Source organism: Sphingobacterium sp. BIGb0116 (assembly GCF_024808035.1).
In the GTDB taxonomy this organism is placed as follows: Bacteria; Bacteroidota; Bacteroidia; order Sphingobacteriales; family Sphingobacteriaceae; genus Sphingobacterium; species Sphingobacterium paramultivorum.
Map to the genome: position 1 here is coordinate 115,344 of NZ_JANUDT010000011.1, position 115,343 is coordinate 230,686.

Sequence of the window (115,343 nt, forward strand, 5' to 3'; positions counted from 1 at the left end):
TACAAATTGACCTATAAGGTAACAAATAATAAAACAGGACTCGCTGTATTTCGTTTCTATCAGCTTGCCGTTCAGGACTTATTTACGCAGGGCTGGATCTTTTTGGAAGACCGCAATGGAAAAGCTGATCTTTCCATGATCTTGCGTAATGGAACATTATACCACGATATCTACAGTGGAAGGAATGCAAATTATCCTATTGTTAATCCCAAAAGCTTTAGCATATCGCCCCAATCCATCTCAGACGGAGTGGCACAGGATGGTAAGAAATTCTATATCGTTGGGGCCAGTGATGCTATTGAATTGGATGGCAATACAATGAAGAAACGTTTTGACTATGCGTATCTATTTTTTCAGGCTCCAGCAACGAGCAAACCCGAGTATATCGCTTGGGGTGGAGCTGGGGGCAACAATCTTGGTCTTTTGATTAACGACGGTAAACTGTATCCCAATATGGTCGGTGGGTTTCCCGGAGCAAAAAAATTTGGAGCTGAAATGAAGTCTTCAACGCATGAATACACGTATAATCTAGCGGCTCAACATATATCGGGCGCTAATTATTCGGATACCTACAATGTTTTTGTATTTGATCGGCTGAATAGGTGTTTTTATGCAGTTACTTCCAGCAACCTCAATGCTTTTGATGCAGCTTCACAGAATACGGCACTCTTCGACATGAATAATGTGGGTATGGATCTGATCAAACTGGATTCCTCCAATGTAAGTACTGTCCGAAATGCGATTATGCGCACTACAGATGGTTCTGAAGCCTATTTGCTGCAATTTCGAACCACTAGAACCGCTGCTGAGCCAACTATAAATGTGGCCAAACAGCACTTGGACGCGCCAGGATTGACCAAAGCAGCCGACCTAAGCTGTTCTACTTTATCTCCCCATATCTTTTATGTAGCCGATGCGAAGCTTTATCGGTATGAGGTGACCTCTAATAGTTATACTGTGGAATATCAGCTGCCGACAAATGAAACTGTCAGTAAAATAAAATTTGAACGACATGGCTATGGTCAGGGCTTGCCGCGGTTGATTGTGGCTACTTGGAATGGAACAGAAGGAAAAGTCTATTATTTTAAAGTGAGCCCCACAGGCACCATTCAGTCACTGGATAAAACCTTCACAGGTTTTGGGAGGATTATTGACTTAGCATACAAATACTAATTATAAAACAGACATAACATGAAATTTAAATTGATGATAGGCCTTTTGTTGGCCTCGGGAACTGTGCTCGCCCAACAAGTGGACCGTGCTAAAATGGAACGTTATTATCAGATTGCCAATGGTGGAAATGCCGAAAGGAAAGACTCCTTGGCAAATGCCTTATTCGCTGAATCAAAAAAATATAATTCAGAAGATGAATACCGTACGGCAATCAATATCCTCCGAACACTGGAAAAGGAAGATAAACAGCTTGCTTTGGAGAAAATTGCGACTAAAAAATACCCAAAAGGGAAAATTACACGGGAAGCATTTGTGACAAACGTGTTCTACAAAGCAGAGGAAACCACGGCTAAAGAAAAAGCTTATCTGGAGTTGATAAAAAAATGGCCAGTAGCTAATTTTCCTGGTGATGAACTAACCTATGATTATGTATTGGGATCTTTGGCAACTTCTTTCGCAAAAGATGGTAATGCTAAAAAAGCAACCTATTATTTAGGTGAGATGAAAGAGCGTTTCTGGCGAGGAAATGGCTATTTGCCAACGGGACAAGCATTATTAGCTGCTGGAGATACGGCCGCTGCCGCGCCAATTTTTAAGACGGCAATGGATGATGCTTATTACTATATCAGTTTACCGGAAGAACAGAAAGACAATAAAGCCAGATTTGCCTCCATGGGCTATGCTAGCTCGATGTCAGCTTATGTCAATATTTTAGTTGGACAAGGAAAATATCGGGAGGCACTCGAGTATATTGATAAGGCTTTGGTAGCAGCACCCGAACAAGCCGATGGGTTGGCGAAAGTGCATGCAAAGACGCTATTAGGCGTCAACCGCAAGCTTGAAGCCTACAATATCTTATCTAGGCTCTATGCCAAAGGTCAATTTGAGACCGAGCCAGAGTTGAAGAAATTATATGGCGATCTTAATGGTACTTTAGCAGGTTATGAGCAATATAATGCCACTCTTAAGGAAGAGCTTGTTAAAAATATTCGTGAACACATCAAAGGAAATGAGGTTTTCAAGAAGGCACCTGATTTTGAATTGTTAAACTTAAAAGGTGATAAAGTCAGCTTGGCTAGCCTGAAAGGGAAAGTTGTTGTACTCGACTTTTGGGCAACCTGGTGTCAGCCCTGTGTACGTTCCTTTCCAGGAATGAAAGCAGCGCAGGAGCTCTATGCACATGATAAAGATGTACAGTTTGTATTTGTTAATACCTGGGAACGCGACAAAAACTATAAGGAGAATGTCGCGAAGTTTATCGACAAAAATCAATATCCTTTTGAGGTGATTTTTGATGATCAGAAAGATCCGGAAACAGGAAAAGTGTTGGCCGGCAAATTGGGTATAAACGGTATTCCTTCCAAATTTATTTTAGATAAGGACGGTAATATTCGCTATATGTTAACAGGATCGACCCCTAATGTTGATTACATTAAGTTAGAAATGCGTGAATTGATTGAATCTGCAAAAAAAGAGAAAAAAGGATAGTTGTCAGGATAGCAACAGATTTTGCTAAATCGTATCCTCGGAGGAGAGGATAAACCAGCGAAGCCCCGATATGTACTGTCGGGGCTTCGTTGTTTAAATCATCCAAGCAGCCCCTTAATCCATCAGCTTAATTTGATCAGGATAGGGGATCTGCTGTCCCGTAGCTTTGTAGGTCGGCAACTGAGCCTTCCAGGTCCGGAGCTGATCCGAAAGTAATTTGCTGAGCTCATTGGTTTTTCCTTTCATTTTTGGGGCAAGGTTGTTGAGTTCACCGATATCTTGCTGCAGGTTGTAAAGTTCAAGCTTCCCATTTTTCATGTCGTAAAGCAACTTATAATCACCTTGTCTTATTGCCGAGAAAAAGTTGATTCCAGGGCCGTCTGGCACTGTCCACTTGTTGGGGATATTCCATACCAATGGCCGGCTGTTCCAATTGTCGGACCTATTACCTTCCATTAAGGGCAAAAGATTTTTTCCATCTGGTTTTTCCTGTACGAGCTGATAGTGATCTATTTTGGCTAAGCTGAGAATCGTTGGAAAGAGATCTTCGACCATAACAGGGGTAGCATCTGTGCTTGCAGGGTGCTGCTTGGCCTGTTTGATCAACAGAGGAATCCGGATTCCACCTTCGTAAACCGACCCTTTCCCAGCTTTTAATGGTAGGTTCTGTGTATGACTTGGTCCGGAGCGCATTGGGCTGAGGCTAAGTCCGCCATTGTCGCTAAGGAAAATAATGACGGTGTTATCGTATAGTTTTTTGTCTTTGAGAAATTGAACGATATCACCCATACTTTTGTCATAACCTTCGACCAGTGACGCATAAGCTGCTTCAGTGGAATCTAAGCCGCGGTCGAGGTATTTTTGTACAAAACGTGGATCGGGTTGGATCGGGACATGCACCGCATAGTTGGAAAAATTAAGGAAAAAAGGCTCCTTACGGCGTATAGGCTCCTCCAGTGCCTTCAGCGCCTCCCGGGTTAAGGCTTCCGTTAGAAATGTGGATGTGCCATGGTATTCCATAAGATCGGGAACCGCCTGGTAACCTGCTTTGCCAGGAAGGTTTCCGTAATTCTGCTCGCCATAGTAGTTTTGTGGGTGCCCAGCGGAGTGTCCTGCAATATTGACCATAAAACCCAAATTTAAAGGGCTGGCAGCAGGTGTTCCGGCAGATCCCCAATGTGCTTTACCCACATGAATGGTATAGTAACCATTGGCCTTAAGGATGCTTGGAAATGGAGTAGCATATATCGTATGTGGTATATTGGGCACAGGGCTTAGTCCGTTGATATTCCAATCCGGTGGATTCAACAATTCATCTTTGCTATCGGTCGGGGTGTCAGCCTTGGGATGGGTCCAATTGGTGACACGATGATGAGCAGCATTTAAACCGGTCAGAAAGCTCACCCTGGAAGGTGTGCACACCGGTGTTGCATAGGCATTGGTAAATTTAATGGCTTCTTTGGCCAATGTTTCCAGATAGGGGGTATGAAACTTTTCGTTGATCGGCGTTTTGACCTTGTAAAATGGTTCGGACATGTCCTGCCAACCGAGGTCGTCCACAAAAAACACGACAATATTGGGGCGTTCTGTTGTGGATACCGATTGGTGCTTCTGCTTAGCTTTAGTTCGGTTGACAGTTTGCGCATGGCCTCCTATACATATACCCATGAATAACACCGCAAGGGTGAATGATGAATTGTTTTTGCGAAATAACATAGGGACAGTTTATAGTTTAAATATCGGGACTTGTTATTGATCCAAGGTTTGTAAATCACTTTGTTTGCCATTTACCGTATTGTTTGAAATACTGCTATTTGCGACACGTTCAAAAAATAAGGGTTTTTTATTCCAATGAAAAGCAGGGTATTCCTTATTGGTCTTGATTTGGTTGTTGCGAAAGACCAATCCATTGACTGATTTGGCATAAAGAATAGGCTTATCGAAGGTTTCAAAGCGGTTGTCTTCGATGACGATATGGCTATGGAAGTATTTCTGCTGATTTTTTAAATCCGGAATTTCTGGATAGATCGATATAATCGCATTGGTAAATTGGAACATATTGGTCAAGGCATTGATGAAAGTATTGTTCCGGATGCGAATATCGTGGCAGCTGCCAGTTTCATACCAACCATTGGCATCGCCACACAGGAGAATAGCTGTACCTGAAGTATGATCAAAGAGGTTGTTTTCTACCAGGGTCTCTTTGGGTGTACTGAATAAAGCACCTCGTGCTCTATTGTGGCGTATGGTATTGCCACTAAATAGTACACGTGGCGTCCAAGTAAGGTTTTCGATGCCAATATCCATTTTTGTTGGGTCAATAGCTGGGTCCAAAGTATTACTTAAAGTAATCTTGAATTCGCGGATTGGGTCTGAGGCTTTCTCGCGTAAAACGCTAATGGATTGGATCTTATTTTTTTGGTCCCAGAGTTCCATTGTACTGGATCGGATAAATTGGACCGTATCCCCCTGGTAGCCCCAGTCAAATCCGTAGGATTGATCGTGCATATAACGACCGATCAATGTTTTGTCATCTAGTCGTTTGGTGATCTTCAGGTAGGTGCCATGGATATTGATGGCATCATCCATCATATTTTCATAAAGTCCATTCTTCGATACAATGATACCCTTGCAACCCGAAAAATGTGTTGCGTCAGCCTGAGCCGTAAAATAACGCGGATCTTGATCGCTGCGAAGTGCAATTCGGAAACCTTCCAATGTGATGTTGTCCGTTAATTGAGCTAACAAACCCATGCCTTCGGCGTAATGGACGGCGATATTTTCAAGCCGTATATTTTTTCCTTTATGGACAAATACGCCCGGGTTGGGACGAAATCCAGCGCGCATGGCAACGACGGTACCCGGTATAAGCTTGCTGTTCTTCCATTGCTGCGCTTGAATAATACCCGGAGAGAGCTCTTTCACTTTGGTTGTGCCCACACGAATATCGCTTGTATTATAGACAATGCGTTTGGTCTTTTCTTCAAAGGCAATCCCCGATGTCGGTTTCAGTTGCCAGCCTTCACCGGTATTGTAAAATATACTGTCTTTGATCGTATAGGTTACCCAAGGTGCAGTTTGATAAGTAATTGTACCGTTGATTGTATCGTTTTGTAAAATCTTGATCTGGCAGATCTGGGGACGCTCAAAATCGATGTGGATATTTTTCAACGTGAGGTTTTTATTCTCGATCAATGCAATTGGTAACATGCGGCCATGATAGATAAAGTCTGATCCTTGTCCATCAATTGTGATGTTGTCGCAATTTTCAAATGCCATACCTACGGTCTTGGGGTTGTCCTGATCGTGATTGGAGATGTAGTATTCGCGGGTTAGCGACCCTTCTGGATGAAAGTCATAACGTCCCTTTTTGAATTTTAAAATAATAGGTTCTTTCTTGCCAATCTTGCTGAAGATGGATTGAATAGCTTTATTGACCAATGCAGTACTATTGTTGCCCGTGTTGGGAACAACACCATAGGTGGAAAGATCGATAATCTTTGTTGCGGACTGCGCAAGGCAGTCAAAATACATGAATGGTAGGAGAAGGATAAGCAAATAAGGTTTTAGGATGTTCATGATGTCCTGCTATTGATAAATTGGTTTATATCGCACAATTTCCTTATGGGATTTGGCTTGTCGAATATAGGGATAATCGTTCAACATCCAAATTAAGTCGTGAAGCGTAGCGTTTTTTTTACGCATGTGAAAACATGGTTTTACTCATAAATGGAAGCAAAATACACGATGAAGAAGAAATTTGCTGCTAAGCAAAAGATCGCTACACCCACTGAGGTAATAGTTGCAGAAATTTTAGATTTCTATTTAAAATTTTATATTTTTGAGATCAGGCTTAATCTAAATTGTGAAGAAAAAATCAAGATATCTTTTTCTGGTTTTATGGTTCGTACTGATCTGTCAGATTGGATCGGCGCAATATGGGTTAGAATTTGCCAGTCACAACATGGAAGCCGATAAGCGGACTAGTCTGCAGATCGGTGCCAAGGAATCGATTTCTTTTCAACATAAACTGTCTGTTTCGTTCGATCTTTCCTTTCTGCCACTCCAACAGGATTATTTTGGTTATATCTTTCGACTGATTACGGATGATGGTGTCAATATCGATTTGATATACGATCGGCGGCTTGATCAGGACAAACATTTTAAATTGGTAGTGGGGGAGGACTTTACCCCGGTATCTTTCAATATCACAGCCTTACAGTTGTATTATAACTGGACGCCAATGCGCCTCGAGCTCGATATGGATAAAAAGGAACTTTACTTTGAGGTCGGAACAGCCCGGTATTCCTATCGGCTCAATAAACAGTTTGCGCCTCAGTTTAAGCTTGTTTTTGGTGCAAATATGATGAAAAACTTCCAAACGATGGATGTTCCACCCATGCGCTTAAAGGATATTCGAATTGCGGATAATGGCAAACTTAAATACTATTGGCCATTGAATGAGTCTTCAGGGACCAAGAGTTTAGATGAACAAAAAAAGAGTGCAGCGGAAATCGGTAATCCGATCTGGATCAAACGGCAACGTAGTGAATGGAAAACACAGTCTTCTTTTACACTGGAAGGACAAGCTAGTGTGGCCTTTGACAAAAATGAAGAAACACTGTTTTTTGTTGGAAATAAGCGTTTAATGATCAGTAAAATTGGTGGTAGTGACTTACGTTCGCAGGAATATGCGGATGGCAAGCTTTTGCTTGTCAATGGTAGCCAATCGCTTTTTGATCCGATAAAAAAGAACGTCCTGAATATCTCCATCGACCAAAAAATAGTTGCTGCTTATGATTCCACCAGTCGAACATGGAATAAACAATTTGATTTTCCTGCTGTAGGCACAAACTATTGGCTGTTCAACAAATATTTTAATTCGTCCGACACGAGTATCTATATGATCGGGGGCTATGGACATTTTAAATACAAAGCGGGCGTATTGCGTTATCATCTGCCCACACAATCTTGGGATAGCATTCCTTTTACAGGTGATGAAATTTTTCCGCATTATCTTGCGGGAATGGGGCAGGGAAAAGATGGTGTATACCTGGCCGGTGGTTATGGCAGTTCCACAGGAGATCAAATGTTGAATCCCCGCATTTCAAATGATTTTCTTAAGCTTGATTTTAAAAACCGCAAGTCTCTAAAAGTTTACGAATTTTCATCTGCATTTGCCGATATGGTATGGGCCAATAGTCTGGTCGTTGAAGATAGTAGTGGACTGTTTTATGGATTGATTTTTCCGAACAATAAATTCAAAACACATTTACAACTGGTGGCAGGCAGCCTTAAAGGGACACAATACCAGTTTCTTGGGAGCAGCATCCCCTTCGATTTTCATGACATCCGTTCTTTTGCCGATCTCTATTATGCGCCGAAATCTAAGTCCTTCGTTGCAGTCACCTTGTTTTATGATGACAAGACCGATCTGACTAAGGCAACGATTTATACCTTGTTGGCTCCCCCTTTACCGTCTGAACAGGGTATAATGCCTTTGGCTAAGCCTGCGCTGCTTAAATACAGCCTTTATGCCCTCGCTGTAATGGGATTATCGCTCTTGATCTGGTGGTATCGAAAAAGAAGCAAGCAAAAAAAACAAACTATTTCCGTCATGGAAACCGATAAAATAGGAGAGCCGCACCTACAAGCAGCTCCCTTGAAGGAGACTGAACAAGATAAGAGCGGGCAATTGGTAGATCTTCCGCAAACCAAGAAAGTGGCCGAGGGATTTGAAACCCGACATGGCGCCGGAATCTACCTTTTCGGTGGCGACTTACAGATTGTGGATCTTGCTGGAAAAGAAATCACAAAGAAGTTTTCGCCATTGCTTAAAGAAATGCTGCTGATTTTTATTCTCTATACCGTACGATGGGAGCGGGGAATTAGCTCAGAGAAGTTGACTGAGCTATTTTGGTCCGATAAGAGCCAGTCCAGTGCGCGTAATAATCGATCAGTGAACATCGCTAAGCTCAATAGTTTACTCGAGCAATTGGGTGATTTTAGGGTGACCAAAAAAAGCGGTTATTGGTGCATTGAGCCAATGGATACAGTATATATCGATTACCTCCGCTTCAGCAGGATGGTATCCAATAAAAAACATTTTACAGAAACTGAAATTAGAGAATTACTCGATATAATTGACAAAGGAGGCTTCCTTTTCGAAGTGGACTATGAGTGGCTCGATAATTTTAAAAGTGAAATGTCTATTCTGGTGCTCACCACGTTGGGCAATTTTATTGAAAATCTGAATGTGCAGGATAATGCTGAACTGATTATTGAGATCTGCAATAAGATATTCTATTTTGATGAAATCAATGAGGAGGCGATGGTTCATAAATGTCGTTCCTTGCTACAGCTGGGCTATCACAGCCTGGCCTTACAGTGCTATGAGAATTTCTGTCAGATCTACGCTCGTTTATATGGTGAAGCTTACCCCAAAAGTTTTAAAGACTGTCTAGATTAAGAAAAAATATTTAAAATTTTAATGTATTGATATACAGTTGTTAATGGTGTTTTTGGATACCTGTTAATCTTCTGTTAATCTTCTATTATACCCCTCGCCAATATATTCGTTTTCATACTTAATAACCAATCAAATGAAAGCGAAAAATTATCTTCAACTCTTCCCTAGGGAATAGTGGTAATGGACTGTTTGTAGCAAACAGGTCCTCCCTAAATACATAAACCTAATATATAATTCAATAACCAATTTAAAACAATACATGAAAACAAACTTCATTTTTAATGAAAGGCCACTGCCGTGGAACAAGCTCCGTAGTTACCCTTGGCAGTGGGCATTGTCCTCGCTGCTGCTATTGTCTCCAATGGCAACCATCGCGCAGCAACAGCAGATCGAAGGTAAAGTGCAGACTTCAAAGGATAAGCCTATCGCTGGGGCTTCCATTACAGACCTCCGTACCGGGCAGACAACATCGTCTGATGGTCAGGGACGCTTCAAGATTAGCGCATCGCCGGGAGACAAACTCGTGATCACTTTTGTCGGTTACCGCAAGACTGAAATGATCGTTGGGCAACAACGGCTCATGGATGTATTGCTCAACGAAGATAATACAAGCTTGGAAGAGGTCGTGGTTGTGGGGTATGGCACGCAGAAAAAGGCTTCGTTAACAGGGGCGATATCATCGGTGAACAATAAAGAAATCACAGTAACAAAAAATGAAAATGTGGTCAATATGTTAGCCGGTAAGATGCCCGGTGTGCGTATCAGCCAACAGTCGAGCCAACCGGGATCATTTGAATCAAATATCGACATCCGCGGAATGGGTGAGCCCCTGATTGTGGTTGACGGAATTCCCCGTGATAAAGATTATCTGTCACGCATGGATGCCAATGAAATCGAAAGTGTATCCGTATTAAAGGATGCTTCAGCAGCTGTTTACGGTGTGCGCTCGGCGAATGGTGTTCTTTTGGTGACCACACGCCGGGGAAGTAACGAAGATGGAAACTTTGAAATAAACTATTCCTATAATCGTGCCTGGCAAAAGTTTCTTTATGTTCCCAATACGGTGGATGCCCTTGCCTATATGCAGCTTAAAAATGAACAGATAGGTCGCGATTTTAATAGCAATTATCCGGCGAAGATGCCTAATATTTTTGGGCCGGCAGATTTTGAAGCGTATCAGAACGGCACAAAAAAGACATCCAATTATGTCGATGCGGCATTTGACAATGTATCACCACAATACCAGCACAATCTTTCCATCAACGGTGGCGGCAAGAAAGTTAATTATTTCTTCAACCTGGGCCATATGGATCAGATGGGCGCTTACAAAAGCAAGAGTCTCAACTATAATCGCTGGAATTTCCGCTCCAACATCGATGCGCAGATCACAGATCGTCTGAAAGCGTCTTTGGATGTGGGCGGGTATGCCGATGAGACTAACCAACCACGTACGGATATCTGGGCCGTCTACAAACAGGCCTGGAGACAAAGACCTATTGTGCCGATCTATGTCAACGACAATCCCCTTTATCCGAATTTTGAGATGATCGATAACGAAAATCCTGTCGTGGTAACGGACTCCAAACAGACTGGCTATCGTAAATTTTTGCGTAAGCAATTCAACGGTATTATCGCTTTAGACTATAAAGTACCCTTTGTGGAAGGCTTAAATGCGAAGGCAACCTATAATTATGACTTCAAGTACAGTGACAATACGGATTTCAAGAAGTCCTATTTTTTATATAGCTATACACCACCGGTGTATGATGGTAACGGCCAGATTATAACCCCTGAAAAGTATAATGCACATGAGAAAAATGCTCCTACGACCGTGAGGCGGAGTTCCTATCCGGATACACATTCCCTGATGCAATTCTCGTTGAATTATAACCGTCGTTTTGCCGAAAAACATCAGGTCTCCGGTTTGTTGCTTTTCGTCGAAGAATATAACAAATGGGACAGCTTCTATGCACAGCGGGAGATCATGGTCAATTCGGAATATCTATTTGCTGGTGAGGACAAGAACCAATTGGCAAATATGGAAGGTATTGGCGAACGTACAGCACGAGGTTTGGTCGGTAAGTTCAATTACGATTACTTAGGTAAATACATTGCCGAATTTAGTTTTCGCTATGATGGCTCCTCTAAATTTCCAAAAGAATCGCGCTGGGGATTTTTCCCGGCAGCCTCGGTGGGTTGGCGTATCAGCGAAGAAGGGTTTATTAAAAACAACTACAATTTTATCAATAACTTAAAAATAAGGGCATCCTATGGTAAGCTCGGGGATGACCGTTCGGCAGGTAATTACCCTTCAACCATCGTTGGTTATGCACTGGAACCCAATGAAACGGGGTGGATCTTTGGTGGAAACCTCGTGAATGGGGCCTTGCCTACTGCAATTCCCAACCCTAATCTCACCTGGTATACTTCCAAAACTGCCGACGTGGGTTTGGACATGGATCTATGGAACGGCAAGCTGGGCTTGACTTTTGATTATTTTAACCGTAATCGCTCAGGCCTTCTAGCGACAAGCCTTGACTTGATCCCTGGTACTGTTGGTGCCAACCTACCACAGGAAAATCTGGAAAGCGATCGCACGTTCGGCTATGAGCTCTCTTTGACACATCGCAATAAGATCAATGATTTCAATTATTTTATTAATGCGCAGGTCTCTTCTACCAAGAGTCAATTTGTAAACCGCGTAGAATCAAAAGCCGGTAATTCGTACGACAACTGGCGTAACCGCTATTCTAATCGTAATAAGGATATCTGGTGGGGCAAGGAGTACGCCGGACAGTTTGGATCGTATGAACAGATTTATAACCACCCAACATTGGTAAGCAGCGGCACATTGCCTGGTGATTATTACTATCAGGACTGGAACGGCGATGGAGTGATCAACGATGCCGACAATCATCCTATTGCAACGTATAATATGCCTTTGATCAACTATGGTTTTACGTTAGGAGGATCGTGGCGTGGTCTGGATCTAACGATGAATTTTCAGGGTGCAGCAAAAGTGTATGTACAGTATAGTGAGGTACTGGCAGGACCACTGCAGTTTGACGGCGGTGCTTTGACGCAGTTTTTGGATCGTTGGAGACCAGCTGATGCCGGTGCCGATCTATTTAACCCAAGCACACAATGGCTTGCTGGATATTATCCTTCTACTGGCTCTGCCATGGCCGAAGGAACCCGAGCAGTTCAAAATGCCTCCTATCTGCGTCTGAAAACCTTAGAACTGGGTTATTCTCTCCCGCAACAATGGTTGAAGACACTAAAAATAAAGAATCTAAGGATCTATGCGAGTGCTTATAACCTGTTGACATGGACGGGTCTCAAATATACCGATCCCGAGCACCCAGGATCTGCCGGAGGTTCTTCATCGGGTGATATTGATGTGTACAAATATCCCATCAATAAAACCTACAACATTGGAGCATCCATTAAATTTTAATCTCAAAACGAACAAAACATGAAAAAATCAATCGCTATAGCAATCATTGGCCTTTTTCTGTGCTCGGGCATACAATCCTGTAAAAAAATGGATCTGGATCCACTAGGGGTATTGGGTGAAGATGCGCTTTTTGGAAATGAGGCTGGAGCACGTAAATATGTCGCTGGAATGTACAGCTATCTACCCATAGAAGACTTTGTATATCATCCTGAAAGAGGATTTAGATGGGACAATTATTGGCAAAATTCGGAAACGCTTGCGGCCATGAGCGGCGAGATGACCGGACAATTTTGGGGCGTAGCTGGGGCACAGGGCTTTGGTTACTGGCCATATGATCGCATCCGGAATGTCAATACCCTGATTGCAGGCCTGCCTAAATACAAAGCTAATTATACAGAGCAGGGGTACAACCAGATCTTTGGGGAAGCCCATTTCTTACGGGCTTTCTATTATTTTGCTTTGGTTAAGCGCTACGGTGGGGTACCTATTATAAAAGACGTGCAGGATCCAACAGCTGATAAAGAACAGCTCTTGGTTAGCAGAAATAAAGAATCTGAGGTTTATCATTTTATCAATGAAGACTTGCAGGTGGCTATTTCAATGATGTCTGGAAGCAGCGAACGTGGCCGCGCCAACCAATATGTGGCAGCAGCTCTACTTTCCCGCGCCATGTTGTATGCCGGTAGTATTGCTAAATATAGTTCGTATAGTAATCTCTCTGGCGATGCCACAGACAAGCAGTTGGTAGGTATTAAAAAGGAAGAAGCGGAATGGTTCTTCAAACAGGCTTATGATGCTGCAACAACCGTGCTGGCGGGACCGTACAGTCTGTACAATAAAAATGCACAGGATAAGGAACTCAACTACGTAAATTTGTTTTTGGACTTAGACAGCCCTGAAGATATTCTGATCAAGGAGTATAGTCTGACCGCACCGCACAACAACCGTCTCAAACATAGCTATGACGCCACACACTTACCCAATCCGACCTTTTCGAGTGACAATGAGTCTGCGGCATACCCCGTATTGAATGTCGTGGAGTTATTCGGTGAACTTCCAATCACTGATGCAGGTGGAAAACCAGTACGCTATACGGACCGTAAACAGCTGTATGCCGATTTGGAACCTCGTCAGCGGGCTACATTTTATTTCTCGGGAATGGAATTACGCGAAGGCGCCGAAAGACGGAGTTTTGATATTCAGCGTGGACTCTATAAGACCTTTCCCGGTAAGGCTGCTGATGCACAGATGGGCGCGGGTACTGCGGCGATAAATAGCGAGTCAAATCGAATCTTGGCTGGCCCCAAAAATAGCCTGTTTGATTACAATGGTACGAAGATCAACATAACAGGCGAGCATGGCATGTGGAAAGATGGACATGCCAACAATACCCGAACTGGATTTTACATCCGTAAATACATTAACTATAAAATGTCTACCAAGGATGTGAAGTTATACAACAGTACACAACCCTGGAAGGTCTTTAGGCTCGCAGAGATACTTTTGAATAAGGCAGAAGCTGCTTATGAACTTGGCCTGATCAAAAATGATGAAGCACTTAAACAGGAAGCATTTCAATACATCGCGCAGATCCGTAATCGTGCTGGTGCCAAGCCTTATCTCTACACAGCTGCTTCGGCAAACCTCTCCGGTAAATATGGTTATCCCCTGGATGGAAATCTGCAATTTATACGCGAGGAGCGCGAACGTGAACTTTGCTTTGAAAATCACCATTGGTGGGATATGCGGAGATGGCGCATTGCAGATGTGGAGCTCAACAACTTTGTACCCAATTCGCTGATGCCTTACCTTGTATTGGATGAACTGAAATATGCTCCGGGCGGTGAACGGATCAACTCCTTTATTTTTATTCGCGAAAAGGAACCTTGGAACAAGACGTTCAACTTTGAAAAGAAATGGTATTATGAACCTATTCCGGGTGGAGAACTGAACAAAAACCCTAATCTATATCCACAGAACCCTATTTACTAACTGAGCGGAAATGAGAACGATATATTTATTTACAGCATTGACAGGCTTGTTATTTTTAAATGCCTGTTCGAAAACAGATAATTACGATGGCCCGAATGCGAGTATGAAAGGGCAGGTCATTGATAAGGTAACGAATAAACCCTTCCTGACCGGACAGGGCGAATTTAGCATCCGTTTGCTAGAAACCAGTTGGAGCGACAATCCCGCACCGCAGGATATTGCCGTCAAGCAGGACGGATCGTATAACCATACAAAACTCTTTCAGGCAACGTATACCCTCCAGCCCTATGGCGGTGCATTTTGGCCAGCACAGAAGATCGAAGGTTACCAACTGGGTGCTAATGCAGAGCAAAACTTTGAGGTGACGCCCTACCTACAGATCAAAAATGTGAAGTGGACCTTAAAAGCGGAAAATAAATTAGAAATCTCCTGTACGCTTGCCGCACCTATTACGGGTGGATTGCCGCAAGTGATTGAGGTTCGCCCATTCCTGAGTCTGACACCATACTGTGGGGCTGGCAACCGTATTGATGCGTATTATAAGGATGAATATCGCGCATTGATCAATCAAAACTGGGAAAATATCGGCAATATGCAGACCGGAGAAGGAAAGGAAACTTACACGATCAAGGATATTCCATTGAAATCAGGGTACACCTATTATGTACGGATGGGTGCAAAGGTGCGCGACACCTACGAAAAATTCAATTATTCGGAAGTGGAGGTTATTAAAGTACCTTAAGTAAAGAATCTAAACAACAAGCGGGACTTGGTGCCCGCTACTACTACTCAATACTAAATAATTATTCGGATGAAACAATTTATCAAAGCAGGTTCCAGATGCCTATTGGGCATGACATTATTTTTTGCCACACACTTGCAGGCGCAAGATAATCCATTTATCAAACATATGTATACCGCAGATCCTTCGGCACGGGTATGGGCCGATGGCCGCCTGTATGTGTACGCTTCACATGATATTGCTCCGCCTCAAGGTTGCGATCTGATGGATCAGTATCATGTGTTTTCGACTGCGGATATGAAAACATGGACCGATCATGGCGAAATATTACGCGCCTCACAAGTCCCTTGGGGTAGAAAAGAAGGTGGATTTATGTGGGCTCCGGATTGTGTCTATAGAAATGGTACTTATTATTTTTATTTTCCACACCCAAGTGGTACCGAGTGGAATAAGACCTGGAAAATTGGTGTAGCTACGAGTAAATCACCAGCAAAAGATTTTGTGGTACAGGGCTATGTAAAGGGGGCCGAAGCACTTATTGATCCGCACATCTTTATCGATGATAATGGACAGGCCTATTTTTATCAGGGGGGCGGTGGTGTCTGTAAAGCGGGTAAGCTCAAAGACAATATGATGGAGATTGATGGTGAATTGCAAAAGATGGAAGGTTTGGAAGATTTTCACGAAGCTTCATGGGTACACAAGTATAATGGAAAATATTATCTGTCCTATTCTGACAATCACGATGAGAACTGGAAAGATGGAGTAAAAGGGGATAACCGCATGCGCTATGCGGTAAGTGATAGTCCAATGGGACCATGGAAATCAATGGGCATCTATATGGATCCGACGAATAGCTATACAAACCATGGCTCCATTGTCAAGTTTAAAGGTAAATGGTACGCTTTTTACCATAACAGTGAATTGTCACAAAAAAATGGCGAATTCAACGATTGGCTTCGTTCCATCTGCGTAGACCGCTTGGAGTACAATAAGGACGGCAGTATCAAGAAGGTAAAGCAGACCGGCTTATTGACAGGTCCCAAATAATCGATGGACACGAAGACGAGATGTTGCCAAAAAAAATTAACTTTAGGGGCGGAACAACTGTTTCGCCCTTAAACCATCGAACACTTAATTGTTTAAAATGCTAACGAAGAATATCAAACGTAAAACCAATACATTGTTACGCACAATATGTTGCTGTTCTCTTCTTTCGGTCAGTATGCTAAAAGGTTTTTCCCAAGCTAAAATGACGAAAGATTATGTTGACTATGTCAATCCTTATATGGGAAACATCAGCCATTTATTGGTGCCAACCTACCCAACGGTTCACTTGCCAAACAGCCTTTTGCGCGTTTATCCTGAGCGGGGAGACTATACGTCGGACCGTCTGTTTGGTCTGCCGCTTATCGTTACCAGCCATCGTGGAAAATCGGCTTTCAATCTTAGTCCCATGGTGAAATTGCCGGGCAGTTTGAAACCGGTACAACTGTATAGTTACGATCAGGAGGAAATACATCCGTATGCCTATTCGGTGCTATTGGATCAAGAGAATATTCAAGTAGACTATGCGCTGTCGCATCAGTCGGGGATGTATACCTTTACGTTTCCGACAACTTCGACAAAATACCTTCAGTTCAACTCACAGGAAGGGAAACTTCAATGGGACGGGCAGGGACTTTCGGGTACACAGGATATTGGTAATGGCACGCACGTGTATATTTATGCTATTCCCGAATCCAAGCCTGTTGCGGTAAAGCGACTGCAGGGTCAACAACTGGAAAATGCAACAGAAACTGCAGGTAAGAATTCGTGTATGGTATTGGAGTTTAATCAGGCAGGGACTAGCTTGCGCATGAAATATGGTGTTTCATTTATCGATGTCGCACAAGCAAAAGCCAATTTGAAACGTGAAATCAGCGATTTTGACCAAAAGAAGCTGGCTGAAAAAGGGCGTAAAATATGGAACGATGCTTTAGGTAAAATTGCGGTGGAAGGCGACAGTGAGTCCAATAAGCATGTGTTTTATACCTCCTTATACCGCACCTACGAAAGGCCAGTCAATATTTCTGAGGATGGACGTTATTATAGTGCGTTCGACGGTAAGGTACATCAGGACGAGGGCAAACCTTTTTTTACCGATGACTGGATCTGGGACTCCTACCGTGCACATCATCCATTGCGGGTACTGTTAGAGCCAGGCACAGAATCTTTGATCCTCAATTCTTTTGTCCGGATGTCTGAACAAATGGAGCAGCCTTGGTTACCTACTTTTCCTGAGATTACCGGCGATAGTAGACGGATGAATTCCAATCATGGTGTAGCAACTTTGTTGGATGCTTACCGCAAAGGCGTGCGTAATTTTGATATCAAGAAAGCCTATCTGGCAGCAAAAGGTGCGATTACAGAAAAGACGCTGGCTCCTTGGTCGGGTAAAGCCGCGGGGAAATTAGACGAATTTTTTAAGGAGAAAGGCTATATTCCAGCATTGTACCCAGGTGAAAAAGAAACGATACCAGAAATAAACGGTTTTGAACGGAGACAACCTGTCGCTGTAACCTTGGGTACCTCTTACGACTTATGGTGCTTGGCACAGCTTGCTCAAGAATTGGGTATTCAGGCTGATTATGATCTCTTTATGAAGCAATCTTTCAATTATCGAAATCTTTTCAACGAACAGACCAAATTTTTCCATCCCAAAGATGACAAGGGAAATTTTATCATGCCTTTTGATTATGTGTTTTCTGGCGGACAGGGAGCACGGGAGTATTATGGTGAAAACAATGCCTGGATCTATCGCTGGGATGTACAGCACAATATTCCGGATCTGATCAAATTGATGGGGGGAAATGAATTGTTTGTCAAGTACCTCGATGAGATGTTTCAGCAGCCTTTGGGTCGGTCGAAATTTGATTTTTATGCACAGCTTCCCGATCATACAGGTAATGTTGGACAATTTTCTATGGCGAACGAGCCGGCTTTGCATATTCCTTATCTCTATAATTATGCCGGACAACCTTGGATGACGCAGAAACGAATACATAAACTGATCGGTGAGTGGTTTAGAAACGATCTAATGGGGATACCGGGTGATGAAGATGGTGGCGGGATGTCAGCTTTTGTGGTCTTTTCCCAAATGGGCTTCTATCCTGTAACACCAGGTCTGACTTCCTACAGCATCGGATCTCCATTTTTTCAGAAAGTGAGCATACAGCTTCCTAATGGCAAGTCTTTTGTAATTATCGGCAAGAATGCATCTGCAAAAAACAAATACATTCAATCGGCGAAATTAAATGGGCAGCCGCTGAACGTTCCACAGCTGACCCATGCCGATGTGCTGAAAGGTGGTACATTGGAATTTGTGATGGGGGATAGCGCAAATCGAAATTGGGGGAACTAACAAAGCTTGCTTACCAGCATGTGTATGTCAGAAAGTAAAAAAAGTAAAAAGCGCTGTTGATCATCGATCAACAGCGCTTTTGTTTATGGATAGCTGTGTACTATTGTCTATACGCGGTAGGATATTCGCCTTGCTTTAAATCGAATAACCAAAACTTTGATAAGCAGCTCAAATATGGATGAACACTCCCTTATTGAAACATATCGGGGGTAATCAAGACTGCTGTACCTTTTGTTCCATTCCGTTCGATCTGTTTACCTGCATAGCTGATACAGACCGGACCACTACTGCTGGGTAGGATTTCGGCTTTCTTAAGCTTACCGTTTTCCCATTGTATATTCACCGTACGATTTCCTCTTGCTTTAAGTCCGGTTACGCTTCCCTGATCCATGTTGTGACTTAGAGCGGGTAGCAGCTCGATGAGGTAATTGTTGTTTTTGTCCCTGACCTGACTTTGCAGCAGCATTTCGGCAATCGCTGCGGTCGCGCCAAAGTTCCCGTCAATCTGGAAGGGTGGGTGATTATCGAACAGATTGGGCAGTGTCTTATCACTGATCAGGTTATACAATAAGCGGTAGGCATGTTCTCCGTCATGCAATCTATTCCACATATTGATTTTCCAGGCCAGACTCCAACCTGTACCATGATCGCCCCGACTTAATAGTGTCTTTTTTGCAGCTTCGGCTAGTTCGGGCGTATTAACGATTGAAATCTGGTTGCTCGGATGCAAACCAAATAAATGTGACGTATGCCTGTGATTTACCTCAGTCTCTTTATAATCTTCGATCCATTCCATAATGCGGCCTGTTTCTTTGCTGATTTGTGTTGGAATAAGTTTGGTTAAGGCAGCTTGACAGCGTTGTCTGAAATCAGGATCGCAATCTAAGAGCTTTGTGGCTTCAACACAATTTTGCAGGAGGTCGCGGATAATCTGTGTATCCATGGTGGCACCGTAGGTAAAACTGGAAACTTCACCCGATGGTAGGATAAAACTATTCTCAGGGGAATGTGAAGGGTTGGTGGTCCAATAACCGGCAAATGATTTACCTTGGGGGATTTTGACCATAAAATCCAAAATAAATTCAGCCGCTCCTTTCATAATAGGATAAGCCTGGACTTTTAAAAATTCTCGGTCGCCAGTATAGTTATAATGTTCCCAGGGGTGCTGCGCCATCCAGGCCGATCCCATGGGCCAAATGCCCTGTACGCCATCGGCTGGAGCTGTGTAGCCCCAGGCATCGGTGAGATGATGTACCACCCAGCCTTTGGCTCCATAGAGCTTGCTTGCGGTACGCTCACCAAAAGGGATTAATGCCTTGGTCAGGTCAAATAGGGGCTTATGCAATTCAGAAAGATTGGTTACCTCGGCAGGCCAATAGTTCATTTGCAAATTAATATTGGTATGAAAATCAGCATTCCAAGGTGGATCCATCTGCCAAGCCCATAAGCCCTGCAAATTTGCCGGCATATGTCCTGGACGGGAGCTGCTGATTAAAAGGTAACGACCAAACTGAAAGAATTTGTTGACTAAGGTATTAGGTACCTTTTGCAATTCTTTTGTCAACCGAATGAGTGAATCGGTGGGTAGTTTTGCGAGTTTATCTTGTTCTGGATCTGGAAGATTCAACTTGACGCGATTAAAATACTGTTGGTAATCTTCTATATGAGCCTGTTTTAACTGTTGATAATGCTGTTTGTTCAGGCTACTGATTACCTTGCGGCAGCTTGCAAGTGGATCAATATCCACCGGGGTTTGTGGATAGGCGATATGCTTCAATCCGGGATAATCCGTAGCAGCGGTGACGATGATGGTAATCTCATCTGCTCCGGTAATCGCTATGCGGCCGTCGGCATTGATAAGTTTACCGCCTTTAAGGATTACTTTTGCAATTGCGGCAAACTTTGTTCCGCGCTCATTGGCGTGAGCAGATTGGCCAATCTGCCCCTGAAGTAGCAATTGTGTGGGATCTGTCGGATCAGCCGTGCAACTGAAATCCTGGGCTCTTTTCCAGGTGAAGTTTAGATCGAGTGCCTGTTTCTTGTTTGCTGTATAATGGATGACCATCGCGTTGGCAGGAGCTGAAATGAATGACTCGCGAAAGAACTTGACACCATTATACACGTAGCTTGTTTGTTGCAATGCACGCTCAAGATCAAGCGAGCGCGCATACTGTTCAGCTTTAAGATGGGGCATATCAAACCATAGTTCGCCAAGCGACTGATAGGGTTTGATGTTTTTGGGTAAGCCCATCAAAGTTGTGTCTGCAAGGTCGATTGCTTCTTTATTTTTACCTTCAAAAAGAAGTTGTTGTATGCGAGGTAGATACATTTTCCCCTTGGGATTATTGGGATCCTGCGGATGACCGGCCCAAAGCGTACTTTCGTTCAGTTGGACGCGTTCATCGGCGACACCACCAAAAACCATAGCACCGAGCTGACCGTTACCTAGCGGTAGAGCTTCCTCCCAAACTCCTGCGGGGCGTGCATAGGATAACGTTAAAGGTCCTGCGGAGAGACTTGCAGCCGATTGAATCTGTGTGCGGTCTGTCCAGAATTGCGTGATCTTATGTTGCCGCTGACTAGCTGGGGCATCTATTATTTTAGTAGACTGCTGTGCCTTAATTGTTGTGTTGCCCATCAGTAGCAGTGCGCAGTATAGGAGCGTTTTTATTTTCATCTTTTAGTTTCTTTTTGGTTGTTTTACGGGGACTGAGGTTTTGGTTTTTAGGTATTTGCTTGCCTGTCCGGTTAACCAAAGATAATGATCATTTGGAAGATTATCTTCAATACCGACAAATGAACCTGTTCCATTAAGTGGGACATCTTTTTGATGCAGTGTCTTGAATATGGCGGTACCTTCATCGACTTCATCAAACATGGCGATGTAGAGCATTTGGGCACCAATTGAAAGGTTATACTGTAATTGTTTCCATAAGAAATTTCCGGAATCACGTGGGACGAACGCACGTGAACTCCCAGTCATGTTAGTCCAGGAGAATCCCGGGAAGCAAAGTGGAGCATAATCGATTTGATGTTGTTTGCACCAGTCCATATCATCTTTGATCAGGGATTTGAACTGATCGAATCCGGCCTGATTATATCGACCAACAAACCAAGGCATAATGATATCTGATTTTTTGATGAGTTCATGCAAAAATGGATCGGATTCAGTATCCTGGCGTAATTCACGCCAATAAGTCGGTACGCCAAGAAGGACGCTATAGCCGTTTTGTTTGAGGTAATTGACAATACGTTCGGCTGTTTTGAGATTATATTTGCGACCGTCGTTAAATCCGATACCCCAAACGGCAATCAGTGGTTTGCCATGATGAAAAAGATAGGTTTTGGCGCGATCCCGCTTTTTGAGGTTCCATTCTTTTTCAAGGGCGGCTACATCGTCCATTAAGATTTTGTCGTCGTCCTCTTTAATGCCACTAAGGTCGTACATCACGCAGATTGCGCGGTCAAATTCATTGGCTGAACGAATAGCCGAAGTCAGGACCGTATTGAAGTGGTTGCGACCACTGGGGTTAGCGATCTCACCCACGAATCGTTGCATAAATACGCCATCGATTCCGTATTGTTGCATCCATTTAAAATGAAGGTTGACGGAAGAATAGTCATGTGCGCTATAGAGTTTAGCGGGCTTTCCATCTTTTGTCATAAAAGGACTGTCATAGGTTATTTGATAGGCGCTGACGTCTGGCCAAAAATCGATATTTGTAGAACCGGGTTGGAATCCGTTTTTTCCACGGTAATGGTACCATCCGCGGTCTGCACCATCCGTAGGACTATTGAACCAGCCTTGGTAGCCGGCCATAACAAGGCCGCTATACGAGTCGTATTGTTTTTGTGCGAATAGTAAGCCTACCGAAAAAAGTAGACAGATGCCAAGAAGATGGAATTTGAGCGTTTTAGCTATCATATCGATTTATAATTAAGTTATCATGCTAAATATCGATTAACCCAATTAATAGTCCATTAATAAAGTATTAATGGAACATATAAGTATTTGTTTTTAATATAACAACAGCGTTCCAGCTTGGATGCAGCCGGTTGCATTGTTTTTTATACTAAAAAAGTGACAAAGTGAATTTCAATAAATAAAAGTCAATCGATTGCGTTATTTGCGCAATCGATTTCGTGACACCGTTGTTTTGTTCCCATAAAATATCCCTCTAATTTAATGGGCTGAACCAGTCAATCTAATACTAAACTGACAGACTCAATTTTACTAACTATTTAATTATGATTTCAAAATTTACAAGTAACCAAAAGGTAAGCCTGCTTGCTATTGCTCTTCTTGTTGCGTCTTCGCAAAGTTTGTGGGCCGCAGAAATGCCGATTGCATTTAAACATACAGCAAATGAGGCCACGCAGAACCAAGTTACCGGGAAAGTAACTGCAGAAGATGGTCCTCTTGCGGCTGCGACTGTTTCGGTCAAAGGGACATCGGTATCAACATCTACAGATGCAAAGGGAACATTTGCTATTCGAGCTAAAGCTGGAGATATTTTGCTTGTTAGTAGCGTTGGCTACAAAACCAAAGAAGTGACAGTTACAGGAACGACCCTATCCATTCAGCTGGAAAGTAATAATGAGGCTTTGGAGGAAGTGGTCGTTGTGGGATTTGCTAAACAAAAGAAGGTAAATTTAACCGGTGCAGTACAGGCGATCACGTCAAAAGATCTACAGGATCGTCCGGTTACCAATGTATCTTCTGCGATCCAGGGTAAATTTTCGGGTGTAACGATTACCCAAAATTCAGGACAGCCCGGTAAAGACAACGGTACGATCCGTATTCGTGGGCTGGGTACCATCAATAATGCGAATCCGCTTGTTATTGTCGATGGAATAGAAAGCTCGATGAATAATATCAACCCCAACGATATTGAAAGTGTTTCGGTATTGAAAGACGGACCTAGTGCAGCAATTTATGGCTCTAAGGCTGCAAACGGGGTTATCTTGATTACGACCAAAAAGGGCGGTAGTGGCAAGCCGCAATTGAATTATACAGGCTATGCCGGTATTCAGGATCCAACACGTCTACCGGAGTATATGAACTCTTATGACCATGCTGTTATCTTAAATGAAGCCCTTAAAAATGAAGGGAAGACACAGCGTTTTTCCCAGCAGGATCTTGAACTTTTCAAAAATGGATCTGATCCGGACGGTCATCCCAATACGGATTGGTTAGGACTGCTCTACAAAGGATCGGGCTTTCAACAATCACATAATTTGCAGGTCACAGGTGGAACAGAAGATGTGCAATATATGGCTTCGGGAGGCTACTTAGGACAAAAAGGCGTTATCAAGGTAGCGAGCTCTGACCGTTATAATTTACGCACAAATGTTGGTGCAAAAGTATCTTCAAGACTTCGATTTGATTTAGGACTGGCGTATAATTATCAACGCATCACCGAACCCGTAAACCCCTATACCGGTGATATGGCGCAGATCTTTAGACAGGTAAACCGTATTCCTAGTTTTATTCCTTATAAATACAGCAATGGCGTATATGGTCGTGGTAGCGATGGTAACCCAATTGCTTGGATGGATCTCGAAGCCAAGGATAATATGACCTATAAACATACACAGGTCAATTTCTCCGGCGAATTTCAGATTATGGATGGACTGAAGATCAAACAGGTTGTAGGCTTTCAACCGATTGACAATATGTCTTCCAAATTTGTCAAAGACATCCAATACTATGCGCCAAATGGTGATTTGGGACCTAAGCAAGGGGTGAATAATTTGACTGTTTATAACTTCCAATCCGAACGATTGACTTTTCAAACCTTGATGACCTATGACAAAAAGATTGGTAACCATCAGATCAATGTTTTAGGCGGTTTTATGGATGAAACATTCCGTGCGGATTACTCCAGTGCTTATGCACAAGGTTTCTTAAATAATGATTTTTCGGAACTGAATTTGGGTAGCAAGGACGGAATGAAAGTCGATGGAGGAGCCAAAAAGCTAATATTACGCTCTTTCTTCGGTCGTATCAATTATGCATTTGCGGACAAGTACCTATTGGAAGCCAATGTGAGACGTGATGGAACATCGCGATTCTTGGGAAGCAATCGTTGGAGTACATTCCCGTCGTTTTCAGCCGGCTGGCGTATTTCTCAGGAAGATTTCTTTAAAGAATCTTCTTTGTCCGATGTAATCTCAGAATTGAAATTAAGAGGCGGTTGGGGTAAACTAGGAAACCAACAATTAGCGGCAACATCAGACAATTCATATCCTTCTTCCGACGCTTATTATCCAGGCTTATTTACCATTACTCCTGGTTATAACTATTCTTTTGGTGGTGAGATTAGTTCCGGTGGGGCCATCGTAGAATCGGCAAACCCAATATTAAAATGGGAGTCAACGACAAGTACCAATATTGGTCTAGACCTGAACTTCAAAAATAATCTGGGCTTTGTATTTGAATACTTTGACCGTAAAACTGATGGCGTGTTATTAAAACTGCCTGTATCAAACTTATATGGTCTTCCAGCACCTTACCAAAATGCAGGGAAAGTGCAAAATAATGGGGTAGAGCTACAAGTAAATTATCAAAATAGTATCGGAGATTTCAAATATAGCATTGCCGCAAACGGTTCTTATATCAACAACCAGATCAAAAAATGGGCTAGTGACGAACCTCAGGTCAATGGAACTTTCTATATCTATGAGCAGGGACGACCAATCCGTTCGTTTTATGGCTACGAAACTGCTGGAATCTATCGTTCGGACGAAGAATATAAAAACAGTGGCATTCAAGGTGTGAACGGAACTGTAGGTGCTGGTGATATTATCTATAAAGATCAGAATGGCGATAAAAAAATCGATGGAAATGACCGTGTATATCTAGGTTCGCCTGATCCAAAATTTATCTTTGGTCTGACCTCCAATATGAGTTATAAAAACTTTGATCTGAGCCTATTCTTCCAAGGTGCGGCTAAAGTACAGGGCTATCTTTGGGGTGAAGCCATTGGCGGTATCTCGGGATCGGATAAACCGACAACCATTTTTGCCGATCGTTTCAATGCAGAGACCAATCCAAACGGATCTATGCCGAGGGCGTTGACCAGTTGGTCACAAAATAGCCCTTCAGGCACTCCTTCCGATTTCTGGATCCAGAATGCAAGTTATGTCCGCTTGAAGAATATCACCTTCGGTTATACCTTACCAAAAACGTTTACGGATAGAATCGGTATTAAGGGGGCTAAAGTATACTATAGTGGACAAAATCTCTTGACTTTTACCGGATTTGCTAAAGGATTTGATCCGGAGGCTCCAGCGGATTCTAGAGGTAATTACTACCCACAGGTGAAAACAAATGTGTTTGGTCTTAACGTAAACTTTTAATTGAAAATCATGAAACTTAGAAATATAACGATTGCATTGAGCGTAGCCACCTTACTGTTCTCTTGTCAAAAACTTGATCAGGAACCGTTGGATGCATATAATGCCGATAATTTTTGGAAAACGGAAGCTGAAACCGATTTTGCTGTAACAGGTTTGTACAGTGGTACAAGGGGAAGTGACGGTAAGCTGGCCGAAGGATCTGCTTGGGAAGACGGTACCCAGATCTTTTACATGGACTGTACGTCGGATAACTCCAATAGTGATTTCCCTTGGGAAGGATTCCAGGCTTTAGGAAATGGCACCGCAACACCGACAAACTCTGGAAATGCAGAGGCACGCTATACGTACGAGCATATCCGTCGTGCCAATTACATCCTTGAAAATATTGAAAAATCGCCGGTTAATGCTGAAAAGAAGAAGCGGCTGACCGCCGAAGTACGCGTTATACGAGCATACAAGTATTTTGATATGGCCACCTTATTTGGGGGAGTACCTATCATTACGAAAACTTTGACTACAGAAAATTCGTTTGTGCCTGCAAATACGCAAAAGGAAGTATTGGAATTTGTGGAAAAAGAATTGAAAGAAGCTGCTGCAGATTTGTCGTTTGCTAAGGGAGGCGGCCGTATGTCCAAAGGTGCTGCCCTTGGTTTATTGGCGCGCTGTTATGCTTTTGAGAAGAAATACCAGGATGTCATCAATACAACACAGGAGATCATTTCTTCGGCTAATTATAAATTATTCGATGATTATGCGACCTTATTTGAAGAGGCAAATGAAAATAACAGTGAGGTCATGATGACTATCGAATATTTGGTAAATATTCAAGGATATACTTCACTTGGTATTATGCTGCCCAATTCAATGGGAGGATGGGGTTCTATTGTACCAACACAGAGTCTGGTAGATGCTTACGAAACTGCCGATGGGCAGACTATTGGCGAGTCAAAATCTTATGACCCTGCCAGTCCATATGAAAAAAGAGATTCACGCCTGGGCGCAACAATTGTTTACCCAGGAGCACTGTACAATGGTAAATATTTCGATCCATTAAATCCGAAATCGGAAGATTATCCATCTGGTCCAGATAATGCATCTAGCACAGCTTACAACTATAAAAAATATATCCAAAATCCGGGCAGTTATGCGAACATTTGGAACGTAGGTGCCAACATTATTGTGATGCGTTATGCCGAAATGCTTTTGTTAAATGCGGAAGCAAAGATTGAATTGGGGATTATCGATAATACCGTATATGATAATATCGATCTGGTTCGCCAGCGCGCTAAGATGCCAAAAGTAGACAAATCCGTATACAGTGGCCAGAGCAAACTGCGTGAATTGGTACGTCGTGAGCTGCGTGTAGAATTCGCCGGAGAAGGACGTCGTCGCTTTGATATTATTCGTTGGGGAATAGCCAAAGACGTAATGAACGGTCCTGTAAATGGCGCGCTGTCCAAAGGTACGGTGGATCCTAAAACAGGCAAGGTTACTTATACTTCGTTAACTGATCGTTTTTTCTCTGAAAATAGATCGTTCAAAGCTGGAAAAAATGAATTGTGGCCAATTCCACAAGCTGTCATCGACAATAGTAAAGGAACGTTGAAGCAAAATGTAGGGTATTAATTTTCTCCTGCTATATTTTTTACGAAGCAAGCAAGCAAGCAAGCAAGCAAGCAAGCAAGCAAGCAAGCAAGCAAGCAAGCAAGCAAGCAAGCAAGCAAGCAAGCAAGCAAGCAAGGCGGTTAAGTGATATACTCACTTAACCGCCTTTTTATTGTCATGTTATATTTCTAATTTTTTTGTGTAATTTTTTGTGGAAAAAGAAAAAATGATCATCTTATATTAAAATATATCCTACTTTAGCGTGATACGCAGTAGATAGATCAATTATGAATTATATAAACTAAGATAAATGAGAAGTGTTCTATGCGCACTTGCGGTAACGATTGTCCTAATCCTATCGTTTAATAAACTTGTTTATGATGATATGCCCGTAGCTAACGCTACGATAGTATTAACCGAAGTAAATCGTCATAAACAAGACGTCAAAAGTATCTTAATGACCGATAGTAATTTTTCGGATTTAAGTTTTTTTGATACTATGCTGAAAAACAATAGAATCCTGATGTTGGGCGAAATGATGCACAATGATGGCGAAACTTTTAAAGCGAAAGCCAGGATCATCCGTTACCTCCACGAACATCTGGATTATGATGTTGTTTTATATGAAGCAGGGCAGTATGATATGTGGATGATGAATGCACAGATGGATACCCTGATGGATAAGTCGCAGGAAAAAACGATCGGCGGTACCGGACTATTTGACTTCTGGTGGCAAAATCAGGAAAATCAACCCCTCTTAACGTATTATAAAAAAACAAAATCAACAGAGCATCCAATGATCCTCGGCGGATTTGATATCCAATTTTCAGGCAGGGGCTTATCAAATATACGCGTAAAATTATTGGAAGATTTTCTGCTTAAAAATGGGATAGATTCGACCAAATATCCGTTATTGAAAAAAAATAGCAACAGGCTGGAGTATCTAACTTATGAACCTTTTGCCAGTAAACGGCTCAATGCGAACGAAAAAAAACAGCTCCTGGCAGAACTGGATGAGTTGAACCGTAGGATCCGCAGCGGCGTAAAAGACTCGGAGCATCTGATCTATAGCCGATATCTGTCTGATATGAAGCACAACTTTGACAAATCTTGGCGCTATAAAACTGGGTCGATGCAGAGCATGCATTTTAGAGATTCACTGATGGCGGAAAATCTAACCTATCAGATCGATTCGCTTTACGCCGGCAAAAAGATTATCGTCTGGTGTGCCAATATCCATAGCTTTTCTGCGCCGTACAATAAAGATTATCGGCCCCTCGGGACTTATCTAAAACGTAAATACGGCGCTCAAGCGTATAGCCTGGACTTTACTTCCTATGGACGATACGATAAAACTGGCCGTGTTGTCGATAGAGTGGGTAAGTTGGCCGTGGAAAATGTATTTCATGCCACTAAATCACCCTATTTCTTTTTGGATCTTCGTCAGTTGCCCAACAATAGCATGTTAAAACAGCGTTTTAGTTCAGTCATTAATCAGGGGATTGATGAAGAAAGAAAATGGCACGAGTTTATCGATGGCATTTTCTATATCGATATCAATAAAGATCCAATTTACCGCTAACAGCATGGAAAGTATCTTAACACAACAACTTAGCTTTAAAATAGGCGCAAAAACAATCTTGGATAATATTAGCCTACAAGTCCCAGACAGGAGTATTTATGGATATCTCGGCCGAAATGGGGCGGGAAAATCCACAACAATCAAATTGCTTTTAGGTCTTTTGGAGGATCAGGCAGATACGATTTTTATTCAGGGAAATAGTCTAAAAGCGCATCCCACAGGTGTTTATGCCAATGTTGGAAACTTGATTGAGGCCCCATGCTATTATACGAAATTGACCGTTTTTGAAAATTTAAAGTACTTGGATATCATCCACAAAAAAGGCAACAAACGCATTGATGAAGTATTGGAAATGGTAGATCTTCATCGGGAAAAGAAGAAAAAAGCCAGTGCCCTGTCCATGGGGATGAAACAGCGGCTGGGAATAGCGATGGCGATTTTTCATGATCCGCAATTGCTTATCCTGGACGAACCATTAAATGGTCTCGATCCACAGGGAATTGTCGAAATGCGCAATTTGTTTTGTCATCTCAACGAACAGGGAAAAACGATCTTTCTTTCGAGTCATATTTTGAGTGAGCTTGAAAAAATAGCGACACACATTGGTATCATTGAAGGTGGGAAAATGATTTTCCAGGGAACCAAACAGGAGTTGCTGGGACAGGTTGACCGAGAGGTGTACCTACGTACAGCCAGCCCCGAAGCAACGGCTTCGGTTTTGCGAAATAGCGGGTTTTCTGGTGTTAAAATCGATGGAGAAAGCGTTGCCGTCACTATCGGCGATGATCTGCAATTTGGTCTTATGATCAAATCTTTGGTCGAAAAGCAGATTGATATTTATGGATTGGAATCCCGTAGTGCTGATCTTGAACAAATTTTTATAAACCTAATCGCTCGTGTAAATGGCTAATACATGCTATACCGCTTTCTTGTCGGAAAAGTACAAACTCCTACGCAATAGGGAGATTTTTGGGGTACTAATCGTCCCTATGGTGCTCGTTTTTGCGATTGCCGGTTATATTATTTATGATGTTATAGATTCAGGAGGGGCAGTGGCGGTTCCTAACCCTTGGAAACTTCTGCTTGGCCGATATGTTTTTCAGTTTTTTTACCTGCTCTATCCCATCCTTGTCGCTTTATTCGTCTATGCCTGTTGTGATGTCGAGTATAAGAATAACAATTATAAAATACTCTTTACCCTACCCATCAGTAAATCGAATATTTTCTTTTCCAAAGCCGTCTTTATCCTGCTGACCTTACTGTTTTCAATACTTTTTGCTTACGCTGCATTTCTGATCAGTGGTTATCTGCTCAGCCTGATTTACCCCGTACTGGGGTTTCAGAATTATGATTTTAGGGTCGTAATCTTTTATACGTTTTTGAAACTTTTTATTACGCTCTCGGCTATCGCTATGATTCAGCTTGCCCTAAGCCTATTGTTCAGAAGCTTTATCTACCCAATTGGAGTAGGCATGTTTATGTTGGTCTTTTCCGTGCTTGTCGCACAGAAAAGTTTTTCGGATTTTATCCCTTATACAGGTGCCTATAATGCGGTAATGAATATCTTATCCGAGAATGATTCCTTTGCACGGCTAGACTACAGCAACTTACTGATGCTCGTCATATTTCTATTGATCAGTTTTTACTTATTCAAGCGGAAAGGACAGTTTTAATTTGTATGCACACCTGATCGGCTATTTTTTGTCAAGTTCTTTTTTATAAGTACTTGGGGACTGGCCATATTTCTTTTTAAAGGCCGAAGCGAAATAGGATGCTGAGGAAAAACCGACACTGCTAAATATTTCGTTGATGTTTAGTCCTTCAGCCATAAGGCTTTTGGCTTTCTTTAATCTTCGCTCGATAATGTAATCATTGACGCTGCAGTCAAGCAACTGTTTGACTTTACGGTAGAGCTGCACGCGGGAGAGATGAAGCTCGTTGGCAATGCCATCGACACTCAATCGCGGGTCTGATAATTTGGATTCGACAATCGCTGAGAAATTGTTCAGAAAACGTCTATCGTTATCATTGACCTGCTCAGCTTGAGCGCTATCAAACTGTTCCACATTGCTGCTGTATTTTTCTTTAAGCTGATGGCGTGACTGTAGGATGTTTGAAATCCGTGTCCGCAGTAATTCGGCATTGAAAGGTTTAGTAATGTAGTCATCGGCCATTAATTTACTTCCTTCGAGCATCGTATCTTCATTGGCGAGCGCACTCAGTAAGATGACAGGAATATGTGCGGTCTGATAAAATGCTTTGATGTCCTTTAGAATATCCAGACCGCTACCATCGGGAAGCATAATATCCGTAATGACTAGATCTGGAAAATGTGTTTTCAACATCCCATTGGCTTGTTGCACATCTTTTGCCAGGAAAAGATTGTAATCCCTTTCTAAGAGGGAGCGGAGATAATCTCTGATTTCATCATTATCTTCGACGACCATAATACTTTTTGATTTGTTGGATCGAAAAGAAAGATTGTTGTCTACCATCTTTCGTGTGGCGTCCAATAGGTCGTCTTGTTGAAACAGCGGTTTTTCTCCTTTGTCGAAATCGGCCAGTTCAGCAGGCTCGTAGTGACTATTTCCAATTGGCATACGTAGGGTGAATATCGACCCATGGCCGGGTTTGCTACTCACAGTGATTTGGCCATGATGCAGTTCGATGATCTGTTTGGTGTAGGAGAGGCCGATTCCGGAGCCATTACGACTACTGGCGCCCTGATAAAAAGGATCAAAAATATGCTCAATATCACTTGGGGCAATCCCCAGGCCATTATCCAATACACGTAGATAGAAATAGTCTTTGAAATTGTTTTCTTCCAATATAATTTCAATTCTGCCACTTGTCGCCGTATGTTTGATCGCGTTGGACAATAAATTGGATAATACCTGTTCCATGAGGTATTCGTCCATCCAAACCTCTTTCAAGCTTGTTTTGTTGACATAACTGACGGAGATCCTGTTTTTCTTAAATAAGGGTTTGAAACTACCTATTACCTGCTGAATAAATGGGTCAATGTAAACGATGGCCGCATGTAGCTTAATCTTCGATTTACTGATGCGATGGATATCAATGAGGTCGCTGACCAAACGTTGTAGTTTTTTTGCATTCCGTTTGATCCGTGACAACTGTTCTCTGACCTCTTCGGTAAGATCTTTTCGTAATTCAAGGTCCTCGATAGGCGCGATGATAAGGGTCAGCGGGGTTTTAAATTCATGCGAGATATTGGTGAAGAAATTATTTTTGATTTCTGCCGCTTGCTGAATTTGACTGTTCATTTCGACGATCTGTTTTTGTTGCGCAAGAATCTCGCTATTCTGGATTTCCAGGTGTTTGTTCTTTTCCCAGTTGCTCCTGATCACGATAATAGAAATTCCCCCAAAGACAACAGCTAGCACCAAGCTAACGACCAATACATTAAGAACGGACTTTTGGCTTTGGTAAATCTTATTCTGTTCCGTAATGAACTCTTGCCTTTTGTCAATATCGAGCTGCTGTTGTTTTATTTTATCCGACTGCAGGGCAAGCAACTCCGCGTTGGTTTTATCGATGACAGAGGTTGCGAGTATATTCTCGCGGCGATAGTTTTGGTGGTTGATGATAGCCAAGGCCGTTCGAATGGCTTCTGCCCCGCCAGTGGGGTAGAGTATGGAAGCAAACATTTTGCCCTGTATGATCTGTTCAAGGCCATTTCCGGGACCAGGAAGAGCATCAACCCCAATTATCTTAATGTCCTTTTTGATCTGGGCTTCGTCCAATGCTTTTTTTACCCCCATGGCCATCTGATCATTGAATGTAAAGATGATATCACTCTGGCTCATGACGTTTATATGCTTACGCATTTCCAGATAGGCTTTATTTTTCTCCCAGCCGCCGTGAATGACGCCGCTCACCTGAAGCGCTGTGGCATCTCCAATTTGCTGCATAAAGCCTTTTTCACGCTCTATTGAAGCCGAGGTGCCCGATAGCCCTGTGACTAATCCGACCGAACCCTTTCCTTGTAAAATTGTACGGCTATATTGACCGGCCAGTTTCCCGATGGCGAGATTGTCGGCGCCCACATAAGCATTATATTGGCCGGAGGACGTCTTACGGTCTGTTACGATGACAGGTATATTGCGTTGGAATACAGAATCCACAATTGGCGTGAGTGGCTCGGCCTCATTTGGGGATACAATCAGAAGATCGATATCCTGTTTGACTAATTCGCGAATTTGATTGATCTGTACATTATTGTCGCCATGTGCGTCGCGATAAAGAAAGTCAATATCGGGATTGAAGGAAAGTTCCCTTTTCATTTCCTCGAGCATCGTTTGTCGCCAGGCATCGTTTCCGATACACTGCGAAAAAGCGATGACCTGCTTTTTCTTCCGGACCATTGGTTGACATCCACAAAAAAGAAGCAAGGTCAATATGCCACTAAAAATGAAATATTTTCCCATGATTTTTTTCCCTTAAATATCCGAATATACATTATTTAGATTTTTTGGGGTAACAGTGGTCGTGTTAGTGTATATTTTACACTTAAATAGGAGCCTTCAAAAATGTATCATTTTCTAAATTTTCTGTTTAAAAAGTGAAAGTTTTGAAAAGTGAAGTGAGTGTAAGTGTTAGATTTTTAGTGTTTTAGTGTTTTTTGAAAAATGTTACATAAATAAATGTTTTTGCAAAGTCCAAATTTAAGTTAAGATGAAGCACGTGTTAAATTTGGATTAATCAATTATAGATCATCACATGAACAAAAACACGGTATTAGCTTGGTCCTTTGTAGTGGCTTTAGGCGGATTTTTATTTGGATTTGATACAGCGGTTATTTCGGGAGCAGAAAAGGCCGTTCAGGAGCACTGGCATTTAAGTGAGTTTCAGCATGGACTGACAATGGCCATCGCCTTGATAGGGACAGTTGTCGGGGCAGCATTAGGTGCACTGCCTTCCGATAAATTAGGCCGTAAAAATACCTTATTTGCTGTTGCAGCCCTTTACTTTATTTCAGCGATTGGTAGTGCACTGGCGAATGACTGGACGATATTTATTTTATTCCGCTTTTTGGGTGGCATAGGAGTTGGCGTCTCTTCGGTAACGGCACCAATCTATATATCAGAAATCTCCCCGGCAGCATCTCGGGGTAAGTTGGTAGGGCTTTTTCAATTCAACGTTGTATTAGGTATTTTGATAGCCTATTTGTCCAATTATTTTATCGGTCAGGTTGGCGAAGAGTCCTGGCGCTGGATGCTGGGGGTACAGTGCTTTCCGTCGTTGTTATTCTTCTGTTTGATCTTCCTCATTCCGGAAAGTCCGAGATGGTTGCTGCTGCACAGGGGGAATTTGGCCGAGGCAACACGAATTATGAAAAAAATTAATTCGGATGGTTACGAGCTGGAGATTTCAAAAATTCAGGAGTCCAAAAACAATTCCACAGGAGAAGGCAAACTCTTCGTTCGCGAAAATGCCAAACCTATTTTATTGGCCTTTTGTTTTGCGCTGTTCAATCAAGTTTCAGGTATCAACGCGATTATATATTATGCGCCCCGTGTATTTGAAATGGCTGGCCTGGGCTCGCAGAGTTCATTGCTTTCGACAGTTGGTATAGGGGTTGTCAATTTTATTTTTACGTTGCTGGCGATCAATTTCATCGATAAGGTGGGCAGAAGAAAATTAATGTTGGTGGGCTCGATCGGGCTGATTGTTTCATTGGCACTCGTTTCACATGCTTTTTATACCAACCAGACGACGGGTTTTGCGATCACAATCTATCTGATGAGTTTCATTGCTTTTTTCGCATTCTCGCAAGGTGCGGTGATTTGGGTGTTTATTTCGGAAATTTTTCCGAATGATGTACGCGCCAAAGGGCAGACATTTGGTAGCTTGACACATTGGGTGATGGCGGCGATTATCACTTTTTGTTTTCCAGCCTTGACAGAAATGCTCGGCGGCGGTGGTACCTTCTTGATCTTTGCCCTATTTATGGTGCTGCAGCTTGTTTATGTGCTTAAGTTTATGCCGGAGACAAAAGGGAAATCATTGGAAGATCTTGGGCATACCATCAATCTACATTAGTCTTTAGCTGGACTACACTAATAGGTGTCGGAGTAGCCATGACGCGACTGGCGCCTATCTAAAGTTATTTAATCAAAGACAATGTGATAGCATGTTGTGTGTTTCTATTGTCAACATTGAATTTAAAGGGAAATATAATAATCAATTTGTTACTTGGTTTTTGGCGCTCGGCCGAAGCTTTGTAAAAAAAGGAGAAAATATGAAAAACGGAGATAAATCAATACAGGGTATTTGTTTTGGCGAGGTTCTTTGGGACAATCTTCCTACAGGTAAAAAATTAGGCGGTGCGCCTTTGAATGTGGCTTATCACCTCAATAAATTGGGGGTTACGACGCGTATGCTAACGCGCATAGGGCGTGACGATAATGGTTACGAGCTGCGTAACGTATGTGAAGATCTGGGTATCCCGACCGATTTCTTCCAGTACGATGACTTGTTACCAACTTCAACAGTAGAGGTTTCGATCGATGCAAAACGCGACGTGCATTACGATATCGTTTATCCTGTAGCTTGGGATAGAATAGCGGTGGACAATGTTGTTCTTGAGGCAGTTGCGGCGGTGAATTTTTTGGTGTATGGTAGTCTGGCCTGTCGGGATGAAGTAAGTTTTCAAAGCTTGCTATTATTGCTGGAAAAAGCCCGCTTCCGGGTGATGGATGTCAACCTGCGTACACCTTATTTTGGTCCGGAAAAAATACATAAACTGTTGGGATACGCTGATTTTGTGAAAATGAATGCCGAGGAACTGCATGTTATTTCCGACTGGAATGGCGCGACGGATACCTATACCGATCAGCAGCGTGTAGACTTGATCATGGAGCGTTTTGCAGTTCAGGAGGCAATTGTAACCTATGGTGCAGATGGAGCGGTATATCATTATAAAAAAGACAATATCAGTTATCATTTTCCAGCCTTGAAAGTTCAGGTAGAAGATACCATCGGAAGTGGTGATTCTTTTTTGGCGGCTTTCCTGACCAAAAGGTTTCAGATGCAGGAAGGTGTTCAGCTGGAGGAAGTACTGGAATTTGCGGCCACCTTAAGTGGATTTGTGACACAGAGCCGGGGGGCTTGTCCTGAATATAACGATGAGGTCATCAATCGATTCCAATGGTTGCATCCGATCTTCAATGGAGCTCAGAAGCAACAGTAGGTAAACTGCTTCTTTACGAAGCAGTTTACCCGCTATCATAATCAAATAATCAATCTAAATCATTAACCATTTACTTATAACCAATTATGTTTACAAGACAGAAAGCAATGCTGCTCCCGTCTTTGGCACTTTTTTCTGTTGTCGCATTTGCGCAACAGACTGAAATCCGGGGAAGAATTACGGATAGTGGGACAGCAGCACCTATAGTAGGGGCATCTTTAGTGGTGAAGGGAACCACAATAGCCACCAAGACAAATGAAAAGGGAGAATTTGTCCTTCAGACTTCGGGCAATCAGGGTACATTGGAAATAAGCTATGTCGGCTATGCCTCCCAGGCGATTGCTGTAGCAGGAAGAAAGTTCCTCGATATTCAGCTTGCGCCTACCGAAAAGGGGCTCGATGAAGTGGTCGTTACAGGATATCAAACAGAACGGAAGAAGGATTTGACGGGTGCAGTGAGTGTTGTTAATGTTGCTGAGATGATGAAGGCTCCGGAAAATAACCCGATGAAAGCGCTGCAAGGAAGAGTAGCTGGTATGACAGTAACTTCGGATGGTAGTCCGAGTGGAGCGGCAACAGTGCGCATGCGCGGAATCAGTTCCATCAACAGTAGTCAGGATCCCTTGTATGTCATTGATGGAACCCCCACACAGGGAGGAATGCATGAACTCAATTCGAATGATATCGAAAGTATTCAGGTTTTAAAGGACGCTTCTTCGGCGAGTATCTATGGCTCACGCGCAGCGAATGGTGTTATTGTCATCACGACAAAAAAAGGAAAGATAGGTGCCCCTAAACTTACAGTAGACGCCTATGCCACCAGTACGCATTTTAATAATCGCATGAAAGTGCTGGATGCCCAACAATATGGTCGTGCATTGTGGCAGGCCACCATCAATAATGGTGGAAACCCTAACGGAAATAATATTGGTTATCAGTTTGAATGGAATAACGACGCAAATGGCGTACCTCAGCTCAATACTGTTTTTGTTTCCAAGTATATCGACCGTGAACATACCATGTACGCTTCCGATACCGATTGGTTTAAGGAAGTTTCAAAACCGGGATTGCAACAATCTTACAATGCGACATTAAGCTCCGGTACAGAAAAATCCAGTTCCTTTTTCTCCTTAGGTTATTTGCACAACAATGGGACACTCCGTTACACGGATTTCCAGCGGATATCAGCCCGGATGAATGCCGATTATAAATTATTCGATGGACGTTTGGTGGTGGGCGAGAATTTTACGGTAAACAATACCGGTGAAGTGCAGGTACCTGGCGATGTGCTTGACCTTTCGTTAAAAGCATTGCCCATTATTCCTGTCCATACAGTAGATGGAATAGGATGGGGTGGGCCAGCATTGGGGATGAACGACCGCCATAATCCCATGCGTGTACTTTACGACAACCGGAACAATAAATATAATTATTGGCGGTTGTTTGGAAATGCCTATGCCGATCTACAGCTTATAAAAGGTTTGCATGTCCGCACCAGTTACGGCTTGGATTATAGTAATTTTTACAAACGTAATTTGGAAGTATCCTATCGTTCGGGATTTATGAATAGCAGCCGGAGTGGGGTTAATATGGAACAGTCCCATGGGATGAAGTGGACCTGGTCCAATACGGCGACTTATCGGAAAGAGATTGATAAACATACCTTAGATGTGCTTGCCGGTATGGAAATGAACCGTCAGAATGATATCAATTTTAATGCCTATACTGCCGGAGATGGCGCCTTTGCCATAGAGACACCTGAGTATATGTGGCCAGGTGTGAGTACGGGCACAGCGGCAGTAGGTGGTGGCTCTACGGGATTCTCGCTGTTATCCTATTTTGGAAAGGCCAATTATTCCTATGATGACCGCTATCTGGCATCCTTCACCGTGCGACACGATGGCTCTTCCCGCTTCGGTAAAAATAACCGCTTTGCAACTTTCCCGGCGGTAACAGCGGGGTGGCGGATTTCGTCCGAGCGTTTTATGGCAAGTACAAAAAACTATATTTCGGACCTCAAGCTGCGTGTTGGATGGGGGCAGACAGGTAACCAGGGCATAGGCAATCTGGCTACCTATGCGCTGTTCGTCCCCGAATATGGTGTTGCTGATCCCACATGGAACATCGTGGATGGCACAGCCTACGATCTTTGGGGCGCAGGAACGGGAAAATTACCGTCGGGATATCGCAAAATCCAAACAGAAAACAATGACCTGAAATGGGAAACCACAACGCAGACGAATATCGGTTTGGACTTTTCATTGTTTAATCAAAGTCTATATGGTTCGATTGACTGGTATGTCAAAGCAACCAAAGATATGTTGATCAATCCAGCCTATATCGGTGTGGTCGGAGAGGGCGGTTACCGTTGGGCGAATGGTGCCTCCATGGAAAATAAAGGTTTGGACCTATCGGCTGGATATCGCAATAAAACATCGTTTGGACTGGATTATGATGTGATGGCTGTGTTCTCTACCTATAAAAACAAGGTGACACATTTGCCCGAAGCGGTAGAAAACTCCTATGGAGGTCGTCAGGGGGATAATATTATCGGCCGGCCGCTGGGATCATTCTATGGCTATGTCACCGACGGTATTTTTCAGAATCAGGACGAAGTGGATGCGCACGTCAATCAGACCGGTAAGGGGATAGGGCGTTTACGTTACGTCAACGTCTATGATGCGGACAAGCAGATTACGGATATGGACCGTACCTGGATCGGTAGTCCACATCCTGATTTTTCCTATAGTCTCAATATTGTGCTGAAATATAAAGGGTTTGACCTATCGGCATACTTTCAGGGTGTACAGGGGATAGATGTCGAAAACTGGCTGAAAAAGCAAACAGACTTCTGGAGCGTGGATGACGTCAATTCCAATAAAGGCCTGCGGTTGCTGAATGCATGGACACCACAAAATCCAACGTCGACGATTCCGGCCTTACAAACGACAAACAACAATGACGAGGGCCGCCTGTCAAATTACTTTATCGAGAATGGATCTTATATGAAACTCCGGAATCTATCTCTGGGTTATACCTTGCCAACAGCAACAGCCTCACGTCTGCGTATGAGCCGGCTAAGGATCTATGTGACCGGTCAGAACCTATTTACCGTTAAGTCAAAGAATTTTACAGGTGTAGATCCTGAAAATGTAGGTTGGGGGTATCCAATTCCAACGACCTGGACAGCTGGGGTAAATATTGGATTTTAAAAAGGGGAGAAATAAGGCTATACACTTATAAATAATTTATACGGATGAAAAAAATAACCACTAAAATAGCGATACTTATGGTTCTTGCTGGACTACTTCCAGGATGTACCAAATTTTTGGATCAAACACCCAATGGTGTGCTGAGCTCCGATCAGGTTAAGGAGCCAGAACGATTATTGACAGCGACCTATGCCGCTTTGGGCAACGATCATTATGATGTCCCTTTTAGCTTATGGCCCTATGGTACGGTTCGCTCGGACGATGCTTATAAAGGCGGATCGGGACCACAGGATATCCAGACCTTTCATTTTCTTGAGGTCTCAAATAACATTACAACCAATTTCGCGGAGTTGGATAAGTTATGGTTTCAGTTGTACGTTGCGATTTCGCGTGCCAATACGACAATCAAGACCATACAGGAAATGGACAGTTTCGATGGGAAGGAAGAAAAACTGGGTGAAGCACGCTTTCTGCGGGGGCATTTTTACTTTATGCTCAAGATCCTTTTCAAATATGTGCCTTATATCGATGAAAATGTACCAGTAGACAGCTATGAAACCGTATCGAATAGAGCCCTAAGCAACGATGCACTATGGCAAAAGATTGTAGCGGATTTTCAGTATGCGGTAGATCATCTTCCTGCTGTGCAAACGGAGGTCGGTCGGGCCAATCGTACCGCCGCTGCCGCTTATCTCGCCAAAGCTTACCTGTATAAGGGATACCGTCAGGACAATGCCGAACGTAATCTGGTGACGGGTATCGATGCGGGAGATTTGGAAAAGGTTGTACAAAATACGGATATTGTGCTGTCATCGAACCATACGCTGGAAACCGACTTTGCATTTAACTTCTTGCCGGGTAAGTATGAAAATGGGACAGAAGCGCTGTTTTCAGTTCAGTTTTCAAAAGATGACGGGACAAAATTTGGGCGTGTTAACTTTTCTGATGTGCTATCTGTACCTATGGGGGTGGGCTGTTGTGATTTCAATAAACCGAGTCAAAGCCTTGTCAATGCGTTTCGCACAACGGGTAAAGGTCTACCACTGGATAATTATAATGCGTTGAATAGCTTTAATACCTCCGAGAAGTATGACCCGAGGTTATTCCATACAGTTGCAATCCCGGGCTTACCGTACAAGTATAGTAGCAAAAGAACATACGAAGAAAGCTGGAATCGTAATCCGGCGGAGTATGCTGTTTATGCCTCGTTAAAAGAAAATGTAGATCCCGACTGTGATTGTTTCGTCCCCATGGTTCCCTTCTATGCGAATACAAAGAATCGAATTGTATTGCGCTTTGCCGATGTGCTGTTGATGCGGGCAGAGGCGCTTATCGAGCTGCATCGTTCGGCTGAAGCATTGCCATTGATCAATCAAGTGCGTACGCGCGCAAAAAATAGTACCTCACTTACGGGATATGCAAATGATAAAACGCTGATCGAAACCTACAAAAATGGAGATAATATTGTGTGGACCGAAGAAAATGCCCGGAAAGCGTTACGTTGGGAAAGACGCTTGGAGCTTGCAATGGAAAATGGAAGATTCTTTGATCTGGTACGTTGGGGAATTGCAGACCAGGCTATGAATGCTTATTATGATGTAGAAAAGTCACGTCGATCTTATTATTCCTCGGCACATTTTACAGCAGATAGGAATGAATATCTGCCGATTCCCGAAGCACAGATCAGATTAAGTAAGTATTTGTACAAACAAAATCCAGGCTATTAAACAGGCATTTATTGTTGAACGATTAGCATAACCAATTATTCCAATGAACACATTAAACAATTATATAAAAGTAGGGATTACCATCCTGTTTATCGGGCTTCTCGCGGCCTGCAAGCGTGATGCTGAGAGTACACTCAATTTGAGTGCAGATGTAGATGTACTTTCTTTCAAGGTCGGCAATACCATTGGGAAAGTAGATCAGGCAAAAGGTACCATTCTTGTCATGGTTCCTGAAGGTACAGATCTTTCGGCGGTGGCTCCGACAATTGAATTGCCCAGCAATGCAAAGGTTTCTCCAGCTTCAGGCATCGCCCAGAATTTTTCATTTTCTAGCACAACACCGATTACTTACCGTGTGTTTAATGGTAATCTATTTAATACCTACCAAGTAACCGTCAAAGAAATCAAAGCAGAAATAACGGCATTCCGCATCGGAGAAAAAGCAGGGATCATTGATCAGAAAAATAAAAGCATTAAAATTTACCTACCCCTGGGGACAGACCTAAAGAACCTATCACCTGTGATAGAATTTACAGCCGGAGCAAGCATAACGCCCAATCAGAGTGGGCCCGTAGATTTAAGTTCCCCCATAAAATACAGCCTTGCGTATATGGGGCAGACTTTCCAATACACGGTAACTGCCCTATTGGGTACTGAACCCAAACAAATCTTTATGATTTATAATGGCGAAACCAGCGTTCCACATTTCGACGGGTTAGGGGTGAGTACGGTAGATTCACCTTATCCCAATCCGAAAACCACTGGAATTAATGCAACACCTTTCTGTGCGTCTTTTGTACGGGACAATAAAACTGGTGAAGGCTGGCACGGTGGAGCGCTCTGGAATGCAAATAAAGTGACGATCAATCCGGCAGAATACGGGAGTTTCTCGATGATGGTATTGAAAGATGTTGCTGGTGATGTGCAATTGGAGATTCAATCGGATGGCGAACAGAATAAAGATTGGTTGCGTGCCAATTATTCGAAAGATCATGTCGGTGAGTGGCAAGAATTGGTTTTTCAGATTCCTGCCGGAAGAAAAGCTATAATTAACAATATATTGGTAATGCCACATGAGCATCCTAATGGACAGCCCGTGGTATTTCCTACCCAACGGATGTACTGGGACGAATTGAAGGCATTACCTAAAGAGTAATCGAATACAAACAAAACAAGTTATTATAAAAGCAAAAATGATAGCTAATCAGGGATTAATAGAAAGATTTAAATCATGAGACCAAAGACGTATTTGCTTCCGACAGTATTCTTGCTAAGTTTGTTGACAAGTTGCAAGAATGGGGACGAGAGTTCGACAGGGCTGGATAGGCCCATGGAAATACTGCCTGTGGATAGTTCTACGGTATGTATTTCGGGGCAGGAGGCGGGCCCTTATCAAAGGTTCTACAGACCCCAGCAGGGGTTTGTGGGCGATCCCATGCCTTACTACAATGTCAACGATAACAAGTTCTACTTGTTTTATCTGTATGAAAATGCCAACAGGCATCCGATTTATAGTACGCGGACAAGTGATTACGGTACATTTGAGGGCTATACCGAAGTCTTGTCGTCGGGTGCTGTGGGGAGTCAGGATGAATGGATCGGAACAGGAAGTTTTATTAAAAAAGGAACATTGTATTACTGTTTCTATACGGGGCATAACAATGTTTTTACGCCTGCGGAAAAGATTATGTTGGCTACGTCAACTGATTTAATGAATTGGACTAAGCAACCAGCAATGGCGCTGCAAGCTGCAGCGGGCTATGATCAAAATAATTTTCGTGATCCACAGGTTTATTGGGATGAAGGCCGCAATGCCTACGTCATGTTAGTCACGACACGAAAAGACGGAAAAGGAACGCTGGCACGTTATCAGTCGACAGATTTAAGCAGTTGGTCTATGATTGAACCGCTCGTTGCGACCACAGGGACAGTGGAGAAATATGGAATCGAAACAGATGCAGAACTATTGGAATGCCCGGATCTATTTAAAATGGGCAATAAATGGTATCTCTTGTTTTCGCGGATCAACCGGGATGAACATCGCAAGACATTTTATCGTGTTGCGGATTCTCCGGATGGCCCTTGGACGATCTGTCGGGATAGCGAAGGACATCATGAAACCTTCGACGGACGCTATCTCTACGCGGGCAAAACGGCTAGCGACGGTACGACACGTTATCTTTCGGGATGGTGTTCAACCGGGCAAACAGTAAATAATAACAACGAACTGCCCTGGGCTGGAAATTTAATTTCACACCAGTTGGTTCAGGGAGCTTCAGGACGTTTATATCCTAAAATTCCGGAAGCCCTAAACAGTAAATTCAATAAGGAAGTCGCCTTTGAAAAGCTGAGCAATGTTGGTCAAGTTTCCGAATCGAATAAAACCTATAGTTTGACAGCGCAATCGGGCGGAAGAAGTTATGCACAATTTAACCGGAACACTTCATCCGTGAAAGTGACAATGACCATTGATGCTTCCCAATCCAGCAAATTTGGTTTTTCATTTGGCGCATGTGATGATCCGACCGAAGTATATAGCATTGCTTTTGATCTGACTTCATCCAATCGTTGGAACATGCCAGCACTGTTTATGAACAAGGAGGCGCGCGATGGCGGCGGAAGCAAAACAGAACTCAATTTTACGCCACTTACAGTACCGACCAACCGGATTTTTAACGTGAAAATTATTATTGAAAAATCGATTGGTATCGTATATGTGAATGACCGTGTTGCTTTTACCAACCGGATCTATAAAATGGATCAAAACCCTTGGACTATTTTCGCGGATCAAGGAACAGTACAAGTGAATGGGTTGAAAATCGAAAAATCTTCCTGACAATTGAGACGATATTTGCCTATTGAAGCGAACAATAACCTAATTAGAAATGTAAATAAAAGAAAAATGATAAGATTAAAGAAATACGGTGTTTTGATGCTCCTGCTAAGTGTTTTTGGTACAAGTCTGGCACAGACGGGACAGCATAAACAAGGAGATCCCGAAGAGAAGTATCGCCCACTTTACCATTTTACCCCACCGCAGGGCTGGATGAACGATCCCAATGGACTGGTTTATCTGGACGGTAATTATCATCTTTTTTTTCAGCATAATCCCGAAAAACCCGTTTGGGGGCCTATGCATTGGGGCCATGCGATCAGTAAAGATTTAATCCATTGGGACGAGCAGAAGATCGCATTGTACCCCGATAGTTTGGGGACTATTTTCTCCGGTAGTGCTGTAATCGATAAAGATAACACGGCAGGTTTTGGAAAAGGTGCTATGGTCGCCATTTTTACCCATCACAATCATCAGGAAGAGGATCGAAAAACAGGATTGCATCAAAATCAAAGTTTGGCTTATAGTTTGGACAAGGGCCTTACCTGGACAAAGTATAAAGGCAATCCGGTATTGCCAAACCCTGGTATATGGGATTTCAGAGATCCAAAGGTGATGTGGCATGTGCATAGCCAACGTTGGATTATGACCTTGGCTACAAAAGATTGTATTACTTTCTATTCTTCCAAAGATTTGAAAACATGGCAGAAGGAAAGTGAGTTTGGCAAAGAGGTGGGGGCCCATGGTGGAGTCTGGGAATGCCCTGATCTTATCCCCATGGATTACAAAGGAGCTACAAAATGGGTTTTGCTGGTGAGCATCAATCCAGGTGGACCCAATGGTGGCTCGGTGACACAATATTTTGTGGGTGACTTTGATGGGCATCAGTTCCGAACAGCGGATACTAAAATAAAATGGTTGGATTGGGGACCCGATAACTATGCCGGCGTAACCTGGAGTAACCTAGGGGATAGGCACCTGATGATTGGCTGGATGAGCAACTGGCAATATGCCAATGTGGTTCCTACCACAAAATGGCGTTCCTCCTCAACCATACCCCGTGTTTTAACTTTAGGAAAAGTTGGACAGTCGTTCTACGTTGCGAGTACTGTGCCCACAGAAATTGAAACCGCATTTCGTCCGCTAAAAAAATATCATGGCGGTGGAACGAAGGAAGTTTCATTCGAGCAACATCTCCCACAAGCGTACCGTTTGGACCTTAAAGATTTGAAACGGCAGGCTTTTAAAGTCATCTTATCGAATGAATCTGGTGACGAATTGGTTATTGGTTATCGTGAAGACCAAAATGCCTATTATATCGATCGTTCTAAGTCCGGTGAAGTGTCTTTTAATGGAGAATTTCCAAAGACAGCTTTGGCACAACGGCTGCAAAATAAGGGAGCACTTTCTTTCAGTTTGTATGTTGATGTGAGCTCTGTGGAACTTTTTGCAGACGAGGGGCTAACGGTAATGACCAGTTTATTTTTTCCGAACAGGCCAATAACCAAGCTGCGTGTCGTGGGAGATAAAAAGCTGGAGTTTAAAGAACTGAGTATCTCCAAATTTAATACACAATAAGACTTAATTGCTTAAGAATATAAGCCTGTCCGACTTGGTTGGACAGGCTTTTTTTTGCCTTTTGGACAGCCCTTTTGTTATGAATAAGTGTTCTTGAATAACTGATAGAAGATGTAAATGTAACAATCTTCTGTCTTTCAGTAATTTAATTTGAATTCATGTGCTTATTGATTAATTTAATGACCAAAATAATCAATTATGGACAGCGCTCAATAGTTATCTAATAAGTCTTTTGCGCATATTGGTATCGACCTAAACCAATGAGATATGTAAGGTTTGGTACTTGTCCAACTGATCCAATATTACACAATGTTAAATTTATCATTTCGTAGAAAAGAACTTCGTTTTTTTGTATTGCTATTGTGCTTAGGCCTTTTGTCTATGCAAGTAAAGGGGCAAAGTCATGTTAAGGACTTTAGTTTGAGTAATGGACAAAAAGTGCTTTTTTTAGGCAATAGTATTACTTACGCGGGGCAATATGTCGCCATGACCGAAAGTCTATTCCTGAGCAGTCATCCGAAAAGGAAACCTGAGTTTATTAATTCGGGGTTACCAAGTGAGACCGTTTCTGGACTCAGTGAACCGAATCATGCCGATGGAAAATTTCCACGCCCCTGTCTATTTGATCGACTGGACAATGTGCTTGATAAAATCAAACCTGAGGTGGTTTTCGTCTGTTATGGCATGAATGACGGCATTTACCTCCCTTTTGATGCTATCCGTTTTGAAGCCTATAAAAATGGAATTATCCGTCTGCACAAACGTTTGGTCGATCAGGGCGTCAAACGCATCCTATGGATGACACCTCCAGTGCATGATGATCCGCAGCTTCGGCTCAATGGCTACAATAAAGTATTGGATCGTTATGCCGAATGGCTTATCGGCTATGCCAAAATGCAGTCCTGGGAAATCATAGACCTGCATTTTCCCATGCGTCGCTACTTGGAAGCTGGGATCGAGAAAGACGCTCAGTTTAAGCTGGCTGCAGATGGGGTGCACCCCGGAGAGCTGGGGCATTGGCTAATGGCAAAGGAAATTGTACAGCACCTGATGCCTGATTTCCCTATTGAAAGCACATGGGATGACAATTTGCGCAATCAGCCAAAACTTCGCCAGTTATATACGCTTGTTTTGAAAAGGCAGACGATGATGAAAGACGCATGGCTAACCTATACAGGTCATAAACGACCTGGACTATCCAAAGGAATTCCAATAGAAGATGCAATCAAAGCATATGCTGCTATTCAAGATGAAATTCAAGCGTTGGGTTTCTGATCGGTGATAGCTTGTAATCCGAATAAATGAACTTTTATGTATAAATCTATATCATGATGAAAATCAATTTTTTTAAGTGGAAGTGTGCAGCAGCAGTGGGAATGTTGCTGTGCATGACCGATGTTGCTATTTCACAGACCAAATCGGCACCTTATGAAGGTGTTGCCGGTTGGCAGGAGACGCAAGATAAACGCATGGAATGGTTTAAAGAGGCCCATTTTGGACTATTTATCCATTGGGGATTGTACAGTGCAGCAGGTGGTTCTTTTGAAGGGAAACAATATCCACAGCATTATGCCGAATGGATACAAACCTGGGGGAAAATTCCCAGTAAGCACTATGCTGAAGTACTGAAACCAAAATTTACTTTAGGTTCTTTTGATCCACAATCCTGGGCGCGCCTTGCGAAAAAAACCGGAATGAAATATATGGTGCTGACCTCCCGACACCACGAAGGCTTTAGCCTGTTCAATAGCCAACAACCTTATGCCTTGAAAAATGATGTTACGGGTACGGCAAATTTATCGCCGAAAGGAAGAGATCTTTACCGCGAAATTATGGATGCTTTCCGTCAGGAGGGAATGAAAGTAGGAGCTTATTATTCGCTCCTGGATTGGCAACATCCCGATTCTTATGAGGCCTTTCAGTTGAACCCGAATGTGGATAAGCACCAGCCAGATCATGAACGTTACAAAGCCTATCTCTATGGCCAAATTAAAGAACTTGCACAAAATTACGGGCGGCTGGACATGCTATGGCCCGATTTCAGCAGCAAACAGCATGAGGGGGAAGCCTGGGGGACAAAGCATATTTTGACAGATCTGATCAAATGGCAGCCCAATATTATTATCAATAATCGATTTTGGAACGGACTCGAAAATAAGAACGGTGATATCGGAACTCCCGAAAAATATATTCCTCCAACAGGTTTGCCGGGTATGTACTGGGAGGTAAGCCATACCATGAATGAAAGTTATGGCTACAGCGCTCATGATCAAAATTGGAAAAGCTTTTCCAAGATCATGCAATTATTTGTGGAAACGGTGAGTAAAGGGGGAAATTTCCTGTTAAATGTCGGACCCGATGGTGACGGAGCCATTCCTGAACCTGCGGTGCGGATTATGGAGCAAATCGGGGAATGGATGAAGGTCAATGGCGAATCTATTTACGGTACCACCGCGAGCCCTTTCCAAGCCTTGGATTGGGGGTATTGTACCCAAAAAAATGGGAAGCTGTACCTGCATGTTTTTGATCGTCCGGCCGATGGAAAAATAAATCTGCCCATCAAAAATAAAGTGACGGCTGTCTACGCCCTAGCTTCACCTAAAATGAAGTTAAAATCTACTTTAGAAAACGGAAGACCAGCAATTCCTGTCGATATCTTCGACAGTAAGAAAGGACCGAAGGTTATTGTGGTCGAAATCCAGGGAAAGCCAATTGTTGAGGAAAGCCTGACCCAAACACAGGCAGATGGACGTATTGTGATGAATGCAAATAATGCAAAATTACAGGAAGGAAAGGGATTAAAAATTATTGGTGCGCATACCCATGATCCAAACCGCCCGAACGCCATTGGTCAATGGAAAGACCTTGCGGATAAAGTTTTTTGGGATATCAAAATTCAAAAACCAGGGAAGTATCGTGTGCTCGTCAATTATCTGGCGAATAGCAAGCAGCACGGAAAAATTGTGCTCTCGATACTCGGACAGCAGCTCCCATGGACATTCGTCGCTGAAAAAGAAGCTAAATTTAAGGAGGTGGTTATGGGGAACATTGAGGTATCCCAGCAAGTAATTGGTGAGCCTAGTACGAAGGTGATTTTGCAGGCTACAGCCATCGAAGGCGATACTTTGCCAGAGATTGCTTCGATTACTTTGGTGCCGATTCAAGAATAAACTTTTTATAAAAAAACTGAACAAATCATCCATACATAAACCATTTTGCCGTCAAGGACTGAGGAAGTACCAATAAAGACGAGCAGAAAAATAAACTATCCATAAAGAATGAAAAGAAGAGAATTTATAGCCAAGGGAATTGTATCCTCTTTGGCTTTTACAATTGTCCCGCGCGTTGTGTTGGGAGGCAATGGATTTCTTGCGCCAAGTGATCGTATCAATCTTGGATTTATTGGTGTCGGAAAACAATCCTATACCTTGATGAATGGCCTCAATCGCTGCAAGGAAATTGCAAGTCTGGCTGCCTGTGATGTAGACCGTAATAAGTTGGCCGCATTTATTGCGGCGACAGCGAAAAAACAAACGGAATTGTCAAAAGCACAGACCGAGATCAAGGCCTATCATCATTATCGGGAACTATTGGATCGGAAAGATATTGATGCTGTTGTCATTGCAACGCCCGATCATTGGCATGCGCAGATTGCAGTTGATGCGGCTAAAGCTGGCAAAGATATTTATTGTGAGAAACCCCTTGCATTGACCATTGCCGAAGGTCGTGCAATGGTCGATGCAACCCGAAAATATAAACGTGTATTTCAGACGGGCAGCATGCAGCGTTCTTCCTATAATTTTAGACAGGCAGCAGAACTGGTTCTCAATGGCTATATCGGCAAAATCAAGGAAATCAATGTTTCTGTGGGCGAACCGGTCAAACAATGTGACCTTCCCGCTATGCCAGCCCCCGATTATCTCGATTGGGATATGTGGGTAGGACCTTCACCATATCGGGGTTATAACCCGATATTAAGCCCACCTTTGGAAGACGATAAATGGGCCTGGTGGCGTGGTTACCGTGATTTTGGTGGCGGTTACATCACCGATTGGGGAGCACATATGTTTGACATCGTGCAATGGGCCTTGGGTATGGATGAATCGGGCCCTGTTCAGTTTAATCCACCCAAGGAAGCCAATAGCAATAGCGGACTCTCGTTTAGCTATGCCAATGGCGTTCGGGTAAACCATGTACAGTGGGGAGTACATAATGCGATCCAATTTATTGGTGAAAAAGGTAAGATTGAAGTAAGCCGCGAATTTATCCGCTCGAACCCGGAAAATTTGGCGAATCTTAAACTGACATCTTCTGATCGTCGTTTGTATTATAGTGATAATCACTATCAGGACTGGGTTGATGCGATTAAAAAAAGAAGTAAGCCTATCTGTGATGTTGAAATAGGTCACCGGACGAGCTCAGTGTGCAATGCCATCAATATTGCGTATGAACTTCAAAAGGATTTAAAATGGAATCCACAAAAAGAACAGTTCGACAATGACTATGCTAATCTCATGCGCAGTCGCCCTTATCGCGGGGAATGGGATTTTAGAAAGTTCTAGTAAAGAAATTGGGCGATTAATTGTAAACAGGCTTAGCAAAATACGCTAAGCCTGTTAAGCATGTCTCACAATTTTTTGATCAAATAGTGGGGAAAGATTCGTACCTGCTTCGTACCTTATTCGGATGGGATACAGATATTGTACAGGTGCTGAACAGATATTGACCAGACCCTGAACAGGAATTATTTGTTCAACTTTCGATCAATAGCCGTAGCAAGACTCTCCACATCCGAAGGTGGTACGAACACAATACGAAGACAACCCGAAGACAGTATTAGCGCTGTAGATACAAAAGGCCATATAAAACAAGTTTTTCTGTCAACGGAAAGCGCATGAAAGCAAGCATATTGGAATGATCATTTACACGATTTGATCACTAGATCGCTTTTCTTATCGGGAGATAAAAAAAACATGGCCCGCTGATTTAAAACAAAGAGGACAAAAAGAAAATTTGCTATTCTGGATAGATAATTGCTTTATTTGTATCCAACAATTATTACATTCGAACAGCAAAGGGAATCTAGATATGTCGCAATTAACAATAGTAGATCTGGCCAAAAAGCTCGGCTTGTCAAAATCGACCGTTTCCCGTGCATTTCGGGATAACGTGGACATTAATCCAGCGACAAAAGCTCGGATTCTGGCTATGGCCGAAGAAATCGGTTTTTCGCCGAATGTTTATGCAAGTAGTCTAAAGGCAAATAAAAGTCTGACCATTGCGATTATTATTCCCGAATTTGGTAATAAATTTTTCTCGCAAGCCATCAAAGGAATTGAGGCTGTGGCGCGTTCCAAGGGCTATCATACCTTAATTTATGTGACGGATCATCAGGTGCAAAATGAAGCCTCAATCGTACGTTCACTGGCTAATGGGCGGGTGGATGGCGTTATCATTTCGGCTTCGGGTGAGGGTAAAGACCATTCGCATTTACAACTTTTGGCAGAGCGCGGCATTCCGGTCATGTTTTTTGACCGTGCATACGACGATTGGAAGGGGGGGTATATTACGGGTAATGACTTTGATTCGGCTTACCTGGCAACCAAACACCTGATCGATAATGCCTGTAAACGGATCGCTTACCTCGCGATTAATCCGAATGTCTCCATCGGTAAGGTACGTAAAGATGGTTACGAAAAGGGCTTGCAGGAAGTGGGAATTCCGATCAGACCGGAGCTTATTTTGGATACGGTCAATGATGCTGATCAGAATATGAAAGATATTGCCCACCTGATCGAACGGGAGAAACCCGATGCCATATTTGCCTCGGTAGAACGTCTTGCTATTTCGAGTATACGGGTGGCCAAACAGCTCGAAATTCGTATTCCGGAAGATCTTAAAATCATTTGTTTTTCTTGTTTGGATATCGCCGATCTGATTGACCCGGCACTGAGCGTAGTGAAACAACCAGCCTATGAAATGGGGCAATTAGTAACAAAATACCTATTGGATAAGATGGAAGACCCCGAAAATACTAAGTTTGCTAATTCGGTTTATCTTGATTCCCAGCTTATTTTTCAAAAATCTAGCCTGAAATAAGAAAAAAAATATTTGTTTTTTGTAATCCCATTATTTAGCTTTGGTTACTTTCGGGAACATTCCCGAAAGTATTTAAATAATCAATTTGTATAAAATATTGGATAGGGAAATCCAGCAAATCGCCACAAGCGATTTCTTTTTACCTTGATTTCGGGAACGTTCCCAATTTCAGATTCCAAGTAAAGCTAATTATCGATGGGGAAGCATATCTCTCGTTTAATAGGGTATCTCTGGGTGATTGTCCTATTATCATCATGTGCAAATAAGAAAGATATCGTGGATGTCGAGCAACCTCCTGTTGTTGAACAGCAGGGATCTGGTTTGCTCAATCTTTCCGCCCCATTTATCTATTGGGATCAGGAAATTACGTTGCAATTTGATCTTTCGAAAGGAAATGCGGCTTTAAAAGGTAGTACTACCGACCTTTACCTACACGCCGGATTGATTCCTGTGAATGGGGGCAGCTGGCAACATGTAGCAACAGATTGGTCAAAGAATGACAATGCTTATAAACTTAAATTTGTTTCTGCTGGTTTATATTCATTCACATTTACCCCTTCCATATTTTTTAACCTGACTAATGGCGGAGAATTTGGTCAGATGGCACTTTTAGTCCGCAATGGTGATGGGTCGCTGGTCCAACGAAACAAAAATAATTCAGATCTATTTCTTCCTCTTGTAACGAGCAATACACAGGCCATTCGTTTTGTTTCGCCTACGCTGCAGCCCACAGATCCAATTACCCTGGAGCAGATGTACACCGTTGGAGATAATCTGAAGCTAAAAGTACAGGCAACGCAGTCCGGAAAAATCAGTATCTGGGACAATGGTTTATTGTTTGTTGAATCTTCTGCTGGGCTGTCATTAGAAAAATCGCTCAGCCTACAGAGCAATGGCCTGCACGAGCTTGAAGCACGTCTTGAGGCTGGGGGCAAAATATATTCCAGTAAAGCACAGTTATTTGTGCAATCAAAACCTGCCATCGCTGCACTCCCGATAGGCGTCAATGCAAACGGAACAACCATAAACAGGGAAAAAGGAGAGGTCAGTTTTGCGCTCACAGCACCATTAAAAACGAGTGTGTATGTCTTGGGCGATTTTAATAACTATAAAGCGTTACCAGCCTATGCGATGAGCCAGACACCGGATGGCAAAACCTGGTGGGTTACCGTATCGAATCTGGATTTCTCTAAAAAACAGACTTATCAGTTTTTGGTGGACGGTCAGCTGAATATCGCCGACCCCTATGCTGAGCTGATTCTTGATCCGCAAAACGACGCGGCACTCGGACTGACCGCGGCGGCTGTACCCGCTTATCCCGCTGCTGCGCAGGGAGTAGTTGGCGTATTGGATCTCCCAGCCAAATCCTACTCATGGAAAACCACGCTATTTAATAAACCCGCTCAAGGTGATTTAGTTATTTACGAACTCTTGGTCCGTGATTTTGTCAAACAACATCAATATACCACATTGAAAGACTCTTTGTCTTATTTAAAAAGGCTGGGTGTAAATGCGGTAGAGCTTATGCCTGTACAGGAATCGGAGGGGAATTCGACCTGGGGTTATAATCCTTCTTTCCACCGCGCTTTGGATAAATATTACGGCTTAAAAAACGACTTGAAAGCATACGTTGATGCTTGTCATGAAAATGGTATTGCCGTGATTTTGGATGTTGTTTTTAATCATGCTTTTGGTCAATCCCCGCTAGTACAGCTTTATTTTGAGCAGGGCAACGTAGCTGGCAATAGCCCTTGGTTCAATACGGTTGCCAAGCATCCGTTCAATGTTGGCTTCGACTTTAACCATGAAAGTAGTTATACACAGACTTTTGTCAAGGATGTTTTGACCTATTGGATGCAGGAGTACAAGATTGATGGGTTCCGATTTGACTTGTCTAAAGGGTTTACACAGAAAAATTCGGGTACCTCAGAAAGTGATTTAAGTGCATGGAATGCTTACGATGCGTCACGTGTGGCTATCTTGAAGCAATACCAGCAGTATATTCGCAGCATCGATCCCTCGTGTTATATTATTCTCGAACATCTTGGTGGAGATCAGGAAGAGGCCGAACTTGCGCAATCGGGGATGTTGCTATGGAACAACATGAATGCGGTCTTCAATGAGGCGGCGATGGGCTGGAATGCCAACAACGGCTCGGATTTAGGCAGATTATTCCCTTCGAGCCACGGCATGACACAACCCTCGTTTGTGTCTTATATGGAAAGCCATGACGAACAGCGGTTGCTGTTCAAATGCCTGAATTACGGCAATTCATCAGGTAGCTATAACATCAAGAACCTCAGTACGGCATTAAAACGTATGGAACAGGCCGCCGTGTTTTTATTGGCTTCGCCTGGACCTAAGATGATCTGGCAGTTTGGCGAATACGGCTATGATGTGTCTATCGATGAAAATGGGCGCACAGGCGAAAAACCATTGTTGTGGAGCTATCTACAACAAGATGATCGCAAAAAGCTCTTTGAGACCTATGCCAAACTTACACGTTTCAAAACCAAAAATAGCATTTTCCAAAACGGGACGATTATCACATCGGCTATGAAAGATGCCGTTAAATATTTTGTTCTCGAAAAGGAGAGACAACAAGTAGGGGTACTTGGCAATTTTGGGGTAGAAAGTGTGGACTTTGCCTTGCCGGCAGCGTTGCAGGGGCAGTGGATCGATAATTTTACGGGAAAAGAGCTCAATTGGTCAGGCCAGTCAAAATTGAGTCTCCTCCCTGGGCAGTACCAATTGATAAGCAAAACAAAACTAAATAAATAAACAGTTATTTTATGAACAAACAGCTATCACGTCCATTTTGGGCTCTGAGCATGCTACTCGGTGTAAGTGCTTCGGCATTTGCGCAACAGGCAACGCTAAAAGGGCGAGTAATGGACCAGAAGGGGAGTTCCTTGGTCGGTGCTACACTGCGCTTCGAGGAGATTCAAAAATCACTGTCTACCAATGCGAATGGGGATTTTAGCTTGGATAGACTACAAACAGGGAAATTACGTCTGAAAGTAAGTATGGTCGGATACGCGACCCTGGATACCTTGATCCAGGTCAACGATGGACAGCATCCGTTAAACCTTTACCTTAAATCCAATACCAGTGCACTGGAAGAGGTTGTGGTGATTGGTTATGGTACACAAAAGAAAAGTGACCTGACGGGTTCAATCAGTACAGTATCTGCAAAAGATTTTCAAAAAGGACAGATCTCCTCGTCGGAGCAACTCATTATGGGCAAAGTTCCAGGCGTACAGATTACAACAAGTGGGGGGCAGCCGGGCGCAGGAAGCACAATCCGTATTCGTACCGGAGCTTCATTGAACGCCAGTAACGATCCGTTAATTGTCGTAGATGGAATTCCATTGGCAGGTGGTTCTGTATCTGGGGTAGCTAACCCATTAAGTTTGATTAACCCAAATGATATCGAGACATTTACAATCTTGAAAGATGCCAATGCAACAGCCATCTATGGTTCGCGGGCGTCGAATGGGGTTATTTTGATCACGACAAAAAAAGGCAGTCGCTCAGGAACACAGATCAACTTCTCTACACAGAATTCATTGGCTACCGTAGCCAATAAAGTAAAGTTGCTCAACGCCGATCAAATCCGCGATTATGTCAATACAAATGGTAGTGATGCCATGAAAAAATTGTTGGGAACAGCAAATACCGACTGGCAGGATGTGATTTATGGCAATGCATTTACAACGGATAATAACGTTAACATTGCTTCCAAAGCGGGCAATATGCCTTACCGTATCTCTGCGGGCTATATGAACCAGGATGGGGTATTGAAAAATGATAACTTAAAACGAACTACTGCTGCATTGGCATTAACGCCAAAATTTCTGGATAACCATCTTTCATTGGATGTAAATGTCCGTGGTACCTGGTCAAAATCGAAATTTGCGACACAAGACGCAATCGGAGCTGCCATTCAGTTCGACCCGACTCAACCTGTCTATGTGGATGATAAAAATAGTTTTGGTGGGTATTATGAGTGGATTCAGGGGGGGAAACCTAATCCCAATGCACCACGAAATCCTTTAGCCTTGTTGGATTTACGCAAAGATAATGGTGATGTGTTTAGAAGTATCGGAAATGCAAAGGTGGATTATAGTTTTCATTTCCTGCCGGAGCTGCATGCCAACTTAAACGTTGGATACGATCTGGCGCGTTCGAAAGGGAACACATTTACACCTGCGATAGCTGCACGTAATTTTAATGAAGGGGGTGAAAGAACCCAATATAAAACCGATATCAACAATAAAACGCTGGAGTTTTATTTAAAGTATGATAAGGAATTACCTACAATCAAAAGTACGATAGACGCGACATTGGGCTATGGCTACTATAAAAATAGCAGTAAGGTTTACAATTTTAACCGTACAAATGCGGAAGGTGATAAGATCCTAAATGAGCCAACGCGGCCTTTTGATAAACCCGAAAATCTGTTGATCTCTTATTATGGCCGTCTGATTTATACCTATGACAACCGGTATGTCCTGTCGGGAACCTTGCGGTCGGATGGTTCTTCCCGTTTTAGTCCTGATAACCGTTGGGGATATTTTCCTTCTGTCGGATTTACCTGGCGCGCCAAAAATGAAGGCTTTTTAAAAGATATAGCTGCAGTATCCGAACTGAAGCTCCGTCTAAGTTATGGAAAAACCGGGCAGCAAGATGGCATCGCCAACTATTCTTATTTGCCTAATTATACCATCAGCGGCAACGAGTCGATGTATCGCTTTGGTGATGAATACTACTATTTAAATTCACCTGTGGCCTACGATAAAGACATTCGTTGGGAAAATACAACAACCTATAATGCCGGAGTTGATTTTGGCTTTAGCAACAATCGGGTCTATGGTAGCGTGGATTATTATTCGAAAAAAACCAAAGACCTGCTCAGCACGATTCCCGTTCCTGTAGGCTCTAACTTTAGCAATTTCCTATTGACCAACGTGGGTAACATGGAAAACCAGGGGCTGGAGTTTAATGTACACTTCGTCCCACTAAAAACGGATAATTCGACCTTGGACATCGGTTTTAACCTAACTTATAATAAGAGTAAAGTAACCAATCTGACACAGAGTGATGATCCAAACTTTATTGTAGAGACAGGTGGTATCCGTGGTGGTACAGGCGGAAATATCCAGGCGCATAAGGTTAATTTCATGCCAAACAGTTTCAATGTTTTCCAACAGGTATATGATGAACAGGGGCATCCTGTCGAAGGTGTCTATGTTGACCGTAATGGAGATGGCGTTATCAGCGATAACGATCGCTATCTGTATAAATCACCGTTACCGAAATATCTTTTGGGTTTTACAGCGGCATACAGCTACAAAAAATGGTCGGCAACAACGGTATTGCGCACAAATCTGGATAATTATGTCTACGACAATGTTTCCTCTAATTTGGGAAGCGGGGCAAATATCAACGATCAGGCTGTTTTGGTGATCAATAATGCACCCGTGGATTTTTTTAATACCAATTTTCTGCTCAAACAGCTAAGAAGTGATTACTACATCAAGAACGCTTCGTTTTTGAAAATGGATAATGTGAACCTGAGTTATAACCTTGGAAAATTTATCCGGAATAGTAAGGCTTCAATGTCGATTTCTGCAACTGTACAAAATGTATTTACGATCACCAATTATAAAGGTGTTGACCCCGAGATATCTAACGGTATAGACGATCGCTTTTATCCGAGGCCAAGGACTTATGTATTGGGTGTAAATGTGAGTTTTTAAACGATATAACAATGAAAAAATTAAATAAATATATAGGTGTATGCTTGCTGGCTATAGCACTGAGCAGCTGCCATAAGGATTTGGATCTAAAACCGACCAACGACGTAACTGCAGATGTGGCCTATAAAGATTTTAAAGGCTATACCTCATCTTTCGCAAGATTATATGGATCATTGACCTTAACCAGTACATCGGGGCCGAATAACTCTGATCTGGGAGGATTGGATGCCGGTACATCGGATTTTTTACGCCTCTTTTGGAACGCACAGGAACTTACGACCGATGAGGCCGCCTGTGCCTGGCTCAATGATTCGGGGATTAGCGGACTGGATTACCTCGATTTTGACGATAGCAATCCCATGCTGCGCGGTCTTTATACCCGCTGTGTCTATAGTGCCACACTTGTCAATGAATTTTTAAGAGAAAGTACAGATGCTAAATTGGCCGAACGCGGTATTTCAGATGCCGATAAAAAAGAAATCGCTTATTATCGTGCCGAAGCAAGATTCTTACGTGCTTATAATTATTGGGTGCTGCTTGATTTGTTTGGAAATCCACCATTTGTAACCGAAGAAACTCCTGTCGGAAAAGTATCGCCGCCTCAGATCAAACGACCTGAACTTTTTGCTTATGTAGAGAAAGAGCTGTTGGAAGTTGCAGGCCAGCTAAAAGGTGCCAAACAGAATGTATATGGTCGTGTCGATCAAGTTGCGGCATGGGGGCTGTTGGCTCGTTTATACCTCAACGCAGAGGTTTACCTGGGTGCTGGTAATAAGAAATATACCGAAGCGATTACATACGCAGAAAAAGTACTGAACTCGGGCTATAGTTTGGGGATAAATTATCGGGAGCTCTTCTACGCGGATAATGATGTGAACAACCCCGAATTTATTTTCTATCTGCCTTATGATGGAACCAAAACACAGAGTAAGGGGGGTACAACTTATCTGATCAATGCAGCTATTGACGCAACCATGGATCCCACTTCTTTCGGTGTACCCGGCGGCGGTTGGGCCGGAAATCGGACACGTGACAATATCGCAACGATTTTCGGTGACTACACTGGAGCAACGGACAAGCGGGCAATGTTTCACTTAAATACAAGTGTGAAAATTGAGGATATCGCTGTCTATAAGCAAGGGCTGGCGGTTACCAAATTCCGCAATGTGAACAAGGACGGAAAAACTGCTCCTCCGGCAGCTGAAGGTTTCGTTGCTTCGGTGGATTTCCCGTTGATTCGTTTGGCAGAGATGAACTTGATCTATGCTGAGGCGACATTGCGTGGCGGCTCTGGCGGCAGCTTGGCCAAGGCGCTGGACTATGTCAATAAACTGCGTGTACGTGCCTATGGAAACAACAGTGGGAACTTAACGAATCTTTCTTTGGATGATATTCTCAATGAGCGTGTGAAAGAATTATACTGGGAAGGATTTAGACGTTCGGATTTAATCCGCTATGGCAAATTTACGGGTGATAATTACCTCTGGCCTTTTAAAGGTGGTGTGCTTGCAGGTCAGGCAGTTGCCGGGTATAGGACGCTGTTCCCACTTCCTGCTTCGGATATTATTGCGAACTCCAATCTTGTACAGAATCCAGGCTATAATTAATCAGCATCAGACAGGAAGAACGGCGAGTCTCTTCCGGTCAATGTAGCCTTACCTGTAATAAGACAATTGTTGACAGATGAAACCGGGCAATATCTATTGTTCGAATGGTCAGTTACCTGGGCTTTCATCAGCTATTGAAAACAAAAATTAAACAGATGAAAATTAGACACTATATCGGAATTATGCTGCTATTTATAGCGGCGTTCCAAAGTTGTAAAAAAGACGAGACGCGCGCTATATTGGCTAGCGGGGAGAGCATAAAGCCTGCAACTTTAAGCCTCGATAAAACGAATGTAACCTTGTCAAAAGATAACGCAAAGGATACGGTACTGCACCTCAATATGATTCAGCCTGACTTTGGTTTTCAGGCCGCAGTAACCAACGTCCTGCAGTTTGCACTTAAAGGAGACAATTTTAAAACAGTAAAAGAAGTTGTCATTCCCAACGGTCGGACAAGCCTTGGATTTACAGGCTATGAATTGAACAGCTATTTACTTTCTCTTGGTGTTCCGACGGGAACGGCTTCGGACTTTGATGTACGCCTCAAGTCGAGTATCAATACTAAAATTACGGTGGTGTTTTCTGCGTTAGCTAGTCTTAAAGCAATCCCTTTTGCTTCGACCAGCTATTTGTACGTTCCGGGAGCTTATCAAGGATGGGATCCGGCTACTGCTGAATCGATTGTCTCCCCAACAAGCAACGGCATCTATACGGGCATTATCTCCTTTCCGGAAGCGAATTCGGAATTTAAGATAACGACAGAGCGCAATTGGGCAAATTCCTATGGACAGGCTGCAGATGGTAAACTCGCTTTTAATGGCGGTGGAAATATAAAGGCTCCCCGTGCAGGAAATCTGGAAATAGAAGTCAATACGACAGCAAATACCATTTCATTTAAAGATCACAATTGGGGCATTATTGGTAGTGCCACGCCTAAGGGCTGGGATGCCGATACGGATATGAAATTCGACAATGCCAATCAGGTATGGAAGCTCACAGTGAGCTTGACTGCAGGCGAGATCAAATTCCGTAAAAACCACGATTGGGGAACGAATTTCGGCGGAGCTAACGGCAGTCTGATTGCCGGCGGGGCCAATATCGCGGTTGCCAATGCCGGTACGTATGATATCGTCGTGGATTTCAATGCAAATACATATACGTTGACGAAGAAATAAAAAACGATGTTTAAACGAAATAAAAAGATTACCACAGTATTCGTGGCACTAACGGTGCTTGGATGGAGCCCCCTAATGGGGCAATCCATCCAACGCGTAGAACCTTTAAACTGGTGGGTAGGAATGGAAAATCCGACCTTGCAGCTTGTTGTGTATGGACCTCAGATAGGGAAAAGCGAGGTACAGGTGGAGGACAAAGGGATAGAACTTGTCAAAGTCAATCGCGTAGAAAATCCCAACTACCTGTTTTTGGATGTCAAGGTGGCTGCTTCCGCCAAACCAGGATGGTCAACTTTTACCTTTAGCCAAGGAAAGAAAAAACTAACCTATCGTTATGAGTTGAAGCAAAGGGATCAAGAAGTAAAAGCACAGGGTGTGAACAGTGCTGATTTGATCTACCTGATTATGCCCGATCGTTTTGCCAATGGAAACAAAGGAAATGATCAGGTGAAAGGCATGTTGGATATGAGTTTAAACCGAGACTCGATGTATCTGCGTCATGGCGGTGATCTGGAAGGTATTATCGGAAAGCTGGATTACCTACAAGATCTTGGGGTGACATCATTGTGGTTGACTCCTGTGTTGACCAATGACATGCCCCAGGCTTCATATCATGGTTATGCCAACACCGAAACCTATCATATTGATCCCCGTTTTGGTAGCAACGATACCTATGTCCAATTGGGTGAACAGCTGCATAAACGTCAGATGAAACTGATTTTTGATGTGGTGCCCAATCATATCGGAAGTTATCATTGGACGGTAAAAGACAAACCGATGGCCGACTGGCTCAATGAATGGCCTACCTATACGCAGACATCTTACAAAGACCAGACAGTTTTTGATCCTTATGCCTCGGCAGATGACAAAAAGAAAATGGTCAAAGGCTGGTTTGTTCCCACAATGCCCGATATGAACGAACAAAACCCATACGTTCAAAATTATCTGACCCAAAGCCATATCTGGTGGATAGAGACTGCGGCAATAGATGGATTCCGAATTGATACCTATCCGTACAATGATCTTGATTTTATGGCCAAATGGACAGATCGCATTCTGCAGGAGTATCCAAAATTCACCTTTTTTGGTGAAACATGGGTACATGGTGTGGGGAACCAGGCCTATTTTCTGGGTGGAAAACGAGTTGGCCAGGATGTCGATTCCAAGCTGATGGGTGTCACGGATTTTCAGCTTAATTATGCCATAGGTGATGCACTCAACCAAAAGACAGAATGGACAGCCGGAGCCAATAAATTGTATTCAACGCTCGCTTCAGACTTTCTGTACCCACGTCCCGAGCAAAATGTGCTTTTTTTGGATAACCACGATAAAGATCGTTTTTTCTCCGTTGTCGGTGAAAATGTGCAGAAATATAAATCGGCAATGGCTTGGCTTATGACAACAAGGGGCATCCCACAATTGTACTATGGGGCGGAAATTCTGATGAAGAATTTCTCAAATCCAGATGGCTTGCTACGGGAAGACTTTCAGGGTGGTTTCGCGGGTGACAAACTGAACAAGTTTACCGCAGACGGAAGGACTAAGGCAGAGCAGGATATGTGGACTTTTGTTCAAACGCTAGCCAATTATCGTAAACAACATGCTGTATTACAAACTGGTAAAACGATGCAGTATGTGCCCGAAGATGGTGTGTATGTGTATTTCCGCTACAACGAGCAACAGACGGTTATGGTCGTGATGAATTGCAATGATTCGACGAAAGAGATCAAACTGGATCGTTTTAAGGAAAGAAACAGCAGGGTCAGATCCTATGTTGATATTATCCAAAAACAGGAAACCACTCCAGCTGACAATACCTTGAAACTGGAAGCTTATGAGACTAAAGTGTTGGAGCTTAAGTTTTAATACAATTTAAAATTCTATAGAATTCATTTTTCAATGATTAATTATACTACTGTAAAAGCCGTAATATTTGATTTGGACGGTGTGTTGGTGGATACGGCAATCTACCATTTTCAAGCTTGGCATAGATTGGCCGAAGACTTGGGCTATTCGTTTTCCATTGTTGACAATGAGCAGCTGAAAGGTGTCAGCCGGATCGAATCCCTGGAGCTTATTTTAAAATGGGCCGGGGTGGAAAAGTCCGAAGCTGAAAAAGCGGATTTACTGGTGCTTAAAAACCAATGGTACCTGGAGTTGATTGAACAGCTGAGTCCTGACCACTTGCTTTCGGGTAGTTTGGAACTTTTAAAAAAGCTACAGGAAAAGGGAATTAAGATTGGACTTGGTTCGGCCAGCAAGAATGCAATGGGTATCCTTGAAAAAACCGGAATTATACCCTATTTCGATGCGCTGATCGATGGGAATGTAGTGCAGCTTTCTAAACCCAACCCGGAAGTTTTCCTTAAGGGGGCCAAGGTTCTGGAGATTGTGCCGGCCCACTGCCTGGTGCTGGAAGATGCGCAGGCTGGAATAGATGCAGCACGGGCAGCCGGTATGCAGGTAATAGGTGTAGGCCTGGAGGAACATCTAAAGGGAGCGGATTTGGTCGTAGCGGATTTAGGGACCTTAGTCGATAAATTTTAAAATTTAGGAGAAATTCAATAGCGGAAAGCATGCTGTAGATGGTATCGGTAAATAGGGCAATCATTTATTTGCCTTCGATTCCGAGCATGCAGTGAAAAAAATAAAAAGATGAAAACATATATCAAACATAACCCTTGGCAAATTATCGAAGATACATTTCGCCCCGAACATAATGAATTTTCGGAAAGTATCTTCGCTATTGGTAATGGTCGGATGGGGCAGAGGGCTAATTTTGAAGAAGAATTCAGCGGGAAATCCTTGCAAGGGTCGTATTTGGCCGGTATTTATTATCCGGACAAAACACGCGTAGGCTGGTGGAAAAATGGGTATCCGGAATATTTCGCCAAGGTCATCAATTCCATCGATTGGATAGGCCTGCATATTTTGGTCAATGGGCAGGTGCTGGATCTGAACAAAGTTACGGTCAAATCTTTTGAGCGCCGACTGGATATGCAGCATGGCGTTTTGTACCGCAGTTTTATCGTGGAAATGCCAGACGGAGCACAGCTTAAGGTAGAAGCAAGCCGGATGTATCATCTGTTTGCTTCCGAAACAGCTTCATTGCAGTACAACATCCAGGCGCTTTCTGGTCCAATTGCATTGGAGATCAGGTCGCAGTTAAATGCTGAAGTCGTTAACCGTGATAGTAACTATGACGAGCAATTTTGGGAAAGTACAGCGCAGGGTAGGGATGGTGAAAATACCTTTGTGGTAGCGCGCACTAAGAAAACGGGGTTTGACGTCTATGCCATGCTTACAACGAGCGTAACTGGTCCAACAGCGGTCGTGGAAGTGCAAGATACCGTCGCAAGTCCGGGCTGTATGACAGAGATCTATCAGACAGATCTTGCTGAATCTCAAATTTGTCGTGTTGAGAAGCGCGTTGCCATTGTCACCTCGCAGAATCACTTGTCAACTCAGCTAAAAGAGGCTGCTTCGGTTAATCTACACCAATTGAATGTGCTGAGTTATGAGCAGTTAAAGGCTCGACAGGCAGCAGCCTGGCAAGTGATCTGGGCAGAAAGTGATATTGAAATTAGTGGTGATGTCGCAGCACAGCAGGCAATACGCTACAATATTTTCCAGCTTAACCAGACTTATACCGGCGAAGATGAGCGCCTCAATATTGGTCCGAAAGGTTTTACAGGTGAAAAATATGGTGGTGTTACGTATTGGGATACCGAAGCATATTGTATTCCATTTTATCTCGCAACACAGTCACCAAAGATTGCCCGTAATTTGTTGATTTATCGTCATCAGCAATTGGAAAAGGCAATCGAAAATGCCGCTAAACTCGGCTTTAATCGGGGCGCTGCACTCTATCCCATGGTTACGATTAATGGTGAGGAATGCCATAATGAATGGGAGATTACATTTGAGGAAATTCATCGCAATGGAGCTATAGCATTTGCGATCTATAATTATGTCCGTTACACCGGAGATCAGGATTATATCTGGTCACATGGATTGGAGGTTTTGGTTGCGATAAGCCGTTTCTGGGCACAGCGTGTCAATTGGAGTGCCGATCGCCAGCAATATGTTATGTTGGGCGTGACGGGACCAAACGAGTATGAAAACAACGTAAACAATAACTGGTACACCAATCGTATTGCTTCATGGTGTCTGCAATATACACTGGACTGTTTAAAAAAGCTGGCTCAGCTGAGCGACGGGAATGCTGACGTACTGAAAGCGAAGTTGGCCGTAGCATCGGGAGAACAACAAAAATGGCAGCACATTGTCGATAACATGTATTATCCTTTTGATGCGCAACGGAATGTGTATTTGCAGCAAGATGGCTTTTTGGACAAAGAGCTGATTCCTGTGGCAGAACTTGATCCATCGCATCGCCCTATTAACCAGCATTGGAGTTGGGATAGGATTCTGCGTTCCTGTTATATCAAACAGGCCGATGTATTGCAAGGTTTTTACTTCCTTGAGGATCAATTTGACCTGGAGACCCTAGGTCGACATTATGAATTCTATGAGCCTTTTACGGTGCATGAAAGTTCGCTGTCTCCCTGCGTACATGCAATATTGGCCGCTAAATTGAACAAGCCGGAAAAAGCGTATGAATTCTATCTGCGCACCTCACGTTTGGATCTGGACGATTACAATAACGATACCGAAGACGGTTTACATATTACGTCGATGGCGGGTACCTGGATGACAATCGTAGAGGGCTTTGCAGGAATGCGGATTAAGGACGGACAATTGTATTTAAATCCGATGTTGCCCAAAGAATGGGAAGGATATAAATTCCGGGTGTTATTTCGTGGAGCGACTTTACTGATTGCAGTAGATGCCGATGGCTATACGATCGAAAATGTCAGTGATACTGCAGTCCATATCCAGACGGCAACCGAAGCTTTCGTGCTGCCTGGGCAAAGCAAAAAACAGGTGCTTCAGCTGAGATAAACCCTAGTTTTCAGTAGTGAAAGAACCTATCTTATGCTGCTGAAAATAGGGGTTAAATGGTAATTAAATTGTATTTTGTCTTAAATTTTGATAGCCTATTATGGGAAATAAACCTGAATTAAGCATTAGCCAGGTCATCAATATGAGTTTTGGATTTCTGGGGATACAAATGGGTTTTGCTCTGCAAAATGGCAACGCCTCCCGTATTCTCCAAACATTTGGTGCTGATGTGGAGCATCTTTCACTTTTTTGGCTTGCAGCTCCGATTACAGGGATGATTGTACAGCCAATTATAGGCCATTATAGCGATCGAACCTGGAATAGATTGGGCCGGCGGCGACCTTATATTTTGGTGGGGGCACTGTTGACTACCCTGACTTTATTTTTAATGCCCAATGCGGCATTATTGACAACATTATTGGCGCCACTTTGGATCGGTGCAGGCTTATTGATGTTTATGGATGCTTCCATCAATGTGACGATGGAGCCTTTTCGGGCGCTGATCGGTGATAATCTGCCGAGCAGTCAGCGGAGTCTGGGCTTCTCGGTACAGACCTTTTTAATCGGGATTGGCGCTGTCCTTGGCTCGCTACTTCCCTTTATGTTGACGAAGTATTTTCATGTAGCAGGGACTTCTGAAGCCGGGCAAGTACCGAGTAATGTTATCTACTCCTTTTATGTAGGCGGTTTTGTCCTGCTTCTAACGGTGTTATGGTCTGTGTTCAAAACAAAAGAGTACTCACCAACAGAGCTTCAGACTTTTTCGGATGCGGTTGCTATTGAACAGGATGCGGCACCAAAGTTTGGTTTGCGTTCTATCTTTAGTGATATCGGTAAGATGCCAGTGATCATGCGCAAATTGGGCTGGGTCCAGTTTTTCTCCTGGTTTGCCCTTTTTATGATGTGGGTGTATACAACTCCTGCTATTGCTGATTCGGTTTTTTACCTGCGGGAAGGAAATCGGCAGGATCTCTATATGGAGGCTGCCAATTGGGTAGGTGTGCTTTTTGGTATTTACAATGGAGTCTCGGCCTTGTATGCCTTGTTTATTCCGCGGATAGCTAAACATTTTGGGCGTGGAAAAACACATGCTCTTGGGCTTTCCATTGGTGGGCTTTCGTTAATTTCATTATTTCTGATCAAAGATGCCAATCTACTGATTCTTCCTATGATCGGTATTGGTATCGCTTGGGGAAGCATTTTGGCAATGCCTTATGCAATTTTGAGCGATCATTTGCCTACGGGTAAAATGGGAGTTTATATGGGGCTATTTAATTTTTTCATTACCCTACCTCAGATTGTGTGTGGATTTTTTGGCGGAATGATCATCAAATATTTTTTTCATAGCCAATCCATTTATGGCTTGTTGTTGGCCGGCATATTTATGTTGCTGGCGGCATTCTTTGTTCCAAAGAGTAAGAATTAAGTTCATGCCATTATCGTAGACGTAGGCTAAACCCGCTACGTCTACGTTTTTTTTTCTTCACTAGCGTCTTTCAATAAAATTTTCGAGTTCCTTGTATTTGTCCCCGATTCTTTCTTTACCTAGGGGCTATTTCTTTCTTTATCAAGTGCCTATATTCTTTCGGCATCTCGGGAACAGTTTTTACGCCATTGGAATAATATTCTTCCTGGTACTAGAACTGGTGTTCATCACTTGCTGTTTTCAAGAATATAGCTGCTTGGCGACATGCCATAGTGCTTATGAAAGTCCCTTGAAAAATTGGATTGTACGGTATAACCGACCATCGTTGATACCTGGGTGATGTTATATTCTTTTTGGGTGAGTAGTTCTGCCGCCTTTTTCAATCGTGAAATATTGATCAATTCATTGGGCGTGAGGTCGGATAGTCCTTTGATTTTACGGTAAAGGGTTGGACGGCTCATATGCATCAATTTGGCCAGTTCATCCACATTGAGATCTATCGTTGAAATATTCTCATAAATAACCGTATTCAGCTGACTGATAAAATCTTTGTCGGGTGCTGAAACGTTAATATCCATTAAATTGGAGCTGGAAGAATTGGTTAGGTAATTCTTGATAATTTTACGGTTTTTGAGGATGTTGCGTATCTGTACCATGAGGAATTCAAGCGAAAAGGGTTTTTCGATATAGGCATCGGCACCATTTTTTAATCCCTGAATTTTTGAATCCAGCGCATTTTTTGCCGTCAGAAAAATCACGGGAATATGGCTATACAGAATATCTGTTTTGATGCGTTTGCATAGCGCCAGACCATCCATAATGGGCATCATAATATCTGTTAGTACAAGTTGTACATTCTCTTGGTCTAATATTTCGAGGGCCTCGGCACCGTTCCCTGCCCGTATAACAGTGTAGCTGGTTTTCAATTCTTTATTGAGGTAGGCCAATATTTCTTTATTATCCTCGACGAGCAGAATCACCGGCTTTTCTTCCTCCTGTTCATCGGATCTATCATTCAATACATGATCGTCGTTATCTTCCTGAAAAGATTTGATGTCGAGCGATTGTTCTTGAAAAATTGGGATCGATAGCAGGAATATATTGCGGTTTTCCTCTAGATGTACAAGGGATAAGTTTCCTTGGTGCAATTCGACCAAGGAGCGAGATAAAGGAAGGCCAATGCCCGTCCCCGTATCTTTATCGGATTCATTTAAGCGATAAAATGGTTCAAATATTTTTTCCCTTTTCTCAAAGGGAATGAGCTCACCATCATTCTTAAACTCGATATTGAACATAATATCATCGCTATTAAAAGGGAGGAGTTTGACATAGACTTCTTGATCCGCATATTTGATAGCGTTGTGAATCAGGTTGGTAAATATTTTTCGAAGGGCTTCCTCATCCACATAAGCCGTGAGACTGATACGCGGGAGACTGAGGTCATAGTGCAGCTGTTTATCTTTTGCGAGATAATTTAAATCGTGAAATACTTCGGATAGGAGGGCATTAATATCCGTTTTAGTAAAAATAAGGCTCATATTGTTGGTTTCTGCTTTTCTAAAATCCAGTAATTGGTTGGTGAGGCGAATTAATCGTGCCGTGTTTTTTTCAATCAGAGCAAGGTCTTTGGCTGTGTCGCGATCGGTAAATTTATGGTTATTGATTATTTTCTCAAGGGGCATTTTGATCAGCGTGAGTGGCGTACGAATTTCGTGGGCCAGGTTGGTGAAGAATTCCAGCTTGAGGTTATATATTTCCTGTTCTTTTTTTCGTTCATAACTATCCATCTTTTGGGCATTGTTGGCCTTTATAAGGAGAAAGTAATACCGTAATACGAGCAATGCAATGGTGCCGAAGCTCAAAAAATAAAGTAAGTATGCCCAACCTGACTGCCACCAGGGGGGCGAAACGATGATGAGCAGTTTTTTTTCATCCGGATTCCAGACGCTGTTGTTATTTGCACCTCTAAACTTAAACGTATAAGTGCCCGGAGGAAGTTTATTGTAATAGATTTTTTGGTTGCCTGTAATATCGGTCCAGTCTTTATCGTAACCTTCCATGATATAACGATAAGGATTGCTCTTTGGGGAAACAAAGCTCAAGGCGGCGATATTGAAGCTAATATTGGAATTGTCGTAGGTCAGTTGGATCTCTTCTGATAGGGAGATGGATTCTTTCAGTATGCCATTTTCACGAACCGGTACGCTCACATTGTTAATCTGAATGCCACTGATGAATATAGGTGGAATAAAGCTGTTCTTAATGGATTTTGTAGGGTTGAAGCTAACCATTCCTTTAATCGTCCCGAAATATAAAGTCCCGTCGCTATCTTTGTAAGCCGAATTATAATTAAACTGATCTGCAGGAAGCCCGTCTCTCGATGTATAGATGACCCTACGCGGAACACCTTCGTCCAGTCTGACCAGTCCACCACCGGTAGATATCCAGATGCTCCTGTTGTCATCTTCCAGGACCTTGAATACCTGATTAGAAGGTAAGCCGGATTCGGTCAGATAATTGGTGAAGCGCCCATCACGACGGTATTTTGAGAGGCCGCTTTCGGTGCAAAACCACAAGTTATTTTTGCTGTCTTCAAATAGACCGTTGACGTAATTATTGACGAGTGTATTTTGTTTACCTTGTTCGGATAACAGATGCTGAATTTCTCCCGAACTGCGGTTATATTGGTAGACCCCACTACCGTAGGTGTTGATCCAAAGTATACCATATTCATCTTCATAAATGCCTTGTATCCATGCGGTAATTGGAAGGAGGTCAAAACTGTCGCTATTTTTGTTGTAGCGGTATAGTGCGCGGTCTGTCCCGACAAACATGCTGTTGTCTTTAGACTTATAGAGGCATACGGCAAAGCTGCTTTGTAAGGGGCCTTTGCCGATACGATCATAGTGTTTTTTTAGTTTTCCGGTTTTTACGTCGAGAATGTCTAGTCCATGTGTTGTAGAGCCTACCCAAAGATCGTCGCCGATTGTTGCCAGGCCATGAACATTGTTATGCGCTATACTTCCCTTTTTTCCATTGGCAAGGAAATGCTGAATCTGTTGTGTTTGAGCATCAATTTTGTTCAGGCCGCCATCTTCTGTTCCTATCCAGAAATTTCCATAGCGATCTTTTTTGATATCGTGTACAATATTGCCTGATAGGGCCGATTTTCCGAATCCGGATAGATACTTTTTGAAATTGTCGAATTGGTTGCTGTATTGGTTAAAGCCGCCGAAAAATGTTCCAAACCAGATATTATCTTCACGGTCCCGATAGAAATTCAGGACAGCATTGTCAGATATAGCAAATGGATTGAGCAGATCTTTTTTGATGTGCTGGCTCTGACCCGTGTGAATATCATAGGTATATATTCCAGTTTCTGTTCCGATCCAGTATACTGACTCCGTTTGTTGAATAATACAGTTTGCCTGGATGACTTTATTGGGGTAATGACTTGCAAATAGATTTTTTAACCGGCCGTTTTTGAAATCAAACAAATAAGCCGAATTGATTGTCCCGACCATCAATAGGGAATCATTGATGGCGTAAACGGTTTTTGTATTTGCCAATGCTTTTCGATCGATCTTTTTAAGGTCAACTTCGACAAATTTGCTCGTATTTACCTGATACCGTTGTATGGTACTGTTATTGTCCGTTGTCCACAACCCGCCTTTTTTGCTGCTGGTAATCGCTACAATGGTATTTTTGTTCTGATCAAATGGAATTATTTCTGTTGTATAAGAATTATAGCGATAAAGTTTTCCGTTCGAAAGTAACCAGATAAAACCGGCGTATTCGTGTATGGCATTTACTTCACCGATTGGTACACCCCTGAATGCTGTAAAATTTTCTTTAATGGGATCGTAACAATAGGTACCGCGTGTGGTTCCCACCCATAGCACTCCTTTACTGTCTGTGAGAATACTTAAAATGGACGAACTTCCGATACTTGTAGAGTCTGAAGCATTGTGTCTAAATATCTTAAATTGATTGCCATCAAAGCGATTGAGACCATTCCTTGTCCCTAACCATAGAAAACCCTGAACATCCTGTGTAATACATTTGACCGTGCTATTGGAGAGACCGTCGTGGGTTTGATAATTTTTAAAATAGATCGATTGTGCCTGCACGTTAATACATGCTAGCAAGATATATAAAAGGAGTATGGTGGTTATTCTTTTCAAAACTGATTACGTTGAACTAAAAATAGTCAATTAAAAGATAAAAAAGAGTTTTACTGATACGCTTTGATATAAAATTGAGACGCTCTGATTGGACTAGCTACAAGGATTTATGCATTTTTATAAAACAATAATAACCAAATATAAACGTATGTTTCGCCCTAGAATTATGACAGGTAAGTCCTGTATCCTTGTTTTTCAGTTTGTTAGGTTTTTGTTTTTACATGTGAGACATTATGTTCACGATGCTTTGGTTTTGAATTTTGGCTTTAAAGGCCTTGATACCGAGCGCTACGTCTTTGCCATTATTGGGGAAGACTATACGCATTTCAAAAGGGCTTTGGAGCCTAAAAAATACCATTAAAAATCACTTAGTATCATTTGTGTATCCTAGATGCATGATATAAAAATCAATTAAACCACCAATCAAAAAGCGTATGAAAAATAAACTACTTGCACAATGCGTAATGACGCTTACATTTTTGCTTGTATCTTTTATTGTAGTTGCCCAGACGAAAGTCTTGAAGGGAAAGGTTGTAGATGAGACTCAAGGTCCATTGGCAGGAGCTACAATTAAGGTAAAAGGGGGAACCGCGGCTACAACAACAGACACGGAAGGTTCCTTTACATTTACTATTCCCAGTGAAGCGAAAACGCTGGAAGTATCCTTTATTGGATATACTTTAAAAGAAGTACCCATTGTGGGAAACGATATCACCGTAGCGCTGGAACCTAGTGCCGGTCAGGGCCTAGATGAGGTCGTTGTGATCGGTTATGGTACCGCCCGTAAAAAAGATCTAACGGGGTCTATGGTCACTATTGGAGCGAAAAACTTCAATAAGGGGATCATGACGAGTCCCGATCAATTAATACAAGGAAAGACACCAGGGGTTATGGTGATTAATAATACGGGGCAACCTGGCGGATCAACCACAGTACGTATCCGTGGAAACTCATCGATCCGGGCCAGTAACAACCCATTATTTGTGCTGGATGGTGTGCCTATGTCGGGTAATTCGCCTCTGCCCGAAGGAAGAGGAGGCTTTTCTTCCGACAGAGGAAATCCTTTGACTTACTTGAATCCGGGTGATATTGCTAGTATGGACATCCTTAAAGATGCATCGGCTACGGCAATTTATGGTTCACGTGGGGCAAATGGCGTTGTCATTATTTCGACGAAAAGAGGTAAAGTAGGGCAGCCCGAGGTTTCTGTAGGAGCCTCAGCAGGAGTTTCGACCATGCGGGAATATCCTGATGTATTAGATGCTGCTCGATTTAGAGAAGCGTTGAAATATTATACACCATCTGAAGTCGCAAATGCCGATTTCGGTGGCAATGAGGATGCTTTTAAAGCGATCACAAGAAAAGCGATCACGCAAAATTACTATGCTGATGTAGCTGGCGGAACCGAGTATGGTAAGTATCGCCTTTCAGGTGGATATTTAAACCAAAACGGTATTATTCGTGGATCACAGCTGAAGAAATACACAGCCAATTTTAACGGGAATTTCCGTTTTCTGGAAAACAAACGATTGGGATTGGATTTTGCAGTCTTTTTGACGCAAATGGATAATAAATACGCACCGATCAATGCGATGGTAGGTTCGGAAGGAAATGTGATTTCCCAAGCCTTACAATGGAATCCGACACGACCATTACGGGACGATCAAGGCAATTTAACCTTTGTCAGTTCAACTACGCGAAACCCATTGACAAGTATTGACGCCTTTAAAGATTTGGCGACAACAAATACCATGGTAATCAACTTGGCGCCATACTATAAAATTACAGACGATTTGGAATATCGCTTTATCTATAGTGCAATGCGACAAACTGGAAACCGTGAAGGTATGTACCGCGCAGGACTTATTGATCCTTCAGCTGTGAACAATGAGCAGGCCTTTATTTCCAATAATGGAGAAACCAACTTGCAAATGACGCATATGCTCTCTTACAATAAACAAATCAATTCAGATTGGAGTGTTAATGCGGTAGCAGGTTACGAGTATTTGGATTATAACTACAACAACAACATTTCCTTTGGCGGTGGATTTCGTTACATGGGACTAGATTATTTTGACTATCTACAATATACACCTGTTTCCACGCGTGAAATATCGTCGTATAGAAGTCCAACCAACCAATTGCAATCACTTTTCTTGCGTGGCGGATTCAATTACTTGGATCGCTACTTATTGACTGCAACAGTAAGAAGGGATGGCTCGACGAAATTTGGTTCAAACAACAAATACGCCATGTTCCCTTCATTGGCCGTTGCCTGGAATGTGAATCAGGAAGAGTTTTTGAAATCTACCGGTATTTTTGATCAGTTGAAAGTAAGGGTAGGCTGGGGAAAAACAGGTAACCAAGAATTTCCATCGGGGGCATCGTTAAATAGGCTGGTTTTTGGTAACCAAAGTGTAAGCCAGGCAAACTATGGTAATCCTGATTTGAAATGGGAGACTTCGACCACGATCAATGCAGGTATTGATTTTGGAATTTGGGGTAACCGTCTGTATGGATCCATTGATTATTTTAATAAAAAGACCACAGATGCACTATTTGAGCAAACTCTTGCACAGCCAGCTCCAGCAGGGCGTATCTGGGTGAATTTGGATGGCGAGATTGTAAATAAAGGGGTTGAGATCGCGTTGACCGGTACAATTATTAAAAATGACAATTGGACTTGGGATTTGACAGGTAATGCAACTTTCCTGAAAAACAGTGTAAGTGGTCTAGTTGGCTATTACGAAACAGGGGCATTGCGTGGACAAGGTTTTTCAGGTGTATTGGGACAACGTATGACCAATGGACAACCATTGAATGTATGGTACTTAGCCGATTACCAAGGTATTGATCCGCAGACAGGCATGAGCATGTATCGCGGACAGGATGGTAGTATCAGTACGGCCAACGACCCTGCAATTAATAAATTCTATATGCACAGTCCAAATCCGACGACCTTATTGGGTATTTCTACCAACGTAAATTACAAACAGTTTTCTTTGGCTGCCAATATGAATGGTGCTTTTGGACATTATCTATTCAATAATACGGCAGCGACGACTTTGGGATTGAGTAATCTGTCATCACGTAATATCGGTTCAGCATTCTTTAATACGGCTGTAAAAGAGTCTACTTCCAATTCAGCAGCGCCTTCGACGCGATTCCTTGAAAAAGGTGATTATCTAAAAATGGCCAATCTTACTTTAAGCTATCGTGTTGGAAATGTAGGTAGAACACTTAAGAATTTAAATGTATCCCTTACTGGACAGAATCTTTTCATCATCACGAAGTATACAGGATTTGATCCTGAGGTGAATACAGATGGTGCAACAAATGGTATTCCTTCGTTGGGTATCGAATATTTACCCTATCCACCGGCAAGAAATATCCTATTGGGGGTTAACTTCTCACTTTAAGCGTATACTGTAGATCATAAAAAGAGGAGAGCGTCAAGATGGATTTAAACGTATTAGTGAATGAATAAAAATGAATAAATCTGATCGCCCCATTACGAATGAAACACCAAAGGCAGTATGAATGCCTTACAGTCAAAATGGATGAATAAATAATCAAATTTAGACGGATGAAAAAGATGAAATTAAGAACTTTATTATATATCGGAATAATTGGCTCCATTGTAACAAGTACATTTTCTTGTACTAAACTAAAGGAGGAATTTAAAGGAGAATTAGAGGAGGGGACATCCAATGTGGATCCTGGAAGCTTGTTGATCACAGCTTATAATTCATTGAATACCCCTTATCAGCAGGAACAGCGCTGGGTGATGCAGGAAATATCAACAGACGCAGCCATGGCCCCTACACGGGGTGGCGACTGGGATGATAATGGTATGCATCGTGCGATCCATTTACATACCTGGAATGCAGATAATGGCTACATGAACAATACTTTTGTCAGTTTGGGTACAGCCATCTATAATGCGGGCAATGTGTTGCGGTATAATCCGAGTGCGCAGCAAGGCGCTGAAGCGAAGTTTATTCGTGCGTTGGTCATGTTTGATATGTTGGATCTCTATGGCGTAGTACCCGTCCGGGAAGGAGCCTCTTTTGAAGATTTTAGAATCGCACCAGAGGTGTTACAGCCACAGGCGGCTATTGACTATATGGTGAAGGATCTCAACGAAATCATAGCGAGTTTGCCTGCAAACGGGCCGAGAGCGGCATATGTAGCCAATAAAAATGCGGCGAAAGCATTATTGATGAAGATTTATTTGAATAAGGGAACTTTTTTAAATAGACAAGCTCCTTCTTTTGCTGCCGAGGATATGAATAAGGTAGTGACCTTAGCCAAAGAAATTACCGTTTCGGGATCCTATACTATTTCTGCGAAGGGCAAATACTTTGATAATTTTGCGCCGGATAACGACGAGAAGTCTACCGAAAATATTTTCACTTTATACAATAAAAATGGAGATAGAGGTGGAAATGTGGACCGTACCTGGAATACCGTTGCTCACTATAATATGAATCCAGGGGGTTGGAATGGCTGGTGTACCTTATCAGATTATTACGATAAATTTTCGGATACCGATGAAAGAAGGGGAATTTATTATAATTATCCAGCTGATACGACTTCTAACAGAACAAAAGAATTCAAACGTCAAAATGTTGGTTTTTTTGCTGGACAGCAATACAATTGGAGTACAAACAAACCTTTAATGGCGCGGAACCCAGCGAATGCACCTTTGGTCTTTACGCGTGAAGTGACCATCCGTACCTCGGGTGCAACCCTGGAAACAGCTGGTATCCGTCCAATGAAGTATGCTTTTGATTATGCCGTCACTGGTCAACGAAACAACGACTGGGTTGTATTTCGTTATGCCGACGTATTGCTGATGCAAGCAGAGGCTATTCTGAGAGGTGGAACAGGGACAGCAACAGAGGCACTCGGTTTGGTCAATACTATTCGGACGAACCGTGGTGTTAATAACTTGACGGCATTGACGCTCGATAATTTATTGGATGAGCGTGCTCGCGAGTTATATTGGGAAGGCTGGAGAAGACAGGATTTGATTCGTTTTGGTAAATTTTTATTGGCCTGGCAAGAAAAGGCTGCGGATGCCGATCCCAAAACATTGGTTTATCCAATCCCGAGCCAACAGATTGCCGTCAATCCAAATTTGAAGCAAAATACGGGTTATTAATTTGCTATATAAGCATCAGTAAAACAAGCAACTTCACGAAGTTCGTTTTATTTTGAAAGGTATTTAGCTGATAGGAACTTACTCTTATCAGCTAAATACCTTCTTTTTTGAAACAGGTCGTTTCTTACAATTCGTTTCTTTTGACCAGAAAGAACCAGCAGTTTACTTTCATGACGGTTGGTTCTTGTGAAACTAAAAAGCTTTTAGGAAAAAAGGTGCATAAAATGGGGATTGAAGCAATTGCTCTATTGAAAATATTATCTTGTTTTTTTGATAAAAAATAATCACTTTAGAGGTGCATAACTAACCAAAAAGCATGGGTCATTTTGATGGATCAAATTGAAATTCTGTCAGATACCAATTTCGATATTCTTTGTAAAGAGGATAACAGCATTGAAACAAGACTATCTAAATGTAGATTATGATTAATAAAATCCTACAGCGGGCACCTACTAACGAAAAAGAGTTTTTTTTAGCTTATCGTTATTGGTACAGGAAATTATACTATTTTCTGTATCAGAAGACCCAATGTTCGAATCTTGCTGAAGATGTCGTCCAACAGACTTTTTTAATTGTTTGGGAACGCAAAAATAATGCGAATCAGCAAATCCAATTCAGTACCCAGCTCTTCCAAATTGCGCGCACAAAATTGATTGATGAATTGCGCCGGCGTGCATTGAATAGAAAATATGTAGCGTTTGAGAAACCATTTGTACTGACCCAATATGAAGATCTTGAACGACAAATTGCCTATAAAGGAGAGTTAGAATACGTAAAAGAGCTGATTACACAAATGCCTTTTATGCGGCAACAGGTGTTTTATCTTCATAAAATTGAAGAATTGAGTTATAAAGAAATTGCCGTCAAATTGTCTATCTCCCCGAAGACTGTAGAAAATCACGTTAGCATTGGCCTGAAATTTATTAAAAAATTTTTTAAGTTGTCTTAGGGGACAAGCCCATCACTATTCGTATAACAGTTATATACCTATCCCGCTAAAAGGATAGAAACTGTTATGAATCGCAAATCCTTATTAAATAAATTCCTGGCGAATGAATGTTCTGCTGAGGAAGCGAAACTTGTGTTCACCTGGCTGAATGACGATCCGACATTATTGGACGATCTCATTTCGGAAGATGATTGGGTATCCTATATCAATCAGGAAAATAAGTCAAAACGTGGTGGCGATAGCCTGTTGAGAATTATTACTGTATTCGTCCTGTTTGGTTTCCTGTTCGTTTTATCCAATCTTTTGAGCCCATCAACCGATAAACCTATACAAACAGCAAGCTTCATTCATGAAATTTACTACAACCCTTCTGCTCAGCCTAAAGAAATTATTGCAGCAGACAATTCGATTTTAACCTTGGAACCCGGTGCACTGATTCAGCTAGGTATAAAACCGGATCTTGATTTTCGGCGGGTTAAACTATTCAGTGGAAGAGTCAATTTTAAAGTAGCAAAGGATCCTTCAAAACCTTTCATTGTCGAAAGCGGCACGTTGATGACCACAGCGCTGGGAACAGAATTCATCGTGGATTATAATGCGGCAGTTGAACATGTTCTGATCCGATTATTTGAGGGGAAAGTTCGCGTTGAATCTATAGAACCGTCCGTAGTAGAGACAAACATTTTGAAACCTGGCCAACAGATTTATTTTGGCGTAGCGAACAAGATGCTTGTTTCAAATTTCAAAGGTACGCCAAAAATGAGCGCGAGGGAAAGTCTACCAGCCCAGCTTATGCTTTCCGCAACGGAAAAACCGTACCGCAATCCGGCAACAATTCACCAGAGCGCCAATTGGCTCCAATTGGAAGAAACCGCTGTATCCGATATTATTCAATATATCAATCATGAACTTGATGTACCTATATCCTATGATTCATTAATCGTTAAAAACTATCGGATAAAGGGGCGGTTTAGCAAGAATCCAACAATGGACCTGAAAGACAAAACGGATCTTGCGGCGTCTATTCTGCAGTTGATTGTTGAGGTGAATCCGTTTATTCTTGAAAAACAACATAATACATATATACTCAAACCTAAAAAATAGAATCATGGTAAATTTCAACTTAACCAAGAAACCATTTTTTGTTTTTCTTGTCTTGACACTGTTATCTTTTCGATGTCTAGCGGGAACAATAAATGGTGTAATCAAAAACTCGTCGGGGCAACGGCTGGCAGGGGTAAGTATAATTTTGAAAAATCCCGGCAGCAGTTTTTCAACAGCAGCCTCGAGTGCGAGTGATGGGAGTTTTCGTTTTGCTGATGTACCGAATGGAAAGGGGTATGAACTGACTTTTTCATACATCGGGTATCAAAGCTATGTAGAACGAAATGTGCAGGTTTCCGCTGATGGAGCCACCACTCTTTCCATTATTTTGGAGGATCAGGTGAATCAGCTAGAAGATGTTGTCGTAATTGGATACGGTAAACAAAAGAAAAGCGATCTGACAGGTGCCATTGCATCGCTTTCCAGCAACGAACTAACGAAAGGAGGAGCGGTGAGCAATGTAGGGCAGGCCCTACAAGGTAAAGCTTCCGGTGTCGTTGTAACCCAGAATTCAAAGGCGCCGGGTGGTAGCACGTCTATTCGGATTCGCGGAACCAATTCGATTAGTGGAAGTAATGATCCACTCTATGTGATCGATGGATTCCCAACAAATAATGGAATCAACATCAATCCTGATGATATTGCTTCCATGGATATCTTAAAGGATGCTTCGGCAACGGCTATCTACGGTTCCAGAGGTGCCAATGGTGTTATTATCATTACCACAAAACGTGGTCTTACGGATAAAAACAACATTACCTATAGTGGCTATGTGGGAACACAGAAACCGATTATACCGTTCACTTTTCTCGACGGTAAGCAATATATGAATCTTGCCAATGCACTTTATAAGGAGATTCAGGGGCAAGAAAATCAGGAATATGCAGTCTATACCAAATCACAGCTCGAGTCTGATGTCAATACGGATTGGGTAAAGGAGACCATGCGGAACGGCATTTTGCAAAACCATAATTTACAGTTTTCCGGAGGTGGTGAGAAAACCAAGGTGTTGACGAGCATAGGTTATTTTGATCAAAAGGGTGTTTTGAAGACGACAGACTTTAATCGAATTTCGGGACGTATCAACGTGGATCAAAAGGTAAACGATTATATCCGCACTGGGGCGAGCCTATCCGCGCAACGGGAAAAATCGAATATGCAGGTGTATGACGGAAATATCCTGAATTCAAATGTTTTGTACAGCATATTGACCTATGATCCGACGGTACCTGTTTACAATGCAGACGGTAGTTTTGGAAGACCTCCAGGAGGGCAGGGTGACAATCCCTTGGCCAACCTGATGTCACGGATCAATGATGTGCAAAGGGACAAGTTGAATGGAAATATTTTTCTTGAGGTAAATCCGATCAAGGAACTGACCTTGCGCATGGATGCAGGAACGGAAATAACACATGATCAATTGGGCAGTTATCTGACTCGAGACTCTTATCAGGGTGGGATAGATGATGGTGTGGCAAGTCAGGCCGATTATAATGAAACCCATAACCTGATTGATTTTTATGCTACCTATGCAAAGGTGTTTAATGAGAAACACAATTTGAGTGTGATGGGGGGCTATTCGTATGAGAAATATGTGCGCAACAATAAGGGGATCAATGTAAAAGGTTTTTCAACGGATCTGCTGGAATACAATAATTTAGGAATGGCCTCTAGTATTACGGGAGTAAATTCTGCTAAAGCTGAGAACTTGGTCATCTCTTTTTTCGGGCGCGTAAATTACGCCTATGCTGATAAGTACCTGTTGACTGCAACCTTACGTCGTGATGGATCATCGCGCTTTAGTCCCAACCATCGTTGGGGAACCTTTCCTTCAGCAGCTTTTGCATGGAAGGTCAACAATGAGGATTTCATGAAAGAGCAGCAGTTATTTTCGGATCTAAAATTTAGGTTGGGTTACGGACAGACGGGTAATGATCGCGTTGCGGATTATGCTTCTTATGGATTGATGGATAATGGGCACTATACGTTTGATGGTGTGACCAATTCGGGTGGCGTTAAACAAAACCCAACTTATCCTGAAAACGATAAATTAAAATGGGAATCCACGACGCAATATAACGTCGGACTTGATTTTTCATTTTTTAAGAATCGATTAGCCTTTACCGTAGATGCCTATTATAAGAAAACCAATGATCTTTTGATTAAGAGTATATTGCCTTATTACACAGGATATACCTCCGGACAGCGCAATCTAGGTACGATGAATAACAAAGGGTTGGAGTTTTCGGTAACCAGTAAGAATATGACCGGAGCGTTTACCTGGGAGACAAAATTGAATTTAACGATGAACCGCAATAAGGTGTCAAGCTTGGGTGGAGAGCCTGAACAATTGTTGACTTCGTCAAAACCAATGGGTAATGTTTCTGAAGAAGCTTATTCGGTTATTCGTGTTGGGGAATCGTTGGGCTCTTTATTTGGCTATAGATACCTGGGGGTTATTCAACAAGGAGAAAACTATGCGCCACAGCCAAATTCTAAACCCGGCGATCCGAAGTTCGCGGATGTGAACGGCGATGGTACAATCAATTCTGCGGACCGGACGATCATCGGTCGTGGTTATCCGAAGTTCAATTTTGGTATGACCAATACATTCGCGTATAAAAACTTTGATCTGACGGCCTTCATTTATGGAAATGTCGGAAACGATCTCCTCAATATGACACGTATGAATCTGGAGTGGAAACGTACCACAGAAGCTTTAAATCGATGGACTCCGACAAACACCAATACGGAGATTCCAAGAAACGGATTTTACTACATGAACTATGGTGGCTATATCAATGACCATTTTATTGAGAATGCTTCCTTTTTGCGGCTGCGTAATCTGACACTGGGTTATACCATTCCATTGAAAACAAAAGCGGTTCAATCGATACGGGTATATGGTATGGCGGAAAACTTATTTACGATTAGCAATTATTCTGGATGGGATCCTGAGGTGGATACCAAGGGATATGAAAATGATGCGCTGGTTAAAAATAGAGCTGGAAATAATCAGAGTGCCAATGCTGGGGTAGGTCTGGATTTTAATTCATATCCTTCGATGCGCTCGTTTACTTTTGGTGTAAGTGCAACATTTTAATAGCTAATATCTAAATCAGAAATGACATGAAGACGTTTAAAAATAATATAAAATATATCTTGGGTATGGCGGGTTTGGCCGCTGTTTTGGGCCTCAGCTTGAATAGCTGTACCAAGCTTGACCCTAAATTATACAGTGATCTGACGACAAAAAATGCCTACTCAACAGAAAGTGATATCAATGCTGCCCTGACGGGTGTCTATACGAGTTTATCGCCTTATCCGGGGGATGCCTATTTATACTATGCGGGTTATTTGGTGATGATCACCGATTACGCAACGGATATAGGCTTTTCTACAGCGGCAGGTGATCCTACACGGATGAGTAACTTTACCTATGATGATAATAATAGGTATTTTAAATTTAATTATCAGAATATGTACCAGGTGATTAGCAATGCCAATATGTTGATTGATCGTATTGAGAGTGTAACTATTCCCGACGATCGCAAGAAGAAAATTATCGCACAGGCCAGGTTCTTGCGGTCATTATCTTATATGGATCTTACAGATGCCTGGGGACCGGTACCACTGATAACGACAGTCAAGAATCCGACGGAAAGCTACAATGAGCCTTTGGTTGCTGTAGAGAAAATTGATGCACAGATTGCTGAAGATTGTCAGTATGCAATCGATAACTTGCCGGAGAAATGGTCGGACGAACTGGGCATTGGCCGTGCTACAAAAGGCGCCGCGTTGACCTTAATGGGAAAGATGTATATGCGTTCGCACAATTATGAAAAAGCAAAAACGTATATCGATCAGGTTTTAGCGTTACGTGATAAAGGTGTATACACGCTGAATCCGGATTTTAAGAAGGAGTGGTCCGACAATAATAAAATGGATATGGGGCTGATATTTGGCATCTTGCATGAGCCTACATTAAATGGAGGCGAGATTACCAATCACTTTGGTCCGACCGACAACCCTGAAGTACCGGATAGATGGCAGTACTATGGTGTTTCCCTTGATTTTTGGCGAAAATATAGTGATCTCGATCCGCGTAAAAAGTTTTTCTATTATAATTACACCGGAAAGGCTGCACGGGACAAAAATACAAAGTATGGATTTTTTTACATGTTGCCTGCTAAAGGTCAGACTACTCCGCCAAGTGATACCGTGAAATTCCTGCAAAATGTTGCAACGAAAAAGTATTCTTATGATATGGTCAATAACTCCTATCTGGATGGGCGGACGATTCAGGTTCTCCGTTTGGCGGATGTTATTTTGTGCAAGGCTGAGATTGAAAATGCACTGAATGGGCCCGCGGCAGCATTGCCTTATATCAATGAAGTCCGGAAGAGAGCTGGAGCACCTGAATATGGTAAGCATCCTGATTTTCCTAGTCCTGCAAATAAGGAGGCTATGATCGATGCGCTTGTTGACGAACGTGGTTTTGAGCTTGTCTTTGAATACAAAAGACGTCAGGATCTGATCCGCCTGGGCCGCTATGAAAAAGTAAGCAATGCTTATTTGAAAGGCCGCGGACTGAAAGAAAATGTCACTGAAGCCATGCGCTATTTCCCTTATCCATTGGAAGAAGCACGTTTGCATCAAGAAATGACGACAGCCAATCCATCGCGATTGCCTAAATAACCCAAACTAAAGCGCATTATATTCGGTAATGCGCTTTGTTTGATAGACCAGTGGAATTGAAATTATTTACAGATGAAACCAATTAAAGCAATTATTGCACTGATTGTGGTAGCTATAGCGGTATTTGCTGCTTACTATTATTATGCACATCAGGTTGACATTGAAAATATTGAGGTGAGCTCACCCAATAATTTGCCGCTCAACGCTGCTATTCAGGTGAAACTAAATAAGGCAGAAGCCGTGTATGTGGAGTATTGGAAAGAGGGGGATAAACAGTCTTATAAAACAACTGTTTCAAATGCTGCTGTTCAGCATAACATTCCGTTAATGACGCTTGAACCAAATACAAGTTATAAATTTAGGGTTATCATAGACCGGATTATTCCCATAAAATCGAGCGAACAATCTTTTAAAACAAGAGCGCAATCGCCATGGATGGTACACGACTGGATCAAGGCCGACCATCCTCATGATGAAAAGGCCCTAGGTAATGGTATGGTATTATTATGTTATCGCGGATTTCCGGGCTACATGGCCATGGTGGACGGCAAGGGGACGATTCGTTGGTATTGGCAGGACGAAAAGCTGGGCGTGCGTCTTGCTTCTTTGACTCCAAGGGGTACTATCCTTGCCTTATTGGCTCCAGCGAGTAAAGATGAATTCAACAAACCCAATCAGCCAAGCAAGAAATCGACCAATGCAAGTTATTATTTAAGAAGCGGCCGTATCGGATTTGTCGGTGGGACGGTACTTGTTGAAATTGATCTTACGGGTAAAGAAATAGCACGTATCGATTTGGATAAAAAAGGGATCATCATGCACCATGACGTGCAGATGGATCACAACAATAATATTGTCGGTATCGTGCGGGATTTTAGGATCGACGATCGGCCCAACCATCCGAAAGATACCCTTTGGGGTGATGCTATTTTGACGATGGATATGAAAGGTAATATCTTGAAGAAATGGTCTCCCTGGGAAAAATGGGATATTCAGCAGGATAAAAAATTAGACAGCCTGAAGCATGATCGATTTCATTTTAATACGATCTCCTTCGATCGTGACAACAATTATTTGACTTCTTCGCCAATTGAAAATCAGGTCTGGAAAATTGATGCTAAAACCGGTGATATTCTCTGGAAATTGGGAAAGGGTGGCGATTATAAATTAAAGGACCAGGAACTATTTTATTTCCAGCATGCACCGCATATCACAAAAACTGGTGAGCTGTTGCTTTTTGACAATGGTGATTTTTCTCCGCGTGACAGTACAACAGCCAATAAGCAATCTCGGGCGATCGCTTTTAGGCTTGATCAAAAGAATAAAACGGCAACAGTAGCTTATGCGGCCCCAATTCCGAAAAAGCAGTTTACAGCAAGAATGGGCAGTGCCTATGAACTGGATAATGGTAATTTACTGCAGACTAGCTCGAAAACAGGTAGTGTACTGGTGACGGATAAAAGGGGGAAAGTTCTTTGGGAATTAAACGCTTATTTTATTCCCTATCGCGCTATTTATGTGCCTGAGGAAACCTGGCATAAATACAGGCAAAACTAAGTTAAGATGTTAGGAATAAAACTTAATTTTAGTCCTCTTATTGACCAATAAAAGTAGCTGCACTACGGACTCATGTTGGGGAAGCAGTGCAGCTTGTAAATCGTATCAGGCTTATGGAAAAGCTTGGTAAAGACAAAAATATTTTGAATAAATACTATTCGCATGAAAAAAAGAACAGCCTCTTATAAGCTGGCAATTATCCTTGCCGTATCCTTATGCGCAAACTCGGCCCGGGCGCAATTGACCTATCCTCCGGAAACACAAAAGTGGGATGCGGACCAGCTGGGTAATCATCGAGCAGTGCTGCAGGTAAACACGGATCAGAAGGAGGTGCAGGTTACTATTCCGTGGCGAAATCGCTGGGTTGAGGCAAATCAGCAAGTTATTATCGTCGACAGTGCCAGCAATAGGCAAATCGCACCCAGCTCTTATCTTTGGATGAATACGGAATCTGGTGGACTACGGTTTAAGCCGATTTCCGGGAAGGGCGTTTACTATGTCTATTATTTACCGTATCAGATGGGTGGCCGCAGCCGCAATTATCCGGATGCAATCTATCTTAAAAATGCCGTTTCAGCACCAGTGAAAGTAGTACAACATGGGGCAGGAAACTCAAAAGGAGTTACTGTTGCACGCTTTGATGCCGTAGATAAATACAATAGTAATGATCCGATGGAACTGATCGCGAGTGCCGAAGAAGTGCGAGGCTTTGTGAACAGAAATGCGAATGCCGCTTATTATCTTTTTCCTGAATTGCGGGAGTTTCCGATTAAAATGGAAAGCAATCTTCCGCAACGCTGGCTTATGAAAGGTAAAGCCATGACTAAGTTGCAGGGCACAGGGCAGAAAGGTGAATTTTATGCATTTCAACTCGGGTTATGGTCTCCAAAGCAGGACCTCCATGAAATCCAAATTTCATTCTCGGATTTTAAAGCAAGTGATGGGGCTATTATTCCCGCGAATAGCCTGAATTGTATCAATACCCAAGGTACGGATTATACCGGAAAAGCAATGGCACTCCAGGTTGATATACCAAAAGATAAGGTTCAGGCCCTGTGGTGTGGTATACAGATTCCGGAGGTCACTGCAAGCGGAACTTATCATGGCGTGGTTACCGTAAAGCCAAAAAATGCGGTAGCAAAACAGGTCAATGTGGAAATAAGGGTTTCAGATGCTTCAGGTGATATATCCGGTGTTGATCAACCATGGAAAATGACGCGACTACCATGGCTCAATTCGACATTGGCTCAAAAAAATACAGTGGTTGCGCCTTATACAGCTATTGAATTAAAAGCGGACTCTACCTTACATATTTTAGGCCGCGAAGTGAAACTCCATGCGAGTGGTTTTCCAAAACAGATCAGTACGTTTTTTACGCCCGAATTGACTGAAATATCGTCCAAGGCGAATAACCTCTTATTTGAACCGCTTCATTTTCATTTTTATAGTGCTTCGGACGGAAAGGAAATTCAACTTAAACCAAGCGGGATCCGATTTGAAACCAAAAGTGACGGTGAATATAGTTGGACGGCCAAAAATGAGTCTTCCGATCTGACAATGGAAGTAGAGGGTAAATTGGAATTTGATGGCTATATGCATTATGTGGTCAAGCTGACGGCGCTGAAGGACCTGTCATTAAAAGATGCCACGATGCATATCCCGATGATGCCCGATAAGACGGATTATTTTATGGGACTCGGGCAAAAGGGAGGAAAGAGGCCCGAACAGCTTACCTGGAAATGGGATGTAGCCCATAAAAATCAGGATGGTGGTTGGATAGGTGCTGTAGATGCCGGACTCCAGTTTTCACTCCGTGACGAGCATTATTCTCGTCCGCTCAACACGAATTTTTATCTTCAAAAGCCGCTTGTGCTGCCACAGTCCTGGGGTAACGAAAATAAAGGGGGAATTGATATTGGCCTGAAAGGAAAATCGGTTTTGGTCAATAGTTACAGCGGAGCCCGTGAACTCAAAAAAGGCGATGTGCTTTATTACAATTTTAACCTGCTAATTACCCCTTTTCACCCGATCAATACGGAAGCGCAATGGAATGAACGGTATTACCATGCTTATAAACCCGTTGATTCTGTTGTTGCAAGTGGATCTAATGTCATCAATATCCATCACGGAAATGAAATAAATCCATATATCAATTATCCGTTTATTGCGACAAAAGAAATGAAGCAATATATCGATCAGGCACATGATAAGGGGTTAAAGGTCAAGATCTACAATACCGTTCGTGAGGTTTCAAATCGGGTTTATGAGCTCTATCCATTGCGTAGCCTGGGCACTGAGGTGTTTTCACCTGGAAAAGGAGGCGGATATTCCTGGTTGCAGGAGCATGTGGGTAAAAATTATATCGCTGCATGGTATGTTCCCCAATTTAAAGACGCGGCTATTATCAATAGCGGAATGAATAGATGGCACAATTATTACGTCGAAGGCATGAACTGGCTGGTAGATCATATCGGTATCGATGGGATTTATTTGGATGATGTTGCCTTTGATCGGGTAACCATGAAAAGAATAAAACGTGTACTGACAAAAAATGGCAAACCTGGTCTGATCGATTTGCATTCGGCAAATCAATATAATAAAAGTGATGGATTCAATAATAGCGCGAATCTGTATCTGGAGCATTTTCCGTACATCAATAGATTATGGTTTGGTGAATACTTTGACTACGAGAATAACCAACCCGATTTTTTCCTTACCGAGGTGAGCGGCATTCCGTTTGGTTTAATGGGTGAAATGCTACAGGATGGTGGAAATCCTTGGCGGGGTATGCTCTATGGCATGACCAATAGGATGCCTTACCAAAAATTGACACCTGCTGATCTATGGAGAGCGTGGGATCAATTTGGTATCAAAGGGAGTAAAATGATAGGTTATTGGTCGCCGAATATTCCTGTTAAAACCGATCATGATAAGGTTCTTACAACTGTTTATAGCCGTGCGGGCAAGGCGATGGTAGCTATCGCTAGCTGGGCGGATGGTGATGTGGATGTAAAATTGGCCATTGACTGGGAAAAATTGGGGATTGATTCTGGAAAGGCAAAATTATCCGCACCATTAATTCCTAATTTTCAAAAGGGAGCGCAGTATAAATTGGGCGATGCGATTCCGGTAGAAAAGAATAAAGGACTTTTGTTGATTATTGAATAGCAGTACGATAGCGCTACAAGGTGTAATTTATCATAGGCTTTTTGTTGATGCAAAGATGCAAATAACCTATGATAGATTCATTTATGTTGAAATTTGGTGAAGTAATGGCTTACATGACGGATTTAATCACATCGGACAAATCAACGATTTGGGGAATGCCATTAAAATTGTGAAATTTTTAAATTAAAACGCCAATGAAAAATTGGATTATGTTATGGGCAATGGGCAGCTGTGTGCTCGGAGTTTTTGCACAGCATCCGGCAAAGGTTTCTGAGCTTAAGAAACGTTATGTAACCTATCCCTTTACGGATCCGGATCCCATAGCTTCAGCTCAAAAGTTGTATCCTTATTTCCGCTTTGACGGTTTTACAAATACGGCTATTGAAAAGGATTGGAAAACCGTTATCCTGGAAAACGATTATATTCGGGTACAGGTGATGCCAGAGATCGGTGGGAAAATTTGGTCGGCCTATGATAAGGTCAATAAGCGGGACTATATTTACAACAATGGCGTTGTGAAATTTAGGGATATTGCCATGCGGGGACCATGGACGAGTGGTGGTATCGAAGCTAATTATGGTATTATTGGACACACGCCCAATACTTCTACACCGGTCGATTACCTTACGCAGGAAAATGCGGATGGAAGCGTAAGTTGCTTTATCCATGCCTATGATATGCTGAGCCGTAGTAACTGGACCTTGGAGATCCGGTTAGAAAAAGACAAAGGTTATTTTTCTACACGCTCCTTTTGGTATAATGCCAATGCGGTTGAACAACCTTATTATACCTGGATGAATCTGGGTGTTGCTGCGGGACAAGATCTGAAGTTTTTGTATCCCGGAAATCAATATATAGGTCATGATGGGGATGTGCATGCCTGGCCTATCGATAGCCAGGGACGGGATCTTTCTAACTATAGCGAGAATGCTTTTGGCAGTTCTAAATCATATCATGTATTGGGCGCGCATAGCAATGCTTTCGGGGTTTACTATACAGATCATAATTTTGGAATGGCCCGTTATGCCCTCCGTGAAGATAAATTAGGGAAAAAGATATTTCTTTGGTCGCAGGCTGGAGATGGCAAGATCTGGGAAAATTTACTGACTGATCAGAGTGGGCAATATGTGGAAATCCAAAGTGGACGTCTGTTCAATCAAAATGTTCCTTCCAGCAGCCAGACCCCCTTTAAACAGCTTGGTTTTGCTCCTTATCAAAGTGACAGTTGGACGGAATACTGGATGCCATTTTCAGGGATAGGAAAACCGAAGGAGATACAACTTTCAGCAGCAATTCAGATAAAACGTGAGGACAATAAGCTATTATTGGATCTTGATCCAAAGCGACCTTTAAAAGATAGTATATATGTGCTTGATAGCATAGGTACTGTATTAAATCGAAGTTTTATTGAAGCTCAATTGGGCGAGCCTACCAGATTATCCTTGATTGTAGCAACCGACTCAAGACCTCGCTATCTGAAATTGGGACAGGATTATTTTAATCTCAGAACCGATACATCTTGGTCAAAACTGAATAGACCCACTGTAATTTCAGCGGAAGTAAGCTTAGATACGGGGCAGACCAAATTATTGGAGATACGTGATCTCATTCGCTTTAGGCAATATACGCTTGCGGAAGTAAAATTAAAGGAACTGATCCAGCATGGCGCTACTTCGCAGACCTACCTTGAAATGGCCAAACTGGCCTGGTTTAAAATGGAATATGAGCAATGTTATGCCTATGCCCGGCAAGCATTGTCTATGGATACTTATGATGCACAGGCAAATTATTACTATGGTTTGGCAGCGATTAAGCTAAAAAAAGATAACGATGCTTTAGATGGTTTTGAAGTCGCTTCATTAAATCCAACTTGGCGAAGTGCTTCCTTTGTGCAAATGGCCAAATATTACTATCGGATTAAACAATATGAACGTGCAGGGGATTATATCGCAAAAGCTGTGGTTGCCAATCCGCTAAATATAGATGCCTTGCAGATGGACGTGTTGGTTCAGCACAAAAAAGGAGCTGTAACAGATCGTCTTTCCCATCAGACAATTCTCCAATATGATCCGTTTAATGCTTTTCTCCAATTTGAGGAAAAGAAGACATTTTCATCCAGGCAAGAGTTTGCCGCTGAAAAGCTGATGGAACTGGCGATATGGTATGCTGATCTTGGAGAATCTGAATCTGCCACCGATCTACTCCGCTCGGGACAGAAGAATACGGAAGCTTTAATTTGGCTAGCTTGGCTGACACGATCGAATAAGTCGATCAGTCAGGAATGGTTAAATCAGGCAACGCAAAGTAAGCCCGCTTTTGTCTTCCCATTTCGAGAAGAAAGTAATCAGGTATTCCAATGGGCAAAAGAGAAGAGTAAAAGTTGGACTATCGATTATCTGACTGCACTATTGTATCGTTTCAGGAATCAACCCCAAAAAGCAAGAGAAATTTTGTCGGCAGTAGCGCAGGAGCCAAAAGATTTTGCGGCCTATTATGCACTGAAATCAAGTTTGCAAGATACGAGCCGCATAGATCTAGCGGTACAGATGATGCAGCAGGCAACCTTGATGGAACCACAAGAATGGCGATATGGGCTACATTTGGTGGAGCTCCTAAACAATAGTCAGTCTTATAAAGAAGCGCTTAAGGTGAGTACAGCATATCATCGCAAATTTCCGAAGAATTATATACTAACCCTGGCACAGGTACGTGCATTGTTATTGGGGAAAGAATACATGCGGGCTGAGAAAGAATTGGAAGAGGTGACGATACTTCCATTTGAAGGCGCAACTGAAGGCCATCGGTATTATGTACAGACCAAATTAATGCTGGCCTACCAATTTATCCTTGAAAAGAAATATAAAGAGGCAAAGTTGAAAATTGCGGAATCGAGATTATGGCCCATGAATTTGGGCGTTGGTGAGCCTTATTCCGATGAAAAAAATGAAATATTGGCCGACTGGCTTGAACTGCATTTGCAGCAAGGGAATAATCGGGGAAATCCAGATCTTTTGAAAAAAATTGCCCATAGTAAACCTTCAAAAAACAGGTATGAACTGATGCTTCGCGAACTTGCAGAAGAACAATTAAAGCTGTCGAAAGGGGAAGGATCTGCCGCGAAGAAGGATGATTTAAAAGGAATGATTCCTTCGGATCATGATCTTCTCAAGCAGATTAAAGAAGGAACCCTTGCAAGTTATTGGCCGGTATTGATCCGAAAAATCTATTTTGAACAGGATCAACGTTTATTCTGATGACAGAAGGGAGAATGAAACAGACGTTAATCATAAAGGAAAAAAGTCGGGATGGCCGGATTTGAACCGACGACCTCCAGCACCCCATGCTGGCGCGATACCGGGCTACGCTACATCCCGTTTATTCCAATTTGATCGAAAGTCGTATTTAAATAGGACGATTAGCTGGAATAATTTTTTGGTAGGGCTAAAATAATAATTATTGACAAAAAATAAAATGTAAAAAAAAAAACGCCATTCGATTTAGAATGGCGTTTTTCTTCGCTAATAGATGCTGATTAGAACTTATAACCGACCATAATGCCGATAGTTTTATTTTTTGCATCTAAGGTTTTGTCGATACTCGTAAAACCATGGCTGTAATAAGCATCTAATGTAAGGTGACTGATATCTACACCGATCCCCACTCTGCCATCGAATGAAAATTTCTTATAATCGGTATTTGCGCTGGACTTCACTGTTTTTACATCATAGTTTAACTGCGGCCCCAATAGCCCACGGAGGTTGAAGTCGCCATTTTCCAAAAATTTATAACCGACCTGTAATGGTAGATTTATTTGATAGAATTTAGGTGTTTTCTGCACATTTTCGAAGGTATATTCTTTACGCAACAGACTGGCACCGATTCCAGGCTGGAAGAAAACGCGATCTCCTATACGGGCAAATCCTGCTACTGATACGCCGACTTTGCCATTATTATCTTTGACAGACTTGTTACCAAAGGAACTCATATGATAATTGCTTCCGACCTGTAAACCATAAGTGATATCTTGCGCTTGTGTAGTACCTGCAATTCCTAATAATGTCAATCCCAACAGGGCTACTTTGAATGTTGTTTTCATTGTCAAATTATTTTTTGTGATCAATTGTATGTTGTTCTTTCCTTTATGACAATGGAAAATCCGTATACCCTTAGAAAAAAAAATATTTTATAAAATAGATGGCTTACCTTTAGTCGTCACAGACGCCTTTTTATAAAGTTTCTTGGGCAAATATCATTTGACAGATGGGAGGATGTACCGTACTCACCATAGCATCTATATGAAAAGAAATACGAATAGGGATAAATAAGGGATTTGAAATCATATGGTGCATGTATTGAAGTTGAAATTAAAAAAAGTGAAAAATTTGTAAGGGTAATAGTCTATTGGGGTGTCTTACTAATAGAGCGGATTATTTAAACAATAGAATTGATCAATGTCGGAAAATAAAGAGAAGAATTTTGAGCAGCTATTTCGGGCGCACTACAAAGAGTTACATCGTTATGCCTACCGGTATCTAGGCGATAGTGATGTGGCGGAAGAGGTTGTGCAACAGGTGTTTTTGCGGCTTTGGGAACGCGATTGGGAGGAGCAGATACATACTTCATTAAAAGCGTATTTATATCGGGCTATTTATAATGAAAGTATGAATGTGCTGAAAAAAGAGCAACGTAAGCTAAAATATCAATCCCACGAACAGCATAGACAGGATTTTGTACCTGCGGTTGATGAAAGTACGCGGGATTTGAACGAAAAGCTACAGGTGGCATTGGCGGAATTACCTGAAAAAAGCCGGACGGTCTTTGAGTTAAGCCGTTTTCAGGAAATGAAATATAAGGATATCGCAGTAACCCTGGATCTGTCGATAAAAACTGTTGAGGGACATATGAGCAAGGCACTGAAGCATTTGCGTATCGAACTTATGGATTATTTAACATTGATTATTTGCTTTCTTATCTATACGCTATGAATAAGGAACTGTTAGAAAGATATATCATTGGTGAGACCAATGAAGTAGAGAATATCATGATACAAGGTTGGTTAGAAGAAGACGCTAACAATAAGGAGGAGTACATAAAAATGAAAAAAATGTGGGATAGTTTGCCTAAACCCCTGGATGTTCCTGATGTGAACATAGATAAGGCTTGGGCTGACTTCAAAATTGTGCGAGATAAAAGAGCGGCAGAAGCTGCGGTAATCCCCCCAAAAAAGACTTCTGTAATTCAATGGAGCTGGTGGTTAGCAGCCAGTATCTTGGTCTTTTGTGCAGTAGGATTCTATGTGTTTGATCAATCTCATCGTGAGGAAATGTTTGTTTCGAGTATGGAGCAAGTACGACAAGATTCCCTACCTGACGGTTCGGTAGTTACCTTAAATAAAAATACGGAACTGGCTTATTCAAGCAGATGGACCAATAAAAATAGAAATGTGGCATTGAAGAGAGGGGAAGTGTTTTTCCAGGTTCACAAGGATAAAAAACATCCCTTTGTCATTGAGACAGGTAAAACCAAAATTACGGTATTGGGCACCAGTTTTAATGTGCGCCGAACATCAGATGCGACGGAAGTTATTGTTGCTACAGGATTGGTTAAAGTCGGTTATGCAAATAAGGAAGTCTTTTTGCGACCACAACAAATGATTACAATCCGGGATAGTGATACAATAAAAGTAGGAAAGGAACCTGTCAAGGATCAATTTTATAAATATTACGTGGATCGTGTGTTTGATTTTGAGAATACCCCATTACAGCGTGTTGTTGAGTTGCTAAATCAAGCTTATGCATATAAGATTATTATTGACCATCCTGCTGATCAGAAATTATTATTGACAGCAAAATTCGAACAAAATAGTTTAACTGAAATTTTGAAAGTCATTTCTAGCACATTTGGATTAAAAGTAAATGTGAAAGACAGAGAGATTCATCTGACGAGGTGAGCCAACAGATAGATATATTTTCAGAACAAAATTGTATAGAAAACAACATGATACTATTTTTTATAAAGAGGGTAGAGCTTTATCTCTTAATTTTAATGCTGTGTTCGTTCCATTTGGGAAGGGCACAGCAAAAGCTCGCTGCAGCGATTCAAATACCAGCCTTTCCAGAGACTACTGTAGGCGAAGTTTTTCGCTTGTTGAAGGAGCAGCAGGATGTATTGTTCTCCTTTAATGGAAATATCCTACAGACAGACAGTGTGATTCATACTAAGGCCTTCAAAGGGAATTTGTATGATTATCTGGATCGGATTTTGGGAAAGGAATATAGTTTTAAAGAACTTGGAAGGCATATTATTATTCAATATACACCTCAGCGGATGTCCGTGGAGTTTGAAGTGAAGACACCTAATAAAAACAAAGTTGTTATAGCGGGGTATATCAAAAATATTCGGACTAATAATCCGATTTCCAATGCCAGTATCTTTGATCGAAGTGCTTTATTGTCTACGTTGACGGACCAAAATGGCTACTTTGAGTTGGACGTAAAGAAAAAAAGTAATCTCATTGCAGTGAACGTTAGTAAGGAGGCTTTTCGGGACACCAGTGTTATGGTGATTTTTCCGATAGAAGCGCAAATTGGCGATAAGAAGAAGCGTGAATACGGCTATTTTGAAGGGTATGAAGAAGATCATGGTCTTTATCGATCTTTTTGGGGACGGGTATTTCTGTCTCCTGCCCAAAAGATCCAAAGCATGAATTTAGGCGGGATGTTTTTGTATAGCCCATACCAAATTTCGATGACACCGGGATTAAGTACACATGGTTTTATACAATCGCAAATTGTGAATAAATTTTCCATAAACATTATTGGTGGATCTACTGCGGGGGTAAAAGGTATTGAGCTTGGTGGCGTATTTAATATTAATCAATATGATATGCAAGGCTTGCAAATGGGCGGTGTTTTCAATGCCGTTGGGGGAAGTGTGCGTGGCGTACAACTTGCCGGTGTAGGAAACCGTGTGTTCGGAGAAATGAAAGGTTTGCAAATGGCAGGCGTCTTCAATGGTGTGGGAGGAAATGTAAGTGGGGTACAGATCGCCGGTGTGGGAAACCATGTTTCCGGGGAAGTGAAAGGTCTGCAAGTAGCGGGTGTTTTTAACAAAGCGGATACGGTTAGAGGTGTTCAAATCGCTGGTGTTGTAAATTTAGCCAATGAGGCTCCAGGAACGACACAGCTTGCTAGCATACTTAACAATAGCGAATCGACTGTTGGAAGTCAAGTAGCAGGCATCGCCAATAAAGCAAAAAAAGTAAAAGGATTTCAATTGGCAGGTATCGTTAATATTGCTGATAGTAGTGATTATCCCATTGGTCTGCTTAATTTTATTAAAAATGGTGAGAAGAGTCTTTCAGTAGCGGTCAATGAGGATAGCTATCTCGGACTACAATTTCGTTCAGGTGGTCGGGTACTCTATAGTATATTATCGATCAATAGGGCACTCGATGGCAACAGACCGGATAAATATGCCTTTGAAGCAGGTTTAGGTGCAGTATTGATCAATAGGACCAAGTTTAGCCTGCGTACGGAAATAGCTACACGTAATTATCTGACAGAGAAATTTAAAAGCCTGGATAATCATCAGTCGTCGCTGCGGGTAATTCCGGCGTTTAAACTAAGTGAGCGCATGTCTATATTTGTTGCTCCCAGCCTGAACTATGCGGAGAGGGATGAAAATACAATTTCTGGTGGTAGCACGGTATGGCGAGCTTGGCGGAGAGACCGTACACGAAATACATTTTATGGAGGTGGAATGGCAGGTCTTATGTTAAAATTATAAAACTAAAAACTATTTGGCAATAGCGCTGTTCTATAGATAGCTTTTAAACATTTAACATTTTACGTAAACGCCCTATATCAATCTGATAGAGGGCGTTTATCTTTGTATAGCGGATGAAAGAACAGTGTTTAAGCGACTGTTGCAGTCTTTAATACATTACGGTAAGGATAAGAATGGAAGATGTGTCTGCGAGCAAATCGACCTAAAGAATCTGCGTTTACAAATTTAATATAGTCATTCCGCTGAACACCAAAATATTCATATTGACTGCCGTCGTGAAAAGTGACTGTCAATATTTGTCCTTTCCAGTCAATATCCTGAATACCAGAATTGGTAATTGTCTCCGTGTAGATCGGTAACTGTTGCTCTAATGTTTCCGGACAGATGCTTACCAGGAAATGGTAGGCTTCAATCATTTCCACACTTTTTTGCTCTGCAGCCAAACGACCTTCTTCATCATTGACAAATTTATCTGGATGACATTCTTTCATGATTGTCCGGTAGGTAGATTTCAGGGTTTTAAGATCCACAGATTTCTCTACGTTAAGTAACTTCCGGTAGTCGGCAATTTTTTTCATGGCGGCAAAGATATGCTTAATAATCAGATTATTCGTTATGAAATATGAAAAAAACTTATTTCTTCAACAAGGTTTTTACATAGAGCTGTTCAACCTTCTCTCTAGCCCAATGTGTTTTCCTTAAGAAAGTTAGGGAAGATTTGACACTCGGATTGTCATTGAAGCATCGGATGGATATGCGTTGTCCCAACTCTTCCCAACCATAATACTCCACTAAATATTCAATGATGGTGTCGAGCCTTTTTCCGTGTAATGGATTATTAATTTGTTCTTGCATGTCGTAAAGATAATAATCTTCAAATTATGGATTGCGCTAATTTTTATGGTTTGGATGAAAATGGAGCAGAACTTAATGGGTATTAATATTCATTAAGTTGTGTTGCCAGCTTTTCTAGTTCTAAATTGAGCTGTTCGTCCCAAATTGCTCCCGTAGCATCCAGCTTTCCTTTGACTCCTTGTATGAGCAGATTTCTTTTTTCGTCAATTTGAGCTCCTAGTCCCTGCAGGATACGTTGTAGTTCAACATGTGCTGTTTCGCCTTGCGCTGCTGCGGTAATGATACTAACGGGCTTATCGGTGAAAACCGTAGTTGCTGCGCACCACTCGAGTAGATTTTTTAATCCACTGGGCACACTGAAAATATATTCGGGGCTGCTTATCAATACGATGTCAGCATCATGAATTACCTGACGGAGTGCAATAATTTCAATAGGTGGATGGGACTGGCTCTCTTCAGGATCAAAATGAGGCAGTTCTTTAAGGCGGTCAAATAGGGTGAAATGGATATCGGCATTAATCTCCTGTTGGAGGTGACTTACAATATGATGATTGGATGAATGTGCACGGGCACTACCTACAATGGCAAAAATAGTTTTCATGTGAGTTTAAATCTAGTCAACGGCTGTATACTGCTGCTTTGTTTTTACTTTTTATATTCTTAATGAAGGAACTAAATTACAATATTCAATTCAAACGATTTACTTTGTTCTTCGCTTCAATGTAATTTTTCGTTTCTTTCTCCTTTTACCGATTAAGTTTATACTTTTGGAACTGAGGACTTATATTAGCTTTTTTCGGATTATATGCTTTATTATGAGAAATAAAATGGGGTACCGCTTATTGTGGGAGCGTATTCGTACTGGAGACGAGACGGCTTTCTTTGATCTTTATGCGGCGCTCTATCAAGAGCTTGTTAATTTTGGAATACGCACCTGTGGCGACAGTGACTTGGCAAGTGAAGCAACCGATCAGGTATTTGTTAAAATTTGGGAGAAAAGAGAACAGCTAGATCGGGTAGAAAATGTACAGTCCTATCTCATTACTTTTTTAAAAAGACGTATCCTACGTCTACTAGAGAAACAACATAGGATAAATACCGCCCTTCAAAATGTAAAAGCGGAAGATGATTGGGTTGAGATGCCTTATGAGGAGTTTGTTATCAAAGTACAGACGAATGAAATTATACAGATCCGTTTAAAGGAAGCGTTGGAGAAGTTGTCTTTTCGTCAGAAACAGCTGGTGAATCTGAAGTTTTTTGAGGGCTATTCCTATGAAAAAATAGCTGAAACTACGCAGATGTCCGTGAAAACTGCCTACAATACGCTTTATGATGCTTTAAAGATTCTGAGGGAGGAATTGAAAGATATTTAAGTTTAATTTGTTGTTCTCCCTTTGAAGATTCAATAATCGCATAGAAATGCGCTTAAATCTATTGTAAAATGCCATCCTTGTATTTTCTTTAAAAAAAATAATAATCTGATTTTCAGGTTTTTGTGAAATATTTTAAATTTTCTTTAGGCAAAATAACTCCTTTTGGGCACTATAGAGTAAATACCCAAAAGAATGAGCCAAAAAGATTATAAACAGTTAGAAGATTTTTTGATTGACGATACCTTTCAAAAGTATTGTTCGGGAGAAGATAAGAACTGTATTCTCTACTGGCAACAATATAGTCTGAACCATCCAGAACAAGCGGAGACGATTCTGAAAGCCAAACGCCTATTTCAACTCTTGGTTGGCAACCGTAGACCTGTGAATGAGCAATTGGAAAAATTGAAGACAGATCTGCAGAATGCTCCAGTAGAACATCGCTTGCCCTATCGGTTTAACTGGCCTAAATGGGCAGCCATTGCTGCTGTGTTTGTCGCTTTGGTATCGGGTGGTGTTTGGTATTATGCTCAACCGGGCAAAGTTGATACGACATTACCAATAAGCGCAATTGGCCAGGTGTATCAAACAAAAAATGGTGAAAAAAAGACCTTCGAATTAAGTGACGGAAGTACTGTTACGTTAAACTCTGCGAGTAAACTGGAGTTATCGGCAGATTTCAATCAGGAATTGCGTGTGGTGCGGCTTGCGGGTGAAGGTTATTTTCAGGTGGCCAAGAATAAGGATAAACCTTTTGTGGTACAAGCATCTGATTTTGATATCAAGGTCCTGGGAACAACATTTAATGTGAAGAGTTATTCCGATGAACCTACAGCAGAAGCACTGCTTGTAGAGGGTTCGATTGAAATGACGAGCAAAGGACAGCGTGAAAATTCTGTTGTCATCAAGCCGAACCAAAAAATCACGATCTTTAAGAATCAAGCAGAAATAGCAGTCGCTCGTAAAACCAATAAACCAACAGCGAGCAAATTACCGATTAAGGAGATTGCCATAGAGAACATCCCTACAGTAGAATCCAATACAGCTGAAATACCAGATATTGCATGGCGTGAAAATAGATTAGAAATCGTGGACCAAGATTTTGAATCGCTTCGCCGGACGTTGGAACGCTGGTATGATGTGGATATCCAAATCCAAAATGATCAATTAAAACAATATCGCTTTACAGCAACCTTTGGTAAGGAGGGTATTACTCAGGTACTGAGTGCTTTGCAGAGCGTTGAACCTTTTAAATTTAATGTATATGGGAGAAAAATAACTATATCAGAAAAGTAAAAAGGATGGTGGACCAACACCATCCTTCATTGAAAAAATGATTAACCAAAAGCAGCAACATTGGGGCGTGCTGCTTAATATTAATTTTAACCAACACTAAAATATGATTAAAAATTGCTTATTGCAAATGCGCAATGGATATATTGTGCATTTTAGATTCATTATCCGGATGAAACTAGCCTTAATTATGACTACGTGTGCTGTTATGAATGTTTCGGCAAATGTATTTTCCCAACAAAAAGTATCCTTGGATGTCCAAAAAACAAAACTGAGCAAGGTACTTAAAATGATCGAAGAGCAAAGTGATTATTACTTTGTCTATAATTCGACGAATGAAAATTTAAATAAAGAGGTGTCAGTCAATGCAAATAATACCAAGGTATTGGATGTGTTGGCTAAGCTTTTTAATAAAAGTGGATTGGTTTATTCCGTTTCTAAGGAGGGGCTTGTGGTTGTCAGTCAACAGCAGCAGGTGGCTGTCGCAGGTGTCGTCACTGACGATAAAGGCAATCCCTTAGCTGGTGCTACGGTACGTGTTAAGGGAACCGCGGTGGGACGTGCAACAGATATCAATGGACGCTTTATGATCGATGCGGCAACAGGAAACACCTTAATTATTTCTTTTGCGGGTTACACTTCGCAAGAAGTAGCCGTAACCAAAGAGGGTGATCTGAAAATTGTTTTATTGGAAGATAATCGGATGCTCAATGAGGTTGTTGTGACGGCATTGGGTATGAAGAAAGAGAAGCGCTCATTGGGGTATTCTGTTACGCAGGTTGCCGGTGAATCGCTAACCACAGCCCGTGAAAATAATGTGATGAATTCACTCGTTGGAAAGGTGGCCGGGTTGGATATCAGTTCTACTTCTGGCGGTGCCGGAGCTGCGTCCAATGTGACCATCCGCGGGGTATCGAGTTTGAACCAGACAAATCAACCATTATACGTAATTAATGGTATTCCTATGGAAAGTAAGCCGGTAGGTATCGGAAATGCCAATTCCAAAGGAAACTCAGGAAGCCAATGGGATAATGCACCCGATCTTGGTGATGCAATTGGCAATATCAACCCAGACGATATTGAAAGTATTTCAGTACTGAAAGGTGCTGCCGCATCTGCATTATATGGTTCAAGAGCCAAGGCAGGGGTTATCCTTATTACAACAAAATCAGGAAAAGGCAATTCGATCGATTTTAATAGTAACCTTGTTGCCGAGCAAATTATAGACAACACGAATTGGCAAACAGTCTATGGTCAGGGGGCAAACGGTGAGAAGCCAACGACCCAAGCAGGCGCAGCCCAAGTGGGAGGTTCAAGCTGGGGAGCTAAATTAGATGGAACACCAGTCGTACAATTTGATGGAGCTTCAAGACCTTATTCATTACAAAAGGGAAATTTAGATCGGTTTTACCGCACTGGTTCGACATGGACTAATACATTAGCGTTAAATAAATCATTTGATGGTGGCTCTATTCGTCTGTCAGGAACAGATGTCAATAACAGGTCAGTTGTTCCAAATTCGGGACTGAAAAGACAGTCGTTCAATTTGGTCGGACTTTTTGAGCCACTTAAAGGATTGACGATCGATGCACGCTATAATATGATTCTGGAGCAGGTCAAAAATCGTCCAATGGTTTCTGACGGTGCTGGAAATGCCAATTACAACGTCATGTTTTTGCCAACGAGCATCAATATAAACGATTTGAAGCCATGGAAAGATGACAATGGAAAAGAGATCCTCTATAATTCGGGTAATGTGTATGCAACCAACCCTTGGTTTGCAGCAAATGAGTTTATCAATAATACGAACCGGGATCGTTCGATCGCTTCCGTAACAGCAAAGTATACCATGGGTAATGGTTTGTTTGTTCAGGGTAGGGCAGGAAGAGATGGTTATACCGATCATTATAAGAATGTTGTTCCATCTGGAACCGGCTATTATGAGAATGGTAAAATTGCAGAGCAGGAAACTAAATTTGCAGATATTAATGCCGATGTTTTGGTCGGTAAGTCATTCACTTTCGGAGATTATAGCCTTACACCTAATCTTGGTGCGAGTTACCGAAATACTAAAATCAGACAGACGACCAATTTAGGTGCCGACTTCGCGATATTTGGTGTGTATAATATTTTGAACGCAAAAAATAAGTCGGTAGCGTATCTCGAAAGTGAATCGGAGACGCAGTCTACTTATGGTACCTTAGAATTTGCTTATAAAGATATAGCCTATTTGACTGGTAGTTTACGCTCTGATTGGTTTTCTACCTTAGCTACACCTGGAGTAGATAATAAATTAAACTCTGTTTATCCCGCAATCTCAGGTTCATTTATCTTTTCAGAATATCTAAAACCATCATGGTTGAGCTTTGGAAAGTTGAGAGCAGGTTTTGCTCAGGTAGGACAGGCAACAGATCCTTATCAAACCTTGTTAACCTATAATTTTAGAAGTGAAGTACTCAACGGACAACCTTTAGGGGTTATTAACAATGTGAATATTCCGAACTCTTCCTTAAAAGCTTCTACAGCAACAGAGTTGGAAATCGGAACGGAGTTGCGTCTTTTTAATGATCGTGTAAATTTGGATCTAACATGGTATAACAAAAAGTCGAAAGATGAAATTTCCTTTATCACAACGCCTTCCGCAAGCGGTTATGCTGGTGCCGTACTCAATGCCGGTAAAATGCAAAATAAGGGATTTGAAGCATTGATTTCAGCCACAGTTGTCAAAACGGAAGATTTTAAATGGGTATCCTCATTGAATGGTTCTTACAACGACAATAAAGTGATTTCATTGGCTGAGGGAATGGACGAACAGACGGTAGCGACTTCGCGTTCGGGTGTAGGTTACTTAATGAATAAAGTTGGTATGCCTGCTTTCCAGATCATGGCTTTCGATTATAAATACGATAGTAATGGTGAGATCGTAAAATTGGCCGATGGTTCTCCTGACCGGGGTGAGTTAAAGTCCTATGGTTCGGCAATGAATAAATGGTTTGCTGGCTGGAATAATGAGTTTAGCTACAAAAGGTTCAATTTTTCTTTCTTGGTTGATGGAAAATGGGGTGGAAAGCTTTTCTCGGGAACAGATTATTACGGTTATATTTTTGGATTACATCAGGAAACTGTGGCTGATCGTGAAAGCTTGGGCAGAACAGCTTCTACCTATTATACCAATACGGCAAATAATGTATCTAAGATATTTGTAAACAGCGCTGATTTTGTGAAATTGAGACAGGTCGTTATGGGCTATACTTTCCCATCCAATCTATTTAATAACAAAGTTAAGTCGATTACAGTAAGTGCTGTAGCGCGCAATCTCTGGACGATCATGAAGAAAACAAATAACATAGATCCAGAATCGAGCTATAATGCAACTTTCCCCGGCTTAGAGCTTGGAGGTGTACCAGCAGTACGTACTTACGGTGTTAATTTAAGTGTTAAATTCTAATTGCAAACAATCATGAAAAGATATATTAAACCGGTAGTTATTAGTTTAATGGCAGCGACATTATTTATGGAAAGTAGCTGTACAAAAGATTTTGATAAGATAAATACAGATCCAGTTGCTTATGGTAAAGAAAATTGGGATCCAAATTATACATTGAGCTCTGCACAATTATTTTACACAGGAAGTTTTGATTTTGCATACGATACATGGCGTGGAAATCTAATTTACTCGTCGACAATGATGCAGGGTTTATCGACTGTAGTGAGTTATTGGGCCGGCGATAAATATATGCTGAATGAAAGCTATACCGCGGCGTATTGGGGTACGGGTACAGTTGGGGCCTATATTGAGCAGGTTCGTAATATTGTGGATGTGGTTGAGTTTACAAAAGACAAACCAAAATATGCAAATCTGTATAATGTCGCACGTATTTGGAAAGCTTTAATTTTTGCTCGCTTAACTGATTTGTATGGGGATGTTCCCTATTTGGAGGCGGGACTGGGTTTTTATACCAAAGTTTATAAACCGAAGTATGATAAGCAGCAGGACATCTATAACGATTTGCTAAAGGAACTTGAAACGGCTACTGCAGCATTAAAGGATGATGGTGATAAAGTCACTGGTGATGTTATTTATAAAGGTGATATTGCCAAATGGCGTAAATTTGGCAATTCTCTGCTCTTACGCACAGCGATGCGTTTGGTTAAAGTAGACGAATCTAAAGCGAAGGAATATGTGCAGAAGGCTGCGGGTAAGACAATGGACAGTAATGCCGACAATGCTTTTATTTTACATGATGAATCAGGATCTAGAGTCACTCAGAATAGAAACAGCCAGGTTTTATTGGGCGATGGTGGCCAAGAGAATTATTATGTAAAATGGTCTAAAACGTTTATTGACTATTTAAAAAGCAACAATGACCCGAGGTTGCAAAAGGTTGCTGTTACAAAGCTATATTTATCAGAAAAGGACAAAACACAGAACGGGAGTTTTATCACAGATCCAACCAAGCAAAAGGGGATGCCGAATGGAAAAGATTTGGGATCAAATGCACAGTATAACATCAGTAGCGACCCAAGTTATACGACCTTTGCAGAATATTCTTCGCCCAATCCTAATATGATCAAGCGGACTGGTGCGACATTTATTTTGACCTATGGCGAATCCGAGTTGCTTTTGGCTGAGGCAGCCCAACGTTGGGGAATAGCTGGTAGTGCAAGCGATCATTATAAAAAAGGTGTGAAGGCAAGTATTACCTATCTGAATCAGTATGATGGTTCCTTAGCAATAAGTGATGCTGATGCTGAGACTTATTTGGCTGCGAATCCATTTAATGCTGCTGATGCCTTAAAACAGATCAATACCCAATACTGGGCACATACCATAACAATGATGGATTTTTATGAAACTTGGAGCAACTGGCGTAGAAGCGGCTATCCAGCGTTAACTCCGGTGAATTATCCAGGAAATGCTACTTCGGGGACTATTCCAAGAAGATTCCCTTATCCTTCTACTGAAGCGGCTATCAATGGCGAAAACTACAGAGCAGCTTCGGCCGCAGTACCTGGCGGAGATAAGTTGTCTGGTCGAGTTTGGTGGGATAAATAATTACAATGGTTTGTTTTTGATTGAGGCTGAACTTTCGTAGTTTGGCCTCTTTAAACCTTTTATAAAATATGATAAACCTAAAAAATCAACTGCTATTTGCGATTGCGATTTCCTGTCTTGTTTTTTCATGTAAAAATACTACCGAAAAGAAGGATGTGGATGCCGTAAAAGCCAAGTCCTTGACCGGTACCTATAAGCTTATTGAAAGCAAAACAATCAAAGGGAAAGATACGGTAACTGCTTTTACGGACACGAGCAAAACCGAAATGTTTAAAATGTTCAATGATGACCATTTTTCCTTTTTTAACCACGATAAGGAAAAAGGTAAAGGTAAAGAACCGCTGTTTGTCGCAGGCGGGGGCACCTATTCTTTTGATGGTGTCAACTATCAAGAAAGATTACAATATTGTTCAATGCGCGATTGGGAAAGTAATAAGTTTGATTTTCAACTTACTTTAAAAGGAGATACATTGGTTCAGACCGGTGAGGAAAACTTACCTGAATTGGGAGTTAAACATACCATTGTGGAGACCTATCTAAAAGTTAAATAATCGATAATCTTATACCTGGAGTTTTAAAATCCTTATTAAGTTTATTTTATTAATGCAGACACTCAAGTTCATCCTTGAGTGTTTTTTGTTGAAAAGGGACCCTTTAATGGGCTTTTGTGCATTTTTAGAATTATTTTAGAAAAAAAATAAAATTATATTGCAACATTTTCAGCAGAGCCCCGACTACATAGTAGAAACATAAGAATTAACAGTATTAATTTTATAACGTGCAAAATCAGCTTAGCGATAAAGATTTATTAGCGATGTGCCAAACGGGCAATGAGTCTGGGTTTGCACAGCTCTATCATCGGTATGCAAAAAAGATTTTTAATTCTATTTATCGGATTTTGTCCAATCAGGAAGAAAGTGAAGATATTTTACAGGAAACCTTTGTTGACTTTTTTTCAAGATCAGATAAATGGCATTTAGTTCTCAGTGTGGAAGCCTGGTTGAGAAGGATGGGGGTGAATAAGGCAATCTCACTGTTACGGAAGAATAAGCAATATTTTACGCCGGTGGATGATTTGGAAATTAAGGATGATGGCGAAGACGAATTGCTGGAAAAAGAATGGCGTGAATGTCGTTTGACAGATTTGGAGAATGTGATCGATCAATTGACAGGCGTGCCTAAGATGGTCGTTAATCTTTACCTGTTTGAAAACATGAGCCATGATGAAGTTGCGGAAACATTGGGGATGACAGCGGTTGCTGTACGTAGTCAATATCACCGTGCTAAAAAGAAAATTTACGAAGAATTGAAGGAAAGGTATAATTATGCGGGATAATTTAAAAGATTTTGTAAACGCTAATCGGGAGGCATTTGATCAGAGAGAACCTTCGGCTGACTTATGGAATAAAATAAGACCACAAGTAGTTCCCCCTGTTCAGGAAAGAAAGATTAAGCCTTTATGGAAGTGGGCTAGTATTGCGGCAGCAGCCCTTTTAGTGGGGACAGCAACTTTTATTGCTTTTAATCAACAACGAGAAATAGAAGTAGAAAAGCCTGTAGCTGCGGTACATCCTATTACTGTTCCGGAAAAAGAAGACAATGCAAAAGCAGTTGATGCTGAGGTGATGGGAATTGATACTGGAGGCCAAGAGACTTTAGCTCCTGTTAAGGCAATCGCCGGTATCGAAAGCAAAGGAAAACAATTGGCAAAAGTAAGCGTATTGGAAGCTGCTCATCGTGAAATGGAAGAGAAAATGGATTACGTTCAGATGCTTCAGGATTCGAGTTCCGCAAGCACGCGTTTAAGTGCTGTCTTGGCGATGAAAGATGGGGGTAAGTTAGATCGCAATAGTGTGGGAGCTTTGGAAAAGACAGCTGTGTCAGATCAAAGTAGTAATGTCCGCATGGCTGCAATCGAAACCATATTAAGTGGACTTAGCCCAGAAGAACGTCAGCAGAAAGTTCAGGACTTATTTGTGGAGCAAAATGATCCCACTTTACAAATGGAACTGATGCAAATGATGGCCCAACAGGAGGATCCGACGATGAAAGCAACAACAAAAGAAAAGTTAAATGAAATTGTGGAAGATCCATTTACCCTGAAATTTGTGAAGGAGCAAGCATATGCGGTATTATTAAATCAATAATAGGATATATTAAGGTAGAAGTCAGATTGTGTAGGTTAATCTATGAAAAAGCTTAAAATGCATTATTTGACAAATAATGAAGACAAACTAAAACGAAATGAAAAAGATAAGGATAATGATGATTGGGGTCGCACTGATCTTTGCAAGCGCATTGCAGGCCCAGGTAAATGAAACTGTAGAAAGTGTGGCTGCACCAAAACCTCCTAATCCTCCTAAAAAGGCTAGAGCGGTTTCAGGAGTTGTTGTTAGTAATAGTAATAATTTTACATACAGTTCTGCCGGATTCGGCCGTGAAAAGGGACCGAAAAACTGGAAAGAAATTAAAGTGCCCAACTTGGGAAATAAGCTTTTACTAAAATTGGATAATGTTTATATTGAAGGTTATAAGGGGAAAGATGTGCTGATTACAGCCAAGGTGGAGGAAAGTGAAGAAAATGACCGCGCAAAAGGCCTACGTGTGATCAATGGCTCGGGATTATCGGATAATTCAGGACTTGGTATGAATATCAAGACAGAAGGTGGAGTGACGGAAATAAGTATGGTAGGGATGCCCTTAGAGGATTCTATTCGTATCAAGATACCAATGGATTTACCTGTGACGATCAAAGGAGGGCGTGGAGCCATGTTTAATGCTGGAGTTATCGAATTAAAAGATATACGGGCTGAGGTTGAAGTTGCTAGTACGATAGGCGACGTGAATTTATTGAATGTTACCGGGCCGATCAATGTAAAGGTTTCACAGGGAGATGTTACAGCCAAATTTGTTCAACCTGTCAAAGGACCGATTTCTTTAGTCGCTGCTATGGGCGCCGTAGATGTTGCCTTCCCAAAGAATTTCGGAGCTAATGTGGATGTAAAATCTGCTATGGGGAATATCTATGCCGCGGAGGAATTTCAATTCGAAAAACCTGCCGAGGAAGCCAAATCAACTCCTATGGGTAACGCCGTGAAAGGCAAAATGAATGGTGGTGGACAGGATGTTATTTTAAAAACATCTATGGGAGATATCTACATAAGAACACAGAAATAATAGATATAAGAACACAGAAATAATAAAAAAAATAGCTTGTTATAAACAACAGGCTATTTTTTTAGTTCCATGCGGACGAGGTATTGATCATTCTCATCTTCATATAAAATTTGGACAACCCAACCCAGTTCGTGTGAAATTTTGATCAATAAATCCTGGTCTAAATAGAGCCATTTGAAAAGATTTCCTCGAGTCCCTTTGTACTCATACTGGTATTGAATTTCCCCAAAATAATGCGCTGGTTTTTTGATGTTGTAATCTTTGTACAAATAACTGATGTCTGAAGAGTCAAAAATCAGTTGGCCATTTTCAGTCAGTAACTCTTTACTATGTTGTAATAGTTTTCGAAAACCATCTACGTCGCCGGCAAGACCTATTCCGTTCATTAAAAGCAATAGCGTATCATATTTTTGGCCTTCGAATTTAAAGAAATCTTCGCAGATAATATGTTGTACCCCGCGTTGTTGCATAATATGACAAGCGGTTTGCGAGAGTTCCAGTGCATCTACTTCAAAACCTTTTTCTTGTAGATACAGGCTATGGCTGCCAACTCCGGCTCCAACATCAAGTACACGTCCATCACATAAAGATAGACCAATAAATTCCAGTTCAGGAAAATCATCGGGTTCCCGAAAGAAAATCTCGACGGGCATTTCATCTTGGTCGCCATAACTTGTATGGAGTATTAAAGGGAACTTTTCTTCTTGATGTACAAAGTAATCATCTAAGGCCTCACCGTATACATCTCTATGCATTGTCATCATCAATCATTAATACTTTTTTTGCAATATATATGGAGTCCTCATCTCCTGTATGTTTCATTGGTTCGTCAGATAGTTTGATAACTGGTGTCCATTGATCATCTTCTGGCAAAGCATCAGTCATCTTAATGACGATATTCATGGGTTTGAGTCCCACATCATTGGTGAAATTGGTACCAACGCCAAAGGAATGCAAGATTTTCCCCTCACAGTAGCTCGCGATTCTTTCGACCTTCTCATAGTCTAGGCCATCCGAGAATATGATTGTCTTTGAGAGGGGATTGATTCCATTTTTCTTATAGTGTGCAATAACCTTATCTGTAAATTCAAGTGGGTCGCCGCTATCGTGACGGACTCCATCAAATAATTTGGTTAACTTTTTATCAAATTGCTGAAAGAAAACTTCTGTAGTATAGGTGTCCGACAGTGCTATTCCGAGGTCACCCCGGTAGACATCAGACCAATGTTCAAGGCCAAGTAGATTGGCCATTTTATAACCGTATTTGGCGGCGTGAAACATAAACCATTCATGGGCGTGTGTGCCAATTGGTTTCGTCTCATATTTCATTGCTAAATGTACATTGCTGGTCCCTATAAATGTTTTTTCGCCATATTGCTTCAGTGTGCGAACGACCATATCATGGACTTCATAAGAATGACGCCTGCGGGTGCCAAAATCAGCAATTGTGATATTGAGTTTTTTATATTTTTCGATTTTATCTTTGGCCGTGGCGATTACTTCTGCATCCGAGGCACGTTGTAAACCTTGGGATTCATAAAAAAGTTCACAGATGAGCGACATCAACGGAACCTCCCAAAGAATAGTACGGTACCAGTACCCTTCGATAATGACTTCAAGGTCGGGGCCATCCTGGAATATTTTGATCTCTTCGGGATCGTAGCGATAACCTTGAAGAAAGTCAAAATAGGTGGGGTCTATATAAGGACAAGTTCTGGCAAAAAAAGACTTTTCTGCTTTTGTTAACTTCAAATTAGCCATTTCATTGACGGCCTCCTTCAGGAGTACGTCAAAACCATCGGGAAATTTATGATGTCCCCGGTTAATAAAATGATAACGTGCCTTGGCCTTTGGAAACAACTTAACCACAGCATGCTGCATGGTGAATTTGTAAAAGTCATTATCTAATATAGAGGTAAATGAAGCCATCTTTATCGATCTGTTTTTTTGTTTGAAGCGGTAAATTTACTAATTAACGTGAAAATGTATGGATTGTTCATGATAAATATAAAAAGACATGTATATAAAAGGCGGGTAAAATTTTTTATTTTACCCGCCTCATTTGACTTATTATTTTATTCGGCTGTCATTATCTTGTTCTAGATCTTTCTGATCCTTGTGAAGAACGTCCAGAGCTACGTTCACCTGAGCTTTCTGAAGACCTTGATCGAGATACGGACGATGAATTGTCTGTATTTGATCTACTTCTTGTGTTTTCGTAGCTCCGATTTTGAGTTGGTTGTGCTACAGGTTGCGATACCGGTTGGCTCGAGCGGGTCCTGCTGCCAGCATCGTTATTTCCATTTTGAACAGGCTGCGATACTGGTTGGCTAGAACGTGTTCTGCTGCCATCATAATTTCCATTTCGTTGCGGTGTCGTTGTCGGTTGAACTACTCGTGGAGGCACAGTCTGATCATTGCTGTTCGCATTTGACCGCGAACGAGAATTATAATCTGTGTTTCTATTGTAGTCTGTACTTCTGCCGTTTACAACACCATTATTATCAACGGAGCCATTTTGTCTATCTCTACTGGTAGATGTAGGGTTGTTATTGTTTGAAGCATCCGATTGGCGACCTGATCGCGTTCTAAAATCATAGTTATTCGAATTAGGTTGTGTACCGTTCGTATTTCTATTTACAGTTCCATTGTCGCTGGTTCTCGTATTATTATTTGAACTACGGCTCGAGCCACCGCTGTTGGCATCATTACTAGACCTTACAGAAGCATTTCCACTGTTATCAATATATAACTCACGACTTCCTGATCTTGAGTCGATGTTATCTCGATTGCCGATGACACGATTGGTTCGATCTGAAATCTCACTATTGTTATTTCGTGTTCGGGTAGAAGCATCTACGACATTTGTAGGACGTGCAGAAGATCTTGTATTACGGTCTACATTTGGACGGTACATACTGATTTCATTACTACGATTGCTGCTACTGCGGGCAGACCCAGGTCTATCGACATTTGCTATTCTATTAACCGTTACGCTTCTTCCTGTCGAACGTTCGATGTCAGATCTTCGCGGTCCACCAACATAATAGTTGTTGTTTATTATCGTTGTATTGTTGATAATGGTGGTTCTGTTATAGATATTATTGTAATTTCTTCGATTAACGTAATACCTATCCATGTCCCTATTCATAAAGTGATTGACTCCCACAAATGTCCAGAAGTTCATCGGAATATTAACGGATACATTGATACTCATGCCCGGACCCATTGGTGCCCAACCGTAGTAGTCGTTACTTTGACGCCAATTTACCCATGCTGGTCCCCATTCATAGTCAGGAACCCATCCCCAACCATAACGGTCATTGTAGTTCCAACGACCATAGTGAAATGGAGCCCAACCCCAGTCATAGTTGGATACCCAGGTATTACCATAGTCGGTCATTGTCCAATAACCATTGGTGGCATAAGGCTGGAAGTTCGGGCCAACGTCCGGAATCCAAACATAGCCATAATTGGGGTCATTAACCCATTCTCCGTAAGGGGAGAGTTGATCATAGAACATCTGGAACGAAACTCCAGCATTGTTATAATTGTTATAACCATTATATCCACCCCGTTGGGCCATTGAAGTCGCGCAACTTGAAAAAGAAGCGATACCTATAAAACCAAGTACCCAATATTTTATGTTGCCTAAATTTTTCATGACTGTAATATTTAAAAGTGTGACAAAACTCTATTGTATTGTCTTTGTTATTATGACAGCATAACGTATAAAATGGTTTAATCGGTACACTGGAAATCTGATTTTTTTTATATAAAAGTCAAATTGATGATCTTTTTACATAAACGACAATTTTAGATACATATTTTTTATTTACCTTTACCGCTCGAATTGCTACGTGTTTGTTCAGCATAAGACGTGTTTTATGACACATTAATTTGAAATAGACATCATTTAAATGGCTAAAAAACTTCAGACTTTTTTTCTAGAATTCGCAAACATTCACCGTTTTTTGCTACGGTTTTGGCGCGAATTGGTAACTCCACCATATGAATTTAAAGAAATTGTCCGCCAGTGCTATGAAATAGGCTACAAATCTTTGCCTTTGATCAGTTTAACGGGATTTATTGTTGGATTTGTTTTTACAAAACAATCGCGTCCTTCTTTGGAAGAATTCGGGGCGACTTCGATGTTGCCTTCGCTTATTTCGATTGCTATTGTTCGTGCTCTTGCACCGCTGGTAACAGCTTTAATTGCTTCGGGTAAAGTGGGCTCGCAAATTGGTGCGGAACTAAGTTCGATGAATGTCACGGAGCAAATCGATGCCATGGAAGTTTCGGGAACTAATCCATATAAATATCTTATTGTAAGTAGAATATTAGCTACAACTATTGGAATTCCTGTACTATGTTTTTATGTAGCGGGTATAGGTCTTTTAGGTGGTTACCTAAGTATGATGAGTAAAGACGACTTAAGCTTTTTGAGTTTTTTTACGCAGGTATTTGAGACAATAGCATTTAAGGATTTAGGTGCTATGGTTTTGCGTGCGGTTATATTTGGTTTTACTATTGGAGCTGTAAGTTGTTATTGCGGTTATTTTTCTTCAAAGGGGACTGAAGGTGTGGGTAAGGCGGCCAATGCGGCCGTTGTCGCTTCGATGTTCCTTGTATTTATTGAGGAAATAATTATTGTTCAAGTTTTATCGTTCTTTGGATAGTGAGCTATGGAAAAGATTAAATCAACCATCGACCATTCGAAGCCGGTCATTGAAATTAGGGATGTTAGCAAATCTTTCGGTGATAATCACGTCCTACGTGGTGTCAACCTGGATTTATATAAAGAAGAAAATCTCGTTGTGCTTGGGCGTTCTGGAACAGGGAAATCAGTGTTGATCAAATTGATTTCGGGCTTATTAAGACCTGATGAGGGGACGATCAATGTTTTGGGAGAGTCAGTTCTTGAATTAAATGATCGCGAACTGCGTGAATTACGCTTGAAAATAGGGTTTTCTTTTCAGAATAGTGCACTTTATGACAGTATGACTGTGCGCGAAAATTTGGAATTTCCATTGGTTCGAAATAAACGGAACTTAACACGTTCGGAGATCAACCACGCTGTAGAAGAGGTTTTGGATGGAGTAGGGCTTTCGCAAGCTATCAATCAGATGCCATCGGAGTTGTCGGGTGGACAACGTAAACGAATTGGTATTGCGCGCACACTGATTCTTAGACCTGAAATCATGATGTACGATGAACCAACAGCAGGACTAGATCCGATCACTTGTTTGGAGATTAATGGATTGATTAATGAGGTTCAGGAGAGGTATAAAACAGCATCAATTATTATTACGCATGATTTAGCTTGTGCGAAAGAAGTGGGAGACCGTATTGTGATGTTGTTGGATGGCAAGTTTGAAAGACAGGGGTCTTTTGAAGAGATTTTTGATACAGATGACGCACGTGTAAGAGCGTTTTATAATTATAATTTTATTCTATAATATACATGAGTAAGGCAGAAAATAAAAGAGCAATCATTGTCGGTATTTTTGTTTTTTTAGGCGTATTGATTCTTTTAGCGGGTATTTTTGTTTTGGGTAGCCAGCAAAAGAAATTTACTAGAAATATCGAAATTACGACTTCATTTCCCGATGTCGCTGGATTGAAAGTGGGAAGTAATGTGTGGTTTTCTGGGGTTAAGGTAGGGATCATTAAGAATATACATTTTAAAAGCGTGCAGGATGTTGAGGTGGTATTGACAATCGAGGAGAAATCTGCTGAATATATTCGTAAAGATGCTGTAACAAAATTGGGCTCGGACGGTTTGATTGGTAACAAGATTGTAGTGATTTCTGGGGGGTCGCAAAATGCGCCAACAGTGGAGACGGGTGATTTCTTGCGTTCGGCGAAGACTGCGGACATGGAAGCAATGATGGAAACATTGCAGGTAAATAATGAAAACTTAGCAAAGATTACTACTGACTTTGTAGAAATATCACGTGGATTGGCGGACGGAAAAGGAATGGTTGGAGCGATGTTGACCGATACTTCTATGGTTAATACATTGCGTGCTACGTTATTGTCAATCAGTGCTGCAATGAATAATGCGAATAAAGCATCTGCTAATTTGGTTACCTTGACAAACTCTTTAAATAGCAATAAGGGCTTGATCCATGATTTAACGACTGATACCGCTATATTCTCTAACCTGCGTCAGTCTGCAGCGCAGTTGCAAGGAGTTTCTCAGACAGCAAATGCGTTGATAAACAATTTGAATAATGCTTCAAGTCGATTGAATGATAAAGATAATGCGGTGGGTGTGTTATTGAATGACCCGGCATCGGCAAATCAAATTAAATCGGCAATCAATAATTTAAATTCGAGCACATCCAAACTGGACGAGAATATGGAAGCGCTACAACATAATTTCTTGTTGCGTGGTTTCTTTAAAAAGAAGATGAAGGAAGATGCGAAAAAAGCTGAGTTGCTTAAAGCGGACACTGCAAAATAAGTTGTGTTAAAAAAGAACATAAGGAAAGGCTGTACGCTTGCGTAGGGCCTTTTTTAATAAATAATAGCGTCATTATGGGATCCAACTCAACAGGTATTAGCACTGTATAGCATTTGGATAACCCTTTTAGATTTGAAAGAAATGAATCACAGCGAAATAACCGATAAAGACGTCATTTACGAAGACAATCATCTCATAGCTATAAATAAGAAGGCCGGGGATATTGTGCAGGTGGATGAAACAGGAGACCTATCTTTAGAAGATATGGTGAAAGTATATTTGAAAAAGAAATATGATAAGCCAAATGAAGCATTTGTTGGTGTTATTCATCGATTAGATAGACCTGTTAGTGGTATGATTTTGTTCGCCAAAACAAGCAAGGCTCTAGAGCGAATGAATAAATTTTTTCAGGATAGACATGTGAAAAAGACCTATTTGGCAATAGTCAGACAGCGTCCGCGAAAAACTGAGGGGAAACTTATCAATTGGTTGGTTCGGAATAGACAAACAAGGGTAACAAAGGCCTTTCCACGCGAGGTGAAAGGCGGAAGTTATGCCGAGTTGGATTATACATTGGTGGGTGAGTTGAATGGATTCTATTTGCTGCGCGTAGAGCCTTTAACAGGTCGTACACATCAGATTCGTGCGCAACTTGCAGCGATGGGATGTCCTATTGTTGGTGATAATAAGTATGGATATCCAAGAGGTAGTTCTTTGGGCAGTATTTGTTTACATTCTCGTTCATTGGCCTTTACGCATCCAATAAAAAAGGATAAGATGGAATTGACCGCTTCTTTGCCGAAAGATGGCTTTTGGGATAAATTTGAATCTTTGGCACGCTAATCGTTAAAATTTCAGTACCTTTGTGTTATGAAATGGTTTAAATATTTACTCCTAATATTTACCTTAAGCTGCTCGGCTGTGTCTGTTTCGTACGGACAGTGTGCGATGTGTACATTGACCGCTGAGAATTCTACGAAGGAAGGAAATATGCAAGGAAGAGGTCTGAATGACGGTATTTTGTTTCTATTGGTAATACCTTATCTAGCTGCGGCGGGCCTTGGTTATTTATGGTATAAAAAATACCGTAAGAAGAACCCTGTAACAAAGAAATTTTTAAACGAAATAAAATAGATTCTTCATGCCCACATCCAAATTCCATGCAATGATACATTCCAAATGTCCGAAGTGTCATATTGGTAATGTATTTGTAGGAAAGGTATACAGTTTACACAAGCAGCATATGAATGATACTTGCCCTTATTGTGGTGTCAAGTACGAGGTTGAGCCGGGGTATTTCTATGCTGCCATGTATGTGAGTTATGCTTTGTCTGTCGCTGAGATTGTTACTGTATCTGTTGCTATCGCAATTTTGACCGGAAGCGAGTCTCCTTGGTCTTATCTGATTGGTCTAGCTGTAACTATTTTGGTCTTCGCACCTTTTAATTTTAGATATGCCCGTTTGATTTTACTTCATTTTTTAACGCCAAAAATCAGTTATGATCCGCGCTATGAATTGGCGGCAGAGATAGGTGAAAAGGATAATAAGAACCTTGAAGAAGATAGCAACGGTATTAATGATCTAAAAAAATAAAAGAGCTCCAAAGAGCTCTTTTATTTTTTTAGATACTTCATGGT

Annotated in this window: 72 protein-coding genes and 1 tRNA gene (2 of these 73 cut by a window edge); 58 read left to right on the plus strand and 15 right to left on the minus strand. The window is 41.9% G+C overall.

The genetic code is table 11. The annotated features are described in order from the left end of the window. Both M2419_RS23485 and M2419_RS23490 read left to right on the plus strand, forming a co-directional pair. On the plus strand, window positions 1-1,173 hold the 3' portion of the coding sequence (locus M2419_RS23485; RefSeq protein ID WP_259255731.1) for a PKD-like family lipoprotein. Its footprint begins 339 nt before the window's first position; the window shows 1,173 of its 1,512 coding nt (coding positions 340-1,512); its start codon lies beyond the left edge, outside the window; it ends in the stop codon at window positions 1,171-1,173. Between the two features lie 18 nt (window positions 1,174-1,191). Continuing rightward, window positions 1,192-2,661, plus strand: coding sequence for a TlpA disulfide reductase family protein (locus M2419_RS23490; protein ID WP_259255732.1), 1,470 nt, complete (start codon window positions 1,192-1,194; stop codon window positions 2,659-2,661). Window positions 2,662-2,775: 114 nt separating this feature from the next. Here M2419_RS23490 and M2419_RS23495 read toward each other — a convergent pair whose 3' ends face one another. Both M2419_RS23495 and M2419_RS23500 read right to left on the minus strand, forming a co-directional pair. Further along, the gene (locus tag M2419_RS23495) at window positions 2,776-4,377 is read right to left on the minus strand and encodes a sulfatase (RefSeq protein WP_259255733.1); all 1,602 of its coding nucleotides are present in this window, start codon (window positions 4,375-4,377) and stop codon (window positions 2,776-2,778) included. A 33-nt stretch (window positions 4,378-4,410) separates the two neighbouring features. Then, window positions 4,411-6,240 carry a right-handed parallel beta-helix repeat-containing protein gene (locus M2419_RS23500; RefSeq protein WP_310442586.1) on the minus strand — a complete coding sequence of 610 codons (1,830 nt, stop codon included), beginning with the start codon at window positions 6,238-6,240 and terminating at the stop codon, window positions 4,411-4,413. A gap of 286 nt (window positions 6,241-6,526) precedes the next feature. On the opposite strand from M2419_RS23500, the gene M2419_RS23505 reads away from it, so the two are divergent. From M2419_RS23505 to M2419_RS23530, 6 genes are all read left to right on the plus strand, one after another. Then, complete coding sequence (locus M2419_RS23505; protein ID WP_259255734.1) at window positions 6,527-9,130, plus strand: hypothetical protein; 2,604 nt, start codon at window positions 6,527-6,529, stop codon at window positions 9,128-9,130. A 259-nt stretch (window positions 9,131-9,389) separates the two neighbouring features. Next, entirely contained in the window at window positions 9,390-12,587 is a 3,198-nt protein-coding gene (locus M2419_RS23510; RefSeq protein ID WP_259255735.1) for a TonB-dependent receptor, read from the plus strand. A gap of 18 nt (window positions 12,588-12,605) precedes the next feature. Then, window positions 12,606-14,579, plus strand: coding sequence for a RagB/SusD family nutrient uptake outer membrane protein (locus M2419_RS23515; protein ID WP_159729329.1), 1,974 nt, complete (start codon window positions 12,606-12,608; stop codon window positions 14,577-14,579). 10 nt (window positions 14,580-14,589) lie between these two features. Then, entirely contained in the window at window positions 14,590-15,321 is a 732-nt protein-coding gene (locus M2419_RS23520) for a DUF3823 domain-containing protein (protein WP_075991603.1), read from the plus strand. Window positions 15,322-15,390: 69 nt separating this feature from the next. Then, window positions 15,391-16,371 carry a family 43 glycosylhydrolase gene (locus M2419_RS23525; protein ID WP_259255736.1) on the plus strand — a complete coding sequence of 327 codons (981 nt, stop codon included), beginning with the start codon at window positions 15,391-15,393 and terminating at the stop codon, window positions 16,369-16,371. 97 nt (window positions 16,372-16,468) lie between these two features. Then, entirely contained in the window at window positions 16,469-18,724 is a 2,256-nt protein-coding gene (locus M2419_RS23530) for a GH92 family glycosyl hydrolase (protein ID WP_259255737.1), read from the plus strand. 190 nt (window positions 18,725-18,914) lie between these two features. Here M2419_RS23530 and M2419_RS23535 read toward each other — a convergent pair whose 3' ends face one another. Both M2419_RS23535 and M2419_RS23540 read right to left on the minus strand, forming a co-directional pair. Next, complete coding sequence (locus M2419_RS23535) at window positions 18,915-21,401, minus strand: glycosyl hydrolase family 95 catalytic domain-containing protein (protein WP_159729323.1); 2,487 nt, start codon at window positions 21,399-21,401, stop codon at window positions 18,915-18,917. A gap of 3 nt (window positions 21,402-21,404) precedes the next feature. Continuing rightward, on the minus strand, window positions 21,405-22,649 hold the full coding sequence (locus tag M2419_RS23540) for a glycoside hydrolase family 71/99-like protein (RefSeq protein ID WP_159729321.1): 1,245 nt from the start codon (window positions 22,647-22,649) through the stop codon (window positions 21,405-21,407). Between the two features lie 323 nt (window positions 22,650-22,972). On the opposite strand from M2419_RS23540, the gene M2419_RS23545 reads away from it, so the two are divergent. The 5 genes from M2419_RS23545 (at window position 22,973) to M2419_RS23565 (ending at window position 30,946) form a co-directional block, all read left to right on the plus strand. Then, on the plus strand, window positions 22,973-26,086 hold the full coding sequence (locus tag M2419_RS23545; RefSeq protein WP_259255738.1) for a TonB-dependent receptor: 3,114 nt from the start codon (window positions 22,973-22,975) through the stop codon (window positions 26,084-26,086). A 9-nt stretch (window positions 26,087-26,095) separates the two neighbouring features. After that, complete coding sequence (locus M2419_RS23550; protein WP_259255739.1) at window positions 26,096-27,712, plus strand: RagB/SusD family nutrient uptake outer membrane protein; 1,617 nt, start codon at window positions 26,096-26,098, stop codon at window positions 27,710-27,712. A gap of 289 nt (window positions 27,713-28,001) precedes the next feature. Then, the gene (locus M2419_RS23555) at window positions 28,002-29,273 is read left to right on the plus strand and encodes an erythromycin esterase family protein (protein ID WP_259255740.1); all 1,272 of its coding nucleotides are present in this window, start codon (window positions 28,002-28,004) and stop codon (window positions 29,271-29,273) included. Window positions 29,274-29,277: 4 nt separating this feature from the next. Beyond that, window positions 29,278-30,183, plus strand: coding sequence for an ABC transporter ATP-binding protein (locus M2419_RS23560; RefSeq protein ID WP_182982444.1), 906 nt, complete (start codon window positions 29,278-29,280; stop codon window positions 30,181-30,183). Next, complete coding sequence (locus M2419_RS23565; protein ID WP_182982443.1) at window positions 30,176-30,946, plus strand: ABC transporter permease; 771 nt, start codon at window positions 30,176-30,178, stop codon at window positions 30,944-30,946. Before M2419_RS23560 ends, M2419_RS23565 begins: the two co-directional genes overlap by 8 nt. Before the next feature lie 21 nt (window positions 30,947-30,967). On the opposite strand, the gene M2419_RS23570 is transcribed toward M2419_RS23565, so the two are convergent. Next, entirely contained in the window at window positions 30,968-33,721 is a 2,754-nt protein-coding gene (locus M2419_RS23570; RefSeq protein WP_259255741.1) for a substrate-binding domain-containing protein, read from the minus strand. 292 nt (window positions 33,722-34,013) lie between these two features. Between M2419_RS23570 and M2419_RS23575 the strand changes: the two genes are divergently transcribed. The 19 genes from M2419_RS23575 to M2419_RS23665 all read left to right on the plus strand — a co-directional run bounded on the left by M2419_RS23575 (window position 34,014) and on the right by M2419_RS23665 (window position 66,870). After that, entirely contained in the window at window positions 34,014-35,336 is a 1,323-nt protein-coding gene (locus M2419_RS23575) for a sugar porter family MFS transporter (RefSeq protein WP_159729307.1), read from the plus strand. Window positions 35,337-35,535: 199 nt separating this feature from the next. Continuing rightward, window positions 35,536-36,486: a carbohydrate kinase gene (locus M2419_RS23580; RefSeq protein ID WP_259255742.1), complete on the plus strand. Its 951-nt coding sequence runs from the start codon at window positions 35,536-35,538 to the stop codon at window positions 36,484-36,486. Window positions 36,487-36,572: 86 nt separating this feature from the next. Then, window positions 36,573-39,698 carry a TonB-dependent receptor gene (locus M2419_RS23585; RefSeq protein ID WP_259255743.1) on the plus strand — a complete coding sequence of 1,042 codons (3,126 nt, stop codon included), beginning with the start codon at window positions 36,573-36,575 and terminating at the stop codon, window positions 39,696-39,698. Window positions 39,699-39,742: 44 nt separating this feature from the next. After that, window positions 39,743-41,425 (plus strand): RagB/SusD family nutrient uptake outer membrane protein, encoded by a 1,683-nt coding sequence (locus M2419_RS23590; RefSeq protein ID WP_259255744.1) that lies wholly within the window; start codon window positions 39,743-39,745, stop codon window positions 41,423-41,425. A 43-nt stretch (window positions 41,426-41,468) separates the two neighbouring features. Next, window positions 41,469-42,581 (plus strand): hypothetical protein, encoded by a 1,113-nt coding sequence (locus tag M2419_RS23595; protein ID WP_259255745.1) that lies wholly within the window; start codon window positions 41,469-41,471, stop codon window positions 42,579-42,581. Between the two features lie 75 nt (window positions 42,582-42,656). Further along, complete coding sequence (locus M2419_RS23600) at window positions 42,657-44,261, plus strand: glycoside hydrolase family 32 protein (RefSeq protein ID WP_159729297.1); 1,605 nt, start codon at window positions 42,657-42,659, stop codon at window positions 44,259-44,261. Window positions 44,262-44,327: 66 nt separating this feature from the next. After that, window positions 44,328-45,836 (plus strand): glycoside hydrolase family 32 protein, encoded by a 1,509-nt coding sequence (locus M2419_RS23605; protein WP_259255746.1) that lies wholly within the window; start codon window positions 44,328-44,330, stop codon window positions 45,834-45,836. A gap of 309 nt (window positions 45,837-46,145) precedes the next feature. Next, the gene (locus M2419_RS23610) at window positions 46,146-47,111 is read left to right on the plus strand and encodes an SGNH/GDSL hydrolase family protein (protein WP_259255747.1); all 966 of its coding nucleotides are present in this window, start codon (window positions 46,146-46,148) and stop codon (window positions 47,109-47,111) included. Between the two features lie 53 nt (window positions 47,112-47,164). After that, window positions 47,165-49,006, plus strand: a complete 1,842-nt coding sequence (locus tag M2419_RS23615) for an alpha-L-fucosidase (RefSeq protein ID WP_259255748.1) — start codon at window positions 47,165-47,167, stop codon at window positions 49,004-49,006. A 108-nt stretch (window positions 49,007-49,114) separates the two neighbouring features. Then, window positions 49,115-50,398: a Gfo/Idh/MocA family protein gene (locus M2419_RS23620; RefSeq protein ID WP_259255749.1), complete on the plus strand. Its 1,284-nt coding sequence runs from the start codon at window positions 49,115-49,117 to the stop codon at window positions 50,396-50,398. A gap of 526 nt (window positions 50,399-50,924) precedes the next feature. Further along, on the plus strand, window positions 50,925-51,935 hold the full coding sequence (locus M2419_RS23625) for a LacI family DNA-binding transcriptional regulator (RefSeq protein WP_182333008.1): 1,011 nt from the start codon (window positions 50,925-50,927) through the stop codon (window positions 51,933-51,935). A gap of 195 nt (window positions 51,936-52,130) precedes the next feature. Further along, window positions 52,131-54,716 (plus strand): alpha-amylase family glycosyl hydrolase, encoded by a 2,586-nt coding sequence (locus M2419_RS23630; protein ID WP_259255750.1) that lies wholly within the window; start codon window positions 52,131-52,133, stop codon window positions 54,714-54,716. An 11-nt stretch (window positions 54,717-54,727) separates the two neighbouring features. Further along, the gene (locus tag M2419_RS23635) at window positions 54,728-57,697 is read left to right on the plus strand and encodes a SusC/RagA family TonB-linked outer membrane protein (RefSeq protein ID WP_259255751.1); all 2,970 of its coding nucleotides are present in this window, start codon (window positions 54,728-54,730) and stop codon (window positions 57,695-57,697) included. An 11-nt stretch (window positions 57,698-57,708) separates the two neighbouring features. Further along, window positions 57,709-59,304, plus strand: a complete 1,596-nt coding sequence (locus M2419_RS23640) for a RagB/SusD family nutrient uptake outer membrane protein (protein ID WP_182333002.1) — start codon at window positions 57,709-57,711, stop codon at window positions 59,302-59,304. A gap of 155 nt (window positions 59,305-59,459) precedes the next feature. Beyond that, window positions 59,460-60,479, plus strand: a complete 1,020-nt coding sequence (locus tag M2419_RS23645; RefSeq protein ID WP_259255752.1) for a SusE domain-containing protein — start codon at window positions 59,460-59,462, stop codon at window positions 60,477-60,479. Between the two features lie 6 nt (window positions 60,480-60,485). Further along, the gene (locus tag M2419_RS23650) at window positions 60,486-62,345 is read left to right on the plus strand and encodes a glycoside hydrolase family 13 protein (protein WP_259255753.1); all 1,860 of its coding nucleotides are present in this window, start codon (window positions 60,486-60,488) and stop codon (window positions 62,343-62,345) included. A gap of 33 nt (window positions 62,346-62,378) precedes the next feature. Beyond that, complete coding sequence (gene pgmB, locus M2419_RS23655) at window positions 62,379-63,026, plus strand: beta-phosphoglucomutase (protein WP_182332996.1); 648 nt, start codon at window positions 62,379-62,381, stop codon at window positions 63,024-63,026. Between the two features lie 108 nt (window positions 63,027-63,134). Continuing rightward, the gene (locus M2419_RS23660; protein ID WP_259255754.1) at window positions 63,135-65,444 is read left to right on the plus strand and encodes a family 65 glycosyl hydrolase domain-containing protein; all 2,310 of its coding nucleotides are present in this window, start codon (window positions 63,135-63,137) and stop codon (window positions 65,442-65,444) included. 100 nt (window positions 65,445-65,544) lie between these two features. Continuing rightward, entirely contained in the window at window positions 65,545-66,870 is a 1,326-nt protein-coding gene (locus M2419_RS23665) for an MFS transporter (RefSeq protein WP_259255755.1), read from the plus strand. 227 nt (window positions 66,871-67,097) lie between these two features. Here M2419_RS23665 and M2419_RS23670 read toward each other — a convergent pair whose 3' ends face one another. Then, on the minus strand, window positions 67,098-71,054 hold the full coding sequence (locus M2419_RS23670; protein WP_228280333.1) for a two-component regulator propeller domain-containing protein: 3,957 nt from the start codon (window positions 71,052-71,054) through the stop codon (window positions 67,098-67,100). Between the two features lie 434 nt (window positions 71,055-71,488). On the opposite strand from M2419_RS23670, the gene M2419_RS23675 reads away from it, so the two are divergent. The 9 genes from M2419_RS23675 to M2419_RS23715 all read left to right on the plus strand — a co-directional run bounded on the left by M2419_RS23675 (window position 71,489) and on the right by M2419_RS23715 (window position 90,951). Then, window positions 71,489-74,473: a SusC/RagA family TonB-linked outer membrane protein gene (locus M2419_RS23675; RefSeq protein ID WP_182332990.1), complete on the plus strand. Its 2,985-nt coding sequence runs from the start codon at window positions 71,489-71,491 to the stop codon at window positions 74,471-74,473. Window positions 74,474-74,649: 176 nt separating this feature from the next. Continuing rightward, window positions 74,650-76,221 (plus strand): RagB/SusD family nutrient uptake outer membrane protein, encoded by a 1,572-nt coding sequence (locus M2419_RS23680; RefSeq protein ID WP_259255756.1) that lies wholly within the window; start codon window positions 74,650-74,652, stop codon window positions 76,219-76,221. A 421-nt stretch (window positions 76,222-76,642) separates the two neighbouring features. Further along, window positions 76,643-77,170, plus strand: coding sequence for an RNA polymerase sigma factor (locus M2419_RS23685; RefSeq protein ID WP_075991636.1), 528 nt, complete (start codon window positions 76,643-76,645; stop codon window positions 77,168-77,170). 66 nt (window positions 77,171-77,236) lie between these two features. Then, on the plus strand, window positions 77,237-78,274 hold the full coding sequence (locus M2419_RS23690; protein ID WP_259255757.1) for a FecR family protein: 1,038 nt from the start codon (window positions 77,237-77,239) through the stop codon (window positions 78,272-78,274). A gap of 4 nt (window positions 78,275-78,278) precedes the next feature. After that, the gene (locus M2419_RS23695; RefSeq protein ID WP_159729273.1) at window positions 78,279-81,377 is read left to right on the plus strand and encodes a TonB-dependent receptor; all 3,099 of its coding nucleotides are present in this window, start codon (window positions 78,279-78,281) and stop codon (window positions 81,375-81,377) included. Between the two features lie 26 nt (window positions 81,378-81,403). Further along, entirely contained in the window at window positions 81,404-82,972 is a 1,569-nt protein-coding gene (locus M2419_RS23700) for a RagB/SusD family nutrient uptake outer membrane protein (protein ID WP_200845613.1), read from the plus strand. 72 nt (window positions 82,973-83,044) lie between these two features. Beyond that, window positions 83,045-84,529, plus strand: coding sequence for an aryl-sulfate sulfotransferase (locus tag M2419_RS23705; protein WP_182332984.1), 1,485 nt, complete (start codon window positions 83,045-83,047; stop codon window positions 84,527-84,529). A 162-nt stretch (window positions 84,530-84,691) separates the two neighbouring features. Continuing rightward, window positions 84,692-87,697, plus strand: a complete 3,006-nt coding sequence (locus M2419_RS23710; RefSeq protein ID WP_159729269.1) for a glycoside hydrolase domain-containing protein — start codon at window positions 84,692-84,694, stop codon at window positions 87,695-87,697. Between the two features lie 194 nt (window positions 87,698-87,891). After that, window positions 87,892-90,951 carry a DUF5107 domain-containing protein gene (locus M2419_RS23715; RefSeq protein ID WP_182332982.1) on the plus strand — a complete coding sequence of 1,020 codons (3,060 nt, stop codon included), beginning with the start codon at window positions 87,892-87,894 and terminating at the stop codon, window positions 90,949-90,951. 46 nt (window positions 90,952-90,997) lie between these two features. On the opposite strand, the gene M2419_RS23720 is transcribed toward M2419_RS23715, so the two are convergent. Next, window positions 90,998-91,071: transfer RNA gene (locus M2419_RS23720), tRNA-Pro, on the minus strand. A 158-nt stretch (window positions 91,072-91,229) separates the two neighbouring features. Beyond that, the gene (locus M2419_RS23725) at window positions 91,230-91,793 is read right to left on the minus strand and encodes a porin family protein (protein WP_088160652.1); all 564 of its coding nucleotides are present in this window, start codon (window positions 91,791-91,793) and stop codon (window positions 91,230-91,232) included. Between the two features lie 355 nt (window positions 91,794-92,148). Here M2419_RS23725 and M2419_RS23730 point away from each other — a divergent pair, with 355 nt between their 5' ends. From M2419_RS23730 to M2419_RS23740, 3 genes are read left to right on the plus strand one after another with little or no spacing between them, the layout of a single operon-like run. Next, window positions 92,149-92,682 (plus strand): RNA polymerase sigma-70 factor, encoded by a 534-nt coding sequence (locus M2419_RS23730; protein ID WP_153845037.1) that lies wholly within the window; start codon window positions 92,149-92,151, stop codon window positions 92,680-92,682. After that, entirely contained in the window at window positions 92,679-93,647 is a 969-nt protein-coding gene (locus M2419_RS23735) for a FecR family protein (RefSeq protein ID WP_182332980.1), read from the plus strand. The genes M2419_RS23730 and M2419_RS23735 overlap by 4 nt, the downstream gene beginning before the upstream one ends. Window positions 93,648-93,694: 47 nt before the next feature. Further along, window positions 93,695-95,485 (plus strand): hypothetical protein, encoded by a 1,791-nt coding sequence (locus M2419_RS23740; protein WP_153845035.1) that lies wholly within the window; start codon window positions 93,695-93,697, stop codon window positions 95,483-95,485. A 128-nt stretch (window positions 95,486-95,613) separates the two neighbouring features. Here M2419_RS23740 and M2419_RS23745 read toward each other — a convergent pair whose 3' ends face one another. From M2419_RS23745 to M2419_RS23755, 3 genes are all read right to left on the minus strand, one after another. After that, a complete protein-coding gene (locus M2419_RS23745) occupies window positions 95,614-96,063 on the minus strand; it encodes a KTSC domain-containing protein (protein WP_153845034.1) in 450 nt (149 codons plus the stop codon). 55 nt (window positions 96,064-96,118) lie between these two features. Further along, window positions 96,119-96,340, minus strand: a complete 222-nt coding sequence (locus tag M2419_RS23750) for a VF530 family DNA-binding protein (RefSeq protein ID WP_153845033.1) — start codon at window positions 96,338-96,340, stop codon at window positions 96,119-96,121. Window positions 96,341-96,422: 82 nt separating this feature from the next. After that, window positions 96,423-96,941: an NADPH-dependent FMN reductase gene (locus tag M2419_RS23755; RefSeq protein WP_153845032.1), complete on the minus strand. Its 519-nt coding sequence runs from the start codon at window positions 96,939-96,941 to the stop codon at window positions 96,423-96,425. Window positions 96,942-97,155: 214 nt separating this feature from the next. Between M2419_RS23755 and M2419_RS23760 the strand changes: the two genes are divergently transcribed. From M2419_RS23760 to M2419_RS23795, 8 genes are all read left to right on the plus strand, one after another. Next, complete coding sequence (locus M2419_RS23760; RefSeq protein ID WP_153845031.1) at window positions 97,156-97,713, plus strand: RNA polymerase sigma factor; 558 nt, start codon at window positions 97,156-97,158, stop codon at window positions 97,711-97,713. Window positions 97,714-97,905: 192 nt separating this feature from the next. Continuing rightward, complete coding sequence (locus M2419_RS23765; protein WP_153845030.1) at window positions 97,906-99,006, plus strand: FecR family protein; 1,101 nt, start codon at window positions 97,906-97,908, stop codon at window positions 99,004-99,006. A gap of 169 nt (window positions 99,007-99,175) precedes the next feature. Beyond that, window positions 99,176-102,451: a SusC/RagA family TonB-linked outer membrane protein gene (locus M2419_RS23770; protein WP_235032918.1), complete on the plus strand. Its 3,276-nt coding sequence runs from the start codon at window positions 99,176-99,178 to the stop codon at window positions 102,449-102,451. Between the two features lie 12 nt (window positions 102,452-102,463). After that, complete coding sequence (locus M2419_RS23775) at window positions 102,464-104,059, plus strand: SusD/RagB family nutrient-binding outer membrane lipoprotein (RefSeq protein ID WP_153845029.1); 1,596 nt, start codon at window positions 102,464-102,466, stop codon at window positions 104,057-104,059. Window positions 104,060-104,127: 68 nt separating this feature from the next. After that, window positions 104,128-104,610 carry a hypothetical protein gene (locus M2419_RS23780; protein WP_075991653.1) on the plus strand — a complete coding sequence of 161 codons (483 nt, stop codon included), beginning with the start codon at window positions 104,128-104,130 and terminating at the stop codon, window positions 104,608-104,610. 227 nt (window positions 104,611-104,837) lie between these two features. Then, the gene (locus M2419_RS23785) at window positions 104,838-105,395 is read left to right on the plus strand and encodes an RNA polymerase sigma factor (protein ID WP_153845028.1); all 558 of its coding nucleotides are present in this window, start codon (window positions 104,838-104,840) and stop codon (window positions 105,393-105,395) included. Further along, the gene (locus M2419_RS23790) at window positions 105,385-106,206 is read left to right on the plus strand and encodes a hypothetical protein (protein WP_153845027.1); all 822 of its coding nucleotides are present in this window, start codon (window positions 105,385-105,387) and stop codon (window positions 106,204-106,206) included. The genes M2419_RS23785 and M2419_RS23790 overlap by 11 nt, the downstream gene beginning before the upstream one ends. Window positions 106,207-106,303: 97 nt before the next feature. Continuing rightward, window positions 106,304-107,236: a DUF4097 family beta strand repeat-containing protein gene (locus tag M2419_RS23795; RefSeq protein WP_153845026.1), complete on the plus strand. Its 933-nt coding sequence runs from the start codon at window positions 106,304-106,306 to the stop codon at window positions 107,234-107,236. A 53-nt stretch (window positions 107,237-107,289) separates the two neighbouring features. On the opposite strand, the gene M2419_RS23800 is transcribed toward M2419_RS23795, so the two are convergent. The 3 genes from M2419_RS23800 to M2419_RS23810 form a co-directional block, all read right to left on the minus strand. Continuing rightward, window positions 107,290-108,000 carry a bifunctional 2-polyprenyl-6-hydroxyphenol methylase/3-demethylubiquinol 3-O-methyltransferase UbiG gene (locus M2419_RS23800; protein ID WP_228280329.1) on the minus strand — a complete coding sequence of 237 codons (711 nt, stop codon included), beginning with the start codon at window positions 107,998-108,000 and terminating at the stop codon, window positions 107,290-107,292. Continuing rightward, a complete protein-coding gene (gene pncB / locus M2419_RS23805) occupies window positions 107,984-109,165 on the minus strand; it encodes a nicotinate phosphoribosyltransferase (protein WP_153845025.1) in 1,182 nt (393 codons plus the stop codon). Before pncB ends, M2419_RS23800 begins: the two co-directional genes overlap by 17 nt. A 160-nt stretch (window positions 109,166-109,325) precedes the next feature. Then, window positions 109,326-110,900, minus strand: a complete 1,575-nt coding sequence (locus M2419_RS23810; RefSeq protein ID WP_153845024.1) for a DUF6600 domain-containing protein — start codon at window positions 110,898-110,900, stop codon at window positions 109,326-109,328. A gap of 256 nt (window positions 110,901-111,156) precedes the next feature. On the opposite strand from M2419_RS23810, the gene M2419_RS23815 reads away from it, so the two are divergent. The 6 genes from M2419_RS23815 (at window position 111,157) to M2419_RS23840 (ending at window position 115,299) form a co-directional block, all read left to right on the plus strand. Next, complete coding sequence (locus tag M2419_RS23815; RefSeq protein ID WP_075991659.1) at window positions 111,157-111,915, plus strand: ABC transporter permease; 759 nt, start codon at window positions 111,157-111,159, stop codon at window positions 111,913-111,915. Window positions 111,916-111,921: 6 nt separating this feature from the next. After that, window positions 111,922-112,695 (plus strand): ABC transporter ATP-binding protein, encoded by a 774-nt coding sequence (locus M2419_RS23820; RefSeq protein ID WP_120336563.1) that lies wholly within the window; start codon window positions 111,922-111,924, stop codon window positions 112,693-112,695. Between the two features lie 5 nt (window positions 112,696-112,700). Then, a complete protein-coding gene (locus tag M2419_RS23825; protein WP_153845023.1) occupies window positions 112,701-113,705 on the plus strand; it encodes an MlaD family protein in 1,005 nt (334 codons plus the stop codon). A gap of 141 nt (window positions 113,706-113,846) precedes the next feature. Further along, complete coding sequence (locus M2419_RS23830; RefSeq protein ID WP_153845022.1) at window positions 113,847-114,548, plus strand: RluA family pseudouridine synthase; 702 nt, start codon at window positions 113,847-113,849, stop codon at window positions 114,546-114,548. Window positions 114,549-114,575: 27 nt separating this feature from the next. After that, window positions 114,576-114,839, plus strand: coding sequence for a hypothetical protein (locus M2419_RS23835; RefSeq protein ID WP_153845021.1), 264 nt, complete (start codon window positions 114,576-114,578; stop codon window positions 114,837-114,839). Window positions 114,840-114,948: 109 nt separating this feature from the next. Beyond that, the gene (locus M2419_RS23840; RefSeq protein WP_227550108.1) at window positions 114,949-115,299 is read left to right on the plus strand and encodes a DUF983 domain-containing protein; all 351 of its coding nucleotides are present in this window, start codon (window positions 114,949-114,951) and stop codon (window positions 115,297-115,299) included. Between the two features lie 20 nt (window positions 115,300-115,319). Here M2419_RS23840 and M2419_RS23845 read toward each other — a convergent pair whose 3' ends face one another. After that, a protein-coding gene (locus M2419_RS23845) for a DUF4286 family protein (RefSeq protein WP_153845020.1) crosses the window boundary here: on the minus strand, window positions 115,320-115,343 show its final stretch. 267 nt of this gene lie beyond the right edge of the window; 24 of the gene's 291 nt are visible here — the last part of the coding sequence; its start codon lies beyond the right edge, outside the window — the gene reads right to left on this strand; the stop codon is at window positions 115,320-115,322.

Bases quoted from the DNA above. Each gene is read 5' to 3' on its own strand.
- M2419_RS23500 (WP_310442586.1), bottom strand. From the start codon at position 6,240: ATGAACATCCTAAAACCTTATTTGCTTATCCTTCTCCTACCATTCATG.
- M2419_RS23650 (WP_259255753.1), top strand. From the start codon at position 60,486: ATGTTTAAACGAAATAAAAAGATTACCACAGTATTCGTGGCACTAACG.
- M2419_RS23600 (WP_159729297.1), top strand. From the start codon at position 42,657: ATGAGACCAAAGACGTATTTGCTTCCGACAGTATTCTTGCTAAGTTTG.
- M2419_RS23585 (WP_259255743.1), top strand. From the start codon at position 36,573: ATGTTTACAAGACAGAAAGCAATGCTGCTCCCGTCTTTGGCACTTTTT.
- M2419_RS23665 (WP_259255755.1), top strand. From the start codon at position 65,545: ATGGGAAATAAACCTGAATTAAGCATTAGCCAGGTCATCAATATGAGT.
- M2419_RS23800 (WP_228280329.1), bottom strand. From the start codon at position 108,000: ATGATGACAATGCATAGAGATGTATACGGTGAGGCCTTAGATGATTAC.
- M2419_RS23565 (WP_182982443.1), top strand. From the start codon at position 30,176: ATGGCTAATACATGCTATACCGCTTTCTTGTCGGAAAAGTACAAACTC.
- M2419_RS23700 (WP_200845613.1), top strand. From the start codon at position 81,404: ATGAAGACGTTTAAAAATAATATAAAATATATCTTGGGTATGGCGGGT.
- M2419_RS23620 (WP_259255749.1), top strand. From the start codon at position 49,115: ATGAAAAGAAGAGAATTTATAGCCAAGGGAATTGTATCCTCTTTGGCT.
- M2419_RS23685 (WP_075991636.1), top strand. From the start codon at position 76,643: ATGATTAATAAAATCCTACAGCGGGCACCTACTAACGAAAAAGAGTTT.
- M2419_RS23635 (WP_259255751.1), top strand. From the start codon at position 54,728: ATGAACAAACAGCTATCACGTCCATTTTGGGCTCTGAGCATGCTACTC.
- M2419_RS23495 (WP_259255733.1), bottom strand. From the start codon at position 4,377: ATGTTATTTCGCAAAAACAATTCATCATTCACCCTTGCGGTGTTATTC.
- M2419_RS23755 (WP_153845032.1), bottom strand. From the start codon at position 96,941: ATGAAAACTATTTTTGCCATTGTAGGTAGTGCCCGTGCACATTCATCC.
- M2419_RS23615 (WP_259255748.1), top strand. From the start codon at position 47,165: ATGATGAAAATCAATTTTTTTAAGTGGAAGTGTGCAGCAGCAGTGGGA.
- M2419_RS23680 (WP_259255756.1), top strand. From the start codon at position 74,650: ATGAAATTAAGAACTTTATTATATATCGGAATAATTGGCTCCATTGTA.
- M2419_RS23825 (WP_153845023.1), top strand. From the start codon at position 112,701: ATGAGTAAGGCAGAAAATAAAAGAGCAATCATTGTCGGTATTTTTGTT.
- pgmB (WP_182332996.1), top strand. From the start codon at position 62,379: ATGATTAATTATACTACTGTAAAAGCCGTAATATTTGATTTGGACGGT.
- M2419_RS23590 (WP_259255744.1), top strand. From the start codon at position 39,743: ATGAAAAAAATAACCACTAAAATAGCGATACTTATGGTTCTTGCTGGA.
- M2419_RS23815 (WP_075991659.1), top strand. From the start codon at position 111,157: ATGGCTAAAAAACTTCAGACTTTTTTTCTAGAATTCGCAAACATTCAC.
- M2419_RS23525 (WP_259255736.1), top strand. From the start codon at position 15,391: ATGAAACAATTTATCAAAGCAGGTTCCAGATGCCTATTGGGCATGACA.
- M2419_RS23765 (WP_153845030.1), top strand. From the start codon at position 97,906: ATGAGCCAAAAAGATTATAAACAGTTAGAAGATTTTTTGATTGACGAT.
- M2419_RS23520 (WP_075991603.1), top strand. From the start codon at position 14,590: ATGAGAACGATATATTTATTTACAGCATTGACAGGCTTGTTATTTTTA.
- M2419_RS23535 (WP_159729323.1), bottom strand. From the start codon at position 21,401: ATGAAAATAAAAACGCTCCTATACTGCGCACTGCTACTGATGGGCAAC.
- M2419_RS23640 (WP_182333002.1), top strand. From the start codon at position 57,709: ATGAAAAAATTAAATAAATATATAGGTGTATGCTTGCTGGCTATAGCA.
- M2419_RS23745 (WP_153845034.1), bottom strand. From the start codon at position 96,063: ATGAAAAAAATTGCCGACTACCGGAAGTTACTTAACGTAGAGAAATCT.
- M2419_RS23515 (WP_159729329.1), top strand. From the start codon at position 12,606: ATGAAAAAATCAATCGCTATAGCAATCATTGGCCTTTTTCTGTGCTCG.
- M2419_RS23820 (WP_120336563.1), top strand. From the start codon at position 111,922: ATGGAAAAGATTAAATCAACCATCGACCATTCGAAGCCGGTCATTGAA.
- M2419_RS23780 (WP_075991653.1), top strand. From the start codon at position 104,128: ATGATAAACCTAAAAAATCAACTGCTATTTGCGATTGCGATTTCCTGT.
- M2419_RS23575 (WP_159729307.1), top strand. From the start codon at position 34,014: ATGAACAAAAACACGGTATTAGCTTGGTCCTTTGTAGTGGCTTTAGGC.
- M2419_RS23715 (WP_182332982.1), top strand. From the start codon at position 87,892: ATGAAAAATTGGATTATGTTATGGGCAATGGGCAGCTGTGTGCTCGGA.
- M2419_RS23740 (WP_153845035.1), top strand. From the start codon at position 93,695: ATGATACTATTTTTTATAAAGAGGGTAGAGCTTTATCTCTTAATTTTA.
- M2419_RS23630 (WP_259255750.1), top strand. From the start codon at position 52,131: ATGGGGAAGCATATCTCTCGTTTAATAGGGTATCTCTGGGTGATTGTC.
- M2419_RS23770 (WP_235032918.1), top strand. From the start codon at position 99,176: ATGAAACTAGCCTTAATTATGACTACGTGTGCTGTTATGAATGTTTCG.
- M2419_RS23690 (WP_259255757.1), top strand. From the start codon at position 77,237: ATGAATCGCAAATCCTTATTAAATAAATTCCTGGCGAATGAATGTTCT.
- M2419_RS23580 (WP_259255742.1), top strand. From the start codon at position 35,536: ATGAAAAACGGAGATAAATCAATACAGGGTATTTGTTTTGGCGAGGTT.
- M2419_RS23595 (WP_259255745.1), top strand. From the start codon at position 41,469: ATGAACACATTAAACAATTATATAAAAGTAGGGATTACCATCCTGTTT.
- M2419_RS23530 (WP_259255737.1), top strand. From the start codon at position 16,469: ATGCTAACGAAGAATATCAAACGTAAAACCAATACATTGTTACGCACA.
- M2419_RS23675 (WP_182332990.1), top strand. From the start codon at position 71,489: ATGAAAAATAAACTACTTGCACAATGCGTAATGACGCTTACATTTTTG.
- M2419_RS23510 (WP_259255735.1), top strand. From the start codon at position 9,390: ATGAAAACAAACTTCATTTTTAATGAAAGGCCACTGCCGTGGAACAAG.
- M2419_RS23775 (WP_153845029.1), top strand. From the start codon at position 102,464: ATGAAAAGATATATTAAACCGGTAGTTATTAGTTTAATGGCAGCGACA.
- M2419_RS23840 (WP_227550108.1), top strand. From the start codon at position 114,949: ATGAATGATACTTGCCCTTATTGTGGTGTCAAGTACGAGGTTGAGCCG.
- M2419_RS23695 (WP_159729273.1), top strand. From the start codon at position 78,279: ATGGTAAATTTCAACTTAACCAAGAAACCATTTTTTGTTTTTCTTGTC.
- M2419_RS23545 (WP_259255738.1), top strand. From the start codon at position 22,973: ATGATTTCAAAATTTACAAGTAACCAAAAGGTAAGCCTGCTTGCTATT.
- M2419_RS23660 (WP_259255754.1), top strand. From the start codon at position 63,135: ATGAAAACATATATCAAACATAACCCTTGGCAAATTATCGAAGATACA.
- M2419_RS23795 (WP_153845026.1), top strand. From the start codon at position 106,304: ATGAAAAAGATAAGGATAATGATGATTGGGGTCGCACTGATCTTTGCA.
- M2419_RS23645 (WP_259255752.1), top strand. From the start codon at position 59,460: ATGAAAATTAGACACTATATCGGAATTATGCTGCTATTTATAGCGGCG.
- M2419_RS23835 (WP_153845021.1), top strand. From the start codon at position 114,576: ATGAAATGGTTTAAATATTTACTCCTAATATTTACCTTAAGCTGCTCG.
- M2419_RS23830 (WP_153845022.1), top strand. From the start codon at position 113,847: ATGAATCACAGCGAAATAACCGATAAAGACGTCATTTACGAAGACAAT.
- M2419_RS23810 (WP_153845024.1), bottom strand. From the start codon at position 110,900: ATGAAAAATTTAGGCAACATAAAATATTGGGTACTTGGTTTTATAGGT.
- M2419_RS23730 (WP_153845037.1), top strand. From the start codon at position 92,149: ATGTCGGAAAATAAAGAGAAGAATTTTGAGCAGCTATTTCGGGCGCAC.
- M2419_RS23570 (WP_259255741.1), bottom strand. From the start codon at position 33,721: ATGGGAAAATATTTCATTTTTAGTGGCATATTGACCTTGCTTCTTTTT.
- M2419_RS23610 (WP_259255747.1), top strand. From the start codon at position 46,146: ATGTTAAATTTATCATTTCGTAGAAAAGAACTTCGTTTTTTTGTATTG.
- M2419_RS23750 (WP_153845033.1), bottom strand. From the start codon at position 96,340: ATGCAAGAACAAATTAATAATCCATTACACGGAAAAAGGCTCGACACC.
- M2419_RS23490 (WP_259255732.1), top strand. From the start codon at position 1,192: ATGAAATTTAAATTGATGATAGGCCTTTTGTTGGCCTCGGGAACTGTG.
- M2419_RS23605 (WP_259255746.1), top strand. From the start codon at position 44,328: ATGATAAGATTAAAGAAATACGGTGTTTTGATGCTCCTGCTAAGTGTT.
- M2419_RS23560 (WP_182982444.1), top strand. From the start codon at position 29,278: ATGGAAAGTATCTTAACACAACAACTTAGCTTTAAAATAGGCGCAAAA.
- M2419_RS23710 (WP_159729269.1), top strand. From the start codon at position 84,692: ATGAAAAAAAGAACAGCCTCTTATAAGCTGGCAATTATCCTTGCCGTA.
- pncB (WP_153845025.1), bottom strand. From the start codon at position 109,165: ATGGCTTCATTTACCTCTATATTAGATAATGACTTTTACAAATTCACC.
- M2419_RS23540 (WP_159729321.1), bottom strand. From the start codon at position 22,649: ATGATAGCTAAAACGCTCAAATTCCATCTTCTTGGCATCTGTCTACTT.
- M2419_RS23790 (WP_153845027.1), top strand. From the start codon at position 105,385: ATGCGGGATAATTTAAAAGATTTTGTAAACGCTAATCGGGAGGCATTT.
- M2419_RS23735 (WP_182332980.1), top strand. From the start codon at position 92,679: ATGAATAAGGAACTGTTAGAAAGATATATCATTGGTGAGACCAATGAA.
- M2419_RS23625 (WP_182333008.1), top strand. From the start codon at position 50,925: ATGTCGCAATTAACAATAGTAGATCTGGCCAAAAAGCTCGGCTTGTCA.
- M2419_RS23725 (WP_088160652.1), bottom strand. From the start codon at position 91,793: ATGAAAACAACATTCAAAGTAGCCCTGTTGGGATTGACATTATTAGGA.
- M2419_RS23760 (WP_153845031.1), top strand. From the start codon at position 97,156: ATGAGAAATAAAATGGGGTACCGCTTATTGTGGGAGCGTATTCGTACT.
- M2419_RS23705 (WP_182332984.1), top strand. From the start codon at position 83,045: ATGAAACCAATTAAAGCAATTATTGCACTGATTGTGGTAGCTATAGCG.
- M2419_RS23555 (WP_259255740.1), top strand. From the start codon at position 28,002: ATGAGAAGTGTTCTATGCGCACTTGCGGTAACGATTGTCCTAATCCTA.
- M2419_RS23550 (WP_259255739.1), top strand. From the start codon at position 26,096: ATGAAACTTAGAAATATAACGATTGCATTGAGCGTAGCCACCTTACTG.